Origin of the sequence: Arcanobacterium phocisimile, assembly GCF_016904675.1 — a bacterium.
GTDB lineage: Bacteria > Actinomycetota > Actinomycetes > Actinomycetales > Actinomycetaceae > Arcanobacterium > Arcanobacterium phocisimile.
This window is the reverse complement of record NZ_CP070228.1, coordinates 1,441,790-1,557,132: the sequence shown is the minus strand read 5'-3', so window position 1 is coordinate 1,557,132 and position 115,343 is coordinate 1,441,790. Positions and strand designations below refer to the sequence as shown.

Annotated in this window: 106 protein-coding genes and 5 pseudogenes (2 of these 111 running past the window's edge); 85 read left to right on the top strand and 26 right to left on the bottom strand. The window is 50.6% G+C overall.

Annotation, left to right across the window (positions count from 1 at the left end):
- The 36 genes from rpoC to rplQ all read left to right on the top strand — a co-directional run.
- Positions 1 to 1,599, top strand: partial view of a DNA-directed RNA polymerase subunit beta' gene (gene rpoC / locus JTE88_RS07060; RefSeq protein WP_204423899.1) — the 3' end only. It extends 2,379 nt beyond the left edge of the window; the window shows 1,599 of its 3,978 coding nt (coding positions 2,380–3,978); the start codon falls outside the window, past its left edge; it ends in the stop codon at positions 1,597 to 1,599.
- Between the two features lie 83 nt (positions 1,600 to 1,682).
- Positions 1,683 to 3,032: a PAS domain-containing protein gene (locus tag JTE88_RS07055; protein WP_204423898.1), complete on the top strand. Its 1,350-nt coding sequence runs from the start codon at positions 1,683 to 1,685 to the stop codon at positions 3,030 to 3,032.
- A 304-nt stretch (positions 3,033 to 3,336) separates the two neighbouring features.
- Positions 3,337 to 3,711 (top strand): 30S ribosomal protein S12, encoded by a 375-nt coding sequence (gene rpsL / locus JTE88_RS07050; protein ID WP_013170586.1) that lies wholly within the window; start codon positions 3,337 to 3,339, stop codon positions 3,709 to 3,711.
- Positions 3,711 to 4,181, top strand: a complete 471-nt coding sequence (gene rpsG, locus JTE88_RS07045) for a 30S ribosomal protein S7 (protein ID WP_204423896.1) — start codon at positions 3,711 to 3,713, stop codon at positions 4,179 to 4,181. Before rpsL ends, rpsG begins: the two co-directional genes overlap by 1 nt.
- A 46-nt stretch (positions 4,182 to 4,227) precedes the next feature.
- Complete coding sequence (gene fusA, locus JTE88_RS07040) at positions 4,228 to 6,348, top strand: elongation factor G (RefSeq protein WP_204423895.1); 2,121 nt, start codon at positions 4,228 to 4,230, stop codon at positions 6,346 to 6,348.
- A gap of 124 nt (positions 6,349 to 6,472) precedes the next feature.
- Positions 6,473 to 7,663 (top strand): elongation factor Tu, encoded by a 1,191-nt coding sequence (gene tuf / locus JTE88_RS07035; RefSeq protein WP_204423893.1) that lies wholly within the window; start codon positions 6,473 to 6,475, stop codon positions 7,661 to 7,663.
- A 333-nt stretch (positions 7,664 to 7,996) separates the two neighbouring features.
- The gene (gene rpsJ, locus JTE88_RS07030) at positions 7,997 to 8,305 is read left to right on the top strand and encodes a 30S ribosomal protein S10 (protein ID WP_013170582.1); all 309 of its coding nucleotides are present in this window, start codon (positions 7,997 to 7,999) and stop codon (positions 8,303 to 8,305) included.
- Between the two features lie 13 nt (positions 8,306 to 8,318).
- A complete protein-coding gene (rplC, locus tag JTE88_RS07025; protein ID WP_204423892.1) occupies positions 8,319 to 8,987 on the top strand; it encodes a 50S ribosomal protein L3 in 669 nt (222 codons plus the stop codon).
- A gap of 5 nt (positions 8,988 to 8,992) precedes the next feature.
- Positions 8,993 to 9,640 (top strand): 50S ribosomal protein L4, encoded by a 648-nt coding sequence (gene rplD, locus JTE88_RS07020; protein ID WP_204423890.1) that lies wholly within the window; start codon positions 8,993 to 8,995, stop codon positions 9,638 to 9,640.
- The gene (gene rplW / locus JTE88_RS07015; protein WP_204423888.1) at positions 9,637 to 9,951 is read left to right on the top strand and encodes a 50S ribosomal protein L23; all 315 of its coding nucleotides are present in this window, start codon (positions 9,637 to 9,639) and stop codon (positions 9,949 to 9,951) included. Before rplD ends, rplW begins: the two co-directional genes overlap by 4 nt.
- 29 nt (positions 9,952 to 9,980) lie before the next feature.
- Positions 9,981 to 10,817, top strand: coding sequence for a 50S ribosomal protein L2 (gene rplB, locus JTE88_RS07010; protein WP_204423886.1), 837 nt, complete (start codon positions 9,981 to 9,983; stop codon positions 10,815 to 10,817).
- A gap of 17 nt (positions 10,818 to 10,834) precedes the next feature.
- Positions 10,835 to 11,116: a 30S ribosomal protein S19 gene (gene rpsS, locus JTE88_RS07005; protein ID WP_204423885.1), complete on the top strand. Its 282-nt coding sequence runs from the start codon at positions 10,835 to 10,837 to the stop codon at positions 11,114 to 11,116.
- 26 nt (positions 11,117 to 11,142) lie between these two features.
- Positions 11,143 to 11,502, top strand: a complete 360-nt coding sequence (gene rplV, locus JTE88_RS07000) for a 50S ribosomal protein L22 (protein WP_204423883.1) — start codon at positions 11,143 to 11,145, stop codon at positions 11,500 to 11,502.
- 2 nt (positions 11,503 to 11,504) lie between these two features.
- Positions 11,505 to 12,329: a 30S ribosomal protein S3 gene (rpsC, locus tag JTE88_RS06995; RefSeq protein WP_204423882.1), complete on the top strand. Its 825-nt coding sequence runs from the start codon at positions 11,505 to 11,507 to the stop codon at positions 12,327 to 12,329.
- A 5-nt stretch (positions 12,330 to 12,334) separates the two neighbouring features.
- Positions 12,335 to 12,751: a 50S ribosomal protein L16 gene (rplP, locus tag JTE88_RS06990; protein ID WP_204423880.1), complete on the top strand. Its 417-nt coding sequence runs from the start codon at positions 12,335 to 12,337 to the stop codon at positions 12,749 to 12,751.
- Complete coding sequence (gene rpmC, locus JTE88_RS06985) at positions 12,748 to 12,981, top strand: 50S ribosomal protein L29 (RefSeq protein ID WP_420826930.1); 234 nt, start codon at positions 12,748 to 12,750, stop codon at positions 12,979 to 12,981. The genes rplP and rpmC overlap by 4 nt, the downstream gene beginning before the upstream one ends.
- Before the next feature lie 8 nt (positions 12,982 to 12,989).
- Entirely contained in the window at positions 12,990 to 13,274 is a 285-nt protein-coding gene (gene rpsQ, locus JTE88_RS06980) for a 30S ribosomal protein S17 (protein WP_204423878.1), read from the top strand.
- A gap of 91 nt (positions 13,275 to 13,365) precedes the next feature.
- Positions 13,366 to 13,734 (top strand): 50S ribosomal protein L14, encoded by a 369-nt coding sequence (gene rplN / locus JTE88_RS06975; protein WP_013170571.1) that lies wholly within the window; start codon positions 13,366 to 13,368, stop codon positions 13,732 to 13,734.
- Positions 13,735 to 13,737: 3 nt separating this feature from the next.
- Positions 13,738 to 14,082 carry a 50S ribosomal protein L24 gene (rplX, locus tag JTE88_RS06970; protein WP_204423876.1) on the top strand — a complete coding sequence of 115 codons (345 nt, stop codon included), beginning with the start codon at positions 13,738 to 13,740 and terminating at the stop codon, positions 14,080 to 14,082.
- An 8-nt stretch (positions 14,083 to 14,090) separates the two neighbouring features.
- Positions 14,091 to 14,636: a 50S ribosomal protein L5 gene (gene rplE, locus JTE88_RS06965; protein ID WP_204425825.1), complete on the top strand. Its 546-nt coding sequence runs from the start codon at positions 14,091 to 14,093 to the stop codon at positions 14,634 to 14,636.
- A gap of 5 nt (positions 14,637 to 14,641) precedes the next feature.
- Entirely contained in the window at positions 14,642 to 14,827 is a 186-nt protein-coding gene (locus tag JTE88_RS06960; protein ID WP_204423874.1) for a type Z 30S ribosomal protein S14, read from the top strand.
- A gap of 55 nt (positions 14,828 to 14,882) precedes the next feature.
- On the top strand, positions 14,883 to 15,281 hold the full coding sequence (gene rpsH, locus JTE88_RS06955) for a 30S ribosomal protein S8 (RefSeq protein WP_204423872.1): 399 nt from the start codon (positions 14,883 to 14,885) through the stop codon (positions 15,279 to 15,281).
- Positions 15,282 to 15,296: 15 nt separating this feature from the next.
- The gene (rplF, locus tag JTE88_RS06950) at positions 15,297 to 15,833 is read left to right on the top strand and encodes a 50S ribosomal protein L6 (RefSeq protein ID WP_204423870.1); all 537 of its coding nucleotides are present in this window, start codon (positions 15,297 to 15,299) and stop codon (positions 15,831 to 15,833) included.
- Positions 15,833 to 16,204 carry a 50S ribosomal protein L18 gene (gene rplR / locus JTE88_RS06945; protein ID WP_204425823.1) on the top strand — a complete coding sequence of 124 codons (372 nt, stop codon included), beginning with the start codon at positions 15,833 to 15,835 and terminating at the stop codon, positions 16,202 to 16,204. The genes rplF and rplR overlap by 1 nt, the downstream gene beginning before the upstream one ends.
- Positions 16,205 to 16,229: 25 nt before the next feature.
- Positions 16,230 to 16,937: a 30S ribosomal protein S5 gene (rpsE, locus tag JTE88_RS06940; protein WP_204423868.1), complete on the top strand. Its 708-nt coding sequence runs from the start codon at positions 16,230 to 16,232 to the stop codon at positions 16,935 to 16,937.
- Entirely contained in the window at positions 16,934 to 17,116 is a 183-nt protein-coding gene (gene rpmD / locus JTE88_RS06935; RefSeq protein WP_013170563.1) for a 50S ribosomal protein L30, read from the top strand. Before rpsE ends, rpmD begins: the two co-directional genes overlap by 4 nt.
- Positions 17,116 to 17,562: a 50S ribosomal protein L15 gene (gene rplO / locus JTE88_RS06930; protein ID WP_239519504.1), complete on the top strand. Its 447-nt coding sequence runs from the start codon at positions 17,116 to 17,118 to the stop codon at positions 17,560 to 17,562. The genes rpmD and rplO overlap by 1 nt, the downstream gene beginning before the upstream one ends.
- A gap of 256 nt (positions 17,563 to 17,818) precedes the next feature.
- Positions 17,819 to 19,105 carry a preprotein translocase subunit SecY gene (secY, locus tag JTE88_RS06925; RefSeq protein WP_204425819.1) on the top strand — a complete coding sequence of 429 codons (1,287 nt, stop codon included), beginning with the start codon at positions 17,819 to 17,821 and terminating at the stop codon, positions 19,103 to 19,105.
- Positions 19,102 to 19,686 (top strand): adenylate kinase, encoded by a 585-nt coding sequence (locus tag JTE88_RS06920; RefSeq protein ID WP_204423867.1) that lies wholly within the window; start codon positions 19,102 to 19,104, stop codon positions 19,684 to 19,686. The genes secY and JTE88_RS06920 overlap by 4 nt, the downstream gene beginning before the upstream one ends.
- Positions 19,687 to 19,764: 78 nt before the next feature.
- A complete protein-coding gene (gene map, locus JTE88_RS06915) occupies positions 19,765 to 20,598 on the top strand; it encodes a type I methionyl aminopeptidase (RefSeq protein WP_204423865.1) in 834 nt (277 codons plus the stop codon).
- A 209-nt stretch (positions 20,599 to 20,807) separates the two neighbouring features.
- Positions 20,808 to 21,029: a translation initiation factor IF-1 gene (infA, locus tag JTE88_RS06910; RefSeq protein WP_013170545.1), complete on the top strand. Its 222-nt coding sequence runs from the start codon at positions 20,808 to 20,810 to the stop codon at positions 21,027 to 21,029.
- Positions 21,030 to 21,085: 56 nt separating this feature from the next.
- Positions 21,086 to 21,199: a 50S ribosomal protein L36 gene (gene rpmJ, locus JTE88_RS06905; RefSeq protein WP_013170544.1), complete on the top strand. Its 114-nt coding sequence runs from the start codon at positions 21,086 to 21,088 to the stop codon at positions 21,197 to 21,199.
- A gap of 120 nt (positions 21,200 to 21,319) precedes the next feature.
- Positions 21,320 to 21,688, top strand: a complete 369-nt coding sequence (gene rpsM / locus JTE88_RS06900; protein ID WP_204423863.1) for a 30S ribosomal protein S13 — start codon at positions 21,320 to 21,322, stop codon at positions 21,686 to 21,688.
- Positions 21,689 to 21,740: 52 nt separating this feature from the next.
- Entirely contained in the window at positions 21,741 to 22,133 is a 393-nt protein-coding gene (rpsK, locus tag JTE88_RS06895; protein WP_204423861.1) for a 30S ribosomal protein S11, read from the top strand.
- 124 nt (positions 22,134 to 22,257) lie between these two features.
- Positions 22,258 to 23,262, top strand: coding sequence for a DNA-directed RNA polymerase subunit alpha (locus tag JTE88_RS06890; RefSeq protein WP_204423859.1), 1,005 nt, complete (start codon positions 22,258 to 22,260; stop codon positions 23,260 to 23,262).
- A gap of 35 nt (positions 23,263 to 23,297) precedes the next feature.
- The gene (gene rplQ / locus JTE88_RS06885) at positions 23,298 to 23,783 is read left to right on the top strand and encodes a 50S ribosomal protein L17 (protein ID WP_204423858.1); all 486 of its coding nucleotides are present in this window, start codon (positions 23,298 to 23,300) and stop codon (positions 23,781 to 23,783) included.
- A 175-nt stretch (positions 23,784 to 23,958) separates the two neighbouring features.
- Here the strand turns inward: rplQ and JTE88_RS06880 are convergent, their stop codons facing one another.
- Positions 23,959 to 24,756, bottom strand: coding sequence for an ROK family protein (locus JTE88_RS06880; RefSeq protein WP_204423856.1), 798 nt, complete (start codon positions 24,754 to 24,756; stop codon positions 23,959 to 23,961).
- On the opposite strand from JTE88_RS06880, the gene truA reads away from it, so the two are divergent.
- The 4 genes from truA to glmM all read left to right on the top strand — a co-directional run bounded on the left by truA (position 24,755) and on the right by glmM (position 28,489).
- Entirely contained in the window at positions 24,755 to 25,639 is an 885-nt protein-coding gene (gene truA / locus JTE88_RS06875) for a tRNA pseudouridine(38-40) synthase TruA (protein WP_204423854.1), read from the top strand. The genes JTE88_RS06880 and truA overlap by 2 nt on opposite strands.
- Before the next feature lie 323 nt (positions 25,640 to 25,962).
- Positions 25,963 to 26,406: a 50S ribosomal protein L13 gene (rplM, locus tag JTE88_RS06870; RefSeq protein WP_204423852.1), complete on the top strand. Its 444-nt coding sequence runs from the start codon at positions 25,963 to 25,965 to the stop codon at positions 26,404 to 26,406.
- Positions 26,407 to 26,435: 29 nt separating this feature from the next.
- Positions 26,436 to 26,921, top strand: coding sequence for a 30S ribosomal protein S9 (gene rpsI / locus JTE88_RS06865; protein ID WP_204423851.1), 486 nt, complete (start codon positions 26,436 to 26,438; stop codon positions 26,919 to 26,921).
- A 236-nt stretch (positions 26,922 to 27,157) separates the two neighbouring features.
- Positions 27,158 to 28,489 carry a phosphoglucosamine mutase gene (glmM, locus tag JTE88_RS06860; RefSeq protein WP_204423849.1) on the top strand — a complete coding sequence of 444 codons (1,332 nt, stop codon included), beginning with the start codon at positions 27,158 to 27,160 and terminating at the stop codon, positions 28,487 to 28,489.
- Between the two features lie 161 nt (positions 28,490 to 28,650).
- Here the strand turns inward: glmM and coaA are convergent, their stop codons facing one another.
- Positions 28,651 to 29,592, bottom strand: a complete 942-nt coding sequence (coaA, locus tag JTE88_RS06855) for a type I pantothenate kinase (RefSeq protein ID WP_204423847.1) — start codon at positions 29,590 to 29,592, stop codon at positions 28,651 to 28,653.
- A gap of 188 nt (positions 29,593 to 29,780) precedes the next feature.
- Here coaA and glmS point away from each other — a divergent pair, with 188 nt between their 5' ends.
- From glmS to tsaD, 11 genes are all read left to right on the top strand, one after another.
- Positions 29,781 to 31,637, top strand: coding sequence for a glutamine--fructose-6-phosphate transaminase (isomerizing) (gene glmS / locus JTE88_RS06850; protein WP_204423845.1), 1,857 nt, complete (start codon positions 29,781 to 29,783; stop codon positions 31,635 to 31,637).
- A gap of 9 nt (positions 31,638 to 31,646) precedes the next feature.
- The gene (locus tag JTE88_RS06845; protein ID WP_204423843.1) at positions 31,647 to 32,486 is read left to right on the top strand and encodes an ADP-dependent NAD(P)H-hydrate dehydratase; all 840 of its coding nucleotides are present in this window, start codon (positions 31,647 to 31,649) and stop codon (positions 32,484 to 32,486) included.
- Between the two features lie 4 nt (positions 32,487 to 32,490).
- On the top strand, positions 32,491 to 33,615 hold the full coding sequence (gene alr / locus JTE88_RS06840; RefSeq protein ID WP_204423841.1) for an alanine racemase: 1,125 nt from the start codon (positions 32,491 to 32,493) through the stop codon (positions 33,613 to 33,615).
- 40 nt (positions 33,616 to 33,655) lie between these two features.
- The gene (tsaE, locus tag JTE88_RS06835; RefSeq protein WP_204423840.1) at positions 33,656 to 34,180 is read left to right on the top strand and encodes a tRNA (adenosine(37)-N6)-threonylcarbamoyltransferase complex ATPase subunit type 1 TsaE; all 525 of its coding nucleotides are present in this window, start codon (positions 33,656 to 33,658) and stop codon (positions 34,178 to 34,180) included.
- 5 nt (positions 34,181 to 34,185) lie between these two features.
- Entirely contained in the window at positions 34,186 to 35,106 is a 921-nt protein-coding gene (locus tag JTE88_RS06830; RefSeq protein WP_204423838.1) for a hypothetical protein, read from the top strand.
- The gene (gene tsaB, locus JTE88_RS06825) at positions 35,103 to 35,813 is read left to right on the top strand and encodes a tRNA (adenosine(37)-N6)-threonylcarbamoyltransferase complex dimerization subunit type 1 TsaB (protein WP_204423836.1); all 711 of its coding nucleotides are present in this window, start codon (positions 35,103 to 35,105) and stop codon (positions 35,811 to 35,813) included. The genes JTE88_RS06830 and tsaB overlap by 4 nt, the downstream gene beginning before the upstream one ends.
- Before the next feature lie 9 nt (positions 35,814 to 35,822).
- Complete coding sequence (locus JTE88_RS06820; RefSeq protein ID WP_204423834.1) at positions 35,823 to 36,335, top strand: GNAT family N-acetyltransferase; 513 nt, start codon at positions 35,823 to 35,825, stop codon at positions 36,333 to 36,335.
- A 176-nt stretch (positions 36,336 to 36,511) separates the two neighbouring features.
- On the top strand, positions 36,512 to 37,228 hold the full coding sequence (locus tag JTE88_RS06815; RefSeq protein WP_204423832.1) for a succinate dehydrogenase cytochrome b subunit: 717 nt from the start codon (positions 36,512 to 36,514) through the stop codon (positions 37,226 to 37,228).
- Between the two features lie 12 nt (positions 37,229 to 37,240).
- Positions 37,241 to 39,211 carry a fumarate reductase/succinate dehydrogenase flavoprotein subunit gene (locus JTE88_RS06810; protein ID WP_204423830.1) on the top strand — a complete coding sequence of 657 codons (1,971 nt, stop codon included), beginning with the start codon at positions 37,241 to 37,243 and terminating at the stop codon, positions 39,209 to 39,211.
- On the top strand, positions 39,208 to 39,951 hold the full coding sequence (locus JTE88_RS06805; protein ID WP_204423828.1) for a succinate dehydrogenase/fumarate reductase iron-sulfur subunit: 744 nt from the start codon (positions 39,208 to 39,210) through the stop codon (positions 39,949 to 39,951). Before JTE88_RS06810 ends, JTE88_RS06805 begins: the two co-directional genes overlap by 4 nt.
- 135 nt (positions 39,952 to 40,086) lie before the next feature.
- Positions 40,087 to 41,121 (top strand): tRNA (adenosine(37)-N6)-threonylcarbamoyltransferase complex transferase subunit TsaD, encoded by a 1,035-nt coding sequence (gene tsaD / locus JTE88_RS06800; protein WP_420826945.1) that lies wholly within the window; start codon positions 40,087 to 40,089, stop codon positions 41,119 to 41,121.
- Between the two features lie 40 nt (positions 41,122 to 41,161).
- Here the strand turns inward: tsaD and JTE88_RS06795 are convergent, their stop codons facing one another.
- Positions 41,162 to 42,355 carry a class I SAM-dependent methyltransferase gene (locus JTE88_RS06795; RefSeq protein ID WP_204423824.1) on the bottom strand — a complete coding sequence of 398 codons (1,194 nt, stop codon included), beginning with the start codon at positions 42,353 to 42,355 and terminating at the stop codon, positions 41,162 to 41,164.
- 14 nt (positions 42,356 to 42,369) lie between these two features.
- Between JTE88_RS06795 and JTE88_RS06790 the strand changes: the two genes are divergently transcribed.
- The 5 genes and pseudogenes from JTE88_RS06790 to JTE88_RS06770 form a co-directional block, all read left to right on the top strand.
- Positions 42,370 to 42,573: a hypothetical protein gene (locus JTE88_RS06790; RefSeq protein ID WP_204423822.1), complete on the top strand. Its 204-nt coding sequence runs from the start codon at positions 42,370 to 42,372 to the stop codon at positions 42,571 to 42,573.
- Complete coding sequence (gene groES / locus JTE88_RS06785) at positions 42,548 to 42,844, top strand: co-chaperone GroES (protein ID WP_204423820.1); 297 nt, start codon at positions 42,548 to 42,550, stop codon at positions 42,842 to 42,844. The genes JTE88_RS06790 and groES overlap by 26 nt, the downstream gene beginning before the upstream one ends.
- A gap of 152 nt (positions 42,845 to 42,996) precedes the next feature.
- The gene (locus JTE88_RS06780; RefSeq protein ID WP_204423818.1) at positions 42,997 to 44,370 is read left to right on the top strand and encodes an AAA family ATPase; all 1,374 of its coding nucleotides are present in this window, start codon (positions 42,997 to 42,999) and stop codon (positions 44,368 to 44,370) included.
- Positions 44,367 to 45,008: an RloB family protein gene (locus JTE88_RS06775; protein ID WP_204423816.1), complete on the top strand. Its 642-nt coding sequence runs from the start codon at positions 44,367 to 44,369 to the stop codon at positions 45,006 to 45,008. The genes JTE88_RS06780 and JTE88_RS06775 overlap by 4 nt, the downstream gene beginning before the upstream one ends.
- Positions 45,009 to 45,036: 28 nt before the next feature.
- Positions 45,037 to 45,186, top strand: a pseudogene (locus JTE88_RS06770) (co-chaperone GroES); the annotation flags it as partial.
- An 82-nt stretch (positions 45,187 to 45,268) separates the two neighbouring features.
- Here the strand turns inward: JTE88_RS06770 and JTE88_RS06765 are convergent.
- Positions 45,269 to 45,487, bottom strand: coding sequence for a WhiB family transcriptional regulator (locus JTE88_RS06765; RefSeq protein ID WP_239519592.1), 219 nt, complete (start codon positions 45,485 to 45,487; stop codon positions 45,269 to 45,271).
- Between the two features lie 303 nt (positions 45,488 to 45,790).
- On the opposite strand from JTE88_RS06765, the gene guaB reads away from it, so the two are divergent.
- The 3 genes from guaB (at position 45,791) to ahpF (ending at position 49,290) form a co-directional block, all read left to right on the top strand.
- Entirely contained in the window at positions 45,791 to 46,957 is a 1,167-nt protein-coding gene (gene guaB, locus JTE88_RS06760; protein WP_204423813.1) for an IMP dehydrogenase, read from the top strand.
- A 224-nt stretch (positions 46,958 to 47,181) separates the two neighbouring features.
- A complete protein-coding gene (gene ahpC / locus JTE88_RS06755) occupies positions 47,182 to 47,745 on the top strand; it encodes an alkyl hydroperoxide reductase subunit C (protein WP_204423812.1) in 564 nt (187 codons plus the stop codon).
- Positions 47,746 to 49,290 carry an alkyl hydroperoxide reductase subunit F gene (gene ahpF, locus JTE88_RS06750; protein WP_204423810.1) on the top strand — a complete coding sequence of 515 codons (1,545 nt, stop codon included), beginning with the start codon at positions 47,746 to 47,748 and terminating at the stop codon, positions 49,288 to 49,290.
- A gap of 116 nt (positions 49,291 to 49,406) precedes the next feature.
- Here the strand turns inward: ahpF and JTE88_RS06745 are convergent, their stop codons facing one another.
- Complete coding sequence (locus tag JTE88_RS06745; protein WP_204423809.1) at positions 49,407 to 50,093, bottom strand: exonuclease domain-containing protein; 687 nt, start codon at positions 50,091 to 50,093, stop codon at positions 49,407 to 49,409.
- 126 nt (positions 50,094 to 50,219) lie between these two features.
- Between JTE88_RS06745 and JTE88_RS06740 the strand changes: the two genes are divergently transcribed.
- From JTE88_RS06740 to JTE88_RS06730, 3 genes are all read left to right on the top strand, one after another.
- On the top strand, positions 50,220 to 51,329 hold the full coding sequence (locus JTE88_RS06740) for a GuaB3 family IMP dehydrogenase-related protein (protein WP_204423807.1): 1,110 nt from the start codon (positions 50,220 to 50,222) through the stop codon (positions 51,327 to 51,329).
- Positions 51,330 to 51,460: 131 nt separating this feature from the next.
- Complete coding sequence (locus tag JTE88_RS06735) at positions 51,461 to 52,849, top strand: class II fumarate hydratase (protein ID WP_204423806.1); 1,389 nt, start codon at positions 51,461 to 51,463, stop codon at positions 52,847 to 52,849.
- A 296-nt stretch (positions 52,850 to 53,145) separates the two neighbouring features.
- Positions 53,146 to 56,085, top strand: a complete 2,940-nt coding sequence (locus JTE88_RS06730; protein WP_204423804.1) for a discoidin domain-containing protein — start codon at positions 53,146 to 53,148, stop codon at positions 56,083 to 56,085.
- 101 nt (positions 56,086 to 56,186) lie between these two features.
- Here the strand turns inward: JTE88_RS06730 and JTE88_RS06725 are convergent, their stop codons facing one another.
- From JTE88_RS06725 to pta, 5 genes are all read right to left on the bottom strand, one after another.
- Positions 56,187 to 56,324 carry a hypothetical protein gene (locus JTE88_RS06725; RefSeq protein ID WP_204423803.1) on the bottom strand — a complete coding sequence of 46 codons (138 nt, stop codon included), beginning with the start codon at positions 56,322 to 56,324 and terminating at the stop codon, positions 56,187 to 56,189.
- A gap of 338 nt (positions 56,325 to 56,662) precedes the next feature.
- On the bottom strand, positions 56,663 to 58,882 hold the full coding sequence (locus tag JTE88_RS06720; protein ID WP_204423801.1) for a Rib/alpha-like domain-containing protein: 2,220 nt from the start codon (positions 58,880 to 58,882) through the stop codon (positions 56,663 to 56,665).
- A 287-nt stretch (positions 58,883 to 59,169) separates the two neighbouring features.
- Positions 59,170 to 59,622, bottom strand: a complete 453-nt coding sequence (locus JTE88_RS06715; protein WP_204423800.1) for a GNAT family N-acetyltransferase — start codon at positions 59,620 to 59,622, stop codon at positions 59,170 to 59,172.
- 2 nt (positions 59,623 to 59,624) lie between these two features.
- The gene (locus JTE88_RS06710) at positions 59,625 to 60,797 is read right to left on the bottom strand and encodes an acetate/propionate family kinase (protein WP_204423798.1); all 1,173 of its coding nucleotides are present in this window, start codon (positions 60,795 to 60,797) and stop codon (positions 59,625 to 59,627) included.
- A 57-nt stretch (positions 60,798 to 60,854) separates the two neighbouring features.
- A complete protein-coding gene (gene pta, locus JTE88_RS06705) occupies positions 60,855 to 62,474 on the bottom strand; it encodes a phosphate acetyltransferase (protein ID WP_204423796.1) in 1,620 nt (539 codons plus the stop codon).
- A gap of 79 nt (positions 62,475 to 62,553) precedes the next feature.
- On the opposite strand from pta, the gene JTE88_RS06700 reads away from it, so the two are divergent.
- The gene (locus JTE88_RS06700) at positions 62,554 to 63,483 is read left to right on the top strand and encodes a pseudouridine synthase (RefSeq protein ID WP_204423794.1); all 930 of its coding nucleotides are present in this window, start codon (positions 62,554 to 62,556) and stop codon (positions 63,481 to 63,483) included.
- A 64-nt stretch (positions 63,484 to 63,547) separates the two neighbouring features.
- On the opposite strand, the gene JTE88_RS06695 is transcribed toward JTE88_RS06700, so the two are convergent.
- Entirely contained in the window at positions 63,548 to 63,814 is a 267-nt protein-coding gene (locus tag JTE88_RS06695; RefSeq protein WP_204423792.1) for a hypothetical protein, read from the bottom strand.
- 199 nt (positions 63,815 to 64,013) lie between these two features.
- Between JTE88_RS06695 and guaA the strand changes: the two genes are divergently transcribed.
- The gene (gene guaA / locus JTE88_RS06690; RefSeq protein WP_204423790.1) at positions 64,014 to 65,579 is read left to right on the top strand and encodes a glutamine-hydrolyzing GMP synthase; all 1,566 of its coding nucleotides are present in this window, start codon (positions 64,014 to 64,016) and stop codon (positions 65,577 to 65,579) included.
- 134 nt (positions 65,580 to 65,713) lie between these two features.
- On the opposite strand, the gene JTE88_RS06685 is transcribed toward guaA, so the two are convergent.
- Entirely contained in the window at positions 65,714 to 66,103 is a 390-nt protein-coding gene (locus tag JTE88_RS06685) for a GIY-YIG nuclease family protein (protein ID WP_204423789.1), read from the bottom strand.
- A 497-nt stretch (positions 66,104 to 66,600) separates the two neighbouring features.
- On the opposite strand from JTE88_RS06685, the gene JTE88_RS06680 reads away from it, so the two are divergent.
- The 10 genes and pseudogenes from JTE88_RS06680 to JTE88_RS09285 form a co-directional block, all read left to right on the top strand.
- A complete protein-coding gene (locus JTE88_RS06680) occupies positions 66,601 to 66,795 on the top strand; it encodes a hypothetical protein (protein WP_204423787.1) in 195 nt (64 codons plus the stop codon).
- Entirely contained in the window at positions 66,795 to 66,956 is a 162-nt protein-coding gene (locus tag JTE88_RS06675; protein WP_204423785.1) for a hypothetical protein, read from the top strand. The genes JTE88_RS06680 and JTE88_RS06675 overlap by 1 nt, the downstream gene beginning before the upstream one ends.
- A 404-nt stretch (positions 66,957 to 67,360) precedes the next feature.
- Positions 67,361 to 67,429: a hypothetical protein gene (locus JTE88_RS09335; protein WP_476693081.1), complete on the top strand. Its 69-nt coding sequence runs from the start codon at positions 67,361 to 67,363 to the stop codon at positions 67,427 to 67,429.
- Positions 67,430 to 67,717: 288 nt separating this feature from the next.
- Positions 67,718 to 71,335 (top strand): SIR2 family protein, encoded by a 3,618-nt coding sequence (locus JTE88_RS06665; protein WP_204423783.1) that lies wholly within the window; start codon positions 67,718 to 67,720, stop codon positions 71,333 to 71,335.
- Between the two features lie 70 nt (positions 71,336 to 71,405).
- On the top strand, positions 71,406 to 74,981 hold the full coding sequence (locus JTE88_RS06660) for a helicase-related protein (protein ID WP_239519503.1): 3,576 nt from the start codon (positions 71,406 to 71,408) through the stop codon (positions 74,979 to 74,981).
- A gap of 47 nt (positions 74,982 to 75,028) precedes the next feature.
- Complete coding sequence (locus JTE88_RS06655; protein ID WP_204423782.1) at positions 75,029 to 77,806, top strand: DUF1156 domain-containing protein; 2,778 nt, start codon at positions 75,029 to 75,031, stop codon at positions 77,804 to 77,806.
- An 80-nt stretch (positions 77,807 to 77,886) separates the two neighbouring features.
- A complete protein-coding gene (locus tag JTE88_RS06650; RefSeq protein WP_204423781.1) occupies positions 77,887 to 81,279 on the top strand; it encodes a DUF499 domain-containing protein in 3,393 nt (1,130 codons plus the stop codon).
- Between the two features lie 385 nt (positions 81,280 to 81,664).
- On the top strand, positions 81,665 to 82,120 hold the full coding sequence (locus JTE88_RS06645; protein WP_204423779.1) for a hypothetical protein: 456 nt from the start codon (positions 81,665 to 81,667) through the stop codon (positions 82,118 to 82,120).
- Between the two features lie 557 nt (positions 82,121 to 82,677).
- A pseudogene (locus JTE88_RS09290) lies at positions 82,678 to 82,807 on the top strand (transposase-like zinc-binding domain-containing protein); the annotation flags it as partial.
- A gap of 84 nt (positions 82,808 to 82,891) precedes the next feature.
- Positions 82,892 to 83,053 (top strand): annotated as a pseudogene (locus JTE88_RS09285) (IS256 family transposase); the annotation flags it as partial.
- 330 nt (positions 83,054 to 83,383) lie between these two features.
- Here the strand turns inward: JTE88_RS09285 and JTE88_RS06640 are convergent.
- From JTE88_RS06640 to JTE88_RS06630, 3 genes are all read right to left on the bottom strand, one after another.
- On the bottom strand, positions 83,384 to 83,545 hold the full coding sequence (locus JTE88_RS06640) for a hypothetical protein (RefSeq protein WP_204423777.1): 162 nt from the start codon (positions 83,543 to 83,545) through the stop codon (positions 83,384 to 83,386).
- Between the two features lie 298 nt (positions 83,546 to 83,843).
- On the bottom strand, positions 83,844 to 84,020 hold the full coding sequence (locus JTE88_RS06635) for a hypothetical protein (RefSeq protein ID WP_204423775.1): 177 nt from the start codon (positions 84,018 to 84,020) through the stop codon (positions 83,844 to 83,846).
- A gap of 573 nt (positions 84,021 to 84,593) precedes the next feature.
- Positions 84,594 to 84,872: a hypothetical protein gene (locus tag JTE88_RS06630; protein ID WP_204423773.1), complete on the bottom strand. Its 279-nt coding sequence runs from the start codon at positions 84,870 to 84,872 to the stop codon at positions 84,594 to 84,596.
- Between the two features lie 364 nt (positions 84,873 to 85,236).
- On the opposite strand from JTE88_RS06630, the pseudogene JTE88_RS06625 reads away from it, so the two are divergent.
- A pseudogene (locus tag JTE88_RS06625) lies at positions 85,237 to 85,647 on the top strand (GMP synthase (glutamine-hydrolyzing)); the annotation flags it as partial.
- A 234-nt stretch (positions 85,648 to 85,881) separates the two neighbouring features.
- Here JTE88_RS06625 and JTE88_RS06620 read toward each other — a convergent pair.
- Entirely contained in the window at positions 85,882 to 86,169 is a 288-nt protein-coding gene (locus JTE88_RS06620; protein WP_204423771.1) for a TfoX/Sxy family protein, read from the bottom strand.
- A gap of 217 nt (positions 86,170 to 86,386) precedes the next feature.
- On the opposite strand from JTE88_RS06620, the gene JTE88_RS06615 reads away from it, so the two are divergent.
- Both JTE88_RS06615 and JTE88_RS06610 read left to right on the top strand, forming a co-directional pair.
- Positions 86,387 to 87,133, top strand: coding sequence for a carotenoid biosynthesis protein (locus tag JTE88_RS06615; protein ID WP_204423769.1), 747 nt, complete (start codon positions 86,387 to 86,389; stop codon positions 87,131 to 87,133).
- 144 nt (positions 87,134 to 87,277) lie between these two features.
- Positions 87,278 to 87,548: pseudogene (locus tag JTE88_RS06610) on the top strand (GMP synthase (glutamine-hydrolyzing)); the annotation flags it as partial.
- A gap of 2,737 nt (positions 87,549 to 90,285) precedes the next feature.
- On the opposite strand, the gene JTE88_RS06605 reads toward JTE88_RS06610, so the two are convergent.
- The gene (locus tag JTE88_RS06605; protein ID WP_204423767.1) at positions 90,286 to 92,049 is read right to left on the bottom strand and encodes a DUF262 domain-containing protein; all 1,764 of its coding nucleotides are present in this window, start codon (positions 92,047 to 92,049) and stop codon (positions 90,286 to 90,288) included.
- A 264-nt stretch (positions 92,050 to 92,313) separates the two neighbouring features.
- On the opposite strand from JTE88_RS06605, the gene JTE88_RS06600 reads away from it, so the two are divergent.
- The 4 genes from JTE88_RS06600 to JTE88_RS06585 are packed head-to-tail and all read left to right on the top strand — an operon-like array spanning position 92,314 to position 96,969.
- Positions 92,314 to 95,028 (top strand): DEAD/DEAH box helicase, encoded by a 2,715-nt coding sequence (locus JTE88_RS06600; protein ID WP_204423765.1) that lies wholly within the window; start codon positions 92,314 to 92,316, stop codon positions 95,026 to 95,028.
- A gap of 44 nt (positions 95,029 to 95,072) precedes the next feature.
- Positions 95,073 to 96,020, top strand: a complete 948-nt coding sequence (locus JTE88_RS06595; protein ID WP_204423763.1) for a type IV toxin-antitoxin system AbiEi family antitoxin domain-containing protein — start codon at positions 95,073 to 95,075, stop codon at positions 96,018 to 96,020.
- Positions 96,013 to 96,354 (top strand): hypothetical protein, encoded by a 342-nt coding sequence (locus JTE88_RS06590; protein ID WP_204423761.1) that lies wholly within the window; start codon positions 96,013 to 96,015, stop codon positions 96,352 to 96,354. Before JTE88_RS06595 ends, JTE88_RS06590 begins: the two co-directional genes overlap by 8 nt.
- A 27-nt stretch (positions 96,355 to 96,381) precedes the next feature.
- Positions 96,382 to 96,969: a nucleotidyl transferase AbiEii/AbiGii toxin family protein gene (locus JTE88_RS06585; protein ID WP_204425811.1), complete on the top strand. Its 588-nt coding sequence runs from the start codon at positions 96,382 to 96,384 to the stop codon at positions 96,967 to 96,969.
- A gap of 926 nt (positions 96,970 to 97,895) precedes the next feature.
- Here the strand turns inward: JTE88_RS06585 and JTE88_RS06580 are convergent.
- From JTE88_RS06580 to JTE88_RS06550, 7 genes are all read right to left on the bottom strand, one after another.
- Positions 97,896 to 98,810 (bottom strand): prenyltransferase, encoded by a 915-nt coding sequence (locus JTE88_RS06580; RefSeq protein ID WP_204423760.1) that lies wholly within the window; start codon positions 98,808 to 98,810, stop codon positions 97,896 to 97,898.
- Positions 98,794 to 99,507, bottom strand: coding sequence for a lycopene cyclase domain-containing protein (locus JTE88_RS06575; protein ID WP_204423758.1), 714 nt, complete (start codon positions 99,505 to 99,507; stop codon positions 98,794 to 98,796). Before JTE88_RS06575 ends, JTE88_RS06580 begins: the two co-directional genes overlap by 17 nt.
- Positions 99,507 to 101,249: a phytoene desaturase family protein gene (gene crtI / locus JTE88_RS06570; RefSeq protein ID WP_204423756.1), complete on the bottom strand. Its 1,743-nt coding sequence runs from the start codon at positions 101,247 to 101,249 to the stop codon at positions 99,507 to 99,509. The genes JTE88_RS06575 and crtI overlap by 1 nt, the downstream gene beginning before the upstream one ends.
- The gene (locus JTE88_RS06565) at positions 101,242 to 102,174 is read right to left on the bottom strand and encodes a phytoene/squalene synthase family protein (RefSeq protein ID WP_204423754.1); all 933 of its coding nucleotides are present in this window, start codon (positions 102,172 to 102,174) and stop codon (positions 101,242 to 101,244) included. The genes crtI and JTE88_RS06565 overlap by 8 nt, the downstream gene beginning before the upstream one ends.
- Positions 102,171 to 103,262 (bottom strand): polyprenyl synthetase family protein, encoded by a 1,092-nt coding sequence (locus JTE88_RS06560; protein ID WP_204423752.1) that lies wholly within the window; start codon positions 103,260 to 103,262, stop codon positions 102,171 to 102,173. The genes JTE88_RS06565 and JTE88_RS06560 overlap by 4 nt, the downstream gene beginning before the upstream one ends.
- Positions 103,259 to 103,825 (bottom strand): isopentenyl-diphosphate Delta-isomerase, encoded by a 567-nt coding sequence (gene idi / locus JTE88_RS06555; protein ID WP_204423751.1) that lies wholly within the window; start codon positions 103,823 to 103,825, stop codon positions 103,259 to 103,261. Before idi ends, JTE88_RS06560 begins: the two co-directional genes overlap by 4 nt.
- 377 nt (positions 103,826 to 104,202) lie before the next feature.
- The gene (locus tag JTE88_RS06550; RefSeq protein WP_204423749.1) at positions 104,203 to 105,675 is read right to left on the bottom strand and encodes a catalase; all 1,473 of its coding nucleotides are present in this window, start codon (positions 105,673 to 105,675) and stop codon (positions 104,203 to 104,205) included.
- A gap of 172 nt (positions 105,676 to 105,847) precedes the next feature.
- Here JTE88_RS06550 and JTE88_RS06545 point away from each other — a divergent pair, with 172 nt between their 5' ends.
- The gene (locus JTE88_RS06545) at positions 105,848 to 107,212 is read left to right on the top strand and encodes an MFS transporter (RefSeq protein ID WP_204423747.1); all 1,365 of its coding nucleotides are present in this window, start codon (positions 105,848 to 105,850) and stop codon (positions 107,210 to 107,212) included.
- A gap of 142 nt (positions 107,213 to 107,354) precedes the next feature.
- Here JTE88_RS06545 and JTE88_RS06540 read toward each other — a convergent pair whose 3' ends face one another.
- Positions 107,355 to 108,101: a MerR family transcriptional regulator gene (locus tag JTE88_RS06540; RefSeq protein WP_204423746.1), complete on the bottom strand. Its 747-nt coding sequence runs from the start codon at positions 108,099 to 108,101 to the stop codon at positions 107,355 to 107,357.
- Entirely contained in the window at positions 108,082 to 109,395 is a 1,314-nt protein-coding gene (locus JTE88_RS06535; RefSeq protein WP_204423744.1) for an MFS transporter, read from the bottom strand. The genes JTE88_RS06540 and JTE88_RS06535 overlap by 20 nt, the downstream gene beginning before the upstream one ends.
- Positions 109,396 to 109,530: 135 nt before the next feature.
- On the opposite strand from JTE88_RS06535, the gene pcrA reads away from it, so the two are divergent.
- From pcrA to sucC, 3 genes are all read left to right on the top strand, one after another.
- A complete protein-coding gene (gene pcrA / locus JTE88_RS06530; protein WP_204423742.1) occupies positions 109,531 to 112,050 on the top strand; it encodes a DNA helicase PcrA in 2,520 nt (839 codons plus the stop codon).
- A gap of 4 nt (positions 112,051 to 112,054) precedes the next feature.
- Complete coding sequence (locus JTE88_RS06525) at positions 112,055 to 114,178, top strand: acyltransferase family protein (RefSeq protein WP_204423740.1); 2,124 nt, start codon at positions 112,055 to 112,057, stop codon at positions 114,176 to 114,178.
- 107 nt (positions 114,179 to 114,285) lie between these two features.
- Positions 114,286 to 115,343: the 5' portion of an ADP-forming succinate--CoA ligase subunit beta gene (sucC, locus tag JTE88_RS06520; protein WP_204423738.1), read on the top strand. It continues 115 nt past the right edge of the window; only the first 1,058 of its 1,173 coding nucleotides appear in the window; the start codon lies at positions 114,286 to 114,288; its stop codon lies off the right edge, out of view.

Sequence of the window (115,343 nt, the reverse complement as noted above, 5' to 3'; positions counted from 1 at the left end):
GGTGCTCGTGGTAACTGGATGCAGATTCGCCAGGTTGCTGGTATGCGTGGCCTCGTGGCTGATCCAAAGGGTGAAATTATTCCTCGTCCGATTACCTCGAACTACCGTGAAGGCCTGTCCGCCCTTGAATACTTCACCGCTACCCACGGTGCACGTAAGGGCCTAGCCGACACCGCGTTACGTACCGCTGAGTCTGGTTACCTGACACGACGTCTGGTTGACGTGGCACAAGATGTGATCGTCCGTGAACACGACTGTGGCACCTCACGAGGTTTAGCTAAGTTCATCGTCGCCGTTGATAAAGAAGGCAACGAACTTCGCGAAGTTGTTATCGACGGTGTTCCGACGTCAGTCACTGAGAAAGAAGTCTCTGTTGCGCAATGGGAGACCGGTAAGGTCTTGCCGAACGACGAGATCGATACCTCGGTTTACGCACGAACCTTGGCTAAGGATGTCACAGATACTGAAGGCAACGTCGTTGTTGAAGCTGGTACTGATATTGGAGACGTTGCTCTTGAGCAGCTGCTCAATGCTGGTATCAAGCAGATTTCGGTACGTTCGGTTCTCACTTGTGATTCACGTGTTGGCACCTGTGCTATGTGTTACGGACGTTCGTTGGCAACCGGTAAGCTCGTTGATATCGGCGAAGCTGTTGGTATTGTTTCGGCACAGTCGATTGGCGAGCCTGGAACTCAGCTAACCATGCGTACCTTCCACACTGGTGGTGCTGCTTCTGCAGAAGATATCACGCAGGGTCTACCTCGTGTTCAGGAACTCTTTGAAGCTCGAACACCTAAGGGTGAGGCGCCGTTGGCTGAGGCCGCTGGTAAGCTCGAGATCGAAGATATGGAACGTTCACGCCGCTTGATCATCAAGCGCGACGACGGCGATGAAGACTTGGTTTACCTCGTCGGCAAGCGCGCAAAGTTGTTGGTGCCAGAAGGTTCGCATGTTACCGTTGGGCAGCAGCTTGTTGAAGGTTTGATCGACCCGAAGAAGGTTCTGCGTATCTCGGGCCGACGTACCACTCAGTTGCACTTGGTCTCCGAAGTTCAGCACGTTTACCGTTCGCAGGGTGTTGAAATCCACGATAAGCACATTGAAGTTATCGTGCGCCAGATGCTCCGACGCGTCACGGTTCTCGATTCTGGTAGCACTCGGTTGCTTCCGGGTGAGCTTGTTGACGTGGCAGTATTCGAAAGTGCTAACCGTGCAGTCTTGGCTGAGGGTGGTCGCCCAGCTTCTGGTCGTCCAGAACTGATGGGCATCACCAAGGCGTCGTTGGCAACTGATTCATGGTTGTCGGCTGCTTCCTTCCAGGAGACGACGAAGGTTCTGACCGAAGCTGCGCTCAATTCTAAGTCTGATCCGCTTGCGGGTCTGAAGGAGAACGTCATTCTCGGTAAGCTTATTCCGGCTGGTACTGGCCTTGAGACGCTACGTCAGCTCAAGGTTGAACCAACCAATGAGGCTCGTGCTGAGTATGAGCAGTTGAATTCGTTCATGGGCGGTGGCATGGAACCATTTGATGATTTCTATGGTTACGGCTCATTTGATGATTATGATGCTGCAGGCTACGGCTACGGATCTAATTTCTAAGACGGATCTGTGACTGTTTGTTAATGTTAATGGCGGTGGTTGTGATACCACCGCCATTAATTTCATAATGAAGGATAGCAACGATGGTGGAACCAACTGGATCGATACATGATGTCCCGGTAGATGAACTTTTCTTTTCTACGACCGATGCAAAAGGAATTATTGACCTGTCTAACAGCGTCTTCACGCGGATGTCACGCTACCCGAGGGAGAAGCTCCATGCTGCTCCGCACAATATTATCCGTCATCCGGATATGCCGGCAGCAGCGTTCAAAGTTATGTGGGATACGTTGCAGGCAGGGGAGCCGTTTGCTGCCTACGTACGAAATCTTGCTGCTGACGGTTCGGAGTATCGTGTTTTTGCTACCATCACACCGTTGCACGACGGTGGTTATTTGTCTGTGCGCTCGCGACCGTTAGACGAAGCTCGATATGGTGCTGTGGCAGGTATCTACGAAGTAGTGCGTCAGGCAGAGCGTGAGTTACTCAGCCAAGGCGCCAATCGTCGCTTGGTCGCTGAGCAGGGAGTGGGTGTTTTAGTTCAGACGCTGGCGGATGCTGGCATCGATTCATATGAGGGCTTTCAAAATGACGCGCTAGTGTCGGAGGTCCATCTACGAGAGCAACTCAGCTCAGGGTTCCCGGTTCGTTCTGGTGAAGGAGAACTCGTCGGTGTTCTTGAGCGTGCCAACGAGGTATGCGAATTGTTGAATTCGTGGATGAGCAAGCAGAAATTCCTTGCTGATATTGCACAGAAAATATCGGAGACTTTAGTGCAAGCTGGTTCTGACATGACCTATATGAGCTCAGCGGGCGAGAAGTTCGTCGAATTTGGCGCGCAGCGACCACAATTAGCGTCGTTGACGATGCCACTAACCGTGTGGGCACAGATGCAACCGATTGTTAGTGGGTATATGAGCTCGTTGGCTGAGCGGTTGGCTCAGTTGCAGATGAATGTTTCGCGTACTCAGTTCCGGATCGCCTTGAGCCGCTTGCACATCTACATGTATGGCTTGTTCGTAGCTGAAATTTTGGATGAGAGTCACGAAGATAACCGCGAGCGTATCCGGGCATTGACAATGCTAGGTGAAGCGCTGATAGATGATATCCACACATTAGATGTTCAAGCTCAGCGCACTATCTCGTATATGGGCGAAGTCGGTGGTTATATGAGCCAAGTGGTTCAAGCCTTGGCTATCCCGCGCCAGCTTTTGGGGATGTGGGGAACTGGAGCTGATTTAGGCGAACAGGGTGAAGAAGTGGTGGATATCGTTTCGATGGTGAGGGCAGCGAAAAATCGCGCGGATGAATCGTTGCAGACACTGGCGGACTTAGCGGATCGTTTGAGCAGTGTTACTGAACTGAACGCGAACAGCGACTTAATTCAGGGGCACTTACGTTCGGTGTGTGAGGTTGTTAACGCTTTAGGTTGATTGTAGCGGGAAAATGTCGAGATTTCACCATCTGTGTGCCTAGTGCCACTAAGTAATATGCTCCGAATCTTTGACTGACACAGTGCCAATTCGTTAGTCTTATGAACGGTGCCCGTTCCAGGCGTATGTCGTTGCCAATTCGGAAAAACCGTATGCTTTCTCATGAAAGCCCGTCTCCACACGGCCGGTATTTCGAATATGCATTCGCGTGGACGTTAGGAAAGAACGGTGTCTTTCCGACCGCAGGTTCGAAAAAGGCGAGCAGGCGGGCAGTTCGACTATTGACATATCAACAGGAGAAATAGTGCCAACTATTCAGCAGCTGGTCCGTAAGGGCCGCTCCAGCAAGGCGAGTTCATCAAACACGCCGGCGCTGAAGGCTAGCCCGCAGCGTCGTGGCGTGTGCACCCGTGTGTACACCACAACCCCTAAGAAGCCAAACTCAGCGCTTCGTAAGGTTGCTCGTGTCCGACTCTCATCGGGCATCGAAGTTACCGCTTATATTCCAGGCGAAGGCCACAACCTCCAGGAGCACTCAATCGTGCTCGTTCGCGGTGGTCGTGTTAAGGACCTTCCTGGTGTGCGTTACCACATCGTTCGTGGTGCTCTAGATACGCAGGGCGTAAAGAGTCGCAACCAGGGCCGTTCCAAGTACGGTGCGAAGAAGGAGAAGAAGTAATGCCACGTAAGGGTCCAGCGCGTAAGCGCCCACTCATTGCCGATCCGGTTCACGGCTCTACAGTCGTTACCCAGCTTATTAACCGCGTCCTTCTTGATGGTAAGAAGTCCACTGCAGAGCGCATCGTTTACGGCGCACTCGTAGCAGTAGGCGAGAAGACTGGCCAGGAGCCACTTTCCGTCCTCAAGCGCGCTCTAGACAACATTCGTCCCCAGCTCGAGGTACGTTCCCGCCGCGTTGGCGGTGCGACCTACCAGGTTCCAGTCGAGGTCAAGCCTGGCCGCGCTAACACCTTAGCTCTTCGCTGGCTCGTTGATTTCTCCCGCGCACGCCGTGAGCACACCATGCTCGAACGTTTGCAGAACGAAATCATGGACGCCGCTAATGGCCTCGGCGCTGCTGTTAAGCGTCGCGAGGACATGCACAAGATGGCCGAAGCAAACCGTGCGTTTGCACACTACCGCTGGTAAACCGCCGTCGAGCAAATCTTGCTCGGCATAATCAGGAAAGAGATCCATGGCACACGAAGTGCTTACCGACCTTAAGAAGGTCCGTAACATCGGAATTATGGCGCACATTGACGCGGGTAAAACCACTGTCACCGAGCGCATCCTCTTCTACACCGGTATTAACTACAAGCTCGGTGAAACACACGATGGCGCATCCACCACAGACTGGATGGAACAGGAAAAAGAGCGTGGTATTACGATTACCTCGGCTGCTGTTACTTCCTTCTGGAAGGGTCATCAGATCAACATCATTGACACCCCAGGACACGTTGACTTCACTGTTGAGGTGGAGCGTTCGCTCCGCGTTCTCGACGGTGCGGTGGCAGTGTTCGACGGTAAGGAAGGCGTGGAGCCACAGTCTGAGACTGTTTGGCGCCAGGCTGACAAGTATAACGTCCCACGTATCTGCTTCATCAATAAGATGGATAAGATGGGTGCTGATTTCTACTTCTCAGTACAAACGCTGAAGGATCGTCTACACGCAACACCAATCGTGATGGAACTTCCCATCGGTGCTGAGTCAGACATCGCAGGCGTGATCGATCTTCTCACGATGAAGGCTTTGCGCTTCCCAGAGAAGGACGACAAGGGCAACGCAACTATGGGTGCTTTGGTCGTTGAGGAAGAAATTCCTGCCGACATGCTTGACAAAGCTGAAGAGTATCGCGCAGTGCTTGTTGAGCAGGTTGCTGAAAACGATGAAGAGCTTCTCGACAAGTACCTAGGTGGCGAAGAACCAACCATTGACGAGCTTAAGGCTGTTATTCGTCGTATCACTATCGCTGGCGAAGCTTTCCCGGTTTACTGTGGTTCTGCATACAAGAACATCGGTATTCAGCCAGTTCTTGATGCAGTTGTTGACTTCCTTCCTTCCCCGCTTGATGTGGGCGAGGTTAAGGGCGTTGATCCACGTGATGAAGAGGTTGAGCTCGTCCGTCAGCCAGATGAAAAGGAACCGTTCGCTGCGCTTGCCTTCAAGATTGCAGTTCACCCATTCTTTGGTCGTCTGACCTACGTCCGTGTTTACTCGGGTACGATGGATGCTGGTTCCCAGGTTCTTAACGCAACCAAGGGCAAGAAGGAACGTATCGGCAAGATTTTCCAGATGCACTCCAACAAGGAAAATCCTGTTGACACTGCACACGCTGGCCACATCTACGCCGTTATCGGTTTGAAGGACACAACAACCGGTGATTCCCTCACAGACCTCAACCACCCAATCTCACTCGAATCGATGACATTCCCAGAACCAGTCATCCACGTCGCAGTTGAGCCCAAGTCAAAGGCTGACCAAGAGAAGCTTGGTATCGCAATTCAGAAACTTGCTGAAGAAGATCCAACCTTCACAGTTCGCCTTGACGAAGAGTCTGGTCAGACCGTCATTGGTGGTATGGGTGAGCTCCACTTGGACATCATTGTTGACCGCATGCGTCGTGAGTTCAAGGTTGAGGCTAACGTCGGTGCGCCGATGGTTGCCTACCGTGAGACCATTCGTTCGACCGCAAAGTCGATCGACTACACTCACAAGAAGCAGACCGGTGGTTCCGGTCAGTTTGCAAAGGTTATTGTCACCTTCGAGCCTCTCGAGGAAAACGAAGAAGGCAAGACTTACGAGTTTGTTGACGCTGTGACCGGTGGCCGCGTGCCACGCGAGTACATTCCGTCTGTTGATGCAGGTATTCAGGCAGCTATGGATAACGGCGTGCTCGCCGGCTTCCCAATGGTGAACGTGAAGGCCACGCTTGAAGACGGTGCGTACCACGACGTCGACTCCTCCGAAATGGCGTTCAAGATCGCTGGTCAGATGGTGTTCCGTGAAGGTGCTAAGCGCGCTAACCCGGTTATCCTCGAGCCAGTCATGGACGTGGAGGTCCGTACTCCTGAGGAGTACATGGGAGATGTGATCGGCGATCTTAACTCTCGCCGTGGTCTGATCTCCTCGATGGAGGACGCGACCGGTGTTAAGATCGTTCGCGCTCTCGTTCCGCTTTCCGAAATGTTCGGTTACATCGGTGACTTGCGTTCAAAGACGCAGGGTCGCGCGGTGTACTCCATGCAGTTCGCGAAGTACCAGGAAGTTCCGAAGGCTGTTGCCGACGAGATCATCCAGAAGACCCGTGGCGAGTGAGCCAACAGGTCTGATTCACAATCAAACCAATCGACCAGTAGGATCTCTTTAGCCACGGTTTGGTGCTAGCGCACAAATCATATAAGCTGAAGACCAAATAACATCGAGTCCCAGGAGGACAAAAGTGGCCAAGGCCAAGTACGACAAGTCAAAGACACACATGAACATCGGTACCATCGGTCACGTCGATCACGGTAAGACGACGACGACCGCTGCTATTACCAAGGTACTAGCAGAAAAGTACCCAGAACTTAACGAGTTCACCCCATTCGATCAGGTGGATAACGCTCCAGAAGAGCGTCAGCGTGGTATTACCATCAACGTTTCCCACGTTGAGTACCAGACCGAGAAGCGTCACTACGCACACGTTGACGCCCCAGGCCACGCCGATTACATCAAGAACATGATCACCGGTGCTGCTCAGATGGACGGCGCAATTCTCGTTGTTGCTGCCACCGACGGCCCAATGGCACAGACCCGTGAGCACGTTCTTCTTGCTCGCCAGGTTGGCGTTCCACAGATCATCGTTGCGCTTAACAAGGCTGACATGGTTGACGATGAGGAAATCCTCGAGCTCGTCGAAATGGAAGTTCGTGAGCTTCTTTCGTCCCAGGAGTACCCAGGCGACGATCTCCCAGTTGTGAAGATCTCCGCTCTTAAGGCTCTCGAAGGCGATGCTGAGTGGAGCAAGTCGATCGAAGAGCTTATGGAAGCCGTTGATACTTACTTCGACGATCCAGTCCGCGATCTTGACAAGCCATTCCTCATGCCTATTGAGGACGTCTTCACCATTACCGGTCGTGGAACCGTTGTTACCGGCCGTGCAGAGCGCGGTATGCTCAACTTGAACGAAGAAGTTGAGATCCTCGGTATTCGTGCACCACAGAAGACCACCGTTACCGGTATCGAAATGTTCCACAAGGCAATGGATCACGCAGACGCAGGCGAGAACTGTGGTCTCCTTCTCCGTGGTACCAAGCGTGAAGATGTTGAGCGTGGTCAGGTTGTTGCCAAGCCAGGCACCATCACCCCACACACCAACTTCGAAGCTCAGGTCTACGTGCTCGGTAAGGAAGAAGGTGGCCGTCACAACCCATTCTTCTCCAACTACCGTCCACAGTTCTACTTCCGTACCACCGACGTTACCGGCGTGATCACCCTTCCAGAGGGTACCGAAATGGTTATGCCTGGCGACAACACCGACATGACCGTCGAACTCATCCAGCCAATTGCTATGGAAGAGGGCCTCGGCTTCGCTATTCGTGAAGGCGGCCGTACCGTTGGTTCAGGTCGAGTCACCAAGATCATCAAGTGATGCACCTCTAGGTAACTAATACCTTGTGTGGGTCCTACCTTCGGGTAGGGCCCACACGTTAGTTTGGGGGATTGGTACTCCATCATTCCTCATAGATGTGGAATGGCACACCAACCGCCAACAAAACTTGATGGTAAGCACGAAAGTTTGCAATACTTATCAAGTTGTCTGGTTCTAACCAGACGTATGAACTTGGCCGAGGTACAAAAGTATTTCGGTACATAAGGCCGGTTCACCGAAAATCTCATAGGGCTGACGTTGTTGATTGCTTAACCGCGACACGCCCGACTGCGGGTTTCGGTGTTCCGCGGTAGAAGAGAGGGAGACGACGCCATGGCGGGACAAAAAATCCGCATCCGTCTGAAGTCTTATGACCATGAGGTCATCGACAACGCAGCGAAAAAGCTCGTCGACGAAGTTACCCGTACAGGAGCGTCGGTCGTGGGCCCAGTGCCGTTGCCGACCGAGAAGAATGTTTTCACGGTCATTCGCTCGCCCCACAAGTACAAGGACAGTCGCGAACATTTCGAAATGCGTACGCATAAGCGACTGATCGACATTGTCGATCCGACTCTGAAGACCATTGACACGCTACGCCGTCTGGATCTTCCAGCCGATGTCAGCGTCGAGATTAAGCTCTGAGGTAACGCATAAAATGACCAAGAACATCACTACTGCTAAAGCAGCGCCAGTAAAGGCCCTGCTTGGCATCAAGCTCGGCATGACCCAGGTATGGGATGAGAACGCTAATCTCGTTCCAGTGACTGTTGTTCGTGTTGGTAAGAACGTTGTTACTCAGGTTCGTACACCTGAGACCGATGGCTACTCAGCTGTCCAGATCGCCTCTGGTGAGTTGAAGGCCAAGAACGTGACCAAGCCACTCAAGGGACACTTTGAGAAGGCTGGCGTAGAGCCACGTCGTCACGTAGCAGAAGTCCGCACATTTGACGCCAGCGAATACACGCTTGGCCAGGAACTCGGTGTTGATACATTCGAAGCTGGTCAGACCGTTGACGTTATCGGCAAGTCAAAGGGTAAAGGTTTCGCTGGTGTTATGAAGCGTCACGGCTTCGCTGGTGTTTCCGCTTCCCACGGTGCACACCGTAATCACCGCAAGCCAGGTTCCATCGGCGCATGTTCCACTCCATCCCGCGTTTTCCGCGGTATGCGTATGGCTGGCCGTATGGGCAACGCTCGCGTAACTGTGCAAAACTTGACCATTCACGCCATCGACACTGAGAATGATTTGATTCTCGTGTCAGGCGCTATCCCCGGTAACAAGGGTGGCGTCGTCGTGATCCGTACTGCCGTGAAGGGAGCCTGATCTAAATGGCAGACCTCAAGGTTGACATCCTCGACACCACAGGCGCAAAAGCCGGTTCGGCAACTCTGCCAGCAGAGTCCTTCGACTTGGAAATCAACATTCCGTTGATCCACCAGGTTGTCGTTGCCCAGCTAGCTGCTGCACGCCAAGGTACCCACAAGACCAAGACCCGCGGTGAAGTCCGCGGCGGTGGCGTCAAGCCGTTCAAGCAGAAGGGTACAGGTCGCGCTCGTCAGGGTTCGATTCGTGCACCTCACTTCACCGGCGGTGGCGTTGTTCACGGTCCGCGCCCACGCGATTATTCGCAGCGCACCCCAAAGAAGATGATTGCTGCAGCACTGCGCCAGGCGCTTTCTGATCGTGCGCGTAACGGCCGTGTCCACGTCGTTACCAGCATCGTTGAGTCAGTAACTCCATCCACAAAGGCCGCTCTCAATCTTGTGAATAAGGTTGCTGAGCAGCGTGGCGTTCTCGTTGTGCTCGAGCGTAACGATGAAGCTGGAGTTCTCTCACTTCGCAACTTGCCAGAAGCTCACACCATCTACGTTGACCAGCTTAACGCATACGATGTTCTTGTTTCTGACGACGTCATCTTCACCCAAGCCGCTCTTGACACCTTCACCGGTGCACACAGCAAGGAGGAGACGAAGTGACTCAGTACGCAGCGTTTTACAACAAGGATCCGCGTGACGTCATCCTCGCCCCAGTAGCAACTGAAAAGTCTGCTCGTGGCGAAGACGAGGGCAAGTACACCTTCTTGGTGCACCCATCCGCAAACAAGACGGAAATCAAAATCGCTATTGAAAAGATTTTCGGTGTCAAGGTTGAATCCGTCAACACTCAGAATCGTGCAGGCAAGACTCGCCGTACCCGCAACGGCATTGGCCGTCGCAAGGCTACTAAGCGAGCAATTGTCACCCTCCGCGAGGGCACGATCGACATCTACGGCGAGATCGTCGGCTAACGCCGGCAGGATATTGAGGATAAGAACTCATGGGAATTCGTAAGTACAAGCCGACGACACCAGGTCGTCGCGGTGCGAGCGTCGCCGACTTCGCTGAGATCACCCGATCTACGCCGGAGAAGTCGCTCCTGCGCCCGCTCTCAAAGACTGGCGGCCGTAACAATAGCGGTCGCATCACCACCCGTCACAAGGGTGGTGGACATAAGCGCCAGTACCGCGTGATCGACTTCCGTCGTCACGACAAGGATGGTATCCCGGCACGCGTTGCTCATATTGAGTACGATCCAAACCGTACCGCTCGTATCGCACTGCTCCACTACGTGGACGGCGAAAAGCGCTACATTTTGGCTCCGCTCAACTTGAAGCAAGGCATGATGGTCGAGAACGGTCCGTCCGCCGACATCAAGCCTGGTAACAACCTTCCACTTCGCAACATTCCAGTTGGTACAGTCATCCACGCTGTGGAACTGCGTCCAGGTGGTGGAGCTAAGATCGCCCGCTCGGCAGGCGTTTCTGTGCAGCTCGTTGCTAAGGAAGGCAAGTACGCCCAGCTACGCATGCCTTCTGGCGAAATTCGTAATGTCGACGCGCGCTGCCGTGCGACTGTTGGCGAAGTTGGCAATGCAGAGCAGTCCAACATCAACTGGGGTAAAGCAGGCCGTATGCGCTGGAAGGGCGTCCGTCCAACCGTCCGCGGTGTTGTTATGAACCCGGTTGATCACCCACACGGTGGTGGTGAAGGCAAGACCTCAGGTGGCCGTCACCCAGTTTCACCATGGGGTAAGAAGGAAGGCCGCACCCGCCACCCCAACAAGCCCAGCGACAAGCTCATTGTGCGCCGTCGCAAGACTGGCAAGAAGCGCTGATCAGGAGGATTTGAGCAATGCCGCGTAGTTTAAAGAAGGGCCCGTTCGTCGACGATCACCTTATGAAAAAGGTTGATGAACAAAACGAAAAGGGTACCAAGAACGTTATCAAGACCTGGTCCCGTCGGTCGGTTATTACCCCCGACTTCCTAGGTCACACCTTTGCAGTCCACGACGGCCGCAAGCATGTTCCGGTGTTCGTCACCGAATCCATGGTCGGCCACAAGCTCGGCGAATTCGCTCCAACTCGTACTTTCCGTAGTCACGAGAAGGACGATCGCAAGGGCCGCCGCCGCTGAGGCAGCGCAGAGAGTTAGGCAGGATTATGGAAGCTAAGGCACAAGCACGTTACGTACGTGTCACGCCGCAAAAGGCACGTCGCGTGATCAATGAGATCCGTGGTATGCGTGTACCAGCAGCGGTTGACCTATTGACATTCGCTCCACAAGCTGTTGCAACCGACATCAAGAAGATCCTTGAGTCCGCAATGGCTAATGCTCGCTACGCAGCTGAGCAGGCGAACGAACGATTTGATGAGACTGAGTTTGTCGTCAAGGCAACTTACGTCGATGAAGGCCCAACGATGAAGCGCATCCAACCACGCGCTCAGGGTCGTGCAAATCGAATTTTAAAGCGTACAAGCCACATCACCGTTATCGTCGGTGACGAGAAGAAGGGAGCCTGATTGTGGGACAGAAAGTAAACCCGACCGGTTTCCGTCTCGGTATCACCACCGATCATCGGTCCAAGTGGTTCGCAGATTCTTCTAAGGAAGGTCAGCGTTACCGCGATTACATCGAAGAAGACATCAAGATTCGCCGCAAGGTAGAACGTGACCTTGAACGTGCGGGTATTTCCCGCGTGAACATCGAGCGTCGTACTGAGCGCGTTGTGATCGACATTCACACTGCCCGTCCGGGCATTGTGATCGGTCGTCGTGGCGCAGAAGCTGATCGTCTTCGCCAAGACCTTGAGAAGCTCACCGGCAAGTCGGTGCAGCTTAACATCCTCGAGGTCAAGAACCCAGAAGCCGACGCACAGCTTGTTGCACAGGGTATTGCTGAGCAACTCGCAGCACGTGTTTCCTTCCGTCGCGCAATGCGTAAGGGCATTCAGTCCGCGCAGCGCGCCGGCGCCAAGGGTATTCGTGTTCAGTGTTCCGGTCGTCTTGGCGGCGCTGAAATGTCGCGTGCAGAGTTCTACCGTGAAGGTCGAGTTCCGCTCCACACATTGCGCGCTAACATCGACTACGGCTTCTATGAAGCACGTACCACCTTCGGCCGTATTGGCGTGAAGGTATGGATTTACCGCGGTGACGTCACCGACGCAGAATACTACCGTTCATTGACCGAGGCCCCACGTGGCCGTGGTGGACGCGGTGGTGAACGTCGGGGCCGTCGAGGCGATCGTCCGAACCGTGGATCCCGTTCGAACCAGTCGGCAGAGCAGAAGTCTGCTCAGACCGAAGCACCGGCAACTGAGCCGGCACCTACCCAGGAAACGGAGGCCTGAGTTACATGCTCATTCCCCGCCGCACAAAGTACCGCAAGCAGCATCGTCCGACTCGCTCGGGCATGTCAAAGGGCGGAAACCAGATTGCATTCGGTGAATTCGGTATCCAGGCTCTGGAGCCGGCTTATATTACCAACCGTCAGATTGAAGCAGCACGTATCGCTATGACCCGTCACGTGAAGCGTGGTGGTAAGGTGTGGATTAACATCTTCCCAGATCGCCCGCTCACCAAGAAGGCTCTCGGCCTTCGTATGGGTTCTGGTAAGGGCCCAGTGGAAACCTGGGTTGCCAACGTCAAGCCTGGCCGTATCATGTTCGAACTCGCTGGTGTGCCTGAGCAGCTAGCGCGTGAGGCTATGTTGCGTGCTATGCACAAGCTCCCAATGAAGACCCGTTTTGTTACCCGTGAGGATGGTGAATGATGGCTAAAGGCATCACCACTGATGAGCTAGACAAGCTAACTGATGTTGAGCTTGCCGAGCGTCTGAAGGAATCGAAGGAAGAACTTTTCAACCTTCGCTTTTCAGCCGTGACCCACCGTCTGGAAGATTCCGGTCGTCTAAAGGAAGTGCGCCGCAATATTGCACGCATTTACACCATTGCCCGCGAGCGTGAGCTCGGTATTCGAACCGCTCCAACGGCTAAGAAGTGAGGTCCCACATGAGCGAGCAGGAAAAGTTGACTGAAACCACAGAGCGAAACATTCGCAAAGTTCGCCGTGGTTATGTAGTATCTGACAAGATGGACAAGACCGTTGTGGTCGAAGTCGAAGACCGCCGTAAGCACCCGCTTTACGGTAAGGTCATGACTCGAACCAAGCGCGTCAAGGCCCATGACGAATCTAACGAGGTCCAGGTTGGCGATCTCGTACGTATCATGGAAACCCGACCGTTGTCTGCGACCAAGCATTTCCGCGTGGTCGAGATTATCGAGAAGGCAAAGTGATCTATCCCGGGCGGCAACGCCCGGGAAAGCAAACCATCCGTTCGGCAAGGCTCGTTAAACGAGAACCGGCACGACGACAGGAGAAATGTAAATGATCCAGCAGGAGTCGCGGCTTAAGATCGCCGACAACACCGGTGCAAAAGAAATTCTTTGCATCCGCGTGCTTGGCGGTTCTGGCAAGCGCTACGCCGGAATTGGCGACACGATTGTCGCTACCGTCAAGGATGCTATTCCTGGCGGAAATGTTAAGAAGGGCGACGTCGTCAAGGCGGTCGTCGTCCGTGCAAAGAAGAGCACTCGTCGCGCTGACGGCTCATACATTCGTTTCGATGAAAATGCAGCTGTCATCCTGAAGAACGAGAATGAGCCACGTGGTACCCGTATCTTCGGCCCCGTCGCTCGTGAACTTCGTGACAAGAAGTTTATGCGTATCGTTTCATTGGCACCGGAGGTGATCTGAGTAATGGCGAAGATCAAGAAGGGTGACCTAGTTCAGGTAATCGCTGGACGAGACAAGGGAATGCAGGGAACAGTTTTGTCTGTTATCCCAGCAGAAGACCGCGTCATCGTCGAAGGCGTTGCTCGAGTCAAGAAGCACACCAAGGTCGGTCGTTCCGATCGTGGCGTTGCTACTGGCGGTATTGAAACCGTTGAAGCTCCAATCCATATTTCAAACGTGGCCCTCGTAGGCCCAGATAAGAAGCCAATTCGCGTTGGTTTCCGTGAAGTAGAGGTTGAGCGCAACGGACGTAAGAAGATCATGCGTGAGCGCATTGGTCGTCGTGGTGGAAAGGAAATCGAACTGTGAGCGAGAAGATTACTCCACGTTTGAAGACTAAGTACGCCGATACGATTCGTTCCCAGATGAACGAAGAATTCGCATACGCAAACGTCAATCAGATCCCAGGTCTGACCAAGATCGTCGTGAACATGGGTGTCGGTGACGCTGCCCGTGATTCGAAGGTTTTGGAAGGCGCTATCGCCGATATGACCGCGATCACCGGCCAGAAGCCACAAATCAACCGAGCTCGCAAGTCGATCGCTCAGTTCAAGCTACGCGAGGGTCAAGCAATTGGCTGTAACGTAACTTTGCGCGGCGACCGTATGTGGGAGTTCCTCGATCGCCTACTCGCAACTGCTTTGCCACGCATCCGCGATTTCCGCGGCCTGTCCTCAAAGCAGTTCGATGGCCATGGCAACTACACCTTCGGCTTGACCGAGCAATCCGTGTTCCACGAGATTGACCAGGACAAGATCGATCGCGTCCGTGGTATGGACATTACCGTTGTCACCACAGCTAATACCGACGACGAGGGACGTGCATTGTTGCGTTACCTTGGATTCCCGTTCAAGGAGGACTGACTCTCATGGCAAAGACCTCACTCAAGGTAAAGGCTGCACGCAAGCCTAAGTTCGCTGTCCGCGCTTACACTCGTTGTCAGCGTTGCGGCCGCCCACACTCCGTTTACCGCAAGTTCGGCTTGTGCCGTATTTGCGTTCGCGAGATGGCCCACCGTGGTGAACTCCCCGGTGTCAAGAAGTCCAGCTGGTAAGAATCTACGTCGCAGGTCTGAATAGGAAACCGCGACGAGAAAGGGCAAAAGCCCGATGTCTATGACAGACCCAATTGCAGACATGCTCACGCGTCTGCGTAACGCCAACTCGGCGTTCCACGAGTCGGTTTCAATGCCGTACTCGAAGATGAAGGCGAATATCGCTAACATCCTTCAGCGTGAGGGTTACATCGCCGACTTCACCGTCGAAGATGCCAAGGTGGGCAAGACGCTCACACTCAATTTGAAGTTCGGTCCAAACCGTGAGCGATCACTTGCTGGTTTGCGCCGTATCTCTAAGCCGGGCCTTCGTGTTTACGCGAAGTCCACCAATCTTCCTCAGGTTCTTGGCGGCCTAGGCGTGGCTATCTTATCCACGTCCTCTGGTTTGCTTACTGACCGTGAGGCTAAGGACAAGGGCGTAGGTGGGGAAGTCCTCGCCTACATCTGGTAAGGAAGGAGTGCAACAATGTCTCGTATTGGTAAGCTCCCAATTGCTATCCCTGCAGGTGTAGAAGTCAAGCTTGATGGTAATGTTATTTCCGTTAAGGGCCCGAAGGGCGAACTTTCGCACACCATCCCGGCTCCGATCTCCGTTGAAGTTGAAGAGGGAATGATCACCGTTCGTCGTCCAGATGACGCACGCGTATCTCGCTCGCTCCACGGTCTCACACGTACACTGATCGCGAACAACATTGTTGGCGTAACTGATGGATTCACTAAGGCTCTTGAGATTGTTGGTACTGGTTACCGCGTCGTCGCCAAGGGTTCAGACCTAGAATTCTCTCTCGGATACTCCCACACAATTTTCGTTGAAGCTCCAGAAGGTATCACCTTCGCTGTTGAAGCTCCTACGAAGTTCTCGATTAGTGGCATCAATAAGCAACTAGTCGGTGAAACGGCTGCTCGCATCCGCAAGCTCCGTAAGCCTGAGCCATACAAGGGCAAGGGTATTCGCTACGCTGGTGAGCATGTTCGCCGCAAGGCCGGAAAGGCTGGTAAGTGATGGCTGTTACTCCAAAAGGCAAGGGCAAGTTCGTATCACGTACTCGCCGTCATATCCGACTCCGCAAGCGCATTTCCGGTACAACCGAGCGTCCACGCTTGGTCGTTACCCGGTCAAATCGCCACATGGTTGCACAGATCATCGACGATACTGTAGGCAAGACACTCGTCTCTGCTTCCACTCTCGAAGCTGATTTGCGCGCCGCATCCGATTCCAAGGTCTCTAAGGCTCGCGTTGTTGGCGAACTCGTCGGCAAGCGTGCAATCGAAGCTGGTATTTCCACTGTTGTCTTTGACCGTGGTGGTAATCTTTACCATGGTCGCGTTGCTGCTGTCGCTGATGGCGCACGCGAAGCTGGCCTGACCCTGTAAATTGGCGAAACGAGAGGAAATTCTTATGGCTGCACAGCAGCGAGGACGAGCCACTGGCTCGGAGAACGACGGCGCACGCAACGAGCGTAATAACCGTCGAGATGATCGTCGAGGCGATCGTCGCACCGATCGTCGCGCCGATGACCGCAATGCTTACGTAGAGCGCGTCGTGACGATTAACCGTGTTGCTAAGACCGTTAAGGGTGGTCGTCGCATGTCATTCACCGCACTTGTTGTGGTCGGAGACGGCAACGGCACCGTGGGTGTTGGCTACGGCAAAGCAAAGGAAGTACCAGCAGCAATCGCTAAGGGTACTGAGGAAGCTAAGAAGAACTTCTTCAAAGTTCCTCGTATCGGCACAACCATTCCACACTTAGTCCAAGGCCGCGACGCCGCAGGTGAAGTTTTGCTTCGCCCAGCGTCCGCAGGTACCGGTGTTATCGCCGGTGGCCCGGTCCGTGCGATTATGGAGTGCGCTGGTATCCACGATGTCCTATCGAAGTCCCTTGGTTCTTCGAACGCATTGAACATTGTCCGTGGCACCATTGCTGCTCTCAAGCAGCTTGAACAGCCTGAAGCAGTCGCGGCTCGCCGTGGCCTTCCTTTGGACGATGTTGCCCCTAAGTCCATGCTCCTTAAGCGTACCGAGCATGAAGCTAAGGAACGCGAAGATGCTGAACTCGAAGCACAGCGTGCTGAGAACGAGGCTGCAGCAGCAGGAGTTGGTGCATGATGAAACTCAAGATTACTCAGACAAAGGGTCTTGTAGGTACCAAGCAGAACCAAAAAGACACGGTTCGTTCACTTGGTCTGCACAAGATTCACCAGTCGGTCGTTCGTGAAGATACCCCGGTTGTGCGTGGTATGATCCGCACGGTTGCTCACCTAGTTACTGTGGAGGAGGTTGCCTGATGGCTGATGTTCTGAAGGTACATGACCTACGCCCGGCTCCTGGCGCCAAGAAGTCCCGCACCCGTGTGGGTCGTGGTGAAGGTTCCAAGGGTAAGACTGCTGGCCGTGGTACCAAGGGTACCAAGGCTCGCTACCAGGTTAAGGCTGGATTCGAGGGTGGCCAGATGCCATTGCATATGCGTCTGCCAAAGCTTCGTGGTTTCAAGAACCCGGCGCGCGTCGAATACCAAGTTGTTAATCTAGACAAGCTCGAGTCGCTCTTCCCAGAAGGCGGCACCGTTACCGTTGATGATCTCGTAGCGAAGGGCGCAGTTCGCGCTAACAAGCTTGTGAAGGTCCTCGGTACGGGCGAAATCTCAGTAAAAGTCAACGTCACTGTTGATGCTTGGTCTGCTTCCGCTAAGGAAAAGATCGAAGCTGCTGGTGGTTCGCTAGAACAGCGCTGAGCTTAGCTCAATAGCTTAGAAGGCGGGTTCTTCTGTCCAAAGGGAGAGAAGAACCCGCCTTCTTGCATGTAAAATGTCTCAAACATTACCCATTTTTAGGTATATCTAAAGTGCTATTAACAGGTATAGTAAGTGCAGTACGTGTATTTAGCATGTGTTAAATGTGCGTAACAGAATACCTGTTATTGATCAATTGTTGGCGTCAGCCGGCATCCCTTTCCCGGCATTAGCCGGTACCAACACCGGAGGAACTTCCTTGCTACGAGCACTGATATCTGCCTTCCGTACCCCTGATCTGCGAGCAAAGCTCCTGTTCACCGTACTTATCATGGTGATTTATCGTCTCGGTACGTTTATTCCAGCACCATTTGTATCTTATGAGAATGTCACTCAGTGTTTAGACGAAGCAGGTAGCGACGGTCTACTGACACTCATCAATATGTTCTCCGGTGGCGCAATGCTTAAACTCGCAGTATTCGCACTTGGGATCATGCCTTATATTACTGCATCGATTATTGTTCAGTTAATGAAGGTGGTCATTCCACGCTTTGAGGAGCTTTCAAAAGAAGGCCAGACCGGCCAAGCTAAGCTCACTGAGTACACTCGTTACCTCACGATCTTCCTGGCTATCCTACAATCATCCGTTACTGTTTCTGTAGCTAATGGTGCACTCTTCCGTAACTGTTCAGTGGATCCGATTCCGGGCCCATCGGCAGGAAAGTATATTATTGCGATTCTTGCCATGACAGCCGGAACAGGTCTTATCATGTGGATGGCAGAGCTTATTACCGAACGTGGTGTTGGAAACGGTATGTCTTTGCTTATCTTCACCGGTATCGCAGCCAACTTCCCTGCAATGCTCGGAAACGTCAGCCAATCCAACTACGGTTGGTACGGTGTTGTCATCGTGCTTGCAATGTTCCTCGCAATTACTGTTGTTGTCGTTTTCGTTGAGCAGTCGCAACGTCGTATTCCGGTCCAGTACGCAAAGCGTGTGGTCGGTCGCCGTACTTACGGTGGCACCTCTACTTATATTCCGCTGAAGCTCAACATGGCGAATGTTATCCCGGTCATCTTCGCATCATCGATTTTGTCGATGCCCAATATGATCGCTCAGTTCTCGAACACACAAGACGGCTGGGCCGGCTGGATTCGCACCTACTTCGCGCCACACTCATTCTGGTACTTGGTTGTCTACTTCTTCCTGATCTTATTCTTCGCCTTCTTCTACACCTCGATTACCTTCAATCCAGAAGAAGTCGCAGATAATATGAAGCGTTACGGTGGTTTTGTGCCGGGTATTCGAGCCGGACAGCCTACTGCTGATTACTTGCGCTACGTTATCAACCGTATTACTTGGGTTGGTGCATTCTACTTGGCGATCATCGCACTCATTCCGCAGATCGTCTTCACCCAAATGGGTCTAACGACGTTCAGTTTTGGTGGAACGTCGATTATCATTCTCGTTGGTGTTGGACTTCAGACAGTTAAAGATATTGACGCCCAGCTCCAGCAGCGACACTACGAAGGATTCCTACGATGAGTTTCCGGTTGATTCTCGCCGGCCCTCCAGGTGCAGGCAAAGGCACTCAAGCAACCACAGTTTCTGAACGACTTGGCATTCCCGCTATTTCAACAGGTGAAATCTTCCGTTCAGAAATGGCAAGCCAGTCCGATGTCGGTCTCGAAGCACAACGTTACATCAGCGAAGGCAATCTGGTTCCAGACTCGGTGACCAACGAAATCGTTCGGCGGCGCCTAGCTCAACCAGATGCAGCTGAAGGCTTCTTACTTGATGGTTACCCCCGCACACTGGATCAGATTTCTGCACTCGATGAAATGCTCGCTGACGATGGTTTGAGCATCGATGCGATGCTTGACATCGAAATCTCAGATGAAGAAATCATGGGACGCTTACTCAAGCGTGCTGAAATCGAGGGACGTGCGGACGATACTCCTGAAGTTATCGCGCACCGCATTTCCGTCTATCATGAAGCTACCGAGCCAATTCTCGATGCCTTCCGGGAGCGGGGAAAGCTGATTTCCATCAATGGCCTCGGAACAATCGGTGAAGTCCGTGAACGAATCGTTGCAGCTGTTAATGAGCGATTAGGTCTTGACTAATTTAACTAAATAGACTGCTAGCTATCACAATAGTTAGCAGTCTATTTTTGTTCTAACTTCTATTTCCAAGGGGCAATCGTGGGGAATTCAATCCAATACAAAACAAATGAACAGATCATCAAAATGCGCCAAGCGGGGCTCGTTGTTGCACAAATTCATGCTGCGTTGCGCCAGGCTGTTAAGCCTGGAGTGACAACTGAGGATATGGATCAGGTTGCGTTGGATGTACTGCGCAAAAATGGCTCACGATCGAACTTTCTCGGATATTATGATTTCCCGAAAAACATATGCACCTCAGTAAACGAGGAAATTGTGCATGGCATACCTGGGCCGCGCGTACTGCAGCCAGGAGATTTAGTTTCCTTTGATTGCGGTGCGATTGTTGATGGTTGGCATGCAGATGCGTGTATCAGCGTCGTTGTTCCTGGGGGAGACGCTGCGATCGCGCAGGCTCGTCAAGAATTGAGTGATATTACTCGTGAATCGATGTGGGTGGGCATTGCGGCGATGGCAACCGGGCGGCGCGTGGGCGATATCGGTAATGCGATCGATGATTACGTCGAAAGTCTTGAAGGGGACGTGCGGCCTGATATCGTTTTAGATTTTACCGGGCACGGAATTGGCGATTCGATGCATCAAGAACCCGAAGTTCTTAATTATTCTATTCATGGTAGGACTCCAAAACTCAAGCCGGGTATGGTTTTGTGTATTGAGCCAATGCTCACCGCCGGTATGCAAGATAACCATACGTTAGCCGATGAATGGACTGTGGTCACAGATGACGGCAAAGATGCCTGCCACTGGGAGCACATGGTTGCCTTGCATAAGAACGGTATTTGGGTTTTGACCGAACCTGACGGGGGTGCGAGTGAGCTGGCACGGTTTGGTGTAACTGTTTCGCCGCTGAACTGATCGTGGGCGTGCCGACGTCGTAAGGAAACGACAAGGTGCAGACTTGGTGGTGACTGACAGTGACCAGCTCAACTTTGAAACGACTATCCATCCATAGAGGAAATCACGTATTATAGAGCGTTGGTGCTATGTATCTACTTACGTAGATATGTGTGCCAAACTAGGGTCGCAACCGCGGTCTTAGAGATCAATGAATGTTAGCGGGAGTAATGGCGAAAAAAGAAGGCGTCATTGAAATTGAAGGTGTTGTCGTAGAAGCACTGCCAAATGCAATGTTTCGCGTTGAACTAGATAACGGGCACGTAGTGCTCGGACACATCTCAGGTAAGATGCGTCAGCACTACATCAAGATCCTTCCAGAGGACCGTGTCGTCGTAGAGCTTACGCCCTATGATCTGACACGTGGTCGTATCGTATACCGCCACAAGTAACTCGTTAAATTCACGTAGCTGAAACGTTGCGTCTACAACCAAGAAAGCTAGAGACTATGAAGGTCAAGCCAAGCGTTAAGCGCATTTGCGATAACTGCAAGGTTATCCGCCGGCACGGTCGTGTCATGGTTATCTGTGACAACCCACGCCACAAGCAGCGTCAGGGCTAAACCCCACGCACTGAACAGGCATTGTCAGCGGTTACCGCACTCTTTCGGTCCGAAGGCCGAAACCCGTTTTGGGACGACAATGCTCCACACCTTCGGAAGAAACACATAGGAGCCTAAATAATGGCACGTCTATCTGGAGTGGATCTCCCTCGCGAGAAGCGAGTAGAGATTGCACTTACATACATTTTCGGCATTGGTCATACCCGCGCCCTGGAATCACTCGCTGCAACTGGCGTGAATCCAGATACCCGCGTGAAGGATTTGACTGAAGATGATCTCGTCAAGCTGAAGAACCACATCGACGAAAACTACAAGGTCGAAGGTGATCTCCGTCGTGAGATCCAGGCCGATATTCGCCGCAAGATTGAAATTGGTTGCTACCAGGGTCTACGCCACCGTCGTGGTCTCCCAGTTCACGGCCAGCGCACCAAGACGAACGCACGTACCCGTAAGGGTCCAAAGCGTACCGTTGCAGGTAAGAAGAAGTAAGTAGTTCCACCTTCGGGTGTGAATCGACGATAATTTTCAGGAGATTTTAACAATGCCACCTAAGACACAGCGCCGTCCGCGCCGTACAGTGCGCAAGAACGTAGTAAACGGACAGGCACACATTAAGTCAACATTTAACAACACCATTGTTTCCATTACGGATACTAACGGTGAAGTTATCGCACAGACCTCATCAGGTATGGTCGGTTTCAAAGGCTCGCGTAAGTCCACCCCATACGCAGCACAGCTTGCTGCGGAGAACGCTGCTCGCCGCGCAATGGACGCCGGCATGAAGAAGGTAGACGTTTTCGTGAAGGGTCCGGGCTCCGGTCGCGAAACTGCAATCCGTTCCTTGACTGCTTCCGGTCTTGAAGTAACCTCGATTTCCGATGTTACTCCTCAAGCACACAACGGTTGCCGTCCGCCCAAGCGCCGCCGCGTTTGATCCGCGAAGGGGAGAATTCCTCTTTCCTCTGTGACCTGCCCACGAGGGTAAGTCACGTTATATTGCCGGAGAATTCCGGCTGGAGGGCGTCATATAGTGGGCGCCCTGGTGAAAGGAAAATACAGTGATCATTGAACAGCGTCCTACGCTGACCGAAGAAAAGCTTTCGGATACCCGTTCGCGGTTCACGCTTAACCCACTCGAGCCTGGCTTTGGCTATACGCTCGGAAACTCGCTTCGTCGTACGCTGCTCTCATCCATTCCGGGTGCTGCAGTGACGTCGATTCACATCGATGGTGTGCTCCATGAGTTTTCTACCATTGAAGGTGTTAAGGAAGATGTTGCACAGATCATTTTGAATCTCAAAGATCTCGTTGTGACCTCGGAAAATGATGAGCCAGTTCAGATGTATCTGCGCAAGGCCGGACCTGGTCAGGTTACCGCAGAGGATATCACCCCACCTGCAGGTGTGGAGATCCACAACCCTGAGTTGCTTATCGCTACTTTGAACGAAAAGGGTAAGCTGGAGATTGATCTTACTGTTGAGCGCGGACGTGGCTACGTTTCCGCACAGCAGAACAACTCTCCAGATTACGAAATCGGCCGTATTCCGGTTGATTCGATCTACTCGCCTGTTGTGAAGGTTTCGTACAAGGTAGAAGCCACCCGTGTTGGACAGCGTACCGACTTTGACAAGCTTATTGTCGACGTTGAAACCAAGCCATCGATGGCGCCACGCGATGCATTTGCATCAGCCGGCAAGACTCTTGTTGAACTCTTCGGTCTTTCCGCTGAGCTCAACGAAGAAGTCGAAGGTCTTGAACTCAAGGAAGCGCCTGTTGTTGAGCAGCAGTCCTCTGATTTGCAGCGTCCAATCACCATTCTTAACCTTCCAGCCCGCTCGCAGAACTGCTTGCAGCGCGAAGGTATCCATACGATCGGTGAGCTTGTCCTTCGTTCCGAAGCTGACTTGCTCGATATCCGTAACTTCGGCGCGAAGTCGATTGAAGATGTCAAGGATGAGCTTGCAAAGCTTGACCTTCGCCTGAAGGATTCGCCTGCTGGTTTCATGTCCGGTTTCAGCGAAGAATCGTATGGAATGCACTTCAGTGACGAAACGCAGGCCTGAGGGTCAGCGGAACTAGAAAATTTTTAGGAGAAATCATGCCACGTCCCGCTAAGGGTCCACGCTTGGGTGGTAGCCCAGCTAACGAGCGTCTTATCATTGCAAATCTCTGCAAGGCGCTTATTCACAACGAGTCGATCGTGACAACTGAGGCTAAGGCTAAGCGCGTTCGCCCACACATCGAAAAGCTCATCACCAAGGCTAAGAAGGGCGATACGCACAACCGTCGTCTCGCACTGAAGGTTCTTCGCTCCCGCGAAACCGCTTACATCTTGTTCGAAGAGCTCGCACCTAAGTTCGCTAACCGTGAGGGTGGCTACACCCGTATCGTGAAGCTTCCAAACCGTAAGGGTGACAATGCTCCTATGGCTGAAATCTCGCTCGTTCTTGAGCCAGTTTCACCAAAGCAGGCTGTTGTGAAGGAAGCTGAGAAGGCTACTGAAAAGGCTGCAGCTACTGAAGCAGAGGTTGAAGAGACCACTGTTGAAGCTACCGAGGCTGAAGAGACCACCGACGAGAACTGATCCAGGTCCACGGGTGACTGATACAGTTATCGGATAGCGCGTAGATATACGTTAAGCATAGTGGGCGTGATAACCATCATGGTTATCACGCCCACTATGCTTTGTTGTCCCAAATCGTTAATAGCTGAGGGTGCAACCTGTTGGTTGCACCCTCAATATGTAAGGCAGCGCATTCTCAGGGAATAAACTGCCAAGCGCGTACGCCACCGCGAGCTCCTGCTTCGTAGTCTAAAAATGTTGCACCGTGATCAGTTAAGGATTCACGTGCAGTGTCACTAAGTTGCATCGAATTTCCACCGCCAATATAGAGACGGTCCCACCGATACATCGGCCATAATGCGTCCACCACGGCACAAATCTGCAGTGACCACTCCTGAACGTCGGTTGCAGGATCGTTAATCGCACCAACGACGTCATCGAAAGTGCCACCTAGCGGGCTTGGTGCGTGCGATATTTCGATATGCTCGGTGATCCGGCCGTTGACTGCAAACGCAATCCCCAGTCCAGTACCGAAAGTCAGGACAAGTTCGCTTCCAGCGCCTTCAATTACTGCCGCAGCTGCGACGAGCGCATCGTTCACGACGAGAGCTGGCCACGAGGTCGCGTCTTCTATAGCTGACTTCATGTCGCAGTGATTCCATTGGCTGGCAAGGTCAGCATCGACAGGGCTGCCGGGGCCAGCTGGGCGAATGTAGTGAGGGGTATGAATAACGACGCCGTCGCGCACAATCCCAGGCATGCCAACGGTTACTCGGAAAACAGGGAACCGATGACTTTGCGCGTGTTCGTCGATTTTCGCCAGCATATCGTCGGGAGAGAACGGATAACGAATTTCTTCAATACAATACTCGCTCAGCGGACTACCTTCGGCAGATAGGACAACGGATTTCACGCTCGATCCGCCGAAGTCAAGGCTGAGAGTGTTGCCTGTCGAGTTGGGGTTCGGCAACGGTTTATGGGATCCTGCAGTCATGACTTCGACGCTAGCGCAAAATATACGTCTTCGGCTAGATTTAGGCTACGACGGTAATCACTTTCACGGTTGGGCGGCCCAGCCAGGTCTACGGACGGTCCAGGGCGAGTTAGAAAATGTCCTTTCTGCGATTGTGCGCCAACCGGTGGTTTTAACGGTTGCTGGACGTACTGACGCGGGAGTGCATGCCCGCCATCAGGTTGCACACTGTGATATTCCGCGTGAATCCTGGCTGGCATTACCGGGTCGTTCTTCGCGTACTGCGGCCCAGTCCCTGGTCCACCGGGCAAATTCGATGTTGGCCCGCAGTACAGGGGGAGTGATTGTTGGTGCGCCGAAGGGGTTTTCCGACGTCGTTATTCATGATGTTGTACCGGTGTCTGAAGAATTTGATGCTCGTTTTTCGGCATTATGGCGTTCCTATAGTTATCGGATCGCTGACGGTGTAGCATGCTGGGATCCACAACGGAGAGATGTATTGTGGTTGGCTGATGAATTAGACCTTGAGGCAATGAATCGTGCGGTTACTGGTTTGTTGGGTGAACATAACTTTTTGTCGTACTGTAAGCCACGTGAGGGGGCTTCTACAGTGCGTACGTTGCACGAACTGAGCTTTACTCGTGTTGACGGAGTTGTCGTTGGCACGGCGCGTGCCGACGCGTTCTGTCATTCTCAGGTCCGTACCTTGATGGGGACGTTCATTGAGGTTGGTCGGGGTAGGCGTGGGGAAGAGTGGCCTTATCAGCGACTGATCGAGCAAAATCGTGACGGCCAGGTTGTTATCGCCCCACCGCATCCGTTGACTTTGGAGCGTATTGGTTATCCTGAGCCGGAGTTATATGGAGTACAGGCTGCTCAGGCGCGCCGGTACCGCGGGGGATGAGATGATCGCTGGTCATCGTTCGCCCCGTTTGCCGTGGAGCAAGTGGCCATTTCTCGCAGATGCATAACCGTGATACTCAAAAGATGAAGCACGCTTGGGATGAACCGCACCACAACGTTCAGTTTTCCTTTGACCATTGCGGTAAATCACAGTAGAGTTTCTTAATGCTGTGCATGTTGTATGAAGATGCAATCCCACTCGTCTCATAACACTGCCAGCAACGTTAACTTGACCATTGGATAGGTCGCTTGTTATTCGGCAGTAAGCCATTGCCATAGCAATCGATGAAGCTATCCGCGATTAAAGAAACGAAGGCTACGCAAGTGCGCACGTATTCACCGAAGCCCGGAGACGTCGAAAAGAAGTGGTACGTCATTGACGCCACCGACGTCGTCCTTGGCCGTCTGGCATCTCAAGTTGCCATCCTGCTCCGTGGGAAGCACAAGCCCAACTTCGCTCCGCATGCTGATACCGGCGATTTCGTCATTATCATCAACGCTGAAAAGGTCGCACTGACCGGTTCGAAGCGCGAGCAGAAGATCGCTTACCGACACTCTGGTCAGCCAGGTGGCTTGACCGCTACGTCCTACACCGAACTCTTGGAAGAGAATCCGGAAAAGGCAGTCATGAAGGCTGTTGCCGGCATGTTGCCTAAGAACACATTGGGACGTCAGCAGCTTTCTAAGCTGAAGGTCTACCGTGGGGCTGAGCACCCACATGCTGCCCAGCACCCTGAAGCTCTTGAGCTTACCCAGGTTGCGCAGTAACCCTGTCCGGAAAAGATTTAAGGAGAACCGTGGCTGAGACCACCGAAACCGTAGAGTTTGAGGAAACCCCAAGCTCGTACACCTCTGAGACCGAGGCTCCCAAGACCGGCCAGGGTACATCCCTGACCGCACCAGGCGCAGGCCTGGGTCGTCGTAAGGAAGCAGTTGCTCGTGTCCGTCTCGTCCCAGGTACTGGCTCGTGGAAGATCAACGGCCGTACCCTCGAGGACTACTTCCCAAACAAGTTGCACCAGCAACTCGTTAATTCCCCATTCGTTCTACTCGACATCGAAGGTCGCTTCGATGTTATCGCACGCATTAACGGCGGCGGCACCTCCGGTCAGGCTGGTGCGCTTCGTCTCGGCGTTTCTCGTGCATTGAACGAAATCGATCGTGATGCTAACCGTCCAGCTTTGAAGAAGGCTGGCTTCCTAGCCCGTGACGCTCGCGCAGTTGAGCGCAAGAAGGCTGGTTTGAAGAAGGCACGTAAGGCTTCGCAGTTCTCCAAGCGCTGATTTTCAGTTATTGGACAACATCAAGTTTGGCTCCACCTTTTGGTGGAGCCAAACTTTGTATTTCGCACGTTGCGTGCCGGGGTTTGTTGTGTCTTGCTCCGTTGCCAGCTTTAACGGCATCTATGAATAAATTGTGTCTTAGTTGACTAGATTGGGAACAAAGCGCGGATGTCGCAAGTATTCCGTCGGCAATGTATTAGGCTTTAATAATTATTAGTGCAGTGTGAGGAGAGATAATGGCACGTCTATTTGGTACCGACGGAGTCCGAGGTCTAGCTAATCGGGAAATCACTGCTCCGTTTGCGTTACAACTCGGAGAAGCAGCCGCGCGCGTCTTGGCACGCAATGTGACAGATCATCGACCAAAAGCTATCGTGGGGCGCGATACCCGCCAGTCGTCAGGCATGTTGAGTCACGCAGTTGCTGCTGGTCTTTCTTCGGCAGGAGTGGACGTTGAACATGTGCGCGAGATTCCCACCCCAGGTATCGCCTACTTGACTTCTGCCCGCGATTACGATCTTGGCGTGATGATTTCCGCTTCCCATAATGCTATGCCAGATAACGGGATTAAGTTCATTTCTGGAGATGGCTTCAAGCTTGACGATACTATCGAAGACGAGATTGAAGCTGTTCTCGGGCAAGAATGGGATCGTCCGATTGGTGCTGGCGTCGGCTATATGCGCGAAAATGCGATTGTTTCCGACCAAGTGTATATCGACCATCTGATTCGTTGCGGTGCAGACCTGTCTGGTTTGCGCATTATTCTTGATTGTGCCAATGGTGCGGCCTCGAATGTTGCTCCAGCAGCATTACAAGAATTGGGTGCGGACGTTTCGGTTATTAACGCTTCTCCAGATGGCAAAAACATTAACCGTAACGCGGGTTCAACTCACCCAGAACAACTACAAGCAATGGTTGTTGCTTCGGAGGCTGATTTTGGTTTTGCGTTCGACGGTGATGCGGATCGTTGTTTGGCGGTTAATGCGCACGGTCAGATCGTCGACGGCGATCATATTATGGGTTTGCTCGCCGTCTCGTTGAAAGCTCAGGGACTGCTCACTGGTAATACGCTGGTGGGTACTGTGATGTCGAATCTTGGTTTGACGTTGGCAATGCGTGAAGCCGATATTAATTTTGTGGCAACCAAGGTGGGCGATCGGTACGTTCTTGAAGAGATGCTTGCTCACGGTTATATACTTGGTGGCGAGCAGTCCGGTCACGTGATCAACTTGCATCATGCTACTACCGGGGACGGCACTTTGACAGCAATTCTGGTGGCATCGGAAATGGCTCGACGTGGTGGCACTCTGGCCGACGCGGTGTCGTTCATAACTCGGTTGCCGCAGACGCTGATCAATGTCCCGAATGTTGATAAGGCGCGTACATCTGACGTGATGGACGAGGTTGCGGTCGCAGAGAAAGAACTAGGTGATACTGGACGAGTACTATTGCGGGCTTCTGGCACTGAGCCGCTCGTTCGGGTGATGGTTGAAGCACCAACTCAGGAACAGGCAGATTCGGTTGCGCAACGGTTAGCTGATGTTGTGGAGCAACGTTTAGCTTTATAAAACAATTGCCGATTGTGCTCATTCAATGAGTTTTATAATTCCTCGTGCGAGTCAGGGTATTTCCTTGGCTCGTACGATTTTTGTATCAGGCAAAAGTGCGTGCTCTTCTGAGAAGAAAACGCTTGTGAGATAGCCAGATATCAAGAGTACTGGTAGCTCAGTCAAAGTTTCCTGACGTGAACTTGGTCGATTGTATGATTTGGACCTTTTTTGAGGATGACGGTGGCGCGGTTTCGGGTAGGGGCGATATTGTGTCGCAGGTTGGGCAAGTTGATTGCACCCCATATTTGGCGGGCAGTTTCGCGAGCCTGACTATCGGTGAGGTTCGCATAATTCCGGAAATAGGAAGCATCGTTGGTGAATGCAGTGGAGCGGAGTTTTAAGAATCGTTCGATATACCAGCGTTCGAGGGCCTCTTCTGGGGCGTCAACGTAGATGGTGAAATCGAAGAAGTCAGATACTGCAGAAAATTCGTGGGCCGCAATGCCAGGAGCAGGTTGGAGAACGTTAAGGCCTTCGACGATGAGAATATCTGGCCGATCGACGACGATATATTCATTGGGCACAATATCGTAGGTGACGTGGTCGTAGACCGGGGCGGTGACATTGCGTCGTCCAGATTTGACGGCAGCGAGGAAGGCGAGGATAGCGCGCCGGTCATAAGATTCAGGGAATCCTTTGCGAGTGAGTATTCGACGTTGGTCGAGTACGGCGTTGGGGAGTAAGAATCCGTCAGTGGTGACAAGGTCAACGCGCGGGGTTTCGGGTGAGCGGCTGAGCAGTTCGCGCAGTAATCGCGCGACAGTAGATTTTCCTGCGGATACTGAGCCTGCGATGCCAACAATCCACGGTACACGGAGTTCATTGAAACCAAGAAAATTTTTCGATTCAGAAAACAACCGCTCAGTATTGCGTGCATACATGTGCATTAATGCCGTTAATGGCCGATAAATCGCATCGACCTCGGCCACAGTTATGGGATCACCTAACGCCGCAAGATGAGCGATGTCTTCTTGGGTTAGGGGGAGTTCTGTGTTGCGTGCGAGATCGGCCCATTCGCTGCGAGTAAATGTCACGAAGGCCGAGAGGTCGGAGCTGTACATGTTTCGATTTTGACAATAAAACGGCGATAATGCCAGTTTCAGAGCAAAATTTGTGGCGTCCCTGGAAGAATTCTGTACTGGTAAAAGTGCGGATTTATAGAGAAAATTCTTCGGCATACCGCCATTTGTCGACGTTGTCTGACAGGTTGAGTGACGCGGAACCTGATCTCCCCGGTAGTGTTAAGTTCATGTGTGGAATTGTTGGATATATAGGTGCCCAAACGTCGTCAACTGCTCAAGAAGTTGTTCTTAGTGGACTCGAACGTCTCGAATATCGTGGATACGACTCGGCAGGAGTTGCTGTTCTCGATGGTGAATGTGTTGCGATGCGTAAACGTGCTGGCCGAGTTGCTGATCTGCGTGCCGTGTTAGCCGAAGAACCGTTAGCGCAAAGTCCTGCCGCTATTGGTCACACCCGCTGGGCTACTCACGGTATCCCGTCAGATCGTAACTCCCATCCGCATCTATCTGCCGATGGTAGAGTGGCGATTGTGCACAACGGAATCATCGAAAATGCTCCGCAGCTGCGTAACGACCTCATTGCCCAAGGCATCGAGTTCGCCTCAGATACTGATTCGGAAGTCATCGCTCATATGCTCGGCAAAGCAGTTGCCGAACGGGGCGATCTCACCCAAGCAATGCTCGGCGTCGTGGCCCGCCTTGAAGGCTCGTTTGCCGTCGTAGCAACCTATGCTGGGCAACCAGACCGGCTTGTGGGAGCGCGCCGAAACTCGCCACTCGTCGTTGGTCTTGGTGACGAAGAAAACTTCTTCGGCTCCGACGTCGTCGCCTTCGTCGGCCGAACAAAAGAAGCCATGGCTGTGGGACAAGACCAAATCGTCACCCTCACCGCACACGAAGTAACCGTTACTGACTTTGCTGGCAACCAAGCGCACGCTGAGAAATTCAGCGTCGACTGGAATCTTGAAACTGCCATGCACGACGGCTACCCAACCTTCATGGATAAAGAAATCCACGAACAACCAAGTGCGGTCGCTGAAACTCTGCGCGGGCGCACCACCCCGGACGGTCACCTCAAACTCGACGAACTGCGGATCGAAGAGTACGAACTGCGCGCCATCGACAAAATCATCGTCGTCGCCTGCGGTACGGCAGCCTATGCTGGCCACGTCGCCAAATACGCGATCGAACACTGGTGCCGGATCCCGGTCGAAGTCGAACTCGCACACGAATTCCGTTACCGCGACCCGATCGTCACCTCGAAAACCCTCGTCGTCGCAATTTCGCAATCCGGTGAAACCATGGACACACTAATGGCTGTGCGTCACGCCTCTGAACAAGGAGCGCGCGTGTTGGCCATCGTCAATACCTACGCATCGACTATTGCACGTGAAGCCGACGCCGTGCTTTACACGCATGCTGGCCCAGAAATCGCAGTCGCCTCAACTAAGGCGTTCACCGCTCAAATCACCGCAACCTACCTGCTTGGCTTGTACCTAGCTCAGTTGCGCGGAAACAAGTTCGTTGACGAAATCGCTGGATATCTCGAAGAACTCCACGCGATGCCACAACGCATGGAATTCGTACTCGAACAAGAAGAACAGATTCGCGAACTAGCGCGCACCATGGCGGAGGTAAACTCGGTGCTGTTCTTAGGACGCCACGTTGGGTTCCCGATTGCTCTGGAAGGTGCGCTGAAACTCAAAGAGCTTGCTTACATTCATGCCGAAGGTTTCGCTGCCGGCGAGCTCAAGCATGGACCGATTGCTCTGGTAGAAGACGACCTGCCGATCTTCGTCATCGCGCCAACTCCCCGCCGCCCGCTTCTGCATTCGAAAGTCATGTCGAATATTCACGAAGTGATCGCCCGAGGGGCGCGCGCAATCGTAATCGCTGAAGAAGGCGATAGTGCGGTTGACGATCATGCAACAGCGATTATCCGCGTCCCGCACTCCACGCCAACCCTCATGATGCCGCTAGTTACCGTGATTCCATTGCAGATTTTTGCTTCCGAACTCGCCTCTGTGAAAGGGTTCGACGTCGATAAGCCACGCAACTTGGCAAAGTCGGTTACCGTGGACTAGGGAGGCGGCATGGATGCGCTATCTGTGACTGAATCAGATATTCGGCGCTGGTGGCCGGTACCGGGTCCTACCGACCATAAATACACGCGCGGTGTGCTCGGAGTCGTTACCGGCTCCGAGCAGTATCCCGGTGCAGGCGTGCTCAGTGTGGGCGCAGCGTGGGCGTTGGGACCAGGCATGATCCGCTACCTCGGCGCGAGCCCACTCGTCCTGCCGCGCTATCCGGAAACCGTGGCGGTACCTGGACGCGTGCAGGCATGGCTGATCGGCTCGGGGCTCAGTAGGGAACACGATATCGCTGCATCGCTTAACGAGATTGTCGATTCGGGATTACCGGCAGTTTTCGACGCCGGAGCTTTGGCACATATTGCACACCGCCAGTTATCTACGCATCATGTTCTGACCCCGCACCCTGGAGAACTCACCGAGTTGTTGCGCGCTCGCGGACATAACGTGACTCGTGATGAAGTTGAAGGCAACCTTGTCCATTTCACGAAGCGAGCGGCCGCTGAAACGGGGGCAGTTGTGGCAACCACGACGTATGACGATATTATTGCTGACCCCGCTGGGCCGCTCTATATCCAATCGGGGGCTAGTCCGTGGCGGGCTACGGCTGGAGCTGGCGATGTTTATGCTGGGATTGTCGGGGCATTATTGGCGTTGTGGCAGGCGCAAGATCGGGCCGATGTTGATGTGGCTTGGCTGGCCGCTGCGGGGGCATATCTCCATGGGCGTGCCGCAAATCTCGCTTCTGGAATTAGTGAGGGTGTGGGTTACCCGATTAAGGCGAGTAGCATTAGTGATGCAGTAAGTCCAGTAATTCGGCAGATACTTAATCCAACAAGGTGAGACTATGATGAATCAAGCTCCAGCTCGCGCGCTGATTTCACGGCGTGCGTTCGAGCAAAACATCGATGTCGTGCGGCGCCATACTGACGCGCAGCTCATGGCAATCGTGAAAGCTAATGGTTATGGTCATGGCGTGGAACTTATTGCCCAGTGGGCCTGGGAAGCCGGGATTGACTGGTTGGGACTGGCCCAGATCGATGAGGCGTTGGCGTTGCGTCAAACCCATACTCATGGTCACATTTTGGCGTGGATCTATGCGCCGGGGGCGAATTTTCAACGGGCGATTGAGCAGAACATTGATTTGTCGGTTGGTGCGCAGTGGGCGATTGAGGAGATTTCAGCTGCTGCGCGAGCTAGCGGTCGTCCTGCGCGTATCCATATCAAGGTTGATACTGGGATGACGCGTGGCGGTTTTGATGTGGCCGAGCTTCCTGGTGTTTTTGAACAGGTGAAAAAGCTTGCCGAGGCGGGCATTGTGGAAATCGTGGGCTTATGGTCGCACCTTTCGTGTGCAGATGATCCTGTTAGCGATGCAGTAACCGATCAGCAAGTCGAACGGTTTGAACAAGCACGTGCCTGCGCACAGCAGGCTGGTGTCACGATCCCGTTATGCCATCTGGCAGCTTCTGCCGGTATTTTGTGGCATCCCAAAACGCACTATGACATGGTGCGGCCAGGCATCGTGCTTTATGGTTTGAGTCCGAATCCAGCTCGTGCCACGGGGACTGATTTAGGTCTTGAAGCTACGATGACCTTAGAAGCAGATATTATTCTCACGCGCGAGGTACCTGCGGGGGTGGGCGTGTCATATGGGCATACGTTCGTCACTGATCGGCCCACACGGTTGGCGGTTGTTCCGGTGGGATACGCTGATGGTATTTCTCGGCATGCGTCGAATAACCTATCGGTCAACGCTAACGGGCATCAAGCACCGATTCGGGGAGTGGTGTGTATGGATCAGTTCGTGGCTGAAGCACCTGATGCTCAAGCTGGCGATACCGTTGTGCTTTTTGGTCCGGCAGATCGCGGTTTTTTAACTGCTGATGATTGGGCACAAAAGACCGATACAATTAATTACGAAATATTTTGTAATCTCGGTCCACGTATTGTGCGTATCCCGGTCGATTAATCTTGATAATGTCAACGAAGTAAGTGTGAAGGAAACCGTTATGATCTTGTCTTTAGAAGCTCCCACGGTTGCTGATATTCAGCATATTGGTGCGGTTATTGCACAACATGCGCAGCCAGGTGATCTGGTGATGCTCACCGGTCCGCTCGGTGCTGGGAAGACGACGATGACTCAAGGGATTGCACGCGGCTTAGGGATTACCAGTGCGGTTTCCTCGCCAACGTTTGCAATCGCTCAGATATACCACGGCAGTGCTCTTGATTTGGTCCATGTTGATGCATACCGATTGACATCGATTGAGGAATTAGATGCGCTCGACTTGGACTCTTCCCTAGAAGAGTCCTTGACTGTGGTTGAATGGGGATCGGGTAAGGTCGAAGTGCTTTCTGAAGACCGCCTGGAGCTCGTTATTGAACGTCCGCAAGGATCGGATGCCGGTCTTGAGCCCGAAGATTTGTTTGCCGATGCGCCACGAACTATTAAGGTACATGCGCACGGTAAACGGGGTGAGGAATTGCAACAAATTTTAGCGCAACAGTTTTCGGAAGCGACGTGGGTAAGCTGATTAGCGTGGATGTCCAACAGCGAAAAAACCGGGCGTTGCGATTTCCGTTAGCGATACTCGGCATTGTCATAGTTTGTGTCGCTAGCGTGGTTCCTCAAACAGCTTTTGCGGTCCTGGTTTCGGAGGTGGATAGTGAGGCCAATCAGACCTGGTTTGATACGGTGGGCCTAGAGATCTTGGTTTCTGAGGCTCCAGATGTTTTCAGTGATGAGATAGCGGAAAATCCTGATCAGTTAACCTTGGGCACTGCTATCGGCGTTTATGAATTCACAAATTCGACCAGTGCGGCATCAGATCCTCAATCATCGTTCGTCGAATCTCAAATGTGGATAGCTCCGGTGTTTAAAGATGCACAGGCGGTCGGTGTTGTTCTGACAGAGGGCAGGGTGTCGGCGCGTCGGACGCACACTGAAGTCGTAGCTGATGTTCGACTCGCGACTGAAGTTGCCGGTAGTCGAGCCGGTTCATCGTCGCTTATTTATGATGAGCAGTTGGATGCGTGGTTTACCTATCGTGACAGTTTCATTGAGCCTGGCGATATGAAAGGCGCGGAGTACGTTTTAGGCAGTGTTCCGTTCGATATTTTTATGACCGAGCGGGCTGAAGCCATCGCTAGTGACACGGCTGTTCCTGCGCCCAATGAAAAAGTTTCACAAAGCGTTGATAAAGAAGATAATTCCCTATCAGCGACGCGCATCGTTATTGTCGTTGCATTGTTAGCCAGTTTGGCGATTTTCTCGTTAGCTTGGTTGAAATGGGACGAAGATAAGCGGCATTCGGTCCAGGAATGGGATGAACTTTCATCTGGCGATCATCTGCGCAGACATATCGGTAATCGTTGGGATCCGTTTGCGAAAGCGCGGCTTTTGATTCATCCGCATGGAACGCAACCAACAAGTGAGAAACAAGAAAAGGAAATATTATGACCACCTACCTCACAATTGATACGAGTGCTGCCATCACTGTCGGTGTTGCTCAATGGGAGTTGGGTGTTGTGCGTCAGTTGGCGGTGGAATCGTCACCCGAAAAGCGTCATCATGCCGAATTGCTTGCGCCTATGGTTCGCAGCGTTTTGGAGCGTGCCGGCATTTCAGCTCCGGATGCGGTTATTGCTGGAACTGGTCCAGGAGCTTTTACCGGATTGCGTGCTGGGCTAGTGACGGCTCGTACTTTAGCGCGAGCTTGGAACGTGGATCTGTATGGCTTGTCCTCGCTCGATATTATGGCGCTCGCGGCAGTGGATCAGGGAGCTGAGGAGATCGTGGCGATGATTGATGCGCGCCGGAAGGAAGTTTTCACTGCTCGTATGCGCGCGATGGGAGCAGACGACGTCGAATTGATCCAAGCTCCCGATATCGCACAGCCCGATGAGTTGGCTGAGTTACTTGAGCGGCAACCGGCGGTTGTTGCGGTAGCTGAAGAGGATCTATATCCACGTGTGGGGCCCCACCGTGTTGTCGTCGATTTTGCTCCGACCGTGATGGTCCGTCTAGTCCAGTCGCGACTGGGGCGTATTGACGCTGGTGAATCGCTGAGCTTAGATACTGAGCCGCAGTATCTGCGTCGTCCTGATGTTCATGGGGGAGCGCATGCTCAGCCTGCTGCGCAAGGAAATCCGTACACTGGGAATTGATGTGCGAGCATGAGCGCATGTTTTGTTCCTGACGATTCATTTCCGCAAGAGATAGCGGGGTTTACTGCTCGGCGTCCACCAGTGTCGTGGGCGCGACGGTTGGCTGACTTTGATCATCGGATCTTTGCTCGTGACGCGTGGCCGGAACCAGTGTGGGCGGAGGAGCTAGCAGGCGATTCACGTACCTATATTGCTCTAGAAACTTCGCCGCTTCCGTTACGTTCTTTTGGCGAGATTGTTGCGGTTGGGGGAGTGTCTTATTATGACGACGGTGAGATTCTGACGTTGGCGGTAGCTCCGGAGTTTCGCCGGCAGGGCGTTGGTAAGCATCTCCTTAACGTTTTGCTGGATATCGCGGACCAACGGGGAGTCAGCCGGACCTTTTTAGAAGTGCGAAGTAAGCATACTGGCGTGCAGGACATGTATCGAGCTGCCGGGTTTTCTCAGATAGCTGTGCGGAAGAAATATTATTCGGATGATGACGCTGTGGTCATGGTTCGCGAATCGCAATTTCGCACGTAAATACTCACATAATTATTTTCCGTATTATTCAATATTTTTACAGTCTAGTTATCGACTGATATATCAACGAAAAATGCGTTACGGCTGGCAGGTTTTTAGGAAGCTAGGCGACGGTTGGTAGAGTTTATGCTACTAAAGACCCGGTTTTTATATTCCACGTTTGCTATCTTCGACTCGTGGCTAATTCAACATCTGTAGAAAATCGCGGTCGCAAGACCACTGTGGCACTTAAAGTGCTCATGGCTGTGACCGGCTTGTTTATTGTTCTTTTCCTACTCTTCCACGCGTTTGGAAACTTCAAAATGTTCCTCGGCGCAGAAGAGTACAACCATTACGCAGACTGGCTTAAGCACGGTCTGCTGTACCCGATCCTGCCAAAGCTTTGGGCTTTGTGGATCTTCCGTATTGTTTTGCTCACCTGTATTTTCGGGCACATGTATGCAGCTATTAAGCTGTGGAAGCGCGGAAATGATGCGCGCGGCCATGAGAAGTACAAGGTTAACTCTGGTTCTAAAGTGGGCGTGAAGTACTCCTACACTGCAGCAACTATGCGTTATGGCGGCATCATCATTGCGTTGTTCGTCGTCTTCCACATTTTGCAGTACACCGTTTTGGCTCTTCAGCTAGGTGGACCATACGAGGCTCATGACCCATACAGCAACATGATTTATGGCTTCTCGCTGTGGTGGGTATGGCTCATCTACTTCATTTCACTCGGCTCAATCGCTCTTCACGTCTCACACGGCGTGTGGTCCGCTCTGGCGACACTTGGCTTGAACACCCGTCGTCGCGAGCATGCATTCAAGATTGTTGCGGGCGTTGTCGGCTTGGCTGTTTTCTTGGGTTTCATGATCCCACCAACAGCTATCCTATTCGGATTCATCGGTGCGTAAGGGGAGAAGATCATGACTGAAACTTTGATTGATGGCCTGTACCGCACAGGCGAACCAATTGCGGATACCAAAGCTCCTGCTGGTGACATCGCACAAAAGTGGGAACAGCGTAAGTTCAACGCGCGCCTGGTCAACCCAGCGAACCGTCGTAAGCTCGACGTCATCGTCGTCGGTACCGGTCTTGCTGGCGGTGCTGGTGCAGCATCACTGGGCGAAATGGGTTACAACGTTAAGGCGTTCTTCTACCAAGATTCTGCTCGCCGTGCACACTCTATTGCTGCACAGGGTGGTATCAACGCTGCTAAGAACTACAAGAACGATAACGATTCAACCTATCGCTTGTTCTACGACACCATCAAGGGCGGTGACTACCGGTCACGCGAAACCAATGTTTACCGTCTGGCTGAAGTCTCAGCAAACATCATCGACCAATGTGTAGCACAAGGCGTCCCATTTGCCCGTGAATACGGCGGTCTGCTGGATAACCGTTCCTTCGGTGGTGTTCAGGTCTCTCGTACGTTCTACGCACGTGGCCAAACAGGTCAGCAGCTACTCATCGGCGCTTACCAAGCGTTGATGCGCCAAGTCAAGGCTGGCACCGTCAAGACGTATGCTCGCCACGAGATGGTTGAACTCATCGTCGTCGACGGTCGCGCTCGTGGAATCGTTGCCCGCGATATGGTCACCGGTGAAATCGAAACCCACTTGGCTGACGCCGTGGTTCTGGGAACCGGTGGTTACGGTAACGTCTTCTTCTTGTCGACCAACGCAATGGGCTGTAACGGAACCGCTATCTGGCGTGCTCACCGCAAGGGTGCATACTTCGGTAACCCGTGCTACACCCAGATCCACCCAACCTGTATCCCACAGCACGGATCATCGCAGTCCAAGCTGACCTTGATGTCTGAGTCGTTGCGTAACGATGGACGTATCTGGGTTCCAAAGAAGGCAGAAGACTGCAAGAAGGACCCGCGCGATATTCCAGAACAAGATCGCGACTACTACCTCGAGCGCATCTACCCAGCATTCGGTAACTTGGTGCCACGCGATATCGCATCACGCCAAGCAAAGAACATGTGTGACGAAGGTCGTGGCGTTGGTCCAGAAATCGACGGCGTTGCACGCGGCGTTTACTTGGACTTCTCCGATGCTATTGCTCGTATGGGTAAGGATGTCGTATCTGCAAAGTACGGCAACTTGTTCGATATGTACAAGCAGATTACCGGCGATGATCCATACGAAATCCCAATGCGTATCTACCCAGCTGTCCACTACACCATGGGTGGCTTGTGGGTTGATTACGATTTGCAGTCTTCAATTCCAGGCTTGTTTGTTACCGGTGAAGCAAACTTCTCCGATCACGGCGCTAACCGCCTCGGTGCGTCGGCACTCATGCAGGGACTTGCTGATGGCTACTTCGTTTTGCCGAATACCATCAACGATTACCTCGCAGATGGTCCGTTCGAAAAGATCACCGAAGATCACCCAGCCGTTGTTGAAGCACGCGAAGAGATCGAAAAGCGTATCGAGTTCTTCGTCAACAACAAGGGCAACCGGTCGGTCGATTCCTTCCACAAGGAACTCGGCCAGATCATGTGGGAGTACTGCGGTATGGAGCGTACCGAAGAAGGCCTGAAGAAGGCTATCGGTTTGATCCGCGAACTACGCAAGGACTTCTGGCAGAACGTTCGCGTTCCAGGTGATCCAGATGAGCTCAACCAGTCCCTCGAGAAGGCCGGCCGCGTGGCTGACTTCTTCGAGCTTGGCGAATTGATGTGTATTGACGCTCTCCACCGCCGCGAATCCTGTGGTGGACACTTCCGCGCTGAATCCCAGACTGAAGAAGGCGAAGCACTTCGTGATGACGAGAACTTCGCATACGTAGCAGCCTGGGAGTGGGGCGGCGATAATAGCGCACCAATTCTCCACAAGGAAGACCTCAAGTACGAATACGTCGAGATGAAGCAGCGGAGCTACAAGTGAAAATTAACCTCGAATTTTGGCGCCAAGATGGCCGCGGCGACAAGGGTCATTTCGATACCCACACCATCGCCGACGTCGATGAGACAGCATCCTTCTTGGAGATGCTCGATCAGCTAAACGAAGAACTCTTCGCCAAGGGTGAAGAGCCAGTCGCATTCGATTCTGACTGCCGTGAAGGTATTTGTGGTCAGTGCGGTATCGTCATCAACGGCGATCCGCATGGTCCACTAGTGACCACCACCTGTCAGCTTCACATGCGTTCGTTCAAAGATGGAGACACCATTACGATCGAACCATGGCGTTCAACTGCTTTCCCGGTCCTGAAGGACTTGGTTGTTGATCGCTCGGCTCTGGATCGTATTGTCCAAGCTGGTGGATACATTTCGGTGAACACTGGCGCTGCTCCAGATGCTCACTCAGTTCCAGTTCCTAAGGATCACGCAGATCGCGCATTCGAAGCAGCAGCCTGCATCGGCTGTGGTGCGTGCGTTGCTGCTTGCCCGAACGGTTCAGCAATGCTGTTCACCGCGGCAAAGGTAATGCACCTTGGTCTGCTCCCTCAGGGGCAGCCAGAGCGTTTGGATCGCGTTGTTAACATGCTGTCCCAGCATGACGCTGAAGGCTTCGGCGGTTGTACCAATGTTGGTGCATGTGCTGCTGCTTGCCCGAAGGAAGTTCCATTGGAGCTCATTTCGATGCTCAACCGTGACCTGATGAAGTCAATGGTACACGGTCGCTGAGAGAACTAGCCACACGAAGAGGGCCACAACCTGTAAGGTTGTGGCCCTCTTGTGTATCCCCGTGTGTCCCGTATCTAACAACATGTGCTACATACAAGCCTTGATGAATCTATTAAACTGGATAACGTGAATGAACTGATTTTAGGCGTAGAAACCTCGTGTGATGAGACCGGTATCGCGTTAGTGCGTAATGGTGAGTTGTTAGCTGACGTGACGGCAACGTCGATGGATGAGTATGCGCGCTATGGCGGCATTATTCCGGAGATCGCCTCGCGCGCTCATCTTGAACAGTTTGTTCCAACACTTGATGCGGCACTGGAAAAAGCTGGCGTGACACTCGATGAGGTGGACGCGATTGCTGCTACGGCTGGCCCTGGCCTCGTCGGTCCGCTTACGGTTGGTGTTTCTGCTGCGAAGTCGCTTGCGTTGGCGTTGAATAAGCCGTTCTACGGAGTCAATCACATTATTGGGCATATTGCTGTCGATCAGCTGGTACATGGCGCGTTCCCGGAGCGTTTCATTGGTTTGGTGGTCTCTGGCGGGCACTCGCACCTGCTCGATATTCGCAATATCGCCACCGACGTCGTCGAACTAGGCGGAACCTTGGATGATGCAGCCGGCGAAGCCTTCGATAAAGTTGGGCGACTTCTCGGCCTACCATACCCGGGTGGCCCGCATATCGATCGTCTTTCCAAAGAAGGCGACCGTCATGCTATTCGCTTCCCGCGCGGATTGAGCCGGGTCAAAGATAAAGACGTCCACGCCTATGACTATTCGTTCTCGGGGTTAAAAACTGCGGTTGCTCGCCATATTGAAGGGCTAGAAGCGCGCGGGGAAGAGATCCCTAAAGCCGATATTGCGGCTGGTTTTTCCGAAGCCGTTACTGATGTTCTTTCGCGTAAAGCGTTCGAGGCGTGCAAGCGCAACGACTGCGATACCCTCGTCATCGGTGGTGGTTTCTCGGCTAATTCGCGGTTGCGTGAACTGGCCGAAGAGCGCGCCGCGGAGTATGGCGTTACCGTGCGTATCCCGCCAATCCGCTACTGTACCGATAACGGTGCAATGATCGCGGCTTTGGGCTGGGAGATGGTGCGTAATGGCGTTGAGCCTTCGCCGTTGAATATTACGGTTGATACTGGTCTTGCCCGCGAAACTACTATCATTTACTGAAGAACGGTTTAGCAAGACAGCCGCGAGGTAACGATAGTTGCTAGCCGCGGTGGGCAACGACGATCCGATGGTGGCCTTCTATCGGTGTGGCAATCAACGTCGCCTGAGCAGTATTTTTCGGATTGAGCTTTAACTTCTTCCGCCATAGTGCTGGATCGATTGTCGTTCCACGTTTCTTAATTTCGACGACGCCGATACCCCGGCTCCCCAGGTATGCTCGTACTTTTTTCACGTCGAAGGGTAGGACGTCGTCAACAACAAAGCGTGTCAGCAACGGCGAATCGTGTGCGTCGGCGCCTGATAAGTAGGCAATATTGTGGGAAACTGGGGCAAGATTGAACTCGGCACACAGGCGCGCGATTGCGCCGGAGCGAATGATGGCAGGGTCTGGCTCGTAGAGGTAGTGAGCTAGCTCGCGTGGCTCGACCATGTCGGCCGGACTATCTGCACTTGTTACCTGCGCGTCATACGCCGTCGTTTGTTGATCGTGAATGACAAGTGCGCTACGCCCAGGTTCCGGGGCAGCTTCTCCCAGCCAGATGACTGCTTCGAGTAGGTCTCCATTAACACTGATCCATTGGACGTGTGCGTTTGGTGGAAGGTAGTCATAGTCGATGCCGGGGGCGACTTTGATGCCTGCTGTGGGGAAGTCTTTTGCTAAGGTCAGCGCGGTTGATAATGCGGGAGACCAATGTTCGGGATCGTTGATTCGTTGCCCGTTGTGGCGACGCGCGGGGTCGAGCCATAGTGCGTCAGCGCGAAGCTCGGCAAGATCGAGTTCGCGCCCGTCGGCATGAATGACGGTTGCTTCGGGGAAAGGGGAGAGGTTAGCACGTGCTGCGAGTGCGGTATCCCCATCTTGTTCGATTGCGCTCACGTGAAGCCCTAGGCCTGCAAAAGCCATCGAGTCTGCTCCGATACCGCAGCCGAGATCAATGACGTGTTGGGCATGGGCGGCACGGAACCGTTGAGCATGGTGGACACCTACTGACAAGCGAGTTGCTTGTTCGACGCCGTCGGCGGTGAAGAACATCTCTTGTGCGAATGGTCCAAACTTGCTTGCTGCTTTGTCGCGTAGCCGGGATTGGGTGAGGGCAGCGGCGATGAGCTCTGGGTCGAAACCGGAGGCGCGTAACTGGGTCGTTAGCGAGAAAACATTTTGTGGATCGTAGGGTGGTAGCTGGGAAAGAAGATGCTTGCCATCGGCGGAAAGAAGGGCGTCTATCATGCTCATGCTTCTATCGTCTCATGGCGAGCCGCATTCGCGCTCAGCGATTTACTGGCACTCCTTTTGACCGAGTGCTAGATTTCGCTCTACTCTTATACATGGACGCGGAAGATTTCCGCGTGGTGCTCGGTTTCGTACACCGCGACGGCGAAACCAGGCAGGTAGCTAGTATTTTCGAGCAAAAGAAGGGGGAGCCGGATGTCCGTCTCCATCAAGCCGCTTGACGATCGTATCGTCATTAAGCAGGTTGAAGCTGAAGAAACCACCGCTTCTGGTCTGGTCCTGGTAGATTCTGCCAAGGAAAAGCCACAAGAGGGTGAAGTTGTAGCAGTAGGTCCAGGTCGTGTAGATGACAACGGCAACCGTGTCCCAATGGACGTTAAGGTTGGCGATTTGGTTATTTACTCCAAGTACGGTGGTACTGAGGTGAAGTACGGTGCTGAAGAGTACTTGATTCTTTCTCAGCGCGACGTGCTTGCAATCGTTACTCACTGAGTGAGGACTTAAAAGGTGTGGCCCGCGAACGTTAAGTACGCGGGCCACACCTTTGGTATCGGCCTTCAGCAGCCTCATAATTAAATAAGTCTGAAGTTAAATATCGTTACAAAAGGCGTAGGTATTTTGCAACATATGGTAACGTGTAGTCTATGTTAATTGACTTTCAGGTCGAGAATTTCGGATCCATTAATCAAGCAGTTTCGCTTAATATGATCGCTGAGCGGGAACAACGTTTTCGCGAGCGCTTAGCGCATGTGGCATCGTATAGAAAATATATCAACCCTATTGCTGCGGTTTTTGGTGCCAACGCGTCAGGTAAATCTACACTTATTAAAGCTCTCAATGCGCTGAAACAATTCGTCCTAACACCTCCAAGTGTTGGAAAAGAAATACCATATAACCCATTTCGTTTTACAGATGTGCCAACTAGGCCAACCCAATTTGAACTAGTATTTCTTTCAGAAGATACTTTTTACGAGTATGTTATTAGCTTTACTGAATCGAAGGTGTTGGAAGAAAAACTTTCTCGTTATTCTGCCCGAAGTGAGATAGTAATCTTTGACCGAGCAGAACAGTTGCTACATTATGGCGATAGCACCAATGAGGTCTTCTCAAGTCTTCTCCTTGGCACAGTGCCAGATAATACTCCAGTTGTTTCGCATTTTGAGAGCTTGAACCACGAGTTTCTCCGAGAACTTCTTCAGAAAACAGGTGATGGGAATCCTAATCGTTTTTTAAGCGTACTTGAAGAAATCCGTGCGCCTTATCAATGGTTAGAGAAATTGTTCATTGTTGATCAGAATTTCTTGAGTTTGGACACGCCGCTAACTACCAATATTGATGCATGGGAAGACGCGATTGTACAGATCGATGCTGGGATTGCGAAAGTCGCAAAAGAACCTATCGATATTGAAACGTTGACTGAAGTCGTTAACGAGAATATAGCGCTTGAGGAGTTGATAAGTAAATTTAAAACTATTCAGTTAGTAACTCCAGAAGCTCGATATGAACTGGCTTCCTCAGAAGATGCTAGTGCTAAAATCGAGGCGCGACGTGTTTCACTTGTCCATGGATGTTCTAATGGAGTTGTTAAAGATTTGCCGTGGAGTTTAGAGTCAGACGGTACAAAGAACGCGGTTGAGATACTCAACTTAATTGCGCTGGCCACACAGAATGATATGGTTATCGCCATTGATGAGTTTGATCGAAGCTTCCATACAGAGCTGTCAAGGGCAATTATTGATGGTTATCTGGATACAGTAAGTAAAACTTCACGTTCGCAACTTATCTTTACGACGCACGATTTGCTGTTAATGGATCCTCACCGTTTGCGTAGAGACGAAATGTGGATAACAGAAAAAGATAAGAATGGGGAGACGTCGTTGACGGTTCTTTCCGAATTTGATGGTATCCGCAAAGATAGCGATATTCGCAGGAGTTATCTCCAAGGAAGGTTTGGGGGAGTGCCGGATATTATGCCGGTCAAATTTCCGAAGGGTGAACTAGGATCGAGCTCACTGTGAGTCGAAATAAACTGAAAGCAAAAGAGCGAAAATCTGGGAAAAGGTCGTATCTCAAACTATTCATTATCATAGTTGAGGGTGAGACTGAAGAGCAGTATTTTAAGCAAGAAATATTTAGAAACAAGAGGATTAAATTAATTTCGAGCATTGGTAAGAATTCGGACCCAGAATCTTTGATAAGAGCTACTGATGTGAAAGCTCGCCAGGAGAAGTTGATTACGGGTGATCAAGTTTGGATAGTACTGGATCGTGATGAACAGGGAAATCAACGATCCAAACGAGAAAAGTTGCGAAAGGTTGTTGATTGGCAGGCCAAGGATGACTCTCGAGGAATTGCGTTTTCGTCACCGCAATTTGAATACTGGCTTCTCTTGCATTACGAGAAGGGAACTGGTGTAACTACCAAAAAAGACTGTTTGGAGAAATTGAAAAAACATCACAATGGTAGATATAAAAAGAATGTGCAGTTCAGTTATTCTCGTGAGGAAATCTATCAGGCATGTGAACATTCCAAGGAGCGATTGAGTCAGCTCGGCATTTCTGCTACTAACATGCGTGAAACTATTGATAAAGACCACTCGGGATACTCAACAGTTCATGTGTTAGTAGAAGAGATACTTGATAGTATGCAGTTGTAATAAATGCGCAGAACTTGAGTATGAATTCCTAGACGACAACGGCAACCGTGTCCCAGTGGACGTTAAGGTTGGCGATTTGGTTATTTACTCCAAGTACGGTGGTACTGAGGTGAAGTACGGTGCTGAAGAGTACTTGATTCTTTCTCAGCGCGACGTGCTTGCAATCGTTACTCACTGAGTGAGGACTTAAAAGGTGTGGCCCGCGAACGTTAAGTACGCGGGCCACACTTTTAGTTATGTATACGAAAAACGTATAAGTTTCAAGCGGTACGGCTATGGCGCTTTGCTGAGATGAGGCGGTTGCGCTCTTCTTCAGATAAGCCACCCCACACACCGTAGGGCTCATGGTTGACCAGAGCGTATTCGCGGCACTCGTCAATCACTGGGCAGGTTTGGCAAATACGCTTGGCTCGTTCGATACGACGACGACGGGGGCCACCTCGTTCGCCTTCCGGGTGGAAGAAGAACTCGGGGTCCATTTCGTTACAGCTTCCAAGCGCTTGCCAGTCCCAGAAATCTACGAGAGCTCCGGAAACATCCTTAATACGGGCGACCACTAATGTCACGTCCTGTTCATTCGTGCAATTTTCAACTCCGTCTACGTTACCAATGTGACTGGTGGTAAAACAAGGGGGTTAGTGAGATTAGACGGCAGTTTTACTGTGGTGTTGCTTGCATTGACAGATAGTGTTAAGCGTGATTATAAAATTTGAACTAAATAGTGACGCGTTACAAGTTTTACCTATCTTTTACAGACTCAATCAAACACGTAAACTTAGAGAATGGTTGAGAATCCTTTCGCCCTCACCGGGCTGACTTATGATGATGTACTCCTTCTTCCTGAAGAAACAGATGTTGTTCCGTCTGCAGTAGATACGACAACATTCTTGACTCGGAAAATTAAACTCCACCTGCCGATCATTTCGGCAGCAATGGATACTGTCACCGAATCTCGAATGGCTATCGCTATGGCTCGGCTTGGCGGTATTGGTATTTTGCATCGCAATTCGTCTATTGAAGATCAGGCCGCTCAGGTCGCAGAGGTCAAAGCTACACCAGTTGCTCTCGAATCGGATGAGGATTCATCCAAGGCGACGGTCGATGAGAACGGCCGGTTGCGTGTTGGTGCCGCTATTGGTTACTGGGGCGATGCATGGGATCGTGCTGTCGCGCTCGCACAGGCTGGCGTGGATGTCTTAGTTGTCGATACGGCAAATGGTGGTGCCCAGCTTGCCTTGGAACAGATTCGTCGAATTAAAGCGGACCCGCAATTTAATCATGTCCAGATCATTGGCGGTAACATTGCTACCACTGAGGGCGCCCAAGCCCTCATTGATGCCGGAGTTGACGCTGTCAAAGTAGGAGTCGGTCCAGGGTCGATTTGTACGACGCGCGTGGTCGCCGGTGTTGGCGTTCCACAACTAACTGCGATCCATCTTGCGGCTCAGGCGTGTGGGCCGGCTGGGATTCCACTCATTGCAGACGGCGGTCTGCATTACTCTGGCGATATCGGTAAAGCAATTGTTGCTGGTGCTTCATCGGTGATGCTGGGCTCGCTTCTTGCTGGTTCGGATGAATCGCCTGGTGAAGTGATTGATATGAACGGCCAACGTGTGAAGGCATACCGCGGGATGGGTTCGCTGGGTGCAATGAGTTCCCGTGGGCGTGTTTCCTATTCAAAGGATCGTTACTTCCAGGCGGATGTGAAGTCTGATGAAAAAATCGTGCCGGAAGGTATCGAAGGGTCAGTCTCTGCTACCGGTCCGGTTGGGTCGGTCATTTACCAACTGGTTGGTGGCTTACATCAAACGATGTTCTACATTGGAGCGCATACTATTGCCGAGATGAAGCGTGGTCGTTTTGTTCGAATCACCCCGGCAGGTTTGCGTGAGTCGCATCCGCATGATGTGCAGAATGTTGTTTCAGCGCCGAATTACCGTGCGAACTGATGCATTATTTCGTGAATTGATGCATTATTGAGCGAAGTAACGCCCGATTTTCCAAGGGGGAGCAGTTTTTGATGCTCCCCCTTGGTAAGATGTATAAAGTTCGGTTTGTCAAACAATTTTGATGTGACAAACCCTTACCCTTACAAGTACCCATAGAGAATTGACAGGGACTATAGTCTCAAGTGTCGATATGTGTCGTTTCAACACAGGAAAGAAGGTATCTGATGTCGTTAATTAATACTCAAGCAGCACAGTGGGCAGGAAGCGCCTACCACAACGGTGAGTTCGTCGAACTTTCGAGTGAAGATCACAAGGGCCAGTGGGCAATTCTGTTCTTCTACCCAGCAGATTTCACCTTCGTTTGCCCGACCGAGCTCGAAGATATGGCAGAGCATTACAGTCAGTTCCAGGAGATGGGTGTGAAGGTCTACTCCTTCTCCACCGATAAGCATTTCTCCCACAAGGCGTGGCATGAGACCTCAGAGCGCATCGGTAAGATTCAGTTCCCAATGGTTGGTGACCCAACCTGTGAAATCGCCGAAGCGTTCGATACTCTTCGCCCAGGCGAAGGCGCCGCTGATCGCACCACAATCGTGATTGATCCAGAAGGCGTTATCCAGTACGTCGAAACCACATCCGAGGGTGTGGGCCGTAATGCTGCTGAATTGCTCCGCAAGGTCAAGGCCGCGCAGTATGTACACCAGCACCCAGGCGAAGTTTGCCCAGCAAAGTGGGAAGAAGGCGAAGACACTCTCGCTCCATCGTTTGACCTAGCAGGAAAGCTCTAAATGTTCCTCGATTCAAACACTATTTCGCAGCTTAAAGGACTGGTATCGAATATTCAGGTACCTATTCGTTTCGAAGCCTCGCTCGATGGAACGAAACGTTCGGAACAGATGCGCGAAATGCTCACTCAGGTTGCGGAGCTATCGCCGCTGATTGAGTTCGTTGAAGTGCCAGATCGGCGCACGCCGTCGTTTGCTATTTCGCGAGTTGATTCCGAGGTTTCGGTGCGTATCGCCGGCTTGCCGATGGGCGAAGAATTCTCCAGCTTCGTGCTTGCCATGGTTCAAGTTGGCGGGCATCCGGTGCGCGCTGATGAGGATGTCATCGAAGCTATTAAAGCTCTTGATGAGCCGCACGAGTTTGTCACTTATATGTCGCTGACGTGCCAAAACTGTCCAACAGTTGTGCAGGCGTTGAATGCTATGTCCGTGATCAACCCGTTAATCAAGCACACCGCAGTTGAAGGTGGAGCTTTCCAAAATGAGATCGACGAGCACGGTATTAAGGCTGTGCCGACGGTGTTCATGGATGGTGAAATCTTCGGACAGGGCCGTATGAGCCTTGCTGAGATCGTCGCCAAGCTTGACACCAACTCGGGTGCGAAGCGTGCGGAAAAGCTCAACTCTGTTGAACCGTTCGATATGCTGATCGTTGGTGGTGGCCCTGCGGGTGCATCCGCAGCTGTCTATGCAGCACGTAAAGGGTTACGCGTTGGCGTAGCAACACACAATGTTGGCGGTCAAGTACTCGATACGGCTTCAATCGAAAACCTCACGGTTCTCGAAAAGATCGGCGGTACCGAACTTGGAAGCGAATTAAACCAGTCGATGACCAACTACGGAGTAGAGGTTATTACTGGTTTGACTGCTCGTGCTCTGCATAACAAGGATGAAAACTCTTTGTTCGCAGTGGACTTCGAGGGTGACATCACGTTGCGTGCGAGGTCGGTTGTGGTTGCAACCGGTGCACGCTACCGTACAACTGGCGTACCGGGTGAAGATCAATATCGAAACCACGGTGTGAGCTTTTGCCCACACTGTGACGGCCCGCTATTCAAGGGACAGTCCGTGGCTGTTATCGGTGGCGGTAATTCGGCTATCGAAGCTGCTATCGATCTTGCGGGGATTTGCTCCGACGTGACGGTCATTGAAATGATGCCAGAGCTTAAGGCAGACGAGGTGTTGCTCGACAAGCTGGCATCATTGCCAAACACCTCGGTTGTTACGTCAGCTGCGTTGCAGGAAGTACATGGTGACGGTACCGACATGACTGGTTTATCATATCGTGACGTTGACGGTGAAATCCACACTGTTGATGCTAACGGTATGTTTGTACAGATCGGTCTCGTACCAAATAGCGAATGGCTCGACGGTGTTCTGGACCTCAACCGGGGAGCAGTAGCCATCGATTCTCAGAACGCAACATCCATGCCAGGAGTCTTCGCTGCAGGCGATGTTACCGATATTCCGTACAAGCAGGTGTTGATTTCGCTTGGTGCTGGAGCGAATGCTTCGTTGGGCGCTTTCGATTACCTGATCCGTCACTGATTGATGAGGTAGCCCAGAGCTAGCCTCCTAGCCTGACATGATCGAAGGTGGCACGGTTGTCTGTTATCGACAACCGTGCCACCTTGTGTTTTTCAAGATGTGGGTTGACGGCGAAGCTACTTAGCAACTGGCCAAGGCAATGGTCCGGTCAGTTGTTGACCATTGCGACTAGCCATAAACTGTTGAAACTCGGTGTAGGTTTGGCGCTGGACATCCATGAGATGATCGAGAGAATCATGAGCTAGCTCTGGATAACGGCGCAACATAGCACCTAAAACTCGCAGGGTTGCTAAGACATCGGCTTCAGCATTATGGAAAGAATCATCATCAGCCACGCCGTAATGTTCGGCAAGATTCTCCAACCGGCGTTTACCTTTACGATACCGATCAACACTGCGATCCAGCATATACGGATCTACTACTGGCCCAACCTCATGGCCTAAACGTTCAGCAAGTGTGGGAAGTCCATGCCGTTCGAGTTCACATTCGATCAGAGTGAAATCATAGGCTGCATTATATGCAACGACTGGATGTCCAGCAGCCATGTGGTGAGCTAACAATTCGGCAACCTCGTTCAATACTTTCCCGATCGGTTCACCCTCACGGCGTGCTTGCTCGGTAGAAATACCGTGTACATTTTGAGCCTGTAACGGAATCTCGACTTCCGGATTAGCTAACCAATAATGGCGCCGCGCACCTTGGCCATCAACCACAATAACCGAGGCTGTCACCAGCCGTTCTCGGGTAGGGTCAACCCCAGTTGTTTCGGTATCGAACCCTACAATGGGCTGTTCGCTCCACATTTTCTACCTCCGCATCGACGTCGTTCGCTTCTTAACTACCATCATAGAGACTGTATCCGTCATAAATTCGTATTAATACGATGCAGTGTTCTACTCCACCGGCCAGATGCTGGTAGTCTTAGAAACGTGGCAGAGATTGAAATTGGCCGCGGAAAACGCGCCCGTGTAGGTTATTCGTTCGACGACATCTCCATCGTCCCATCGCGGCGTACACGCGATGCGACTGATGTGTCAGTATCGTGGCAACTAGATGCCCATTTACTTGATATTCCAGTGATGAGTGCACCGATGGATTCGGTGACGTCCCCGCAAACAGCTATCGAGCTAGGAAAGCACGGGGGAGTAGGCGTCCTTGATCTTGAAGGTTTGTGGACCCGATATGACGATCCGCGTCCACATTTCGATGCCATTGCAAACGCGGAACCAGGATACGTGACGAAACTTATGCAACGTATTTATCGCGAACCGATTAAACCTGAATTGATAACCGCACGTTTAGAAGAAATTCGCAACGCCGGCGTCGTCGTCGCTGGTGCTCTTTCTCCGCAACGTACCCAAGAACACTGGCGTACAGTAGTTGACGCTGGGGTAGATCTGTTCATTATTCGTGGAACTGTGGTTTCCGCAGAGCACGTATCGTCGAATCGCGAACCGCTCAACCTTAAGCGATTCATTTATGAACTCGACGTACCAGTTATTGTTGGTGGCGTTGCCTCCTACACAGCTGCCTTGCACCTGATGCGAACCGGAGCAGCCGGAGTTTTGGCCGGTTTTGGTGGTGGCGCAACGAGTGCAAACGTACGCACCGCCGGAGCTACCGTTCCAATGGCGACGACGGTGGCCGACGTCGCAGCAGCTCGTCGTGAGTACATGGACGAAAGCGGTGGCCGCTATGTGCATGTTATTGCTGACGGCCAGATTTCCCACTCCGGTGATTTAGTTAAAGCGATCGCCTGCGGGGCCGACGGTGTCATGTTAGGTACGGCGCTCGCGCGTGCTGATGAGGCGCCAGGGCAGGGCTTCCACTGGGGTGGCGAGGCATACCATTCGCGACTTCCGCGTGGTGAGCGCGTCCATGTTGGTACTGCTGGACCACTGGAAAAGTTGTTGTTTGGTCCAGCAACCGATGCGCGTGGTACTACAAACATGATTGGTGCTTTGCGTCACTCAATGGCTATGACCGGTTACTCGGATGTTAAAGAATTCCAACGAGTAGAGATCACTGCGCGTGCATAATATGAGACGCTGGTACCTCGGCTATTTTGTTTTACTGCCATAGTGGACGTACGCCCTACGTCAGAGCAATGTGATCACGATATTATGTGAATTATCCGCGCCAATACGGGCGCTAAACAAGGAGGAATGACATGACCGAATACCGCATCGAACACGACACCATGGGTGAAGTGCGCGTACCGGTTGACGCTTTGTACCGTGCACAAACACAGCGTGCAGTTGAGAACTTCCCAATTTCGGGCAAGACTCTTACCCCTGCTCACGTGCACGCACTTGCTGAAATCAAGCGTGCTGCAGCGTTGGCAAATCTTGAACTGGGCACCCTCGATGAAGAGCGTTCAGCAGCGATTGTTGCCGCGGCAGATGAAGTGATTGCTGGCAAGCATGACGATCAGTACCCAATCGACGTCTTCCAGACCGGTTCGGGCACCTCGTCGAACATGAACACCAACGAAGTTCTTTCAACCATCGCTACCAAAACTTCTGGTATTGAGGTTCACCCAAATGACCACGTGAACTGCTCGCAGTCCTCGAACGATGTTTTCCCATCATCAATTCACATTGCTGCTGTTCAGGCTATCAACACCAACCTGCTTCCAAAGCTCGACATTTTGGCAACCTCCCTTGAAGGCAAGGCTGTAGAGTTCAAGAACATTGTCAAGTCTGGCCGTACCCACTTGATGGATGCCACCCCAATTACTTTGGGTCAGGAGTTCTCCGGCTACGCAGCTCAGGTACGTTTGGGTATTGAGCGCGTCAAGGCTGCTCTGCCACGTCTGGCTGAACTACCTTTGGGTGGTACTGCTGTCGGTACCGGTATCAACACACCAGCTGGTTTCTCGGCCCGCGTGATCGAGCTGATCGCTGAGCACACCGGTCAACCTTTCGTTGAGGCTACCAACCACTTCGAAGCACAGGCTGCCCAAGATTCCCTCGTGGAGACCTCCGGAGCACTGCGCACCATCGCTGTTTCCTTCGTCAAGATCGCTAACGATCTGCGCTGGATGAGCTCTGGTCCACGTACCGGCCTTGGTGAAATCCACCTCCCAGACCTGCAGCCAGGTTCGTCAATTATGCCAGGCAAGGTTAACCCAGTCGTTCCAGAAGCTACCGTCCAGGTTGCTGCCCAGGTTATCGGCAACGATGCAGCTATCGCATTCGCTGGCGCACAGGGCAACTTCGATTTGCTCGTCATGCTCCCAGTGATGGCACAGAATCTGCTCGAGTCTATCGAGATTTTGGGTAATGTAGCTGAAACTTTGGCAAAGCGCACCGTTGATGGCATTATCGCTAACGAAGATCGCTGCTTGCAGCTGGCTGAGTCCTCACCATCGATTGTTACTCCGCTGAACCGTCACATTGGTTACGAGCATGCAGCAAAGATTGCTAAGCACTCGGTTAAGCACAACATGACCATCAAGGAAGCCGTGATCGACCTTGGCTTCGTTGAGCGCGGTGAGATTGACGAAGAGACTCTCAACAAGGCTCTGGACGTCACCACTATGGTTGGCGACTTCTAAAACTTAGAGATCTCATAAAAGTAAACTGATGGGCCCGCAGAAATTCTGCGGGCCCATCAGTCACGTAACGCCTCATAGTTGAGGTTAAACCGAATATAAACTATAAATACGCAATATTGATGTTCTTCGGTTTGATACTGTAAAAAGCTCACAACTTTTTGTGCAAAGTGCAATAATAAAAGGACATGTCGATATAAGTTTTGCCAATGGGGGCATCCAGGTATCGGCAAGTAAGTGCTATTTTTCAGCGCAAATCATTGAAATAACAAACTCTACACGCAAGGGAGCGTAAGAGCATGAAATATCGCGCACGATGGGGAACTGCATGCGCTATGTTCACTGCAGCCCTAGTCTCGGCAGCTGGAATAACACCGGCATATGCCGGGGACGTTTATTACAAATACATGCTGATGGATCAAAAGCAGATGGCAGCTATCAAGGCTGATTCAACTGCGAACAACGAAGGGAAAAATGGACCGATCGAACTGGTCCTCGATAACGATCGCGATAGCTACTGGCACACCGCATATAGTGGGTCTGGAAAAGACCCACTGCCGCACTATTTTGTTATCGATCTGGGCACGAAGGTAGAAAACCTCGGCCAGGTAACTTTGACGCCTCGCCAATCATCAAATGGTTCTGGCCGGATCGGTAAGTACGTGATTGAAACTTCAGTTGACAATAAATGCCTGGCCGAAAGCACTGTTGAGCAGGCTGAATTTACCGAAGCCGCTCACGGCGAAAAAGCCTCTGGAAAAGCATACGACTCGGCCAATCTTGTTGATTTCTCGATCAACTTTGCGCCACGTGAAGCACGCTGCGTGAAAGTTATTTACCAGTCGACGTGGGGTGGAGATGCTAGCGCAGAAGAAGTAGCGACGCTTGCTGAGTTCAATGCAGCCACCGCCGTCAAAACCGATACCCCGCCGGCTCCAGAACCGCCAGCACCGACCCCCGACGTAAAGAATAAGGGCACTGGCATCATCACAGTTGAGTCCCACGATACAACGACATGGAAGAATCCTTCAGATACCCCAGCATGGCCGTTTATCGACAAAGATGGACAATTCCGTTACCTGCATGCGGCGGCGTTGTACGGTGCAGATCAGCCACGTCACTGGCAGTTCTTTTCCGGCCCGGATATGGATAATATGGTCCCAGACCAAGAACTCAACAATTCCGGTACAAACCCAGACACAACCAGGTTATGTAACATCAGTCCAACTGGTAAAGAATCAACAATGGCTCCGGGGAAATCGCGATATTCCCAAAAGAACTTCTGCGACCTGATCAATATCTGGGTAGATCCAGATACTGGTGACTGGTACGGCTTAGTTCACAATGAATTCACGCCTCAGCCGTTTGATGACGGACTCCACTACGATTCCATTGATTACGCAGTTTCGCACGATCAAGGTAAGAGTTGGGAGATCCCGGGTCACGCGATCACCTCACCATACAGTACTGTACGTGGCGATGAAGCAGCCTTCCCAGGCAATACATATTATTATGGCGACGGCGATCCACGCTTGTATGTTGACTATCGATCAGGTTACTTCTATGCATTCTACGGTTCACGTATTGTCAACAAGCGTGGAACATGGATCACCTTCCATGAGCATGTTGCTCGTGCACCAATTTCCGGAAAGATGAAGACCGGCACATGGCAAAAGTGGTACAACGGAAAGTGGGAAGAGCCAGGTATTAAGGGCAAGGAATCCAACATCATTCCAGTAACTGAAGACAACCCAACCGGCTACACTCCAATCGACAAAGAGTACAACCCGAAGAACCCAGGCACCGCTCAAGAACAGGTAAGTAAAGGTTTAATGCCAGGAACTTCTCCACTGTTCGTCATGGACATTACCTACAATGCGTACCTCGGAATGTATATCGGCCAGCCACAGCATAAGGACCAGTCTGGTAAGGCGTCACAGGAATACTATGCAACGGACAATCTTGCCACCCAAAAGTGGGTCAAGATCGGTGATACTGGTGATGCCTACCAGAGTGCATCGTGGTATCGCTGGTTCCTTGACACCGCTAACAAGACCAACACAACCATTGTTGGTAAGAACTTCCGTGCATACTGCTCATTTGGTTGCATGGACGGAAATTACTCCGATTTGATCAACCTGTCGGTTGCAGCTGATGAACCATATGAACCAGTCGATGCATCAAAGATATACACTATTGCCAATGGTCAAGGCGCGATGCTCATGATCGGTGAAGACGGCACCTCTGTTGTTGGCGGTACGAAGGTCACCAAGACAAACGGCGCATGGACGTTCAAGTACCGCGATGATGGTTCCTACCTCATTCTTTCTCAGGATGGCAAGGCTTTGGGCGTTGACTCTACAAAACAAGAGGGACGTGCGTGGGACGCATCCTTGATGGTAGCTGACCTTGATGATACAAATGTCGGCCAGCAGTGGTTTATCATGCCAACTACCGAGCTAATTACTGGAGATGTTCAGGATTCCCTCCGCTTAATCAACCGTTACAGTGGTTTGGCTCTCGCGATCAACGGCGAAGCAGCCGGTACCGCTCCACAGCGTACATGGGATCACGAAGATGCCACCGTTACGAAGTACACGGCCGAAGGTCACCAGGTACTCGCGCTTGAGGAGTACACTGAACCAGCTCCAGAAAAGCCAGACACGGATCAGCCTAAGCCGGATCAGCCTAAGCCGGATCAGCCTAAGCCGGATCAGCCTAAGCCGGATCAGCCTAAGCCGGATCAGCCTAAGCCGGATCAGCCTAAGCCGGATCAGCCTATCGTAGATAAAGCCCCAGACGTGAAGATTTCTAAGGAAACTGTCGCTCAAGGCGATAGTCTTATCATTACAATCGCTGGGGTAAAGCCAGGAACTGAAGCTGAGGTAGTGGTTCACTCTGACCCGGTCAAGGTTGGATCCTTTATCGCTAATGAGAAGGGAATGATTGAAGTGACATGGAGTGTGCCAGAAAATTTTGCTCCCGGCACACATACGGTCCACGTAAACAGTCCAGCATTCGACACTGCCAAGGCTACCTTCACAGTCATCGCGCAGGATGTGAAGCAACCAACTCCACCGCAGCCAAAGCAACCTCAATCAGGGAAGCCAGATGTCCAACCAAAGTCTGGTCAAGGCTTGGCTAAGACCGGTGTTGCAGTTCCAGGATTGCTGATGGCAAGCACACTGCTCGTCGGCTGTGGAATTGTCCTACATCGGCGCAACAAGCGTTACGTTTAGGAGGACTCAAACCGGATTTACTTTGATGGAGCTCGCAGATAAATGAAGTGCTCCCTAGAAGTTGGACTCGTTAACCGGATTCTTTCTTCTAGGGAGCACTTCTATGTTGGCATTGCGCGGCCAGCTTGCGCATTTTGTTGAGTTTTGAGGCTGGGTCTGACGCTAATGATGTCGCTCAGCGGGTAAGAGTTGGGTGCGAATTCTGGTGGATTTGTGGAATCGGTTGGGGTCTGTGACATGCATGTTTCTATACAAAACCTATGGAATCACAGTGCCCTTGCCAAAGATCTGAGAACTATGAGTTTGGATCTACCGACAGGAGCTCAGATGAGCTGCGTCTGTAACCGGAGGGGTATCCAAAAACTTCATGGTCTTTCCACTGCCAGTGTACGTAGGAATTTTCATCAGCTCATTCCATGCATCACGTGGCACAACAGCTTTCACGAACGACTCAAGGGCCTGATTCCGAACCAGTGTTGGAATCAGGCCCTTGTAGCCTAACGGACAGGAAACTCTTTAAGCTGTCCAGCAAATGGGGATCAGTTCAGTAACTGAGACCCCACAAGCATGTTGGTTGTTAAGCTTTGCGACGGCGTGTGATTGCGGCGCCAGTGAGTGTTGAAATGAGTGCTAATCCAGCTAGACCAGTGAGGTTGATACCAGTTTTTGCTAGGCCAGGTTTTTCTACTGGCTTTGGTGCTTGTGGCTTAGCCTTTGGTTGCGCTGGGGTGAGCTCGAGGGCTGGGATTGTGTGCTTTCCAGGCTTGAGCGGGGTTAACGGGTAGGTTGTTTCTGGATCGGCTTCGGTTACCTTAATCTTCACTGCGACCTTTTCGGTTGCTCCATCGAGATGAGTAACCACTACATGGAAAACATAGTCTTTAAGCTCGACGTATTCAGATGGGTTTGCTGTTACGGTACCGGTCTTTTCGTGAACTGTGATCCAGCTTGGCATGTCTGCACCTTTAGCGAAGGTGACTGCGCTTGGTAGGGCGCGTTCCTGGCCGAACAAGGTTGCACTGAGGTCAACGCTAGCCGTCTTCAGTTGCTGGACTGTGAGGTCAGCATACGAGAGTTTCCATAGTTGAGACTTCAGGTCTGGAGTGTTCTCTGCCTGGGTAACTGTGACCTTGACTGGCACGGTTGTTACTTTGTCATTTAAGTGGGTAACAATAACTGAGAATTCGTAGTCTTGTGCAGCCACGTATTCGTCTGGGGTAGCAGTGACAGTACCAGTCTCAGAGTCCACTGTAATCCAGCTTGGCATCTTCTCGCCCTTGGCAAAGGTGATGCCGTGAGGTAGTGAACTTTCCTTACCGAACAAGGAAGCGGCTATCTCAACGCTCTGATTCTCTTTTTGAGCAACATTGAGTTTGTTGTAAGAGAACTCCCATACGGTTGTATCGAGATCGGTGGCTGGTGCCTTAGTAACGGTGATCTTTACGGGGACTTGAGTAACTGTTTTGTCGGGATGGGTAACGGCTACGTTGAATGTGTAGTCTTGTGCTGCTACGAATTCATCCGGGGTGGCTGTTACTTCGCCTGTCTTTGGATTTACTGTTACCCACTTGTGCATGTTATCGCCTTCAGCGAAGGTGACGCCTTGTGGTAGGGCGCGTTCCTTGCCGAACAGGGTAGCGGTGAGTTTAACATTGGCTGCCTTGAGCTGCTGGACAGTCAAGCTCTCATACGATAGACTCCACAACTTTGAGTCGAGCCCATTGGTCTTTTTCTCGGTGATCGCAATAGTTAGCTGGCCTTCAGCCACTTTCTGGCCTTGAGAAGTGCCGATAACAGTAACAGGATATTCGCCCAGTTGAGCGTCACTAGCAGGGGCAATAGTCAGTGCACCAGTCTGTGGATCAACACTGATTGCACTGTGGTACTCCTGATCGAGGGCAAATGTTGTGCCTGCCGGGAGGGTATTAAGCGGAGTGGTCAGGGGCATCGTCTGTGAGGAGCCCTGAGGAACGGAGACTGCTCCGGATTCGTATTCAAGCTTAGTGATCGGTCGCTCAGTCACGTTTACGTTGATAGTCACTGTATCTTTACTATTATCTTGAGGATAAACGACGCCAACGGTTACTGTGTAGGTGTCAACTTCTAGATCTGAATCGGGCCGAACAGAAACAGTGCCATCGGGGGAGATCGTGGCGTGCAACCGTTGGTCAGCTTGTTCGATACCTGGCTGAGCACCAACATTGTCGGCTGAAAAATTGCCGGCATATGAGGAGAATGTCAGTGGTTGAGAACTGCTCGCTCCACCTTGGGCTACGGTTATCGCTTCTGGGTATGAAGGAGTGTAGGTATCTGCATCTGTTGGCACCTGTGGTAAGACCGCATTCTTGACGAGATTATCGTAGGTAACGTCGATAGCGCGGCCGGGCTTAACGCCCTTGAAATCGCCGGTTTGTGCCTGATTGGCATCAATCTGATTTGCGCCCCAGCGATACCAAGGGTGGATTCCTTTATCATCATAAGTGCCGATAGCAACAATAAAATTGACCGTCGACTCACCATTCAGTGGCTTAATAAGAACAAATCCGGGATCGGCTGGGATTTTGTGCCCAACGGAGCCACCATTTTTGTCCCACTGGTACACCCAGACATTGTCCTTGAACTTGTCCATGGATTGCACAGAATTGAAATCAAAATTAACCCGAACGGCAGTATGGGGTGATTGCTCTTCGGCTGCTAGTGCAGGACGGCTAGCAAATAGCCCGCCATTGAAGGTGAAAATAGTAAGTGCGAACGCGATAATGAAAGCGAAAGCACGTTGAGAACGTTTCATTGTCATATTTGTTCCTGTATCGCTATCAAAGCAGGGATCCTGAAAAGCTATCTGTATCCTGCTTGGCTGATAATTCACTTTCTTAGAATAGAAAAGAATCGTTACGTGCGCGACAAAAATATAAGAATGATGTTTGTAATAGGTCACATATTGTTTAATTCTAGGAAGCGTGTTCTGTCGCGTTTTGTCTACCAGTCAACTAGTTGGTTGGAATCAATATCGTGTTGTGACGAGATAGGAAATAGTGGGCCCGCGGATGAAATCCGCGGGCCCCACTAGCATTAACCAAAGAGTTAGTTCGTCACTCGGTACACGTTGGTTTCGCGCAGCTCAAAACCGGCTCGTTGATACAACCGGTTAGCTGCCTCGCGCGATGGGCGAGAGGTCAGATCAACCGTCTTCGCACCTCGTTTCTTCGCCAACTCAATAGCGGCAGCAACCAGTGATGCGCCAACGCCCTTGCCGCGGGCTGCCTCATCAACAACCACGTCTTCCACCCAGGCGCGCCACCCGGTGGGAATCTCGAATGTGACAAGCGTCAGCATACCGAGAATCGGTGCTTCGCCAGCCGAACTAGCCGAACCGTCGTCGTCCCGGAAAACCAGCAAATCAACGCAATCTTGAGCCAAAAAGCCCTCGATTTGTTCGCCGTTCATTGGCTTAGCGGAACGCGAAAGCTGACCGATCAGCCGGCCGAAAGCTGCTTCTAGCTCTGGAGTAACGTCAGAGACAAGATCTACTGCCATTTTCAGATCACTTCCATAGCTTGCTGAGCAATCGAGAGCTCTTCGTTGGTTGGAACAACAAGCACGGTAACTGCCGAATCTGAAGTCGAAATCTCGCGTGGTTCCTTCGAACGAACCATGTTCTTATCGGCATCGTACTTGACGCCGAATGGAGCGAGACGATCGAGGAGCATCTTGCGGGTCTCCCACGAATTTTCGCCCACGCCAGCGGTGAAGGTGAGCACGTCCAAGCCGCCCATTACTGCAGTGTAGGAGCCAACGTACTTCAGTAACCGGTGGATGTAGACTTCGAGTGCTTCGATTGCGTTCTCGTTGCCCGCATGAGCCATCTCCCAAACCGAGCGCATATCGTTCGAACCAGTCAAGCCCTTCAGGCCAGACTGCTTGTTGAACAGGGTGTCGAGCTCGTCAATGCTCATACCAGCCTGACGAGCAAGATGGAACACGGCAGCTGGGTCAATGTCACCAGTACGAGTACCCATGACGAGACCTTCGAGTGGGGTCAGACCCATCGAGGTGTCCACAGCTTCGCCGTTAACAACAGCTGACACCGAGGCACCGTTACCCAGGTGCAAAACGATCTGCTTGAGATCGTCGCGGCCCAGGATCTCCGTCACTTTACGGGAGATGAACTGGTGGGAGGTGCCGTGTGCGCCATAACGGCGAATCTGGTACTTATCGGCAACCTCGCGGTCGATAGCGTAGGTGGCGGCCTCGGCTGGCAGATGCTGGAAGAAAGCGGTGTCGAAAACGGCAACGTTTGGCACGTCGAATAGTTCGCGGGCAACCTTGATGCCCTTCAAGTGGGCTGGGTTGTGGAGCGGTCCGAGTGGGATGAGCTCTTCGATCAAACCTTCAACACGGTCGTCAATAACGGCAGCCTTATCGAAATGCTTTCCGCCTTGAACGACGCGGTGGCCAACTGCCTTGATTCCGGCTTCGTCAAGGTTCGGGCCAACTTCGTTGAACAACCGGATGACTTCGCGCAAGCCAACGCCGTGGTCTGGCACGGGCTCGTTGATATCGGTGGTGGTGCCGTTGTAGTTGTGCTCGATGTGACCTTCTGGTTCGCCAATACGCTCAACAAGGCCAGAAGCGATCGATTCGCCGGTTTCTGGGTTGACGAGCTGATACTTGATGGACGAGGAACCAGAGTTGATAACAAGAACTGTCATTGTTCGTTTCTTACTTTCTATGACGGAGTTTGATGAATACCGACGGCGGTGTGCGCGTCAGTTCTGAGCTTGGATTGCGGTGATAGCAACAGTGTTGACGATGTCTTCGACGAGTGCGCCGCGGGACAAATCGTTGACCGGCTTATTCAGACCCTGCAAAACTGGGCCCACGGCAACTGCGCCGGCCGAACGCTGGACTGCCTTGTATCCGATGTTGCCGGCGTTCAGCGATGGGAAGACGAACACGTTTGCCTTACCAGCCACTGGCGAATCCGGCAGCTTGGTTTGAGCCACGTGCGCATCAACAGCGGCGTCGTACTGGATTGGGCCTTCGAGAGCGAGCTCCGGAGCCATCTCGCGGGCAATAGCGGTTGCTTCAACGACGGCGTCCACATCTGGTCCCTTGCCGGAAGTTCCGGTGGAGTAGGAAAGCATGGCAACGCGCGGATCGACGCCGAAAGCGCGCGCGGTTTCCGCAGAGGAAACGGCGATGCCGGCGAGCTCTTGCGGAGATGGGTTGGTGTTGACTGCGCAATCGCCGTAAACGTAGACGCGGTCTTCCATCAACATGAGGAAGCAGGAAGAAACGAGGGTAGCGCCTGGCTTGGTCTTAATGATTTGGAAAGATGGAACGATGGTGTGTGCGGTGGTGTGGATTGCGCCGGAAACCATGCCATCGGCGTCGTTCATGTGAACCATCATGGTGCCGAAGTAGGACAGATCCTTGACCTTCTCGCGAGCCTGCTCGATAGTGACGCCCTTCTTGGCGCGCAGGCGAGCAAACTCTTGGGCGTACTTTTCGTTGAGTTCTGGATCGTCAACCGAAACAATGCGTGCCTTGGACACGTCAACGCCGAGTTCGGCGGCGTGGGCGTGGATCTGATCGGCGTCGCCAATCAAAATAATGTCAGCGACCTCGCGAGCCAAAAGTTCGTCAGCTGCCCGCAAAATACGTGGGTCGGTAGCTTCGGGGAGCACGATCCGCTTGCGGTCGGCGCGGGCGCGCGAAATGAGCCACGACTGGAAGGATAGTGGAGTCACGACGTCGGAACCCTGCTCCATCGCAGCGATCAAAGCGTTACGGCTAGCTTCGGATAGTTCGATTGCTTCGCCGTCGGCAAAAACGATCGCGTTGTCGATACCAGCTTCAGCTACGATTTCCGAATCAGCGTTGGTGACAACGATGCCCGAAATTGGGGCATGCTCGTGGGTGAATTCGTTGGCAGATAGCGAGACGATTGTGGCAAGCTGATCAGCCGAACGCAGCGCGCCCGAAACGGCGAACATAATGGTGGTGGACAAGTTTGCTGCTGCGCGACCAATGCGGGCAAGCACACCCGGGTTGAGCGGATCGCCGTCGAGCAAACCAAGAATAAGGACAGCGTCGAACTGTTGTGCGTAATCGGTGTAGCGCTTGACGACGTCGGTCATTGCGGCTTCTTCGTCATCCACGTATGCTTGGCGGGTAGCACCCCAGGCAAGCTGAAGGTCATCCTCGCGGCCAAGAAGGCTCAAGGCTTCTTGGAACTGAATGTCTTGTTCGACCGGGCCGTTAGTAAAAGCACGGAATACTCCTACTGACGAGTATGTTTTTTGTAGCTCAGCAACGAGCGTACGAACAATTGCTTGAGTTCCAACATTTCCTTCGGCTGCGGTGAAGTACAGACTGTGCGTCACGTCGGGTCCTTTCAACGTCTTTGGTGTAACGTCTTTATTTTGTCACGGTTTTAGGACTTTCGGGTAAAGGAGACCATAGTTGCGTACCCCTCGTTCTGTTCGACGTGCCCGCCATCGGGCGGCAGTGCGCCCAGCTTTGCGGGGCGGAATCAACGCTACGCCGGTCACCTTAGAGCCCGGTTCGTGGCGAACTATCGGCGAATGGATAGTGACGCGCTTCGGTGACCTTGGGCTGGTGTTGCTTGATGCGGGGGACGTTTTGGCCGACGGGGGACGTGAGATATCTCGCGCCGAACCTTATGTTTCGGGGATGCGGGTATGGATTTTTCGTCCCGTTCCAGACGAGCCAGATTCACCGATTGAGTTGAGTGTGGTTGCTGACGAAGAGCGGTTCATTGTGGTGGATAAACCTCACGGTATGGCAACAATTCCGCGCGGTTCCCATGTGGCGCACACGGTTACGGTGGCGGCGCGCCGGCAGTTTAACGACGACGATCTGGTATGTGCTCACCGGTTGGATGCGGAAACGGCAGGGTTGGTGTTGCTCACTCGCAAGCCGCAGTGGCGCAAACCCTACCAGACCTTGTTTGAACGCCGGGTTGTAGGGAAGACGTATTGTGCGATCACCCGCGATATTCCCGGGTTCGATACCTGGGAAACCGTGGAACTGCGCCTCGAGCGCGGGTATCGGCCGCTGGCTACCGACGTCGTCGACGGTGAACCGAACTCAGTGACGCATATGCGAATCGTGGCGCGCGCTGACGGGCTGGCCCAGTGGGAGCTTATTCCGCACACCGGCAAAACTCATCAGTTGCGGGTGACGCTTGAGCATGTGGGTGCGCCGATTTTAGGCGATCCGCTGTATCCGCGGCTGTTTACCAAAGAAGAGGAAGCCGCGCGGGCATATCCACTGCAGCTTCACGCCCGGGAACTGAGCTTCGTTGATCCAGTGGATGGGGCCGAGCGCGTGTTTGCTAGTTCGGCGCGGTTGGCGAAGGCGATTGTTTGATGAGCTTTAAGTTGTTCGGAATTGCCGAACAACTGCCACTGACGGTAAACAATGTTCTGTCCGTTTACTCATTTGCTTCGTGGATCGAGTATTTCACTCCGAGACCAATCGTCAAGAGCAGGATTCCAATGACGGGATTGGTGAATGCCTGAAATTGGGTGCCGAGGTACTGCATTATCGCGCCGATAAACATTCCGGATTTATCTGCCTCGACGCCCCACCAAGCGAGATACGGTCCCAGTATTGAAAATAAAAGGTAAGCGATCAGGAAGGCAAGACCTGCTCGGACGAGATACTGGCCGAACCGTTGAGCATTAAAAGCGTGAGACATGAGTATACTCCTTCGTATTTCCAAGCTATTGTCAGTATATATATCACGTTACGGAAAGCTAATCGGAAAATCGCTAGTCTTGCTGGAGCTTTGCATAATTAATCTGGAGGCACGTGGTGTATCACCAAGAGAGATATCACAGGCTCGATATGCGGGAGAAGATAGCAATTCCGGGTGCTTATTCGCTAGTCTAGAGGGTATGAATACAACTGATCTTCGCCCAGTGATCGTCGTCGACAACGGCGCCCAATACGCTCAACTTATCGCTCGTCGCGTGCGAGAAGCCGGATACTTCTCCCAGCTCGTCCCGCACTCAATGCCTACCGCCGATCTGCTTGCCAAACAGCCTGCAGCTATCGTGCTTTCTGGTGGACCATCGAGCGTCTACGAGCCAGGTTCGCCGAGTCTTGATCCGGCCATTCTTGACGCCGGTATCCCAGTGTTCGGCATCTGCTACGGCTTCCAGCAGATGGCACAAGCATTGGGCGGAAAAGTTGATAAAACCGGCTTGCGCGAATACGGCGCAACCCAGGCCGACGTCGTCGAAAAGGGTGTTATCCTTGGCGAAAACGCAACCGAAAACGTGTGGATGAGCCACGGAGATGCCGTGACGCAAGCACCGGAAGGTTTCGTTGTGACCGCAACGACGCCGGGCGCACCAGTTGCTGCGTTTGAAAACCGCGAGGCGAAGATGTTCGGCGTGCAGTGGCATCCAGAAGTCAAGCATTCTGAGCACGGACAAGACATGCTCGTGCGGTTCTTGCGTGACGGCGCTGGCTTGGAGCCAAACTGGGATTCGGGTTCGATTATTGAAGATCAGATCGAAAAGATTCGCGCCCAGGTTGGCGATAAGCATGCGATTTGTGCGCTCTCTGGCGGCGTGGATTCTTCGGTTGCGGCAGCGCTCGTGCACCGCGCAATCGGCGATCAGCTCACCTGTGTGTTCGTCGACCACGGCTTGCTGCGCAAGGGCGAAGCCGAGCAGGTTATTGAAGATTACGCCGAAGCTCGCGGCATGAAGATCGTGGCTGTGGATGAGTCGGAGCGGTTCTTGAACGCGCTCGCGGGTGTGCGTGATCCAGAAGAAAAGCGCAAGATTATTGGTCGCGAATTCATTCGGTCTTTTGAGGCTGCGCAGATCAAGTTGATGGAAGAAGCACCGGAAGGCGTGGAGTTCGCGTTTTTGGTTCAAGGAACCTTGTATCCAGACGTTGTTGAGTCTGGCGGTGGAGACGGTACTGCGAATATTAAGTCCCACCACAATGTTGGCGGTCTGCCAGAAGATATCGAGTTTTCGTTGGTAGAGCCGTTGCGTGACTTGTTTAAGGACGAGGTGCGCGCGATTGGTTTGGAGCTCGGCTTGTCCGAGAAGCTTGTGTGGCGTCAGCCGTTCCCGGGCCCGGGCCTTGGTATTCGTATCGTTGGCGATGTGACGTTTGAGCGTTTGGAGACTCTGCGGGCAGCGGACGCGATTGTGCGTGAAGAGCTCAGCGCTGCTGGTATGGATCGGGAGATTTGGCAGTGCCCAGTTGTATTGCTAGCTGACGTTCGTTCCGTTGGCGTGCAGGGTGACGGCCGTACCTACGGTCACCCGATCGTGCTGCGCCCAGTATCATCCGAAGATGCGATGACGGCGGACTGGACCCGCGTGCCATACGACGTGCTGGCCAAGATCTCCAACCGCATCACCAACGAGGTTGCTGATGTTAACCGCGTGATGCTCGACTGCACCTCGAAGCCGCCGGCCACGATTGAGTGGGAGTAGAGCTGTTAGTAAATCGTTTTCCGATCAGATTCTGGAACCGATTCTGCGCCTGACTTCCACTACTATGACGTAGTGAAAGATCATTATTCATATAAGGAGCTAACTGATTTTACTAGGCCAGTTAGCTCCTTATATTAGCTATTCAGAAAATTTGTAAGAGCTTCGACCTTTTCGTCAATGCTCTTCATTCGATCGCTTACCTGACTTTGGCATATAATGTTGTCTGTCGCTTTAATAATTTCCTTTTCGCGAGCCTTTCGTTTAGCCTCGTCGCTTATTTTTTCCAGTAACTCAAATTTTAACGTTATCTGACTATCTTCTATCGTGTCAGCCGTGAAACCAAAATAGGCTGGGTTCTTTTTTAGCCCATACAAATGGGTGGCGCAACGCACTAATGTAAAAACAGATTCACCGATATATAATACTCCGAGTTTGCCATTAGGTTTGAGTACACTTACTTGATAAATGCCTGCTCCGATAGCTTCTACTATATTTTTCGAGAAGAAATCAATCTTAATTTTCATTGTTTTGTCTCCGTGAGGCTCATATGTTAAAGACTTCAACTAGCCGCTTTTATGTGAATAACATTCTTTATGTGCAATATTCTACCATTCGGCTTTCCGTGCTGGAGTGTTCTAAGTTTTTAGGTCCAGATGAATTGAGTGTTGTTTTTTGATTCCCGCTCGTAGCACCCCGGGGTTTCTTCCGTTTGAATGGACGGGAATTTTGGAAAGCCGTATGAAATGTGATCAGGAAGTTAAGGGCCCTTGGAGTGGCTTAGTTTTTAGGGACACTCGGCTTAAGTGTTGACCGTGTTTTCCTGTTTCCATTGTTCCGCACATTGCTCGGCAGTGGGTGAAAGAAGCCCATAAGATGGGCCAGGTCGTGTGTATCGAGATAAAACCTGATCGGGTAAAAAGGCTCGGCTGCACCGGGAAGTTCAAGAGCTTCGTGACACGAACAAGTTCAGATAAGCTGCGTCGGCTTTTTCGCCTCGGAACTCGACTCGTGGGTGTTCGAAATGATCACGTTTATAGACGGATATCGTGATCGCTTCTCAGTCGAATTCATTTGCACCACGTTGAAAGCTTATCGTATTGGTGGTTTCATTAACTCACGTCGTTATCGGCAATCCAAGGCCCGCGGGCTGAGTTCGCGACGCCTTCGTGACATCGCTCTTCTTGAACGTATCGGTGTGGTCCAGAATAAAAACTAATGATGTCTACGGGTGAAGAAAGCGGCATGTCCTGCGCCCAGAAGGTAGGGGTATTGGACGTGAGTGAGACTGCTCGCTTGATCGGCTTAGCTGGCCTGAGCGGCAAGGCGCAGGATGCCGTTGGCTACTCGCAAGCCGAAGGATTCGGATCTGAGACCTGACCTAGTTAATCGTGAATTAAAAGTGCCCGGGCCGGGCTGAGGTGTAGGTGGTAGACATTACTTTTATGTGAACCAAGAAAGGGTTTGTCTACGCCGTTTTCGTTGTCGATGTGTTCTCCCGGAGGATAGTCGGTTAGGTGTCGTCCGATTCGATGCGTGCTGAGGCACTGCAGGCGCTTAATCAGGCAATTGTGTGTGCAAAGCAAACAACGGGTCTGATTCATCATTCCAACCACGGCTCGTAGTATGTGAGCATTGTCGACAACGATCCTCTGTCCGAGCATGAGAGCGCAATCTTCTATCGGGACGGTGAATGAGTCCTATGGCAATGCTTTAGCTGAGAACGTCAATGGTTCTTACAAAATGAGTTAATCCATACTCGTACGTGGAGCAAGGTTGTTGGCTTGGAAATCGTGACGTTCGAGTGGGTGAACTGTTGGAATGAAACCCGGCTTCACCAATGTCTGGGTTAGCGCACACTCGCTGCAGTTTGGTCAGAATTTTGGAAAAACAACCCTGCCCAAGAAATTATAGAAACCAACGAAAGTACCCAGGAATAGAACTCAGAGCACTTCGATGCGGAAACTTTCTACAGGTGTCGGCATGTCTGCTACGCTAGAAGAAATTGCAGTGTCGGCGTCGTCAGAGCTGAAAGAAACTAAGGGTATTCGATTTGATAGGAAGCAAAACTAGTTCGATTCATGAAGCTGAGATGCGCGAACATGTCCTGCCGTATGCATAAACACAGAAAGGGTATCTGAGTGTGGATAACCGGTGAGGTTGAACTACCCGATGCAATTTTAGATGCGCATGCAAAAGGTGAATTGGTTTTCTTTGTTGGCGCTGGTGCATCACTCGATAGCCCTTCGAGGCTTCCTACGTTTCAGCAACTTGCCATGCAACTTGCGCAACGTGCATCGCATTCTGAGCCTAAAGAAGATGAGCCCCTAGATTATTTTATTGGGAAACTGGAATCTCAAGATTTTGATGCGCATCAACACACGCGCGAAATAATTTCGGATTCGACGTCGAGACCCAATTCACTTCATGCTACAATAGTTGATTTAGCTAATAGTGGGGAAAAGTTTCGTGTAGTAACAACAAATTACGATAATCATCTCTCTGAAGCGGCACGTAGTCAAGGAATTACGATTCCTGATATGTGGTATTCTCCGGCGCTTCCCTTGGGACATGATTTTACGGGTCTAGTGCATCTGCATGGATCGGTGAAGCGCCGAAAAGAAGAAATGGTTTTAACTGATCAAGATTTCGGACATGCATATCTTACTGATGCATGGGCCACTCGTTTTCTTACCTCGATGTTTAATCGATTTACGGTCGTTTTTATTGGCTATAGTCATGACGATACTATTATGCAATATCTAGCGCGGGGGCTACCGTCAGATAGCAAGGGAAACACTGGCAATACCTCAAAGAGATATATTTTTACAAGTCGTCCTTCCGGCGAAAATGCGCGTAATCTTTTGGATGAAAAGTGGAATTATTTAGGCGTTGAGCCGATTGTGTATCCAGTTATTGATAAGGATCATTCAGTACTAGTTAGGGCACTGAAAACATGGGCTGATCGCGTCAGACTCGGTAGAGCTGAACATCGTGCTCGAGTTAGAGAAATCGTTGTTGGTGGAATAGAAATGTCACCAGATGATCGAGATTATATTCGTAAACAGCTCCAAACTGAAACGGGTACTAAGGATTTTCACGAAGCAACTAGATCATTGTTAGATTCGCAGAAAGTTGAGTGGCTGAGATGGGTTGAAGAAATCCCCGAGTTTAAAGCTCTATTTTCCTCGAATGCTAGTACGAATGAATCGTATTATCTAGCTCAATGGTTTGTTGATATTTTTATTGAATCGCCGACTTTAAACGGCTTCGCATTACAGACTGTTCAACGTTTTGGACAAAAGATGAGTTCAATTTTATATCGAGAGATGTGTATTGGGGCATATCGATTACAAGAGGAAGATAACGCTTCAAGCAAATTATGGAAAACACTTTTAGCTACCTCAATTTATGGGCAGTCGATACAGCGAGATTCATTAGATTTCTTATATGCAGATGCTTCCAACTCCGAGGTGTGTGTGTTGCCCTTACTGAGAACAATTCTTCGGCCTTTCCTGAAATTGGAAGTAGACTTTATCAGTGAACAATTAACTGGCAACGATATTGCAGAGCAGGAAATAAAATTACCCAATGCAAGCGTATCTTGGCTTTTGGAAGAATCTGAACTAACTGAGCAAGTGAAGTTGGCAGTCAGTGTAGCTGCTCCGGGAGATAAGGCGCTTGGTGGACTCCTAGAGGGAGCACTTTTAGAAGCATACGAACTACTCGCTGTTTACTATGGGGATAGATTGTTTGATCCACTAAGTTTTCACCGATCAGCGATTGAACCGCATCCTCAAGATAGCCGGCGAAAACCAGTCGATGCAATCATTGATGGACTTCGAGACTATGGGGTTAAGACGCTACTTCAATGGCAGAACCTACCTGACCGTTGGTGGAATTTTGAATATCCTCTTATGCGTCGGCTAGCCTTACATCTGATAACGATTGATCAAGAACGCAACTCGGATCAGAAGATTACTTGGCTACTCGATCGAACTGGGCTATATGTATCTGCTTTTAAACATGAGATATATCAGTTACTTCGAGAATCAGTTCCGTCAGCCTCGTTAGTACAAAAGCAGAAGGTTCTCGAGGCTGTTTTACTTGGGCCGGATTATCCAGAAGAGCGTGATGATTATGATCGAAAAGCAGCATATGCAAAGTACAATTTACTTGCGTGGTTAAAACAAAGTGATCCTAAGTGGTCTGAAGTGATTGCTGAATTTGACGCTATTCAGGTGGCGAATTCAAATTTTGCTGTCCGTGAGCATCCTGACTTGGACATGTGGATGGAGAGTGGAGTTCGTACTGAAAAATTACCTTTTAGTATTGATGAGTTTATAGGTAAAGTTGAGGAAAACGCTCAAAATGCAGTAGAAAATCTTGTTGCGTATGATTATTCCCCATTTAGCTTAAATAGTCCCAGGTGGGAAGATGCAATATTACTTGTTAAAAAGCTTGCTCAGCAACGCCCAGATCTTGCAATAACTTTGTGGGATAAGTTAGGTGAGCGTACGGATATTGCCGAACCGCAAAAAGAGCTCTATAACGCGATTATTGAAGGATGGAGCGAGTCTGATCTTGGCAATAGTGTGGATGATGCGATTGAGCATTTAAACTCACTCGTAGTCGATAAAGATTATGCACATATGATCGGATATTTCCTTCGCCAACAGATTCTACAATGGATTGACGCGACGGAATCAGCGACGCTAGCCGTAATGCGAAAGTTAGCTCGAGCGTTGTGGGATGAACACAGCACCGAATTCACCTATTCGTACAAAGATAGTGTAAGCGCCTTGACTTTCGCACCGCTATATTTGAATTCATGGCCAGGATTTTTGGCGCAGTATTGGATCAGCGAAGTTGATCGTCGTTGGCGTAGCGAGCGAGATTCTTGGTTTGGCCTTAACGATGAAGAGTTGGATGCGCTTGTTGCATTTTTAAATGCCAGTTCTGATGCGTTGGATGCTACCCAGCCGGCAATCGCTCAGCAATTGTACTTCCTGTATGGTGCGGATAAAGGTTTTACAACCGATCATGTGTTACCGCTTTTTGATGATGCCGAGCGACATGCGTATGCGTGGTATCCGTTTTTGCATAATGCAAGATGGAACGATAGTCTTCTGGAAGCTGGTCTATTTGATACTATGGTTACTGAGTTGGATCGTCTTGGGGAATTACCTGAAGAAATGATCCGAAATACATTTTTAGAGCTCGTTGTCGCGGTTGTATCCTACGCGGGTATTACGGATGATGAACGTAGAGGGCTGCTTGATAGAACAATTTTCGCTTCCAATGGGCAATATGCAAATCAATTTGCACAAGCAGTAATCCATTTCCTCGCGAGAGAAGATGTCGATGGTGTAGAGATCTGGCAACAGTGGCTCGGTGAACATGTCCGGCGCAGGCTTGCCGGTATGCCTCGGAATGCTTCACTAGCCGAACTTTCTTGCTGGGCAGATGCTGTTCCGTTCGTTGGAAGGTTTATTCCGAAAGCGATTGCGCTTTTCGGCGTGCGTAACATTGGTTTTTCTGAGATGAGTAGCTTTCTAAATATTCCGAACCAAGCTCTTAATAGCTATGGAGAGCAGTTAGTGGAATTCTTATCGAAAAGAATAAGAAGCACAACTAAGACTGGCGTAGTCATCGATTGGGAACTCCAAGAATTAACTAAAATGGTAAAGAATGTGGTTGGAGACGATATTGCCCGACCAATGGTAGATGCGTTAATCGAAAAGGACCTGAAGTGGTAATGCTGTTAGTTCGCAGTCCTTGTACGAGTATGGATTCAGTGATATAAGATGCGAAAGAAGGGAGCCCGTGGTGGAGTCTGAACTGATGTTGGCAGCGTTGCAGGTAAATCAACGTATTCATGGTCTTGTCCCCGGAGAAAATGTCACTCTTATACGTGTTGACCGGATAGATGATGACTTGGTAGAAGTAACGTATCGCTATGATGATGGACGCACCGGAGAGCGGTCCCTTACTGCGGCAGATGTGCAGAACTTTTCTCATGTGAGGGGCGCTGAAGACGCTCCTGATTTTAATGCAGATCCGGATGAATTTCGACTAGCTGCAGAAGCACTGAGAATCAAATATGCTGCGACGTACGATCCAATGGCTGCCGTCAGCAGCTCCGATGTGGAACCCTTACCACACCAGATTCGTGCAGTATATGAGGAACTAATTCCACGTATTCCGTTGCGGTTCTTATTGGCTGACGATCCAGGCGCTGGCAAGACTATCATGGCAGGCTTATATCTGAAAGAACTCATTCTACGTTCAGATTGTGATCGTGCGATTATTGTTGCGCCGGGCGCTTTAGTTGAACAGTGGCGCGAAGAGCTCGCACAGAAATTTGATTTACGGTTCGAAGTTTTCAGTCGGCAGATGATTGACGACTCCGTGGGACACAATGTTTTTGCTGAACATCCATTCCTGATAGCGCGCATGGATCAGCTTTCCCGGAATGAAGATATCATGGAACAACTTCGTGATGTTGAGTGGGATGTCGCGATTGTTGATGAGGCGCATCGTATGTCGGCGCATTATTCATCTTGGGAAGGCGAAGTCAAGGAGACAAAACGTTTCGCTTTGGGGCGCCTACTTTCCGAAACCGCTCATAATTACTTATTAATGACTGCGACTCCACATGCAGGTAAAGAAGAAGACTTCCAGCTATTTATGTCTTTGCTGGATCGTGATCGTTTTGAAGGTAAGTATCGGGAAGGAGTTCACCGCACTGACACGAGTGGAATAATGCGTAGGATGGTCAAGGAAGACCTCTTGACGTTCGAGGGTAAACCGCTTTTTCCGGAGCGTAAAGCATACACGGTTGAATATGAGCTAAGTGCGGATGAGCGTGACTTATATGAACAGGTTACTGACTATGTTCGTACTGAAATGGGGCGGGCTGATCAAATCGCACAAGGTGGTGATAAGAAACGCAGTAATAACGTGGGCTTTGCTTTAACAGTATTGCAACGGCGTTTAGCTTCAAGTCCGGCAGCCATTTTACGGTCGTTAGAACGGCGTCAACAACGGCTTTCGGCAAAGCTTACTGAGATGCGTAACTTTACATATAGCGCCGGAGAAGAATTGGAAAATACAGGAACGGAACAAGAGGATTCTCGCAATTTCGATTTTGTTGATGCATCACTTCAGGACTTTTCAGTAGAAGATTTCGAAACATTCGATGAAGAGACGACGGAAGAAGAACGAGCCGCATTTGAAGAGCAAATAGAACAAGTTGTTGATCTAGCAACGGCTGCTAGAACTATTCCAGAATTGCGTGCTGAAATTGCTACTCTAGAAAATCTAATTCTATTAGCGCGTCGAGTACGTTATAAAGATGATGATAAAAAGTGGGTGAGACTGCGGGCCATTCTCGATGAGAAACTTTTGGAGCGTAAGATTTCTGGTGAAACTCGAAAAATCATTATCTTCACCGAACATCGAGACACTCTAGATTATTTACATTCAAAGATAGCTGCGCAGTTTGGCCGCGAGGATTCGGTGATTACTATCCATGGTGGTACTCGCCGTGAAGAACGTAAATTAGCACAAGAGCGTTTTACCCATAATCGTCATGCTGTTGTTCTTTTGGCAACAGATGCTGCAGGTGAAGGTCTAAATCTGCAACGTGCACATTTAATGGTAAATTACGATCTACCATGGAATCCGAACAGGATCGAGCAACGTTTCGGGCGTATTCATCGCATTGGGCAGCGTGAGGTATGCCATTTATGGAATATGGTTGCGCGCGATACGCGTGAGGGTGATGTTTTTGCTCGCCTTTTAGATAAAATTAAACAAATGTCGATTGCTTATAACGGAAGCTTGTTTAATGTTCTCGGCGAAGGCGATGCGTTCCAAGAAAAGTCACTGCGAGATTTGTTAATTGAAGCGATTCGTTACGGAGATCAGCCGCAGGTTAAAGCGAAGCTTCACCATATTATTGATGAAGGGGTGTCTCAGGGACTAGATGAACTACGTGCTGAACGTGCGCTCCATCAGGAAATGTTTGCTGATTTTGATCTCGAATCTGTTCGTGCGCAGATGGAAAAGGCACGTGAGCGTCGACTACAACCCGGATACATTGCGGCGTTTTTCCTACCAGCTTTTCAACGTCTGGGAGGGAGGATATCTCAACGAGAGTCTGGCAGGTATGAAATAATGTTTATCCCGCAACGGCTGAGCAGAATTGCACGGCGGTTAGATAGATGGGCGCCAATACCAGAACATTATGAACGTGTAACATTTGATCGGTCACGAATGCGGGTAGATGGTCTTTTAGATGCGTCTATGATAGCGCCGGGACACCCATTGTTACACTCAGTTATAGAAGCGACTATTGAGGATCTTGGGGAGTCGTTAAAGCAAGGCACAGTACTTATTGATCGCAGTGCAGAACAAGGCGATTTACCAATGCTGATGTATAGTTTGGAACAGCGTATTGCGAATAATTTCGTACCCGCTGATGTTGTGTCACGTCATTTTAATTATGCATTGTTAAGTCAAGATGGGCATGTGGCGATGTTAGAAGCTCCTCCTTATCTTGATTATGATCGACCAGAAGACGCTGAGAACAGCATGATTGCAGAAATTATTACCAGTAAATGGGTAAGTGAAAATCACGAAAAAGAGATTCGCGCTCGTGCGTATTATGAAGGTCTCAAACCTAGAATGGAAGAACTCAAAGCACGTCTAGAAGTTGAAACGCAGAGAGTTTCTCGGCAGGTAGAAGAGCGGTTACTTGCTGAAATTAATCATTGGGATAGTAAACGTAATGAACTCGAAGCTCGAGAACGCGAAGGAAATATCGGACGTATACGGGCTGACGCGGCGCTTGCCAAGGTTCATAATCTGGAAAAGCGGCTGGCGGAGAGAAAAATTCAATTAGCTAAGGCCACAGAACTTGTTGCATTACCGACAGTGACACGGAGCACGGTTTTAGTTCTTCCGAGTAAGTTAGTTTGCACCGGAAAAGCAGAATCTCAATTGTTTGCGAATAACACAGCCGAAGTGGAGCGTAGAGCTGTGGAGGCGGTATTGGCGGTTGAGCGGGCTTTGGGGCGCGAACCAATGGAAATGCCACGTAACAATCCCGGCTACGATATTCGGTCAGTGGATGCGCAGGGATATGTTTATTATATTGAAGTGAAAGGCAGAATTGAAGGTTCGGACACATTTACGATTACGACGAATGAGATCACATTTGCGCAAACACAAGAAGGCCGACATCGTCTTGCGCTTGTTGAAGTGTCAACTAGTTGTCCAGATAGCGATAGAGTACGTTACGTGTGTGACGCTTTTTCTCATCTCGTGCCATCAGTAACAACTCGTTCCTATAATGAATTGTGGTGTGATTATTGGGAGCGAGGGAATGATCCTCGCTGAAGGCAATACTGCTACAGCATTTATTGATATTAGGTGAAAGTGGTCTAGTGAGTACGCATAAAAAGAAGTTAATCGAAACTTCGCTACCTTTGGAAGCTATTAATGCCGCTTCGAAACGTGAAAAATCGATACGACACGGAAATCCCTCAACACTTCATCTTTATTGGTCTAGAAAGCCGTTAGCAACTGCGCGTGCAGTCTTGTTTGCCCAACTTGTTGATGATCCTGTCGCACGTCCCGAAGAGTTCCCCACGGTTGAGGAACAAGATGCTGAACGAGCCCGCTTACATAAGCTAATAGAGCGTTTAGTGATCTGGGAAAACAGCAACGATGAAGCTCTCTTCGCTCAAGCGCAGGAAGAAATTCGTAAAAGTAATGGTGGGAAATTACCTTCAGTTCTCGATCCTTTTGCTGGTGGAGGCTCTATTCCATTGGAAGCTCAACGCTTTGGCCTTGAGTCTTATGCGAGCGATCTCAATCCGCTCGCGGTATTGCTGAATAAATCTTTGATAGAGATACCTTCAAAATTCTCTGGAAAAGCACCTATCCATCCCGGTAGTTTGGATCAGCCGATATATTTACGAGCTGAAGGACTCTCGGAAGATGTGCTCTATTACGGACAATGGATGCGTGATGAGGCATATCGGCGAATCGGGCATCTCTATCCTCAAGTAAGCGGTCCTGATGGCGAACTGCACACAGTGATTGCCTGGAAATGGGCGCGCACAGTGATAAATCCAAACCCGGCAAATCCTATTGAGGTTCCCTTGGTAAATTCGTGGTGGTTGAGCAAAAAGAAAGGGAAAGAAGCCTGGATTCGAGCCAGCGTAGAGAACGGCCAGATGCGCTATGAGGTTGTGCATGACGCGAATGGTCCAACGGGCGATGAAGATGGGACAGTTAATCGGCAAGGTGCAGTATCTGTGAGTGATGGTACGCCAATTGGGTTTGATTACATTCGATCAGAAGCGAGAAGTGGCCGTTTAGGGGCGAAGCTCGTGGCTGTAGTAGCTGATACTAGTCGTGGACGGATTTATATAACGCCAACGGATTTTCATTCTAAAATACCTCAGATAAAATCTCCAGACATTGTCCCAGATTCAGAGATATTTGATTGGCCAGGACGAATAAATGTTTACCGATACGGAATGACTCGATGGGGAGACTTATTCACTAATCGACAGTTAGTCGCGATGACGACTTTAAGCGATTTGGTGGGTGAAGCACGAGAACGAGTACTCGCCGATGCGCTCGCGGCCGGCTTGCCGGAAGGCGATCGCTTAGAAAATGGCGGACATGGAGCACAGGCATATGCGGATGCGGTCACAACATATCTAGCGCTTGGAGTTAGCCGGCTAGCAGATCGATCTTCAAGCTTATGCAGTTGGGATTCGAGTAGAGAGAGTGTGCGAAACGTTTTCGCTCGGCAAGCTATTCCCATGGTGTGGGACTATGCAGAAGTTAATCCCTTCTCATCCTCCTCAGGAAATTTCTTAGGGCAGATCGAATGGGTGGCGAAAGCTCTCGCGCATACACCGGCTGTTTCGCAAGGTAGAGCAGAACAGATTAGTGCCACAAGTCGTAATTACTCCAACCTGGTGATTTCTACTGACCCGCCTTACTACGACAATATTGGCTATGCAGATTTGTCTGACTTTTTCTACGTCTGGTTACGGCGATCTTTAGCGGATATCCATCCGAGTATTGTTGGAACGATGCTTACGCCTAAAACGGATGAACTTGTTGCAAATCCCTATCGACATAATGGGAAAGAAGGCGCGGCACAGTTCTTCGTCAGCGGTTTTAATGCAGTTTTTGAGCGGGCACGTCAAGGGGCTATTACAGATGTGCCGATGACAGTCTACTACGCTTATAAGCAGCAAGATGGAAAAGCTGATGGATCTACTTCCACCGGGTGGTACACCTTATTAAGTGGTCTCATTGAGGCAGGATGGGAAATTACGGCTACGTGGCCAATGCGTAGTGAATTATCCAACCGAATGTTATCGCAAGGAACTAATGCACTGGCTTCTTCAATTGTGCTTGCCTGTCGCCCGCGGCCAGAGAATGCAGCAACCATCACACGACGTACGTTTATTGCGGCATTGAAATCTGAACTGCCAGAAGCTTTGCGTACTCTTATGCAGGGAACAATTGCGCCAGTCGATCTTGCTCAAGCAGCGATAGGGCCAGGTATCTCAGTATTCTCACGCTATGCGCGAGTGCGGGAGGCGGATGGGCGAGATATGAGTGTTAAAGACGCACTTATGCTCATTAATTCGACCTTGGACGATGTTCTTGGTGAACAGGAAACTGACTTTGATCCAGATACTCGCTTTGCGGTGAAATGGTATCGCCAGTACGGGTGGAAACAAGGAGACTCAGGTATTGCTGATCAACTTGCGCGCTCATCAGATACCTCAATTGGAGCTCTCGAACGTGGTGGAATCTTCGAAGCGAAAGGAGGAAAAGCCCGGCTGCTTTCTCCATCTCAGTTAGACGGCGAATGGAACATTCTTATGGATCAACGAGTCAGTGTTTGGGAAGCTACAGTTCGGCTAGCTGCCATTATGGAAAAGAACGGTCTTGATAAAGTTGCTGAACTACTCGCTTATGTGCAGCAGCGCATTAACACCGATGCAGTTAAAGAACTAGGATTTCTCCTCTTTCATGAAGCTGAGAAGAAAAACGATACGAAGGATGCGCTCCTGTTTAATGGATTAGTTAGTGCATGGAGTGATATAAACACGCAAGTTAGTAGCTATGTTCTAGTTGCGGAAACGGAATATCAAGGAGCTTTAGATTTGGGTGAAGACAAGAGCTGAAGCATTAAGCTACAGTTTTTAAAAGGATGATTAGTACTTAAACGAAGATGTTATGTACTTGAGGAATATGAGGGATGAAAATGGCGAGCAACAACCGAGAGCGAGTGGGTAAAGCATTCGATCTGCTATCCGAAGGTCTTATTGATGTGGTTGATACTGTCATGACGCAATACTATGAGACTTCGGACTGGCCTATGAAAATGGCGGAAGAAGATGCCCATAGACATAATTCTTCACCACGTATCTTGACTAAAGAAGATGTGTACGTGCAGTTACGCGCAATCACTGAAAAAGGTTACGAGTTCAAAGATATTTTGTCTCGTGCCCAACAAGGATTTGCTGCAGAATTGCGTGAAACTCGGAACTCGTGGGCTCATATCGAAAGATTCTCATCAGACGATACCTTGCGGGCACTTGACACAATAGAGCGTCTACTTCGAGCCGTCGATTCTCCTGATTCGGCTGATGATGTACAAAAGATCCATAGAGATCTGCAACGTTCGGTATTCGAAGAGCAGAAACGCCAAAAAGTACGTAAGAATCAAGAGACAATTCGGATAGGCTCACATCTTCCGTCTTGGCGTGAAATAGTGCAACCACACGAGGATGTTGCCAGGGGTGATTTTACTGCAGCAGAATTTGCGGCTGATCTTCATCTTGTGCATAGTGGGCAAATTTCGAGTCCAGAGTATCGTGACCCGGTTGAATTCTTCAACCGTACTTACCTCACAGAAGGGCTACGCGATCTTCTCTCCCGTGCACTCCGCCGATTGAACGGAGAAACTAGTGCGAGTCCAGTCGTCAACTTGCAGACGAACTTCGGTGGCGGCAAAACCCACTCCATGCTTGCCCTCTATCATCTCTTTGGCGGAACTGCTACGCAGGAATTCCCGGAGGAAGTCCAAGAGCTTATTGCGACAAATAATAATCCCGATCTTTCTTCCCTAAATGTGCGCAGGGTAGCTCTTGTCGGCACCTATCTCAAACCTGGGTCGCCTATTATCAAGGAAGACGGGACTGAAGTTCATACCCTGTGGGGTGAATTAGCATGGCAACTAGGCGGGCGTGAGGCATACGATGTCATTGCCGAAGACGACCGGGCCGGGACGAATCCTGGTGAAGCCTTGCGTACGCTACTTACACGTTTTTCACCCGCGCTTATCCTTATTGACGAGTGGGTTGCTTATGCACGCCAACTCGTTACCGATAAAGAATTACCGGCAGGATCCTTTGAAACTCAATTCACTTTTGCGCAATCTTTGACTGAGATAGCCAGATCTGTGCCGGGCGTTATGCTCGTAGTTTCTATTCCGGCGTCGGACGCTACAGGAACCGGATCTGGAAGCGATATCGAAATTGGAGGCAGGAATGGTCAGCTTGCCCTTGACAGACTCCAAAATGTTATCCGTCGAGTGGCAGATCAGTGGCGGCCTTCAAGTAAAGATGAATCCTTTGAAATTGTGCGTCGTAGATTATTCCAAGATCCGGATGCTCAAGGGATAACAACAATCGGCGCAGTTGCACGAAGCTATGTAGAGATGTATCGGAAAGAGTCTGCGCATTTCCCACGCGAAGCAACTTCGATGAGTGACGACTATGAAAAGCGTATCCGGGCTTCTTATCCACTACACCCAGAACTTTTAGATAGGCTCTACGAAGATTGGTCAACACTAGAACGCTTTCAAAGAACTCGAGGGGTTCTTAAACTAGTGTCTTCAATAGTTAACGAATTGTGGGCAGCCAATGATTCATCGCCACTGATTATGCCAGGTACGGTTCCCCTTGGTACAACGAGCGTTAACACGGACTTAACTCAATATCTAGAAGATCGCTGGAAGCCAATTATCGATTCTGATATCGAAGGTAAAGGGGCTACCGCGTTAGAAATCGATGCCGGACGGACAGATCTCGGAAAGCGCATTGTCACCCGGCGTATCGCACGGACAATATTTTTCGGAGCTGCACCGCGCGCTAAAAGTACTCGCAAAGGTTTAGATAAACAATATGTTTGGCTCGGAGCGGCAATACCGGGAGATGCTCTAGACAGTTTTGCTAACGCTGTTGAGCTTCTTGGGCAACGTTCAACATACTTCTATGAAGAACAAGGCCATTACTGGTTTGATACCCAACCATCTGTTACCAAAACAGCAAACGATTATGCCGAACGGCTCCGTGAGGATATTGAAACAGTTTGGAATGAGATCACCCGTCGGCTTCAAAGTGAGCAGAAAAAGCGTGGTAGTTTTGACCGCGTACATGTTGCGCCAGTATCTGATGCAGATATTCCAGATTTGGAAGAGACACGTATGGTGATCTTACCTCCGCGAATCTCCCAAGCAAAACACGATAGAAAAGAATCCGAAACTCTAACGTGGGTTCAACATGCTGTTGAAAGCAAAGGATCAAGCCAGCGTATCCATCGTAACTCGCTCATCTTCCTTGCTCCAGATAAAAATAGATTAGAAACTCTTGAAGCAAATGTGAGAACTTATCTTGGATGGAAAAAAGTTTTGGAATCTGGCGATAGTCTTAATCTATCGTTACAGCAACGCCGTCAAGCTGAGGCTTCTGTTGGAAAATTTGATCAGGCAGTCACATCGAAAATTCCAGATGTCTATATGTGGGTTATTTATCCGCAGCAACTTGATCCAACACAACCATTTACGTTAGCTGTTGAAAAGGTTTCTGGGTCAGAATCGTTCTCTTTGGCAGAAAGAGTTAGTGAAAAGCTCAAGCGTGATGAGCAACTTATTACAGTACTAGGTGCCGCTATTTTAGGATCTATACTGAATAACGACCTTCGAGAACTATGGGAGAAGTCTGGAGAGATTACAGTTGGGCAGCTATGGAGCAACTTTACAAACTACATCTATATGCCACGCCTAGTGTGCAGAAAGGTACTCGAAACTGCGATTGAAGATGCCCTGAATAATGTGCTCTTAGAAGAAGAACTATTTGCAATCGCAGTTGGGAAGAATTCAGAAACTGAACGCTATCAAGGGCTAGTCATTCCTCCTAACCCGGGATGCAACATTCAAATTAGCGATACCGTCATGCTCGTGCACCTCCAAAAAGCTCGAGAGCAACTTGAGAAAGATCGAATTGTGGAGGTAGACAATGGAGATGTGGTAGATGACTTCACCGTAATCGACGGCAATGATCTGACGACTAGATTTGACGTGAATGCGGACGATCTTAAAGATGGAGATAACGGTGCAGAAAAGGAAAGTTATTCATTACGCGCTACACGTTTCTTCGGTTCAGTTGAATTAGATCCTGATCGTTATTCCCGCTCATTTGGAAGAATCGTGGACGAGGTGATAAGCCGCATCGCTGGAACAGGAGTAGAACTCCAAATTACCCTTGATATTCAAGCTCAGAAACTTGAAGGGTTTACAGAATCAGAGGTCAGAGTTATTAACGAGAACACACAGGTTTTGAAATTCCGCTCGGCAGGATTTGAAGAGAATTAATGCTGGCTCATTCATGCCCATATGTCAGCAGTACTATTCACTAATTTTAGCTATGGAGCCTCTACTGGGCTTAGTATTCCATGCAGTACTTTGCCGTCAAAGTTGAGTAGTTTAGCGGTTCCAGTAACAGCTAAACTACAGACAAGAATACGAACTCACTGTCTGACAGACAGAGCTCATTCCGCAGACATACTTACGAGCCTTTAAGCCAGAATACTGGACAACAATCAAACAACTATTGACAATAGATAACAGGGAAAAGAAAGGCAAGTAAACCCGCGCCATACAGTCAAGAATATCTATCTCTAGATTAGGTATGCATATGGCTGTGGTTATCTTAATCCCTTATCTAAGTACATTCACGAAAAGTGAAAGGGTCAAATACATGGATGCTGTTGTTGCATCGTTAGCAAAAGATTTAGCTGTTTTGTCTGCCAAGAAAGCTGCATCAGGCATTAGCGCACTATTTACGGCAAATCGATTGAAGAAAAACATTGACGAGATGTGCAATTCTTATGAAGAAATAATAAATGAACTAATTCAGGATAGATCTCAAGCAATCGCAATCGCTCAAGCATATCAAGCTGAATTAGAACGTTACACTATTTCGGATGATGACATTAAACATCTACACAATACTATTGCTCATGCCCTGAATCTTTTATCGCAATTCTCTCCCGATAGCAATATCGACGGGTTGGAAAGCATAAGCTCGCTCATCTCTGTCGATACATTGAAAGCGATGCAACTCTTAGGGTTTAACTATAAGACTGCGATTGGTGAACCTCTGACCAACGCTTGCGCGGAGTTTATTGAAAAGAATTTAGGCTCTGGTAAGTAGCTTTTTCAGACCTGGTAAAAGTCCTTGAAACTAAAGCTTTATAAATGAATCTTCTTGCGACTTTAGGGATGTAAGAACGTAGTTCGTGGATATCTACAGAGCAATGCTTCTCACATTACGTCTAGCTGTCTATTATAGTGGGCTAGGTGTTGCAACATAATCAAAGAACAATTGGTCTTAAATATTTTGATAACGGATGCTCTCATCAGTCTAATATTTCGTCCAAAAACATAACGGTGTCTTTAGTGGGCATGTATGTCCTGAGAAATTTTAAATAAAACCCTTCTTGTGCTTTCTATATGTTGTGCACAAGTATCCCTATGGAAAGCCTGCTGTTCCACCCGTTTCGTCGGCTTCTAACCGCACTCGCTTCGTAGTGTCACCCAAACATAGTTAAGCGGGCTAACCAACGATCATTCGCTGGCTAGCCTCCTTATCCTCGTATTTCGCCTCAGTTAAACACAGGGTTAAAGGCCAGAAAGTGTGTCTGGAGTTGGGGTTTTTCATTGATGTAGTAGGGGAAAGTTGTAGATTCTTATCTGTGGTAGATAAGAATCATGACTTCCTCCCATTACCAACGACGTTGTGATATATGCAGTGGTGAGCTGAAAAAGAATGGTAAGACCTCGGCGGGTAAAACACGTTACCGCTGTAAATCCTGTGGTGCGTCTTCAACAGCTCACCGACAAGGACTGACCAAAGAAGCTCAAATGAAAAGCTTCATCAACCTCGATACTGGGTAATAGTTCGCGTAAAGAACGCACCATAACTCGTTCCCAACGCCGTAGCCAACAATGGTGTTGGAATGTCCCTGTCCCACATCCCCAACCCACTGGCGAGGTATATCAAACCCTCATGGTCGATGGCACCTACTTCGCTTCATGGTGTTTACTCGTGGCCTATAACGGGACACATGTTGTTGCTTGGCAATGGGCCATATGAAGTGTCCCGGGTTTTGTTCCTAGGCACGTGCCTTGATTTCTATTATTTTCGTGGTCCGGTGTTGCCGTTCCAAAACTCCTGTTCAACCTCAGCCGGTGTACGGTAGCCCAAGCTCTGGACAGGCCGTGACAAGTTCGGCCACGAGACCCATTCAAACGCCCGCGATTTCAACATCCAGCCACGCCCCGCCCACGACCACCTATGAATGAATCAGCTCATTCTTGAAATGAACCGTTGACGTTCTCAGCCAAAGCATTGTCATAGGAATCGCCAACCGTCCTGGTCGAGGTAAGTAATCCCATGCTCGGCAAGACACTCATTTTAAACAATGGACACATACTGCGAGCCGTGGTCGCAATGGTGAATCAGCCCTGTTGTTTTCTTCGCACATACGATCGCCTGATTGAGCGCCTGCAACGGCAACGCTTTACGTTCGCATTGAACCGACCAGCGTCCACCCGACAATCCGTCGGGAGAACACATCGGTCACAAAAGCGGTGTAGAGAAAACCCCTTACGGGTACGGACATAGGTAATGTCACCCCACCCACAACCGATTCGGTCTAGGAGCTCGACATTCACGTTGCACCAAGCCCGGGCGAGTATCTCACCCCCTGAGGTTTGCGAGTTGTCACAGGTGAGAGGCCCTTACCTTTACCACTAACTCCAGCAAGGCGCATCAAACGAGCGGTTTGCTCACGACCAATATCTTTTCCCCTCACGGTTCAACGCGTGCCACATTTTAACCAGTCCCATAGACACTGTAGTTACCTTCATGAACCTCAACGATATGCACTATCGGCAGCAGCATCACGTAGGCTACGAGCACTAACGCCACGGGATTTTGATCGACGATAGCCAGGAGCAGTGATGAAACCGCCAACACGGTGAGTGTTTAACGTCGTGCAGATGAACTGAGTAGAGAAACGATTTCGATACTCATCAATGAACCGAATCATTTACCAATGTTTCGGGGCCAGTTCCAACGCGAAAAAAGCCGACGCTGCTTATCTGAACTCATTAGTATCGCGAAGCTCCTGATTTCCACTAACGTAGCCGCGCATTTTCGACTTCCAAGTCCTCCGGCATGCATTCGACAACGTGCCCTTTCAGGGCGAGCTGTGTGCGTCGATTACCAACCGGTATGCCACGAAATACCTAAATTCGGTGCCGCAATTTTACACGGCTCTGGCATGGAAACATTTTCCGCCAAAATATGCTCTTCTACCAAGCGGACGACGCGATCCTTCGCATCCTGATCAAATTTCTTGCACCTACCCAAGCTATGCCCATCTGCTTAAACGAAACAAAACCTGGGGCACTTCAGAAGTTTCGCGTATGGGCATAGACACGTCAATCTCTAGTTGTTCACATAAAATACCGGCTAGATTCGAGGGCTAAAAATCGATTTCTAGGTATTACGGGAGTTTGAATCCAGTATTGATTTGAATCCAAACTCCCGTAGTCCGATAGTTTAACTTGTAAGTCGCTCTGAAGCTTATCGAAAGTAGATTTCCATCCGGTCGGAAGATTCAGTTGGCTGGATTTTTAACTAGCCGCCAAGATTGCTGATTGCTGATAGGGTCCAAGATGTCAGTGTTCTTTTCGTCGATGAAATCCCCTCGTTCAATTTGTATAACGGATTCCGAAGTAATTCCTGACAAGCAGTACCAACAAGCCTGTGGATTGGTATAGTCATTTTCGGGCCAAACGCTTGGTTGCTTGTAGTCTTTTGGATGATTCTGGATATCAGAGTGTTTACCAGACTTATATACTTCAGCTTTTAGTGCATATTTACCGTCTTTGGTCATCAGAATAATATGATCTACCTGCTGAAGTATGTCCGGCTTTGGGCCACTTCCAGTTGTAAATAGAACCTTTCCGTTGTGGTCAGGGTTCATAGCGTGCCATGTGTGAATCTGGACTATGCAGCTAGCGGGTAGCGTGAGTCCGTCTCGGTTTTGATCTTCAAACCTGTAAACCAATGTGTATGACATATTATAGGCCTTCCGTTGATCTGAAATTTGGCTCAACCGTATTTCCAAAATGGTTTTGGGATGCCGAATTTGTCAATCTGACATCTTATAAAATGATATAGCATACAATAACACGATATGAGATTAATGCAGTATTTACCCTATTTAAGGTACTCTGAGTCCAGTAATTTTGACGTCGGGCTTGTCTGAGGAGCTGGTGTGGCGTCAGCCGTTCCCAGGTCCGGGCCTTGGTATTCGTATCGTGGGCGATGTGACCTTCGAGCGTTTGGAGACGTTGCGCGCAGCAGCGGATGCGATCGTGCGTAAAGAGCTCAGTGCTGCTGGTATGGATCGGGAGATTTGGCAGTGCCCAGTTGTTTTGCTAGCTGACGTTCGTTCTGTTGGTGTGCAGGGCGACGGCCGTACCTACGGTCACCCGATCGTACTACGCCCGGTTTCGTCTGAAGATGCGATGACGGCGGACTGGACCCGCGTACCATACGACGTGCTGGCCAAGATCTCCAACCGCATCACCAACGAGGTTGCTGACGTGAACCGCGTGATGCTCGACTGCACCTCGAAGCCGCCGGCCACGATTGAGTGGGAGTAGGGGAAACCCGCGGCAATGGCTTAAAATAGGGATTTTTAGCCTATTGACATAAGCAACTGGGGAAATTCGGTAACGATGTTGAAAAGAATAATCTCAGTAATTTTTCAAAGTGGCTGACAATCGATGGCAAAAAGACCGTAGCTCAGCTACGGTCTTTTTGCGCTTTGTTGAACATAGATATTTTGCAAATACTATTTAGCCAAACATGAGTTTTGCCTCGGAAAGCAAAATCGATCACCGTGGTTTCTTTACTTTTCTTTCAGGCAATTCCGGATACATTTCTTCAATCATCTTCTGCATCGTTTTTCTATCATCCAGAATGGTTACAGGCAACATCGGTTTTGCCCCGGTATACGGAGGTTCCGGTTCGCTATCCGGCATATACTTCTTGCTTGCCTCAGTAATCTTTACCATAAAACCTTTACTGTAAATCCCGCCAAATATGCGTTCTTTATAGTAAAAGATATATCCGCCCATCATAGGGATACTTCGGATAGACCCAAGATCAGATAGTTGATCCATGATGTATTCCGAAAGCTCTTTACTGTTCAACATAATGACCTTCATTTATCGGGAAGATAGTTCTGTGTAAATTATCCGCGCTTATTGTACCCTGATCCTAACATTATCAAAGACGTCGATGCGTGATCCTTATACGCTATATTCTCTATCCGGCACCGTTAGCGTTTATCTAACGAAGGGCAGAAGCGAGTATGTTGTTTGAGATGGATCCGGACTTATGCCTCTTGTTGTGGCTGCGTTGGCGGTAGTGACTTTAGCTTTTATGACTTGGTATGCAGTGAAAGTGTTGGGGTGGAAGCCTGCACTTGCCATGATCGGCAGTGGTTTAGCTATAGCCTATGTCTTGGAAGAGATAGGTGTGCATACCGGTCTTATTTTTGGCAGATACTATTTCACTGCGCTGATGGGTCCGAAACTGGATGTTATCCCTATTGCGGTATTTTCCGGTTGGGTCACGCTTCTTTACATTGCATGGGTAATAACAAATCTGTTGATTGATGGTTCCCCAATTCCTACCAGGCATACGCCTGGCCTGATTGTTTTGCGAGCGGTTGTAGGTGCATTGGTTGTGACCACTTTTGACTTAAACTACGACCCAATTGCGGTGGAAAACGGATGGTGGGTGTGGCTGGATGGAGGCTCGTACTTCGGTGTCCCTGTACATAACTATGTGGGGTGGTTCTTCGTAGCCTTCGTGTCTTATTTGGTTCATGGGTATCAGTTACGCCGTAAACAAGTACTATCTTTAGAAGTAGCTTCGAAGGGCGTGCGTCGGTTGAGTATCGTTCCTGTTGTGCTGTACGGAATATCAGGACTTACTTTTATCCTTGTCAACTCTGGTGGGCAGCTGGGTCTTATCTCGTTTTATGTTTTCGGGATCCCATTCCTTGTGGCGGCATGGAAATGGGGCGTGTGGTACAAGAACTTGTCGACAACTACTAGGCTATCGGCAGGTTCACGGTAGATAGTCACGCTGTAGATATTCTTGGGTGTCTACCTTTATTGTCTTGTCGTGAGGCAACGAGATTCTGAGGGCTCTCCTGAAGGACAGCGTTACTCTTTGGCGAAACCGCTGAGGCAGTCGATCTGATTGCGTATCAGTAGCTCAAGTGCAGCCGGTATGGATCGTGAGATCTGGCAGTGTCTGGTTGCGTTGTTGGTTGGTGCTCGTGTGGTTGGCGTCTAGGACGACGCGCATACTTATGGTCATCCGATCGTATTACGCTCGTTATCGTCTGAAGATACGATGACGGCGAACTGGACCCGCGTGCAGACGACGTGCTGGCTAAGATCTTCAACCGGATTACTAACGAGGTTGCTGACGTGAACAAGTTATGCTCAACTGCGTCTCGAAGCCGTCGGCACTATTGAGTGGGGAAGCAGAAAGAAATAGACTTAGCTGTTTAAACCGTTTCCGTGCCGTTAGTGGTTGCAGTTGTTTTCGACTTTTGGTGATAAGACGGTATCAGAACTAAGACCAGGCTGTGACTAGAAAAAACTAGCCGAATCGCTAATAGTAGAAAATAGCAGATTCTCAGGAAAACGCGAAATTTTCAAATAATATTCTTTTTAAAGAAATAAAAATAATATACTTGATAGACAATGTTAGATATAAAAATTACAGAAAACCTGAAATTTTTGAATTTTGCTATTGAAGACAATTTAATATCGTTCAGATAGAAAGAGAAGAGGAGATAGCCTTGAAAAGGGTAGACGGATACATACATTTTTATATCACTATACTGATTTAAAAACCTTAAAACTTATACTTGTGAATAAAAATTTGCCTTTTACCTCGCTTAGGTACATGGATGATAAATCTGAATTTTTAACGGGAGAAGGTGCTTATTCAGGCAAATTTATTCTTTCAAGCAGTTGGACCGGAAAATAAAAAACAGTATTCCGCAATGGGTAATGTATGGTGATTCAAGTTGTGGAGTCTGTATCAAACTAGAAAGTTTTCCTTTTAATAATAATTATTTATAATATAGAAAATATGCGATTAGCTGACGAGGCGTCGGAGATAACAATGAACCAGCAAAGCATTTTATTACTCCTCCACGATATATTTTTGAGAGTGAATTTGTTGTATTGCCGTTGTTTGTCGACGATGATAAAGATATAAAAGCAAGAAGATAAAACGCAAAAGTTATATATACTGGTGATAAGTCAAAATTGCTTTCTGAGATTACTAATCAGTCGGAAAGCGGTTTTAATTTAGATTTTGCGAAATTAGGTACTTATAAACATAATCAATGGAATTTCACAAAGAGTGGAGATATAACATTTTATGTATTCCCATTGAGTTGCAAAAATTGATGCAGGAAGAGGATCGCAATTTTTGCGAAAAATTTTGGATAATATTTTTCAGATGATAATCCTAAGATAAAATTCGTTGACTACCATATTGATGAAAAGTATTTCAATACTCTGGAAGTCATCTGCGGGCCAATGATGGACGACTTTGACTATCAGGAATTAATTATTTTTGCAAAAGAATAAACCCAGATATTAAAGATTAGAAGAAGCGACTTGTATAACAAATGGTGGAATAAGAATCTCGATCTATAAAATATTTTTTGTATTTTGCTTTCCAGAAGAGTATCTGGATACGTGGGAAACTGAATTGCGTGACAGTGTGTTTGATGTTGCCTAAAGTACAGAGGCGTATAGACTAATATATTTATACGGTGTCAGTGCGCTGGTGCCTTTTAACGAATATTATTGAGTGAGAGTTTGTGAGGTTTTTGGCTGATTGATGTCTAGATAGTCTACGCGAAGCTTAAGAAACGAATGATAGAGATGAGCTTTTTGTGGACGAACCACAGGTGTCGCATAGCCACTCAAAACAGTAGAAGATGTTTTTACTGCTCCTCTATCTATTTTGGCAAGTCTATGTGGTTTGTTTGGAGCGTTTGTTACCCGCCTGTGAGGTGGTCCCGGACCTAGTCAAGCTTCTCTGAGTGACGATTCCGGAAAGTGATTCTGGTAAACCCAGTGAGATGGGTTGTGAAGCAGAAATCTTTTCCTTTCTAGCTTCGGCAATGATCACGGCGGTAGTTTCACCCTGATTCCAGACAACGAGGTGAGCAGTAGATAAAGAGGACACTCGGTGACTAACGCTTCGATCTGTGCCTGAATGTTGGTTCGTTGGCGATACAACCCGGCTAAAGTTCGCGATAAGTGTGGAATGACGATGGCTGTTGCATTCGTGTAGTAACCCTTACATTCTGCGCAGTAAGGGCGTCCAATGATCTCATCGGTCTAGGGTTACCGGCGCCTCACTCCGTGTTTCTTGAGCTTAACACCAAGAGGAGCCATTGGATTTCATTAAATTGGCAGGCGCTGCCAGGCTTGAAGTGCAACGTGGAAAGCCGGGTGATCTAGGCGAGGTCTGATCACGGGTTCAAAACCGGGATGGATCTGTATTATTAGGCCGTGGATCCTGTTACCAGTCTGCGTGATCTAGAGGGTCAGATAACGATCGAACCCAGTTTGCAGTCCAGCTCGGCCTCGTCCTTATCTAAAAAGTACGTAGAGTATGGCGTGGGGCGGGGGTGATGATAAACGCATCGTGTGGATTAGTTTTCGCATTGTCTAGATACAAGTCAGCGATCCGCCAAATTGTTAGCCGGGTTACGCACGCGAGCTTGATCCCTATCGCATAAGCGATGTGTAATGAGTGTTGCTGTAGCTGATTAACCATAGCAACACCTGGCCTTGGTCCGTGAGATCGGTATAGATCTGACGTAGTGATGAGAAGGAGTCAATCTTCTCGCCGGCTGAGTTAATAGTGAATTTTCAGTGATCAGTCTTTCCCTCATCGATACCAAGCTAGGTAGTGAATTCATCCGATTCTGTGATCTTCGCGACTTCGAGGCAAAACGGTTGTTCTCGTGGATATGTTTAGGCAAACATATCCATTCTGTACACAGTACGAGAGGCATCGTATCTCCGCGTTACGCCCCTGATTAGCAATCACGAGCGTCTGCCCGATCCCGGTTGACGACACCCCCGATCCTCAAATAAACAGGGGTAAATAATCATGCCGGGACCGTCCAGTCGACAAACTCATTATCCTGCAAATCCACCAGATGCTAAGCAACGGGGCTGACTCTATGGCAATAAGGCAGGTTTGATAATCGTCCTGTAGTAGTATTCCCCAAGTGCAACGGAACGCTTTTCAATAATTTCTGAATCAAATTGACTGTACTCGTCGCAAAGTTTAATTACTTCATCGTATTTAGAGTTTCGATAGATGGCTAGTTTTTCGTCAAATCTACGATTGTCTGCTTCCTCGTTCAGTGACTTTTCAAGGCAAATTAAGTTTCCGATTAGTAGTGTATGTTCGTTATCGGGGTTTTCATTGATGATATGTTCTATAGTAGCGTCATCCCAAAAATGATCTCTCCCGTTAGTGAATGAGATACTGAGCTTATTTAAAACATATTTTGTTAGCATGTTTGTTGGCCTCGGCGATTTCGAATACTTCAACGCTATAAAACTCGATATGAAAGCCTCTTCGGTGGGTATTTTATCTTCAAAAGCAGCGAATAAATGATCATTGATAATTCGCTCTGTCTCGTTTTTGCTTGTGCTTTTACGAAGTTTGATTGCAAAAGTAGAAAATCGAGCCTCATATATATTTGCTTGTTTTTTCAACAATGCAGAATAAATAAATATAAAATTTTCAATAAACTGGATTGCGCGTTTAAATGATTTGTTGCCAATGAGATTTCGTGATTTAACGTCCATCAAGGCCATGAAAGCAATTCGGGGTTGTGTCACTCCGAATGTCCTTTCGACGTTATTTAAACTTTGGACTGCCCAGTTATATTCTTTTCTATTGTTAAAATCTTCTAATAGCGGGTGAGCGATCTTCATGTACACTTCTGCTTCTTTACATAGATCCGTAACAAATGCGATGAGTTTATCCTTTTTCTGCTTTTCAGGGCCTTTTAAGAATTTAGATTTGAATTTGTCGTACAGTCGCGTAGTTGGGCATTTGTTGTATTTGGAGAACCAATAGTGCCTGTAAAATGTGACAAAACCAATTTCCGGGTCGCGCTTTCGGAGAATATTTTTCAAACTTTCCCATTGCGTGTAGAGCCGTTCATCCATGCCTTTTTCATCGTTATGGAATGGCTCGAGAACAGAATTTTTAATGAGGTCAACACTAGCAAGCTGTTTTCCTTTTGCGTTCAAAATTTCGAAAACTTTATATGCAACCCCCTTATCTTCTGTAACAATCGAAATGACTCGCATTTTTAAGATCTGGTCACGGATTCCTAATAGCAGATCTTCGTAGGATATATCTAATTCTTTAAAGTGGTCACGCTCCCTCAGATGACTTTCGTCCAATTCCTTATTGAAAAAATCGTATGTCCGCTTGATATTCATTTCTTCGTCAGTTGAAGGCTGCACATCCGCATGCGCCCCCAGAGATTGTACATATGCAAGGAAGAAAGGGTGCGAGGTTTTTGTTTGGATGCGTGGGACTAATTCTCCATAATTGTTTTCGCGTTTAACGTAAGAGAAAGTAGCTGAAGCGATTTTTTGTGAACCAATTTCTTCGAATTTGTAGGATAAAGCCGATAGCATTATTGTTATTACAGTTAATCTTTGTTGCCCATCGACAACATCAATTGTTTCATCAGTTTTTTCGGAACCGGAAAAAACCATTGTGCCTATGAAATATTCGGTCGGAATTATAGGTCTTTTCTTTGTTGGGTCAATATATAATGCATCGATGATGTCATCTAGAAAACGCTTGTAGTAAGTTTTGTCCCAGCTATAATCGCGTTGGAAGTTTGGGATCATCATCGTTGGGTAGAAACCGAGGATGGACTCTATATTCATGTCGCTTGGTTTCAACTGCATAGTGCATCTCCTAATGTGTGCTTTCAAAACTCTTACCAAAGGCCGTGTCTCTCCATAACCTGTTTTGCAGGTGAGGTTAATTTGAGGCGAAACGGTTCCAGCGTTTTAGTACTTACTGTACATAATGCTCATTATCTAATACATTTAAAAATAGTGCTAATTTTATTATATTTCTGTGTGTAATTCTGGTATGTTTGATCGGATTTTGTAGAGATCATGATTATCTAAAAACGGGATTCGACAGACGATATTTAGGGAAAACCGTTGTGTAATTGGACGACGTCGTTCGGCGTTGATTCGGACCTAACAATACATACTGAGACGTGTTACCTGGTTGCGGGAGAGAATATTATTGCGAATAAGGCAATTGTTGAGTTGTATTCTGTTCTCGAAGAATCATTAGCAACTAACCCGGTTCCGTTGTACGCAAAGTTTGTTTCGGTACAAGATTTTGAGCAGAGTCTAGATGGAGCCTTATCCGATCACGATACGCAGGTTGAAAGTATGGTGAAATCTTGCGGACATATGGGCGGTAAGTTCCCGCTCACACCATCCCAGCGTACCGCGCTTCATGCGTTTTTATCTGATGACGACGGCGATATTACTGCAGTCAGTGGTCCGCCGGGTACTGGGAAGACGACGATGCTTCAAGCAGTTGTTGCCAATCTTGTTACCCGGCATGCGCTAGAAGGCATTGATGCGCCATTGATTTTGTGTACCTCAACGAATAATCAAGCAGTGACGAATATTATTGATTCGTTTAGCTCGGTGGGGGCGCAAGCTCAAGGTGGTTTTGATGTGCGCTGGATACCAGCCGCGTCTGATGCTAAAACTGAAGAGCCGTTACATAGCTTAGCTACCTACTGCCCGGCCGTTTCTAAGTATAATAGTGCGAAATCTCGCGGCTATCTCCTCGACACTACGCATAAGGAAGGTGCGTACTCCGATTATTCGGATCCGGGCTATATCGAGTCGGCTACTGATTATTTTCAAGCACAAGCAACGACATATCTTCAAGCCAGCGCACAAGGACCAGTAGCCAGTATCGCGAGTATTCAACGGGTGCTCAAACAACAACTGTTGGAGATCGATCGTCGTCGTCGCCAACTCATTATGAGCTTCAGTGACTATTGTGAAAGCCCACGTCCGTCACAAACGATAGCCCAAGAACACGAAAATGAAGCGTATCAGCGCACCGAGCATGGCAGGCATGCAGTAACGAATCGTGGCCAGAGCTTGATGAAGAGGCTCTTTCGCCGCTCCAAAGCAAGAAACACATCTGACACAGCATCACATCACATAACGCGCACAGAGATAGCTGGCCAAGAGCTGGAGAAGATCTTGGCAGAATTGTGCGTCACCGGCATCATTAGCACCGAACAGAGTCAGAAGATCCGCAACTCAAGGTCCCTGAGTGAACTTGATGAGATCCTTGACGTCACATTGAGGTATCACGAGTTTTGGCTGGCGGTACACTATTACGAAGCGACCTGGTTGCTTGCAGCAGAAAATAACGAGTTTGTGCCAGAAGAAGACCGATACCAAACTACCGCGAGGGTGATGGAGAAGTATTGGCCACAGGCATGTGCACTAACCCCGTGCTTTGTGCTGACCACCTACCAGGTGCCGAAATATTTTTCGCTGTGGACTGGCGATAAGTTACATCAGCACTATAGCCTCTCCCGTGCAGATCTGCTCATAGTCGATGAAGCCGGACAAATAGATACCTCGATTGGGGCATCTGCTTTCGCGTTCGCCAAGCGCGCGATTGTTGTGGGCGACGAACGTCAGCTCGCACCGATCTGGAATATTGATCCAGTCACTGACGAAGATCTAGCTACCGGTGGCGAATCGTCGTCGAACAACGCAGGGGCATACTGGGACGTTATGAAAAAGCGCGGTTTAACGGCGTCACAGCCGTCGTCGGTGATGAAAGCGGCTAGTCATGCAGGTAACTGGGCGTATTCAGATCCGTCCAAGCAGCCGCGCCCGGGCTTGCTCTTGACCGAACACTTTCGGTGCCATTCGCGGATCATCGGATTTTGCAACGAACTCATATACGACGGGCAACTTCAACCACGTCGCTCAGAACAAAACTATCGCCTCGCAGATACCGTAGCCAACCCGTTCATGTTCTATCGTGTTGCGGGCACGCAGGACCACACTGCCGGTTCGAGCCGGGTCAATCGAGAAGAAGCCGACGCTATCGCTCACTGGATCGGGGACAACTACGAATTTTTCGAGACGCGGTATTGCGGTGGGGGTGACGACGGCGAAGCGCGGTTAGGTAAGGACGCTATCATCGGCGTCGTTACGCCGTTTGCTGCGCAAGTTGCCCTAATTAGACGTGCCTTGCGTAAGCACTGTCCAGATATCGCCCGTCAAATTAAGGTCGGTACTGCGCATTCTCTACAAGGTGCAGAACGGCCAGTTATCCTCTTTTCATCGGTCTATGGGGAAACAAGTGAGCGAGCGGCGTTTATCGATAACACGTTAGAACTGATGAATGTGGCGGTCTCGCGGGCAAAGGATCTGTTCGTCGTCGTTGGATGTCAGGCACGCTGGAAAGACCAAGGTAGCGTGTTTAGTTTGGTGCGCGCCTATGCGCAAACCCCGGTGGATTCGCCGTTTGTTATGGGTGCTACGGGCGCCACGCAAGAATCTTTCGACGAGGATGTGCTTTACAAAAAGTCCTATTGGGAAAACTACGGCTATATGGTTGCGAGCGATATGTTACGAAGTTGGGGTAGTACTGTGAAGCCCCAAGAGCTCAACAAAGCATTGATCCGGGATGGCTATCTGATACGTGACGACGGCGTGCTACGGCCAACGAGTCGTGGAGTTAAAGTAGGTATCGTGAGGTACCAGGGTGAATCTCGCGATGGCAAAGCTTTCGTTAATGTCTGTTATTCGCCGCAGGCGCAGGATTTGATTCGAGAGTTATATGGGGAGGCTAGAGACCACGTTCTGCTATACTGAAATCGTTTACAAAAACGGAACGATTTCAGTATTGGGTAGTTTGGGTGGAAGAATTTGAAAATCTGGCAATGTCGCAGTGGGGTATGTTCACTACTGCACAAGCTCAACAAATGGGAGTGCGGCGTAATCAAATCTCTCGACTCCGCGATGCAGGTCGTGTAGAAGAGCTGACCTATGGCGTGTACCAGTATGTGTCTGGTAACCAAACCTCGCATGCTGATGTCAAGGCGGCGTGGTTATCGGTCTTTCCAAAAGAAACAGTTTACGATCGGCTCAACAAACCGAACTTTGATGCGGTTATTTCTGGCAGAACTGCGGCCTATATGCATGGTGTTGGGGATTTTCATGCTTCTCCGTATACGTTCACGCTGTCTGTGCGTAAACAAACCACACGTGATGATATCCGTTATTTTCGTCAAGAGATTGACCCAAAAGATATTATTCTGGTCGAGCAGGTGCCAGTGACCACTATGGAACGAACTATTTATGATCTTATCCGGCTCGGTGAAGATCCTGACCTGATCGCAAACATTATCGCTGATGCCGCCCGCAATGAATATAGATTCGATCAAGAACGTCTTGCCTATCTGCTTAAACCGCTGGCAAAGAAGCATGGATATTCAACAGGAGATGGGGAAGCGTTTGCCCGTGACTTGTTCACGCGTAATGCTGCTTTGCTGCAGTTGAACGCCGGTGTTGCAACTCTAGCGCAGTCTTTTGAAATGATAACAGAAGCCGGAAAGGCTATGCGTGCTCAACATAATATGTTGAAAGACTCTGCAGAGGCAATAGCGAAAACTACCGGGTTGTATTCTGAAAGCTACCGATCACTCATGCGTACTCTTTCGATGGCATCAGAGATCCAGGGATGGTTTAAAAGTCTAGAATTGGGGAAAGAAACCATGGAATCTCTTAACGCGTCGTTCCGTCAAAGTACGCCTGATTTTAGTGAGCTTAATGCGATCCTGGGAAAGAAGAGCGCCGATGACTGAACGCCGTTATCGCACTGCGCGTGCGCTTGAACTCGCAGTCAAAGAGAGCGCGAAAAAATCTTCCCAGGATACGAACCGCGCGATTGAAGGGTATTATGCGGGGAGGTTTCTAGAAAGAATTTTTAGTGAAGATCCGCCAGCTTTCATTCTTAAAGGCGGACGAGGGATGCTTGCTCGTACGATTGACGCGAGATATACGCGAGATACCGACGTCGTCTATAACGGGCAGGATCTCGAGGAAGCTCTTAGTGAGCTAGAACGTATCGCAAGAATTGACCTTGACGATTATCTTGAATATATCGTTGAGCCCGCAAAGCCGATTGCCAGTAATTAAGAATATCGTGACGGTTATCGAGTAAAAATTTCTGTACTTCTTGGTAAAACAAAGAGACTCAATGCGTTATCAATTGATCTCGTAGTTGATCGTATCCCGGTTGAAGAAACAGATGCTATTGAACCGGCAAATCGATTGCATATAGAAGGAATTCCAGTTTTTAAGTATCGCGTTTATCCAGTAGTGCATGCTGTAGCAGATAAAGTGTGCGCAACGATGCAACGCTATGAGGGTGGCCGAGTCTCTAGTCGGGTTAGAGATCTTGTAGATCTTATTATTTATCTGCGGAATGAAAAAATTGATGGAGATGCGCTTGCAAGACGGATAGCATCAGAAGCTCGGATTCGGCGACTTGGAACTCTTGAATCTTTTTATGTTCCGGAGGCCTGGTTTAACGACTACTCGGGAAACTTCCGAAGGATTGCTAAAGAAGCAAAGATTCCGGATGAGCTGCAGGATGTTGCGACCGCTGAAGAGCTAGTAAAAATCTGTATTGATCCGGCTCTGGTGGGAGAAACAGTTGGTTTAGTGTGGGACCCTACGGCATTGCAGTGGGAGGAAAAGGGCAGCGATTCTGAAAATAGTCCTTCTTTGGATTCAGGACGAGGCTTCTGATCTCTAATAGAGAAGGAATTAAATGGACCTACCGAAGTTTAGCCGGACAAGAGTATTCTTAGCGGCAGTTGTGTCCTTCCTTGTGTTTGTGCTCGTTGCCCTCGCCATAAACTAAAGGTAATTCTTCAGGAACACGACAACAGAGTAAACTGTTTGGCTTAACGCGAGAAGAGCTGATGCTACTGGAGCTTGAAGTCCTCATCTCATAGCAACTTTACAAGTCTCTCTCATAGATTGCGTTGCATCCGCTGATGTTCCGTTGAAAGTCGCTGATTGCTTCGGCGGTTGCAGACGACCTTTTTGATTTTTGCGGTGTGTTCCGGATTGTTTTCGTGGTTGTTCCGTATATTAAGTTATTGTATGTGACCGGGTTCTAATGGGCGCGATCCCTGCGGCCTGCAAGGCACAGGGTGACGTCCTGAGTTTCAGCCTTTTAGGCCATCTCTAAAAGTAAGTTGTCAAGAGCAACAGGTGAAACACATAGCTCTGGAGACACGGTATGCTCGAAACAATCGCATTAATTGCTTTCGCAATAGTTTGCATCGCTGAAAACAATATTGGGTAAATGAAACGCTAGGGTGTCACCATTATGTGGATGACTCTTTTCTCTTGCTAGTAAAAACCAGGGGGGGGAAACGAGATGGTCGTATTCGCTGTCTGGACAATCATTCGGCTCATCATTGTGAGCTATATTCTGGAGTTTGTTTTCAGATAGAACACCCAATATTTGCAACCCTTCGGGTTCCCATACTCTTGTAAGCAATCGAATATAAGCCTTACCAAATCATGGTGACGTTCATGCTGCTATCGACGACGGCGATATCGACAGTTTATCGCATGCTACACGGCCTACCGGAGCTTGTGCAACGAGCGCAAACAGGGCATATTCTTAGATGGCGGATACTGCTTGGTGCTCAGAGGGGACTTCAGCCTGCGATCCATCCCTGAACCGCAGAAATAATAACCAGAGTTAGTAAAAACCCCACCACATAGTTCAGCCACAAGAACCGGACCCAACCGCTATGTGTGCGCCCAGACTGAGCATCACTAACACTGACCCATGGCAGGATATTTAGCGCATAGACCAGCACGAGCGGGCAGACCCACAAGCCGGCGCCACCACGGAGAACCAAAAGCGCAGCGGAAAGCAGATACAACGCGATGGCTGTGCGCACCGTATGAGCAGCACCGATCTGGGTAGCAATGGAACGAATTGATCCCTGCCGGTCCGGAATGACGTCCTGAACCGCCCCGAAAGCCTGCGAAGCCATTCCCCACAAGAAGAAAGCGGCAATTCCCAGCCAACTAGCTTCCGAAATCTGAACATCGGGGTAGCGGCTAGCTGCCGCAAGCAACCCCACCACCGCGGGGCCCACAAAATGTGTAGAAGACGTAAATGAATCTAGGAAAGGAACCTCTTTGAACCGTAAATATTTGGCGGAATAGGCTGCCACCATAAACAGCACATAGAGCAATACCAGGCCCGTCCAGATGCTTGCTCCAAACAATAAAATCAGCGTCGGAATGGTAGTTGTGATCACCACCGCCCACAGAATCTGCTGGTGGAATCGCCGCGCAACCAGAGCTCCCTCGACTCCGCCTTTACGTGGATTTTGTAGGTCTGATTCATAGTCAAAAACATCATTGACTCCGTACATGAACAGGTTGTAGGGAATCAAGAAAAACAGGGTGCCTAGAATTAAATACCAGTCAATTCGACTGCTTTGCAGTCCGTAAGCAATCGCGAATGGGTAAGCTGTGTTGATCCACGATAAGGGACGCGAAGTCTCAAAAAGTACCCACCAAAGGCTGGGGTTCGCACTGTTAGGAAGTGATTTCATGACGCCATTCCTTATGGTCGAGGATGAGAGAGATGAGGATTGTGCCAGCTAGCGGATACGCGAAATCTTCCAACGGAGCGAGCCACAGCAAAAGTCCGCTGGTGCGTGACCAATGGTAGCCCACTATCTGGTTATAGATGAGTAGCGGATCGAAGACGGCTGTCAAAAGACTGACTATAGCCAAAGTAAACAGAATAGAATCTACCGGCAACCGGTTTTGTCGGTTAACACGATAGAACCAGAAGAACAGTGGCAACAAAAACACCAGGTTCACAAGCATATAGGTGTATGCCTCAAGATATAGGCGAGGTTGCGAACTGAGCACTAAGTTCAGTATCAAAACAACCACAATGGTGCCAGAAATTTTCGCCAACGGTAAGCGCTCGCGATACTTTCGTGCTACCAGGAACACTAGCAAGGTTAGGTAGTTCAAGAACAGTAAGAAAACTAGTTCCTCTACTGGAATTTCCGGGGCAATAAACAGTCCGATTTGCCACGGCCCTGAGCCTTTAAAGAAAATCCCGAACCAGATGCCTGCCACATCCCAAAACAAAAGCCAAGCGGTAGCGGACAATATTGCCAGTAGTACCTTGGAACGCTGAGTGCCAGCAGTTATGCCGTGCCGCCAGTCCAAGAAACCCAGACCGGCAAAACTAACCAAGATACTGCCCAAATACCAGAACCGGGTGATGTCCATTATTCCGCCACTGAGGGATCAAGTCGTGATCTGCGCGGTGCATCTTTAGGCTCGGGAACAGGCCCAACACTAGTGTCACCGTGCAGCCGCTTCAAGACGTTCTCGGCGCTAATCAACGCCATCGGAACCCCGATTCCGGGGGCCGTGGTTTGACCCGCATAAACCAGACCGTCGATCTTCTGGGAAGCGCTGCGAGCCCGCAAGAAAGCTGACTGCCCTAACGTATGTGCCTGGCCAAGGGCGTTGCCATGGAACGAACCATACAGTGCCAAATGGTCAGCTGGGCCAATAGTGCGACGTAAAACGATTCGCTCTGCCAAGTCAGGGATATTAGCCCACTGGGAAATCTGCGCAATCGCGTTATCTACCGCGGTTTCGACCTGAGAATCTCCTGCCCGACTGATCGCCTCATCAGTCATCTCAGACTGGTTAACGGAGGTAGCCTCGGGACCGACATACCCTGTAGTCCGAGTCAAAGAACCGGCCCCGATCTGCGGGTCAGCAGTTACCGGTATCAGTAAGAACAGAGCCTCATGCCCCTCAGGGGCAACTGCAGAATCGGAAGCACTAGCCCGGCAAACGTAGGTTGAGGCAGGGTTCGGGATCGTCTGGTTGCCTTCGAAGATAGCCTTAAAGTTCGCCTTCCAATCCGAAGTGAAGAAGAAGGAATGATGCGCCAACTGCGGCAGCTCACCCGAAACTCCTAAGGTAGCGAGCACAGTGCCAATTCCGTCGGTGCTTTTCTCCCAATACGACTGCGGATAGCTCTGCAAGTTTTCGGGTAGCAGCTTGGTTTCAATCCCCCACAGGTCACCGGCGCCAACCACGACGTCGGCAGGGAAACTGAGCGCACCCGTCGGGCCAATCGCTTCCACCCCAGAAACTGTGGCTTTCGTGAGCCCGCGGCCACCCGGCGTCGTCGAAATCTTAGTAGCGGTGGTGTTGGTATGTATCTGCACTCCCAATTCCCGCACGCGCTCTTCCATAGCGGAAACGAGGGCACGCAAACCACCTTTGGGGTAGAGCACTCCATCCCCTAAATCCAAGTGCGTCATCAGATGGTACATGGAAGGAACCATGTCCGGAGCAGCAGACAAAAACACCGCATGGAACGTCAAAAGCTGTTGCAAAACCGGATCATCTGCCACGGTTTTAGCCTGCGCCTCCAAAGACTGCGTCAGCAGGGTAAGCAAACGAGGAATACCCGTTAAAATATCTGGATTCAACCACGGTAGTACTGACTGGAAATTAGTGTACAAGAAGTTTCTTAGTGCCAACTCGTATGTGTGCTCTGCGGAGGCCAAATGCCGCTCCAAGCGCTCGCCACTGCCAGGCTCACGAGACTCAAAAAGCTGCTTCGCGTTTTCCACACCAGAACGTACATCCAAGCTCTGCCCATCTGGAAGATACAAGCGATATGCGGGGTCGAGCTTTTCTAGTTTTAAGTAGTCATTAATATCGGCACCCAGCAAAGCAAAGTAGTGCTCAAACACTTCTGGCATCAAATACCAGGTAGGACCCAAATCGAAGGTGAAGCCATCAAGTTTGAGTTGATCTACACGCCCGCCCACATGTGGGTTTTGCTCGAGTAAATCCACTGCGTAGCCGTCACGCGCCAGCAATCCAGCGGTCGCGATTCCAGCAATTCCACCCCCGATCACCACCGCGCGGGGCTGGGCGGTTGCGCCTTTAGTAGAAGGTGAAGGTTTCTTGGTGACATGGGGATATCTCGTGCTACGCATCTTGGCCTGCTCTCATTCGACGGAATAAATCTTGAGTGAACTGAGGGGAAAACTCGGTAGCAGACGCCTGCGTCAGCAACCAAGCCTTGTATTGATTGGGAACCCGCACGCGAGTGTGAGCCAGGCGGCTTGCGGGCGTTAAACGAATTCGCCGATTAAGTTCAGCGAACAGATCGTGAACCAGACGCACCGCTAAACGGGAGGAATCTGGTAGGCGAGGGATAACATCTGCTGCTGCGGCAAGGTCAGCGTCGATCTCATCCACCAAACGTATCTTGGTCTTTTCATCTAACGTCTGTGGGGTGACGCCGGGGAAATAGGTACGCCCCAAATCCCCACTGTCAGCAGCAATATCACGTAAAAAGTTGACTTTCTGGAAAGCTGCGCCCAAACGTTTCGCTCCGGGAGATAGCTCTGCCCAAGCAGCTTCCGGATCCGGCACCGATGCCAAGAAAGTTCGCAAGCACATCAAGCCCACCACCTCAGCCGAACCATACACGTAGGTTTCGAGAGAGTCCCCGTCGTGTTGATCAACCGTCAAGTCGGAGCGCATAGAGTTAAAGAAAGCGGTAATAGATTCGTGATCGATGCGGCAACGGTTCGCGGTTTCAGCAAACGCGTGCAAAATCAGGTCACTGGAGAAACCCAGCTCGCACGCGGTGAATACTCTGGCCTCATAGTCATCTAAAATTTGTGCTATCTGAGAATGGGGAATACCGGCGCATGCGCCGTCGACAATCTCATCAGCCACCCGAACCATAGCATAAATGTTTCGCACATCCGTCCGTACTGGTTCTTTCAGTAGCGTCACCGCTAAGCCAAACGAGGTAGAGTACTGTGTAATTACCTGGTTGGCGGCCCGGTGGGCAGCACGTAAGTAGTTAGCTGGGGAAGTCCCCAAATTATCGTACGAAAAGGTTCTCATTTCCTGCGTCCTTCCAGCCACTGTGCTAGCAGGATTAAGCGCTCACTGACCGCCTCGGGCACACCCTCTGCCTCGAAATCTTGGCATGCTTGCGCGTGGAGATCTTCGGCAATCTGGCTAGTGGACGCAATCGCGTCAGTCTGAGCCAAAACTTCACGGGCGTGAGACAAAACGGCTTGGTCTTCCCCATCTTTGAGGTTCTCCCAGATTTGTGCCCAATCTGGGTGCTGAGCAGCAAAGCGAGTAATCAGTGTATGTTTGCGGCCCAAGAGGTCAGAATCTTTAGACTTACCACTAACCTCGATATCTCCGGCCACGCCCAAGATATCATCATAAAGCTGAAACGCTATCCCTAACTTTCTGCCGCCTTCAGTTACATGATGAGTAGGGGACTGGGCCCATTCCGCAATGATCATTCCGCACTGGAGGGGAGCCACGAAAGAGTATGCGCTGGTTTTCAAATACGCCACATTCAGCACGTCACCGGTCGTGGCATGGTGAATCGTGTCAGCTGAAATATCAAGTAACTGGCCCTCTGCGGTTAACCGGATGGCCTGGTCTGTGACCGCAATAAGATCTACAGTTTTGTCTTCGCATCGAGCCAAAAGTTGGTACGCCCCGGTTAAGGCCAGATCGCCTACGATGATCGCAGTAGCGTCCCCCTGATGGTCACAATCAGAGCTGCCCGCAGAACGGGCTAACGTCCGGAAATGTGCAGCCACGGTGGGGGTACCGCGTCTGATTAGGTCACGATCCATAATGTCGTCATGGATCAAAAATCCGCTATGTAGTAGCTCGAACGCCGCCCCGGCAAAAGCTGCCTGTTGAGTCCGGCGTGGGTGCGCAGTCAAATCTCCACCAGTCGCAGCGATCATCACCAGTAGCGGACGCACTAGTTTTCCTCCGTGGGTGGCATCTCGCAACGACACCCATAGTTCTCGATAGGCGGGGCTGGGGGCTTGCGAAATCCGTTCGTCGAAAAGTTCCTGCAAGACTTTTCGTGCAGGCTCGACCAAAGGCGCTAACTGCGGCGGAAGTTGTGAAGTGTATCGTGGATCTGGTTGCAGATCGGAACGATCCGGAGTCATGCGCTACCTCCAGGAAGTGATGGAACAGAGAAGTTTTTGGGCCATTTACTTAGTTGCTTGACCATCCAGGGGCTGAATGCGAAGGGGGTGCAGGCTGTCGCTTGTTGCAACTCAGAAAATGGATGCCAGGCCGCATCCATAACCTCCGCAGGGATGAGATCAAGCTCCAATCGGTGAGGCAGAAATGCTGCATAGACTGGGCACACTTCATTTTCTTGCACACCAGAGGAGTCTTCAGCCAGGTAAGAAAAATCCGGAAGGATGGGGGTAAGGGCTGATTTAGGTATTCCGGTTATCCCGAGTTCTTGTGCCGCGCGACGGTCAATAGCGTCGCGATCAGACTCTCCGACGCCAGGATGGCCGCATACGCTGTTGGTCCATACCCCGGGCCACGTCAGTTTAGACAGTGCTCTGCGAGTGAGTAAAACATGACCGTCAGGATCGAAAATGTAGCACGAAAATGCTTTGTGTAACGGTGTGTGAGTAGTGTGTACGTCTTGTTTCGGTGCAGTACCAATAGCCTGGCCGGCCTCATTGCATAAAACCACTAGTTCAACAGTCAATGGTTTCCTTCTGACTTCCTCCGCCCAAGCGGATCAGGGTCCCAAATGCCGGGAAGTCTCTTTATTGTATCGCGAACTGATAGAAGATAGTGTGTCAAGCCGCGTGCATCTTGCAGTGAAGGCATACTAAGGCAGGCTCGGAACGATGTTTGCTAGCGGCAAAGGTATTCCTATGGCCCCAATAAGCAACGTGCCTGAATCAACTCGGCAATGAGCGCGATTCTCGATCAACGTCTCATGTCACCTGCTGTGACAAGCTAGGCTAAACGGCCTGAACGGGTGGTGCAGAGCATCGGAAAAGCAGAGCCCCTCGTTTCGAGGAGCTCTGCTTTCAATAACCCAGCAACGAAACAACGTTAATGAGAATTTCAACCGATCTAGCGATTAGCTCGTTCACGTAGTTTTGTGCCAACCTCTTCGTCAATGTTGGTCCAGTACCAAATGACGCGCTCGAAGACTTCGTCGTTGGTACCTTCAGTTGCTCCAACCAAGGTATTGACAAGCTCGTCGCGCTCTTGCTCGGTGTAGACGTTACGGACCAGATCATGGGCTTGGCTGAAATCGTCGTCGTCTTCGCGAAGCTCATAAGCTGCGCGAATCATCTCTCCGTCAGCTTCCCAGCCATCTTCAACTCGTCCTTCAAAATCAGAGAACGGCTTACCCATGGAGTTCGGGGCATAGGTTGGAGCCGAACCATGATGGTGGTAGCTCATTGGTCCGTCCTGCTTGTAGGTAGTAACCTCGGGAACAGGCTGATTGACGGGGAGCTGGTCGTAGTTTGGTCCGATCCGGTAGCGTTGCGCATCGGCGTAGGCAAAGACGCGACCCAACAGCATTTTATCTGGCGAGAAGCCAGTTCCGGGCACATAGTTCGACGGCGCGAATGCGGCCTGCTCGATCTGCGCGAAGTAGTTCTCCGGATTTTCGTTCAACGTCAACACACCCACCTCATGCAGCGGGTAGTCTGCGTGCGGCCACACCTTGGTCAAATCGAACGGGTTGATCCGGTAGGTCTTGGCTTCTTCATAAGGCATGACTTGAACGGACAGCTTCCATGATGGGAAGTTACCTTCGGCGATCGCATTCCACAGGTCGCGGCGGTGATATTCTGCGTCCTTGCCGGCTAGCGTTTCAGCTTCGGCATTGGATAGGTTTTCCACACCTTGCTCAGAAATGAAATGGTATTTAACCCAGAAACGTTCACCGGAAGCATTGATCCACATATAGGTGTGGGAAGAGTAGCCGTTCATTGTACGCCACGACTTCGGTAACCCTCGCGGTCCCATGAGATAAGAGACTTGGTGGGCACTTTCTGGGTTGAGCGTCCAAAAATCCCACTGCATGTTGTTATCACGTAAACCGTTGGAGGCGAGGCGCTTTTGCGAATGAATGAAGTGTGGGAACTTCATCGGGTCGCGGATAAAGAATACCGGAGTGTTATTGCCAACGAGATCGAAGTTGCCTTCTTCGGTGTAGAAGCGGGTGGAAAAGCCGCGAACGTCACGCCACGTATCGGGTGAACCCATTTCGCCAGCGACTGTAGAGAAACGTGTCAGTGTGCGAGTGGTTTTACCCGGTTGAAGGAAATCAGCTTTGGTCCACTTGGACACGTCCTGCGTAACGGTGAACGTGCCGAACGCACCTGCGCCCTTGGCGTGCGGGCGACGCTCAGGTACCGATTCGCGATTGAAATGTGCAAGCGTGTCGACGAGCTGGACATCGTGGAGTAAGAGCGGGCCAAGATTTCCTTGCGAGAGCGAGTTGCGATCGGAGTCGGCAGGAGCTCCGTTATACATTGTTGAGCCGGTCGGCTGAGCTGAGGACGCCGGTGGAGTAGGACGATGAGTCATAACGATTACCTCCGATAAAAATAGTTGAAACCTGCAGTATTTAGTCTAGTAGGCGTTCGGAGAAATTGTCTGAGATTTCGCTGAGAACGAGTTTATAAGGAGTGAATCCGCAGCCGGTGAGTTGATAACCACTGACTCCATAACCGAATCTGTGCCTTGATACCCTAGAGCCATGACGCCCTCACAATCTCTCCCGACCGCCCTCCAACAAATAGATTCGCGCCCACTCACACACCATCAAAAGTCCCTCATCGGCCTAGTGATTGCCGGTAACATCGCGGAGTTTTTTGACATGTTCCTCATCGGCTTCGTCGTCTCCCTCCTCACCGGCCCGTGGCAGCTTACCGGCATGGAAGCAGGCGTCATTCTCGCATGCTCCGGGTTAGGTACCGTGATGGGCGCGATCATATGGGGTCGGTTAGCAGATAGTATCGGTCGTAAACGCGCCTTCTTCTGGTGCGTTTTGATGTTCAGCGTTTTTACCTTGGCGTCGGTTTTCACTCCGGATCGTGGCTGGATCATCCTCGCGGTTTTGCGAGTGCTCGTGGGAATCGGCGTCGGCGGCTTGAACATCGTCTCGATTCCTTATGTCCAAGAATTTGTTCCAGCTAAGCAACGCGGTCTGCTTTCCGGGCTTGCCTCAGTTTTCATCCCGCTTGGCTTGTTTTTAGGCGCGCTTGCGCAGTGGGGGTTTGGTGACAACTGGCGTGGGCTGATTACTCTGGGCGCGTTGCCCATCCTCTTACTTTTCTGGCTGCACACAGTTCCAGAGTCTCCGCGGTTTCTCCTGGTTCACGGCCGGCCCGATCAGGCTCGAAAAGCCTTAGCCTGGGCGCTCGAACTGCCCGCTGGTGGCGTAGGTGTGCTTCCGTCGTCGTCGAACGAAACGCAATCTGCCTCGTATCGCACGGTTTTTCGCCACCACTGGCGTTCGCTCTTCATTGTCGCTGCCGGCACGTTCAGCTTTGTTTTGGGTTCAGCGACGATCCAGTCCTGGGGGCAGACGTTACTTCACGAGGGTTATCTTTTACCAACTACAACGGTGGCCACCTTATTCATGTTTGTCTCCCTTGCTGACTTGCTGGGACGGTTAGGGGTAGCCTGGCTTGCCGACAAAATCGGGCGGCGCCCGACGCTACTGATGTGTGGCGTGCTGGGGGCAATCGGGGCATTGCTTGTGGCGTGGTCGGCGTCTTTAGGCACTGACGGCTCGTGGATAGTGTTCTTTGGTGGGATTGTGATAGCGATGGCGTTCGGTGATGGTGCGTTCGGCATCCTCAACGCTTTCGGTGCCGAACAGTTCCCGAACCACGTGCGGGCTACTGGTTTGGGCCTGGGGTATGGAATCGGTGCGTCAGCGAAGATTTTCGGTCCACTAGTAATGGGGCTTTTGATCGGCGGGAGCGCGGTCAAACAAGATGTGACGTTAAACGCCGTCGTACCGGCATTTATCCTGTTTGCGGCCCTGCTGCTTGTAGCTGGCCTTATCTATATGTTCGCAAAGGAAACGAACGGGACGTCGTTGGATACGCTATAAAAGCTCGTTTGCTTAACCAGCGTGCATACGGTTTGCATTTTTGCTCGAAAACCTGAGTTTTTCCGGCTAAATGCACGAATATGCAAACTGTGTGCACAGACAGTGTCTTATGCACACAAGGGGCAAAGCTTTTTCAGAGGATTTAGTCAAATATTGCGCTCGCACGCAGTTGCGCTGGGGAGAGCCCGTCGGTCCATAGGTCGGTCAGTGTGGCATCCATGGTTTGTTCGACACCCAACGAGATGAAATCGGTGTGGACTGTTCCGGGATGGGTTTGCACATAAGCAAGTGCCTTGTCGCGCCAGGTCCCTACCTGCTCAGAATCAGCTGGAAGGTCTGCCAAATCAAGGAATTCTTGGGCGAGAACAATGACGTCATCGTCAATATTGGTGATTTCTTGTTCAGCGAGTTGGCGGATCGTCTGCCATTGTGCCGGCGCCAGTGTTATTTTCAGGAACTGTAGTATTCGTCCGCTGCGGTGAGCCATTTGTGCCGGGTATCGGCGGGCGATCATCATGTTAATGAGTGCGCTGACGTCAGGCGCATAGAGTGGTAGGTCGGTATCGTGGATGCGCATGTTTTTCAGCTCGTGCAAGACAGCCAGTTTTTCTTGAGCCTCTGCGATACGCGCTTTGAGGCGTTGTTCGGCGAGTTCCCATGGCTGTGATGTTTGACTGTCGGCTAAGACGGTTGCAATATCATCTAGTGTCAGTCCGGATTCTTGGAGGAATTTGATGGTGGCTACTCGTAGGAGGTGTTCTGCGGTGTAGATTCGCCACCCGTTGGAGTCGCGGCCAATTGCGGTCAGCAGTCCGCGGTCTTCGTAGAGTCGTAGGGCTTTGCGGGAGGCTGCGGTGAGCGAGGTTATCTCATGTGAGTGGAAGTGCATCGTGGGCTCCCGGTGTGGTTTCCGACGGCGGGCTGGTTTCTGACCGTGGTGTGGCTACTTGTGCTGTGATGGCGTTGAGCGTGTGACTGCGTTTGGACACTAATGCCCAGAGGGTGATGCTGGTAAATCCACCAGCTAACACAAGTCTAACTGCGCCTAGACCGCTGTATGTGTATAACAAGGTGGCAAGTCCGAACCCGAGTGGGTAGGCCGTTAGTATGAGGGTCAGGATAATTCCCATGACTGCGCCGCGGTTTCCTTCGGGAAGGGAGTCCATGGCGGCGATTGTTGCGCTGGCGTTGATGATCGCGAAGCCGACGCCGAGGATAGCTGCGCCGTTGAGTACTGCAGATAGGTCCCACAGGCTCAATACTAAGATCGCGCCGATGAGGCTGAGGCATGTTGCGGTAAGGAACAGTGTTGAGCGTGCAAGCTTTGCTGATAATAGCCCGAAGATGAGCCCACCGATGATCATTCCGACTCCCATCAGCGCAATGATCCATCCCACTCGGTTGGCCTGCCCAGTCAGCGCATAGTGTGTTGGCAGCACGAAGCTTTGGGTGATGGTGTGCAATACGTTGATGCCGACTGCGAAAGTGAGGGCGAATCGTAGTAGCGGGGTGTGGCGGATCAAGCTGATCGCGTGTGTGGTTTGGTGAATGACGCTTGGGCTGTGTTCTTCGCGTCGGTATTCTCCTATAGTGTGGGGCATTAAGGCTGTGGTGAACGCGGCAAGGAATGAGCACGAACCGGCAAGGATAAGCGCCCAGGCTGGATTCGGTAGCAGGAGGAAGACGCCGGCGAGCACGGGTCCGATGATCAGTGCGCCGCCTTGTAGGGTTTGGAAGTATCCGGTGATTTTTTCGTAGGTTATCGACGACGACGTCGCCACCTGTGGTCCGAGGGCTTGCCGGGCTGTTTGTCCGGGCATGTCGGCGAACGCTCCGATGGTTCCGAGGACGATGAACCATAGCACGCTGGTCATTGTGAACCAATCGACGAGGAAGAGACTGATAACGGAGAGTGTGGATAACAGGTCAGCGGTCAGGCTGAGGTTTCTGCGGTTGACGCGATCGGTTAATGCTCCGCCTAAAAATCCGGCAAACATTTGAGCGCTGGTGGTGGCTACGGCAACGACACCTGCCCAAGTTGGGGAACCTAGCCGGGAGATGATGAGAACAGGCAACACGACTGCCATGAGTGAGTTGCCGAGAATTGAGAAAGCGTTGGATGCGAGGTATGCGTAGGCATACCAGGTGTGGTGGACGAGCGTTGACGCTTGTTGTTCATTCATGTTGCTAGCCTAAAATATGGCCCTTGGGGATAGGCCAAGCGTTCGTGGAAATCGCGTTTTTCCCGGACACAGTTCGCTCACTTTTCGGTGTGCTTCGCAAAATGTGTGGGAGGTGTCCTTTAGGCTAGAGGTGTTATGAGTAAAGATGATGCATTTGTTTCAGCAATGGATAGGTTAAAGGCTCGAATTGCGCAGGCTCAGGCCTCGGCAAGTCGGCCCGAATCGTTGTCGGCGTATGCGCCGGCTAGCGGTTCGCCGGCACGCGAGATGGCCGAGGAACGGGTAGGTCAGCTTGTTGAGGGGCTGAACCCGCAGCAGCGTCAAGCGGTGATGCACACCGGTGGGCATATGCTGGTTGTGGCAGGTGCAGGTTCAGGAAAAACGCGTGTGTTGACGACGCGTATTGCCTACCTCATTGCGACCGGGCATGTGCGTCCGAGTGAGGTTCTTGCGATTACCTTCACGAACAAGGCTGCGAAAGAAATGCGCGAGCGTCTCGAATCCTTATTAGGGCCGACGGCGGTGCGCATGTGGATTTCTACCTTCCACTCCGCGTGTGTGCGGATTTTGCGTACTGAGCATCAGGCCTTAGGGATGCGTTCGTCGTTTACTATTTATGACGCTGCGGATTCGGCGCGGTTGATGAAGATTGTTGCTCAAGAAGAAAACATTGATATTAAGGCGTTTCCGCCGAAAACATTGAGCCGTAAAGTGTCGGATTTGAAAAATGCGATGGTGACAGTTGGACAGGCGAAAGAGCAGGCTGTAGATCGTGACGATCAGATGATTGCCGATGCGTATGCCGGCTACCAGCGCCGGTTACGCGCTGCTAACGCCGTCGATTTTGACGATCTGATCATGCTTACTGTCGGGTTGCTACGCGATAATCCGGCGATTGCTGAACATTATCGACGTCGATTCCGGCACGTCCTGGTAGACGAATACCAAGATACGAACACGGCACAATACCAGCTCGTGCGTGAACTGATCGGGGATGAGAGTGATCCGCTCCACGGCGAACTCACCGTCGTTGGCGATGCAGATCAGTCTATCTACGCCTTCCGCGGAGCAACTATCCGTAACATTGAAGATTTCGAACAAGATTTCCCCAACGCCACCACAGTGTTGCTGGAGCAAAACTACCGCTCCACACAAAATATTTTAACGGCAGCAAACTCGCTGATCGCCAACAATCAAGGTCGGCGGCCCAAGAAACTGTGGACGGCAGCCGGAGACGGCGCAAAACTCGTCGGCTACGTAGCGGATGCTGAATCCGACGAATCCGCCTTCGTCGTCGAAGAAATAGATAACGTGCGCACCAAGCACGGATACAAGTATGGCGATATTGCGGTGTTCTATCGCGCGAATGCGCAGTCACGTTCGATCGAAGAAATGTTTGTGCGTTCCGGTATCCCGTACAAAGTGGTTGGCGGTACACGATTCTATGAGCGCAAAGAAATTAAGGACGCGTTAGCCTATCTCCATGCTGTCGCTAACCCGGACGATACGGTTTCCATACGCCGCGTACTCAACGAACCCAAGCGAGGTCTGGGCGCGAAAGCCGAAGGCGCAGTCGCGTTACATGCCGAAAAATATCAGATGTCCTTCGGCCAAGCACTCACCGATGTTGCCTACCCGCAATTAGCTGTTGAACAAGGGCGTAGCGAAGTCGTCGGAATTCAAGCCAGGGCCCGCAACGCCATGGCTGCCTTTGTTCAGATGCTCGAAAAAGCCCGCGAGCAAGCCGATAGTGGGGAAAGTCCTGCCGATATTCTCGACGTCGTCATGGACGCCTCAGGATATTTAGCGGCACTGCAAGAATCCAAAGATCCGCAAGATGAAGTACGAGTAGAAAACCTCGCCGAACTGCACGCGGTCGCCTCGGATTTCCGGGTGCGTAACGAAGAGGGAACACTGGCTGAATTCCTCGACCAGATCTCACTCGTCGCCGATTCAGACCAAATCCCAGACGAAGACGATAATAACGAAGGCGAAGTCGTCCTCATGACCATCCACACGGCCAAAGGACTAGAATTCCCAGTCGTTTTCGCCACGGGTTTCGAAGATGGCACCTTCCCGCATATCCGTTCGCTCTCCTCACCAACCGAACTCGCAGAAGAACGACGCCTCGCCTACGTAGCACTTACACGTGCTCGCGAACGGCTCTACATCACTCGCGCCGCCACCCGCTCCCAATGGGGTGCGCCGCAAGAACTCCCGCGCTCGCGATTCTTAGACGAAATACCGGCAGAGATCATCGAGTGGCGCCGAGAAGAATCAGCGATGGATACGGTACGTCATGCGTCGTGGGGTAGTGCCCGGAACAGTTGGGGCGCTAAGCGCAACAGCTGGAGTAGTAATGACGACGATTTCGCTCCAGTAATTGGCAGTGGAAACGGGAAGTTTACTCCGGGGAAGATCCTGGGCGACGATCCAGCTCCAGTAGTAGAACAAGAACTAGCAGATGCTCCGGCAACCGATGGGCTTACCACTGGTGGGATTGCGGTTGGCGATCGCGTACGGCACGGAAAATTCGGTGTTGGAAAAGTTCTCTCTTTTGAAGGCACTGGAAAATCAACGGTCGCTAAAGTCCGATTCGAGAGCGGAGCTGAAAAACGCCTGATGCTCCGATTCGCACCACTAGAAAAGATCTAGCACGATGAACGATCCATCTTATTCACTACGTACACCACGGTCGGCACGCACGCAGGCAACTCGCTCAGCCCGCCCGGCTAGCGAGGAAGCTAAGGGCCGCTCGCGCGACCATGGGCGCACAAGGCAACAAACCGCGAATAGTCCTAGCACGCGTCTGGCATCGTTTTTTGATCGTGGTGGCTACATAGCTGGATTAGATGGATTACGTGCAATCGCTGTGCTCGCAGTTATCGCATACCACGTGTGGCCAGGAATCTTCCAAGGCGGCTTCCTGGGCGTCGACATGTTCTTCGTCATCTCCGGTTTCCTCATCACCACCTTGTTGCTGCGTGAAGATCGCACAAATAATTTCATCAACCTTGGGCAGTTCTGGGTGCGTCGTGCCCGGCGTCTCGTCCCGGCCCTGCTGCTCCTCATCATTACCGTTGTGCCAACCGCCTGGGCAGTCAACTCTGACCTGATTGTTGGCATTGGTCGGCAAATTCTTGGCGTGCTAACCTTTTCTACCAACTGGCTCGAAATCGCCCATGGAACAAGCTATTTTGATGGCACAGCGCCGATGCTGTTCAAAAATTTTTGGTCGCTCGCCATCGAAGAACAGTTCTATCTTTTCTGGCCGCTGCTTATGCTCGTGATTTTGGCATTGGTTGATTCTCTGCGAATACGAATCGCCATTTCGCTCAGCATGATGCTCGCATCATCACTATTAATGCTCGTTTTATACTCGGGTGAGAACAACACGCGGCTCTACTATGGCACAGACACCCATATCTTCGGGTTGTGCGCTGGAATTACGCTCGCATTCCTCTGGGCATCTGCTCGTCCACAAATCTTCACCACCGCCCATTGGCGATCCTTCCATGCGCTCTACGGGTGGAGCGCGGCAATCACCCTCGGGATCTTCATCTTCATCATGCCGGACAACGGCCCATGGGCATACATGGGCGGGATGCTCATCGCCTCGATCGCAACCGTTTTCGTCATCGCCGACATGCTCTACCCGAACTCGTTTATGGCACAGTGCGGTGAAATCTCGGTGCTGCGCTGGGTCGGGTCGCGTTCTTACGGGTTGTACCTGTGGCACTGGCCGATCCTCGTCCTCGCCGCAGCTATCTACCCAGTCGCTGTGGGCAGCTGGGCGCAAACAGTGCGCTCTCTCATTGCGGTCGTGCTCACCGCCATCATCGTTGAACTATCGTATCGATTCATCGAAACACCGGTTCGTCGTCACGGATATCGCGCTACGATATTCGTCATTCGCTCCCAGATACCGGCAAACCTGCGTGCAACAAGCATCATGGCGCTCGCTGGTGTATTAGCGGTGGTAACCATGGCGACAGTGGTTTTCGCGCCAGCGAAAACCAGCACCCAAGAAATGATCGAAGCTGGCCAAAGCGAACAAGGCGCCGGAGCTGACTCGGTGAAAGAATCGAGTGAAAAGGCGAAAACCACTCAAGGCGAAGCGAATAAACCAGCCGGAACCCCACGCAAGGATCGGCCAACCACATTATCTGATGAACTCGACACCACCATCCCCAACACCTACGAAGTAACCATCATTGGTGACTCTATGGTGTCAGCTTCACGAACAGGCCTGTTGCATGCCATGCCTGGCGTCAACACCATTGGAGAACCATCAACCCAGTGGGCGCAAGCCCATGACATGATCGCTCAAGCTGAACAAGAAAACAAGCTTGGCAGGGTAGTGGTCCTCGACTATGGAACCAACGCTGGGGTGAACAACGCAGACCTCATTCGCGACGCCATTGAACAACTCGGTCAGCAGCGCATGATCTTGATTGCCAACATTTACTCTCCATCAACATTTGTTGAACAAAGTAACCAGCTCATCTCCCAAGTCGTTGACGAATATCCCAACGTCGAACTCGTCGATTGGTATTCGTTGGCAGCAGACCGGCCAGAGTTACTACAAGTAGATTCCACCCACACCTCGATCGAAGGTGCGAACGCATACGGTGACTTGATAAAAGAAACCATTACTGTCACCGCCACAAAGTTCTCTGCTGCTCGGGGCGTCAAACCCGGAACAGGATGGGAAACTGAGCCACCTGCAAAAACCGAGTCAACAGAAAAAGATGCCACAGCGCGCTCGAAAGATAACCAGTAAACCTAGTCAATCAGCTACCAGAAATCCGTGAAACCCGGTAGGCTAATATACATGTCTCGATGTTGAGACATCGGCGTTAGGATATGACCACAACGGAAGGACAATCCGTGGACCTCTACGAATACCAAGCCCGCGAACTCTTCGCTGCGCACGATGTTCCAGTACTACCTGGAATAGTAGCGAGCACAGCAGATGAAGCCGAACAAGCAGCACAACAACTCCTCGAGAAAACCGATTTGGTTGTGGTTAAAGCTCAAGTGAAAACCGGTGGGCGAGGCAAAGCTGGAGGTGTCAAACTAGCCCGCACCGTTGCCCAAGCACGCGACCACGCTGAAGCTATCCTCGGCATGGATATTAAAGGCCACACGGTCAACCACGTGCTCATTGCAGCCGGATCAGATATCGCAGAAGAATACTACTTCTCGATTCTGCTCGACCGCTCCGAACGTCGATACCTAGCCATGTGCTCCAAAGAAGGCGGCGTCGATATCGAACAGCTCGCCGTCGAACGCCCCCAAGCCCTCGCCAAGGTCCCAGTAGATCCGAACGAAGGAATCACCGAAGCCGTCGCCCGCGATATCCTCACCCAAGCACAGTTCGATCCAACAGAACACGACGCCATCGTCCCCGTCCTATTGAAACTCTGGGATACCTACACATCTGAAGATGCCACCCTCGTCGAAGTCAATCCACTCGTGAAAACTCCGCAAGGCGAAATCATCGCATTGGACGGCAAAGTCTCCCTTGACGACAACGCCCGTATCCGCCACCCACACCACGCTGAACTGGTCGATAAGCGCGCCGAGAACCCACTCGAAGCCCGCGCGAAGTCCCTCGGCTTGAACTACGTCAAACTCGACGGCGGACAGGTCGGCATTATCGGCAACGGTGCCGGACTCGTCATGTCCACACTCGACGTCGTCGCCTACGCCGGCGAACAATACGGCGTTGGCCCAGCAAACTTCCTCGACATCGGCGGTGGCGCAAACGCCGAAGTGATGTCTAACGGTTTGGATGTCATCCTCAACGATCCAGACGTCAAATCCGTATTCGTCAACGTCTTCGGTGGCATTACCTCCTGCGACGAAGTTGCCAAAGGTATCGTGGCCGCCCTCGAAATATTGGGCGATGCCGCTAGCAAACCGATCGTGGTGCGACTGGACGG

Excerpts from the sequence above, each read along its gene's own strand:
- JTE88_RS07055 (WP_204423898.1), top strand. The coding sequence starts at position 1,683 with ATGGTGGAACCAACTGGATCGATACATGATGTCCCGGTAGATGAACTT.
- rpsG (WP_204423896.1), top strand. The coding sequence starts at position 3,711 with ATGCCACGTAAGGGTCCAGCGCGTAAGCGCCCACTCATTGCCGATCCG.
- fusA (WP_204423895.1), top strand. The coding sequence starts at position 4,228 with ATGGCACACGAAGTGCTTACCGACCTTAAGAAGGTCCGTAACATCGGA.
- rpsJ (WP_013170582.1), top strand. The coding sequence starts at position 7,997 with ATGGCGGGACAAAAAATCCGCATCCGTCTGAAGTCTTATGACCATGAG.
- rplC (WP_204423892.1), top strand. The coding sequence starts at position 8,319 with ATGACCAAGAACATCACTACTGCTAAAGCAGCGCCAGTAAAGGCCCTG.
- rplD (WP_204423890.1), top strand. The coding sequence starts at position 8,993 with ATGGCAGACCTCAAGGTTGACATCCTCGACACCACAGGCGCAAAAGCC.
- rplB (WP_204423886.1), top strand. The coding sequence starts at position 9,981 with ATGGGAATTCGTAAGTACAAGCCGACGACACCAGGTCGTCGCGGTGCG.
- rpsS (WP_204423885.1), top strand. The coding sequence starts at position 10,835 with ATGCCGCGTAGTTTAAAGAAGGGCCCGTTCGTCGACGATCACCTTATG.
- rplV (WP_204423883.1), top strand. The coding sequence starts at position 11,143 with ATGGAAGCTAAGGCACAAGCACGTTACGTACGTGTCACGCCGCAAAAG.
- rplP (WP_204423880.1), top strand. The coding sequence starts at position 12,335 with ATGCTCATTCCCCGCCGCACAAAGTACCGCAAGCAGCATCGTCCGACT.
- rpmC (WP_420826930.1), top strand. The coding sequence starts at position 12,748 with ATGATGGCTAAAGGCATCACCACTGATGAGCTAGACAAGCTAACTGAT.
- rpsQ (WP_204423878.1), top strand. The coding sequence starts at position 12,990 with ATGAGCGAGCAGGAAAAGTTGACTGAAACCACAGAGCGAAACATTCGC.
- rplN (WP_013170571.1), top strand. The coding sequence starts at position 13,366 with ATGATCCAGCAGGAGTCGCGGCTTAAGATCGCCGACAACACCGGTGCA.
- rplX (WP_204423876.1), top strand. The coding sequence starts at position 13,738 with ATGGCGAAGATCAAGAAGGGTGACCTAGTTCAGGTAATCGCTGGACGA.
- JTE88_RS06960 (WP_204423874.1), top strand. The coding sequence starts at position 14,642 with ATGGCAAAGACCTCACTCAAGGTAAAGGCTGCACGCAAGCCTAAGTTC.
- rpsH (WP_204423872.1), top strand. The coding sequence starts at position 14,883 with ATGTCTATGACAGACCCAATTGCAGACATGCTCACGCGTCTGCGTAAC.
- rplF (WP_204423870.1), top strand. The coding sequence starts at position 15,297 with ATGTCTCGTATTGGTAAGCTCCCAATTGCTATCCCTGCAGGTGTAGAA.
- rplR (WP_204425823.1), top strand. The coding sequence starts at position 15,833 with ATGGCTGTTACTCCAAAAGGCAAGGGCAAGTTCGTATCACGTACTCGC.
- rpsE (WP_204423868.1), top strand. The coding sequence starts at position 16,230 with ATGGCTGCACAGCAGCGAGGACGAGCCACTGGCTCGGAGAACGACGGC.
- rpmD (WP_013170563.1), top strand. The coding sequence starts at position 16,934 with ATGATGAAACTCAAGATTACTCAGACAAAGGGTCTTGTAGGTACCAAG.
- rplO (WP_239519504.1), top strand. The coding sequence starts at position 17,116 with ATGGCTGATGTTCTGAAGGTACATGACCTACGCCCGGCTCCTGGCGCC.
- JTE88_RS06920 (WP_204423867.1), top strand. The coding sequence starts at position 19,102 with ATGAGTTTCCGGTTGATTCTCGCCGGCCCTCCAGGTGCAGGCAAAGGC.
- infA (WP_013170545.1), top strand. The coding sequence starts at position 20,808 with ATGGCGAAAAAAGAAGGCGTCATTGAAATTGAAGGTGTTGTCGTAGAA.
- rpmJ (WP_013170544.1), top strand. The coding sequence starts at position 21,086 with ATGAAGGTCAAGCCAAGCGTTAAGCGCATTTGCGATAACTGCAAGGTT.
- rpsM (WP_204423863.1), top strand. The coding sequence starts at position 21,320 with ATGGCACGTCTATCTGGAGTGGATCTCCCTCGCGAGAAGCGAGTAGAG.
- rpsK (WP_204423861.1), top strand. The coding sequence starts at position 21,741 with ATGCCACCTAAGACACAGCGCCGTCCGCGCCGTACAGTGCGCAAGAAC.
- rplQ (WP_204423858.1), top strand. The coding sequence starts at position 23,298 with ATGCCACGTCCCGCTAAGGGTCCACGCTTGGGTGGTAGCCCAGCTAAC.
- truA (WP_204423854.1), top strand. The coding sequence starts at position 24,755 with ATGACTTCGACGCTAGCGCAAAATATACGTCTTCGGCTAGATTTAGGC.
- JTE88_RS06880 (WP_204423856.1), bottom strand. The coding sequence starts at position 24,756 with ATGACTGCAGGATCCCATAAACCGTTGCCGAACCCCAACTCGACAGGC.
- glmM (WP_204423849.1), top strand. The coding sequence starts at position 27,158 with ATGGCACGTCTATTTGGTACCGACGGAGTCCGAGGTCTAGCTAATCGG.
- coaA (WP_204423847.1), bottom strand. The coding sequence starts at position 29,592 with ATGTACAGCTCCGACCTCTCGGCCTTCGTGACATTTACTCGCAGCGAA.
- glmS (WP_204423845.1), top strand. The coding sequence starts at position 29,781 with ATGTGTGGAATTGTTGGATATATAGGTGCCCAAACGTCGTCAACTGCT.
- JTE88_RS06845 (WP_204423843.1), top strand. The coding sequence starts at position 31,647 with ATGGATGCGCTATCTGTGACTGAATCAGATATTCGGCGCTGGTGGCCG.
- alr (WP_204423841.1), top strand. The coding sequence starts at position 32,491 with ATGATGAATCAAGCTCCAGCTCGCGCGCTGATTTCACGGCGTGCGTTC.
- tsaE (WP_204423840.1), top strand. The coding sequence starts at position 33,656 with ATGATCTTGTCTTTAGAAGCTCCCACGGTTGCTGATATTCAGCATATT.
- tsaB (WP_204423836.1), top strand. The coding sequence starts at position 35,103 with ATGACCACCTACCTCACAATTGATACGAGTGCTGCCATCACTGTCGGT.
- JTE88_RS06820 (WP_204423834.1), top strand. The coding sequence starts at position 35,823 with ATGAGCGCATGTTTTGTTCCTGACGATTCATTTCCGCAAGAGATAGCG.
- JTE88_RS06810 (WP_204423830.1), top strand. The coding sequence starts at position 37,241 with ATGACTGAAACTTTGATTGATGGCCTGTACCGCACAGGCGAACCAATT.
- JTE88_RS06795 (WP_204423824.1), bottom strand. The coding sequence starts at position 42,355 with ATGAGCATGATAGACGCCCTTCTTTCCGCCGATGGCAAGCATCTTCTT.
- JTE88_RS06790 (WP_204423822.1), top strand. The coding sequence starts at position 42,370 with ATGGCGAGCCGCATTCGCGCTCAGCGATTTACTGGCACTCCTTTTGAC.
- groES (WP_204423820.1), top strand. The coding sequence starts at position 42,548 with ATGTCCGTCTCCATCAAGCCGCTTGACGATCGTATCGTCATTAAGCAG.
- JTE88_RS06780 (WP_204423818.1), top strand. The coding sequence starts at position 42,997 with ATGTTAATTGACTTTCAGGTCGAGAATTTCGGATCCATTAATCAAGCA.
- JTE88_RS06765 (WP_239519592.1), bottom strand. The coding sequence starts at position 45,487 with ATGGACCCCGAGTTCTTCTTCCACCCGGAAGGCGAACGAGGTGGCCCC.
- guaB (WP_204423813.1), top strand. The coding sequence starts at position 45,791 with ATGGTTGAGAATCCTTTCGCCCTCACCGGGCTGACTTATGATGATGTA.
- ahpC (WP_204423812.1), top strand. The coding sequence starts at position 47,182 with ATGTCGTTAATTAATACTCAAGCAGCACAGTGGGCAGGAAGCGCCTAC.
- ahpF (WP_204423810.1), top strand. The coding sequence starts at position 47,746 with ATGTTCCTCGATTCAAACACTATTTCGCAGCTTAAAGGACTGGTATCG.
- JTE88_RS06745 (WP_204423809.1), bottom strand. The coding sequence starts at position 50,093 with ATGTGGAGCGAACAGCCCATTGTAGGGTTCGATACCGAAACAACTGGG.
- JTE88_RS06735 (WP_204423806.1), top strand. The coding sequence starts at position 51,461 with ATGACCGAATACCGCATCGAACACGACACCATGGGTGAAGTGCGCGTA.
- JTE88_RS06730 (WP_204423804.1), top strand. The coding sequence starts at position 53,146 with ATGAAATATCGCGCACGATGGGGAACTGCATGCGCTATGTTCACTGCA.
- JTE88_RS06725 (WP_204423803.1), bottom strand. The coding sequence starts at position 56,324 with ATGTCACAGACCCCAACCGATTCCACAAATCCACCAGAATTCGCACCC.
- JTE88_RS06720 (WP_204423801.1), bottom strand. The coding sequence starts at position 58,882 with ATGACAATGAAACGTTCTCAACGTGCTTTCGCTTTCATTATCGCGTTC.
- JTE88_RS06715 (WP_204423800.1), bottom strand. The coding sequence starts at position 59,622 with ATGGCAGTAGATCTTGTCTCTGACGTTACTCCAGAGCTAGAAGCAGCT.
- JTE88_RS06710 (WP_204423798.1), bottom strand. The coding sequence starts at position 60,797 with ATGACAGTTCTTGTTATCAACTCTGGTTCCTCGTCCATCAAGTATCAG.
- JTE88_RS06695 (WP_204423792.1), bottom strand. The coding sequence starts at position 63,814 with ATGTCTCACGCTTTTAATGCTCAACGGTTCGGCCAGTATCTCGTCCGA.
- guaA (WP_204423790.1), top strand. The coding sequence starts at position 64,014 with ATGAATACAACTGATCTTCGCCCAGTGATCGTCGTCGACAACGGCGCC.
- JTE88_RS06685 (WP_204423789.1), bottom strand. The coding sequence starts at position 66,103 with ATGAAAATTAAGATTGATTTCTTCTCGAAAAATATAGTAGAAGCTATC.
- JTE88_RS06680 (WP_204423787.1), top strand. The coding sequence starts at position 66,601 with ATGATCACGTTTATAGACGGATATCGTGATCGCTTCTCAGTCGAATTC.
- JTE88_RS06675 (WP_204423785.1), top strand. The coding sequence starts at position 66,795 with ATGATGTCTACGGGTGAAGAAAGCGGCATGTCCTGCGCCCAGAAGGTA.
- JTE88_RS06650 (WP_204423781.1), top strand. The coding sequence starts at position 77,887 with ATGGCGAGCAACAACCGAGAGCGAGTGGGTAAAGCATTCGATCTGCTA.
- JTE88_RS06645 (WP_204423779.1), top strand. The coding sequence starts at position 81,665 with ATGGATGCTGTTGTTGCATCGTTAGCAAAAGATTTAGCTGTTTTGTCT.
- JTE88_RS06640 (WP_204423777.1), bottom strand. The coding sequence starts at position 83,545 with ATGTGTTCTCCCGACGGATTGTCGGGTGGACGCTGGTCGGTTCAATGC.
- JTE88_RS06635 (WP_204423775.1), bottom strand. The coding sequence starts at position 84,020 with ATGATTCGGTTCATTGATGAGTATCGAAATCGTTTCTCTACTCAGTTC.
- JTE88_RS06630 (WP_204423773.1), bottom strand. The coding sequence starts at position 84,872 with ATGACCAAAGACGGTAAATATGCACTAAAAGCTGAAGTATATAAGTCT.
- JTE88_RS06620 (WP_204423771.1), bottom strand. The coding sequence starts at position 86,169 with ATGGATCAACTATCTGATCTTGGGTCTATCCGAAGTATCCCTATGATG.
- JTE88_RS06615 (WP_204423769.1), top strand. The coding sequence starts at position 86,387 with ATGCCTCTTGTTGTGGCTGCGTTGGCGGTAGTGACTTTAGCTTTTATG.
- JTE88_RS06605 (WP_204423767.1), bottom strand. The coding sequence starts at position 92,049 with ATGCAGTTGAAACCAAGCGACATGAATATAGAGTCCATCCTCGGTTTC.
- JTE88_RS06590 (WP_204423761.1), top strand. The coding sequence starts at position 96,013 with ATGACTGAACGCCGTTATCGCACTGCGCGTGCGCTTGAACTCGCAGTC.
- JTE88_RS06580 (WP_204423760.1), bottom strand. The coding sequence starts at position 98,810 with ATGAAATCACTTCCTAACAGTGCGAACCCCAGCCTTTGGTGGGTACTT.
- JTE88_RS06575 (WP_204423758.1), bottom strand. The coding sequence starts at position 99,507 with ATGGACATCACCCGGTTCTGGTATTTGGGCAGTATCTTGGTTAGTTTT.
- crtI (WP_204423756.1), bottom strand. The coding sequence starts at position 101,249 with ATGCGTAGCACGAGATATCCCCATGTCACCAAGAAACCTTCACCTTCT.
- JTE88_RS06565 (WP_204423754.1), bottom strand. The coding sequence starts at position 102,174 with ATGAGAACCTTTTCGTACGATAATTTGGGGACTTCCCCAGCTAACTAC.
- JTE88_RS06560 (WP_204423752.1), bottom strand. The coding sequence starts at position 103,262 with ATGACTCCGGATCGTTCCGATCTGCAACCAGATCCACGATACACTTCA.
- JTE88_RS06550 (WP_204423749.1), bottom strand. The coding sequence starts at position 105,675 with ATGACTCATCGTCCTACTCCACCGGCGTCCTCAGCTCAGCCGACCGGC.
- JTE88_RS06545 (WP_204423747.1), top strand. The coding sequence starts at position 105,848 with ATGACGCCCTCACAATCTCTCCCGACCGCCCTCCAACAAATAGATTCG.
- JTE88_RS06540 (WP_204423746.1), bottom strand. The coding sequence starts at position 108,101 with ATGCACTTCCACTCACATGAGATAACCTCGCTCACCGCAGCCTCCCGC.
- JTE88_RS06535 (WP_204423744.1), bottom strand. The coding sequence starts at position 109,395 with ATGAATGAACAACAAGCGTCAACGCTCGTCCACCACACCTGGTATGCC.
- pcrA (WP_204423742.1), top strand. The coding sequence starts at position 109,531 with ATGAGTAAAGATGATGCATTTGTTTCAGCAATGGATAGGTTAAAGGCT.
- JTE88_RS06525 (WP_204423740.1), top strand. The coding sequence starts at position 112,055 with ATGAACGATCCATCTTATTCACTACGTACACCACGGTCGGCACGCACG.